The sequence below is a fragment of the Cypionkella psychrotolerans genome (assembly GCF_001294535.1).
GTDB lineage: Bacteria > Pseudomonadota > Alphaproteobacteria > Rhodobacterales > Rhodobacteraceae > Cypionkella > Cypionkella psychrotolerans.
The window spans coordinates 219127-330586 of sequence record NZ_LGIC01000086.1 but is presented as its reverse complement, the minus strand read 5'-3'; the positions used below and the strand labels follow the sequence as shown (position 1 = coordinate 330586).

111 protein-coding genes and 2 pseudogenes (2 of these 113 running past the window's edge) are annotated in these 111460 nt (G+C 61.3%); 54 read left to right on the top strand and 59 right to left on the bottom strand.

Annotated elements, in window-relative coordinates; all coding sequences use genetic code 11:
* The 8 genes and pseudogenes from AKV04_RS21335 to AKV04_RS26340 form a co-directional block, all read right to left on the bottom strand.
* Window positions 1-580 carry the 5' portion of an efflux RND transporter permease subunit gene (locus AKV04_RS21335; RefSeq protein ID WP_054008391.1) on the bottom strand. 2531 nt of this gene lie to the left of the window's left edge, so only the first 580 of its 3111 coding nucleotides appear in the window; the start codon lies at window positions 578-580; its stop codon lies off the left edge, out of view.
* 3 nt (window positions 581-583) lie between these two features.
* Complete coding sequence (locus tag AKV04_RS21330; protein ID WP_082351781.1) at window positions 584-1819, bottom strand: efflux RND transporter periplasmic adaptor subunit; 1236 nt, start codon at window positions 1817-1819, stop codon at window positions 584-586.
* 177 nt (window positions 1820-1996) lie between these two features.
* The gene (locus tag AKV04_RS21325; protein WP_235815728.1) at window positions 1997-2692 is read right to left on the bottom strand and encodes a sigma factor-like helix-turn-helix DNA-binding protein; all 696 of its coding nucleotides are present in this window, start codon (window positions 2690-2692) and stop codon (window positions 1997-1999) included.
* A gap of 40 nt (window positions 2693-2732) precedes the next feature.
* Window positions 2733-2810, bottom strand: a pseudogene (locus tag AKV04_RS27315) (hypothetical protein); the annotation flags it as partial.
* A 55-nt stretch (window positions 2811-2865) separates the two neighbouring features.
* Entirely contained in the window at window positions 2866-3318 is a 453-nt protein-coding gene (locus AKV04_RS21320) for a carboxymuconolactone decarboxylase family protein (protein WP_156317722.1), read from the bottom strand.
* 212 nt (window positions 3319-3530) lie between these two features.
* Window positions 3531-3968, bottom strand: a complete 438-nt coding sequence (locus tag AKV04_RS21315) for an energy transducer TonB family protein (protein ID WP_054008389.1) — start codon at window positions 3966-3968, stop codon at window positions 3531-3533.
* Between the two features lie 263 nt (window positions 3969-4231).
* Entirely contained in the window at window positions 4232-4375 is a 144-nt protein-coding gene (locus AKV04_RS26345; RefSeq protein ID WP_156317721.1) for a hypothetical protein, read from the bottom strand.
* A gap of 106 nt (window positions 4376-4481) precedes the next feature.
* A complete protein-coding gene (locus AKV04_RS26340; RefSeq protein ID WP_156317719.1) occupies window positions 4482-4634 on the bottom strand; it encodes an ExbD/TolR family protein in 153 nt (50 codons plus the stop codon).
* 17 nt (window positions 4635-4651) lie between these two features.
* Here AKV04_RS26340 and AKV04_RS21310 point away from each other — a divergent pair, with 17 nt between their 5' ends.
* From AKV04_RS21310 to AKV04_RS27625, 4 genes are read left to right on the top strand one after another with little or no spacing between them, the layout of a single operon-like run.
* Entirely contained in the window at window positions 4652-5209 is a 558-nt protein-coding gene (locus AKV04_RS21310; RefSeq protein WP_268871812.1) for an iron chelate uptake ABC transporter family permease subunit, read from the top strand.
* A complete protein-coding gene (locus tag AKV04_RS21305) occupies window positions 5200-5475 on the top strand; it encodes a hypothetical protein (RefSeq protein ID WP_054008387.1) in 276 nt (91 codons plus the stop codon). Before AKV04_RS21310 ends, AKV04_RS21305 begins: the two co-directional genes overlap by 10 nt.
* Window positions 5463-5939, top strand: coding sequence for an iron chelate uptake ABC transporter family permease subunit (locus AKV04_RS27630; protein WP_268871811.1), 477 nt, complete (start codon window positions 5463-5465; stop codon window positions 5937-5939). The genes AKV04_RS21305 and AKV04_RS27630 overlap by 13 nt, the downstream gene beginning before the upstream one ends.
* Entirely contained in the window at window positions 5897-6193 is a 297-nt protein-coding gene (locus tag AKV04_RS27625; protein WP_054008385.1) for an iron chelate uptake ABC transporter family permease subunit, read from the top strand. Before AKV04_RS27630 ends, AKV04_RS27625 begins: the two co-directional genes overlap by 43 nt.
* A gap of 54 nt (window positions 6194-6247) precedes the next feature.
* Here AKV04_RS27625 and cysN read toward each other — a convergent pair whose 3' ends face one another.
* From cysN to AKV04_RS21280, 3 genes are all read right to left on the bottom strand, one after another.
* The gene (gene cysN, locus AKV04_RS21290) at window positions 6248-8161 is read right to left on the bottom strand and encodes a sulfate adenylyltransferase subunit CysN (RefSeq protein ID WP_054008384.1); all 1914 of its coding nucleotides are present in this window, start codon (window positions 8159-8161) and stop codon (window positions 6248-6250) included.
* A complete protein-coding gene (gene cysD, locus AKV04_RS21285) occupies window positions 8162-9097 on the bottom strand; it encodes a sulfate adenylyltransferase subunit CysD (RefSeq protein ID WP_054008383.1) in 936 nt (311 codons plus the stop codon). It abuts the gene before it with no gap.
* 432 nt (window positions 9098-9529) lie between these two features.
* Window positions 9530-9943 carry a MarR family winged helix-turn-helix transcriptional regulator gene (locus tag AKV04_RS21280; protein ID WP_054008382.1) on the bottom strand — a complete coding sequence of 138 codons (414 nt, stop codon included), beginning with the start codon at window positions 9941-9943 and terminating at the stop codon, window positions 9530-9532.
* Between the two features lie 82 nt (window positions 9944-10025).
* Here AKV04_RS21280 and AKV04_RS27935 point away from each other — a divergent pair.
* Window positions 10026-11410: pseudogene (locus AKV04_RS27935) on the top strand (MFS transporter).
* Here AKV04_RS27935 and AKV04_RS21270 read toward each other — a convergent pair.
* The 6 genes from AKV04_RS21270 to AKV04_RS21245 form a co-directional block, all read right to left on the bottom strand.
* A complete protein-coding gene (locus tag AKV04_RS21270) occupies window positions 11381-12049 on the bottom strand; it encodes a dienelactone hydrolase family protein (RefSeq protein WP_054008381.1) in 669 nt (222 codons plus the stop codon). The pseudogene AKV04_RS27935 and the gene AKV04_RS21270 overlap by 30 nt on opposite strands.
* A gap of 4 nt (window positions 12050-12053) precedes the next feature.
* Window positions 12054-13097 carry a fatty acid desaturase gene (locus tag AKV04_RS21265; protein ID WP_054008380.1) on the bottom strand — a complete coding sequence of 348 codons (1044 nt, stop codon included), beginning with the start codon at window positions 13095-13097 and terminating at the stop codon, window positions 12054-12056.
* Window positions 13098-13317: 220 nt separating this feature from the next.
* Window positions 13318-14499, bottom strand: coding sequence for a 23S rRNA (adenine(2503)-C(2))-methyltransferase RlmN (gene rlmN, locus AKV04_RS21260; RefSeq protein ID WP_054008379.1), 1182 nt, complete (start codon window positions 14497-14499; stop codon window positions 13318-13320).
* Between the two features lie 95 nt (window positions 14500-14594).
* Window positions 14595-15077: a 6,7-dimethyl-8-ribityllumazine synthase gene (locus AKV04_RS21255; RefSeq protein WP_235815726.1), complete on the bottom strand. Its 483-nt coding sequence runs from the start codon at window positions 15075-15077 to the stop codon at window positions 14595-14597.
* Between the two features lie 136 nt (window positions 15078-15213).
* Window positions 15214-15507, bottom strand: coding sequence for a hypothetical protein (locus AKV04_RS21250; RefSeq protein ID WP_054008378.1), 294 nt, complete (start codon window positions 15505-15507; stop codon window positions 15214-15216).
* A 166-nt stretch (window positions 15508-15673) separates the two neighbouring features.
* Window positions 15674-16195 (bottom strand): invasion associated locus B family protein, encoded by a 522-nt coding sequence (locus AKV04_RS21245; protein ID WP_407638484.1) that lies wholly within the window; start codon window positions 16193-16195, stop codon window positions 15674-15676.
* Window positions 16196-16386: 191 nt separating this feature from the next.
* Here AKV04_RS21245 and AKV04_RS21240 point away from each other — a divergent pair, with 191 nt between their 5' ends.
* Both AKV04_RS21240 and AKV04_RS21235 read left to right on the top strand, forming a co-directional pair.
* Complete coding sequence (locus AKV04_RS21240; protein ID WP_054008376.1) at window positions 16387-17379, top strand: asparaginase; 993 nt, start codon at window positions 16387-16389, stop codon at window positions 17377-17379.
* A gap of 308 nt (window positions 17380-17687) precedes the next feature.
* Window positions 17688-18035, top strand: coding sequence for a DUF2794 domain-containing protein (locus tag AKV04_RS21235; protein WP_054008375.1), 348 nt, complete (start codon window positions 17688-17690; stop codon window positions 18033-18035).
* A 21-nt stretch (window positions 18036-18056) separates the two neighbouring features.
* On the opposite strand, the gene AKV04_RS21230 is transcribed toward AKV04_RS21235, so the two are convergent.
* The 3 genes from AKV04_RS21230 to AKV04_RS21220 all read right to left on the bottom strand — a co-directional run bounded on the left by AKV04_RS21230 (window position 18057) and on the right by AKV04_RS21220 (window position 20750).
* The gene (locus AKV04_RS21230) at window positions 18057-18875 is read right to left on the bottom strand and encodes a C40 family peptidase (protein ID WP_054008374.1); all 819 of its coding nucleotides are present in this window, start codon (window positions 18873-18875) and stop codon (window positions 18057-18059) included.
* A gap of 1 nt (window position 18876) precedes the next feature.
* Complete coding sequence (locus AKV04_RS21225) at window positions 18877-20253, bottom strand: leucyl aminopeptidase family protein (protein WP_054008538.1); 1377 nt, start codon at window positions 20251-20253, stop codon at window positions 18877-18879.
* Between the two features lie 104 nt (window positions 20254-20357).
* The gene (locus AKV04_RS21220) at window positions 20358-20750 is read right to left on the bottom strand and encodes a hypothetical protein (RefSeq protein WP_235815725.1); all 393 of its coding nucleotides are present in this window, start codon (window positions 20748-20750) and stop codon (window positions 20358-20360) included.
* 135 nt (window positions 20751-20885) lie between these two features.
* Between AKV04_RS21220 and AKV04_RS21215 the strand changes: the two genes are divergently transcribed.
* The gene (locus AKV04_RS21215) at window positions 20886-21533 is read left to right on the top strand and encodes a carbonic anhydrase (RefSeq protein ID WP_054008372.1); all 648 of its coding nucleotides are present in this window, start codon (window positions 20886-20888) and stop codon (window positions 21531-21533) included.
* Window positions 21534-21578: 45 nt separating this feature from the next.
* Here the strand turns inward: AKV04_RS21215 and AKV04_RS21210 are convergent, their stop codons facing one another.
* The 5 genes from AKV04_RS21210 to AKV04_RS21190 all read right to left on the bottom strand — a co-directional run bounded on the left by AKV04_RS21210 (window position 21579) and on the right by AKV04_RS21190 (window position 26122).
* Entirely contained in the window at window positions 21579-22034 is a 456-nt protein-coding gene (locus AKV04_RS21210) for a hypothetical protein (protein WP_054008371.1), read from the bottom strand.
* A 464-nt stretch (window positions 22035-22498) separates the two neighbouring features.
* Window positions 22499-23317 (bottom strand): LOG family protein, encoded by an 819-nt coding sequence (locus AKV04_RS21205; protein ID WP_054008370.1) that lies wholly within the window; start codon window positions 23315-23317, stop codon window positions 22499-22501.
* Window positions 23318-23556: 239 nt separating this feature from the next.
* The gene (locus AKV04_RS21200) at window positions 23557-24312 is read right to left on the bottom strand and encodes an SDR family oxidoreductase (protein WP_054008537.1); all 756 of its coding nucleotides are present in this window, start codon (window positions 24310-24312) and stop codon (window positions 23557-23559) included.
* A gap of 160 nt (window positions 24313-24472) precedes the next feature.
* Window positions 24473-24964: a flavin reductase family protein gene (locus tag AKV04_RS21195; RefSeq protein ID WP_054008369.1), complete on the bottom strand. Its 492-nt coding sequence runs from the start codon at window positions 24962-24964 to the stop codon at window positions 24473-24475.
* Between the two features lie 66 nt (window positions 24965-25030).
* A complete protein-coding gene (locus tag AKV04_RS21190) occupies window positions 25031-26122 on the bottom strand; it encodes an LLM class flavin-dependent oxidoreductase (protein WP_054008368.1) in 1092 nt (363 codons plus the stop codon).
* A gap of 119 nt (window positions 26123-26241) precedes the next feature.
* Between AKV04_RS21190 and AKV04_RS21185 the strand changes: the two genes are divergently transcribed.
* A complete protein-coding gene (locus AKV04_RS21185; RefSeq protein WP_054008536.1) occupies window positions 26242-26808 on the top strand; it encodes a winged helix DNA-binding protein in 567 nt (188 codons plus the stop codon).
* Here the strand turns inward: AKV04_RS21185 and AKV04_RS21180 are convergent.
* Genes AKV04_RS21180 through AKV04_RS21170 form a run of 3 tightly spaced genes read right to left on the bottom strand, consistent with a single transcriptional unit; the run spans window position 26805 to window position 29349 of the window.
* Window positions 26805-27305, bottom strand: coding sequence for a flavin reductase family protein (locus AKV04_RS21180; RefSeq protein WP_054008367.1), 501 nt, complete (start codon window positions 27303-27305; stop codon window positions 26805-26807). The genes AKV04_RS21185 and AKV04_RS21180 overlap by 4 nt on opposite strands.
* Before the next feature lies 1 nt (window position 27306).
* Window positions 27307-28539 (bottom strand): styrene monooxygenase/indole monooxygenase family protein, encoded by a 1233-nt coding sequence (locus AKV04_RS21175; protein ID WP_054008366.1) that lies wholly within the window; start codon window positions 28537-28539, stop codon window positions 27307-27309.
* A 45-nt stretch (window positions 28540-28584) separates the two neighbouring features.
* Window positions 28585-29349, bottom strand: a complete 765-nt coding sequence (locus tag AKV04_RS21170; protein WP_054008365.1) for an SDR family oxidoreductase — start codon at window positions 29347-29349, stop codon at window positions 28585-28587.
* Window positions 29350-29521: 172 nt separating this feature from the next.
* On the opposite strand from AKV04_RS21170, the gene AKV04_RS21165 reads away from it, so the two are divergent.
* The 4 genes from AKV04_RS21165 to AKV04_RS21150 all read left to right on the top strand — a co-directional run bounded on the left by AKV04_RS21165 (window position 29522) and on the right by AKV04_RS21150 (window position 34160).
* Entirely contained in the window at window positions 29522-30514 is a 993-nt protein-coding gene (locus tag AKV04_RS21165) for an AraC family transcriptional regulator (protein ID WP_162232923.1), read from the top strand.
* 99 nt (window positions 30515-30613) lie between these two features.
* Window positions 30614-32785, top strand: a complete 2172-nt coding sequence (locus AKV04_RS21160) for an esterase-like activity of phytase family protein (RefSeq protein ID WP_054008535.1) — start codon at window positions 30614-30616, stop codon at window positions 32783-32785.
* 220 nt (window positions 32786-33005) lie between these two features.
* Window positions 33006-33833 (top strand): 2,3,4,5-tetrahydropyridine-2,6-dicarboxylate N-succinyltransferase, encoded by an 828-nt coding sequence (gene dapD, locus AKV04_RS21155; protein ID WP_054008363.1) that lies wholly within the window; start codon window positions 33006-33008, stop codon window positions 33831-33833.
* 6 nt (window positions 33834-33839) lie between these two features.
* Entirely contained in the window at window positions 33840-34160 is a 321-nt protein-coding gene (locus AKV04_RS21150) for a hypothetical protein (RefSeq protein ID WP_054008362.1), read from the top strand.
* Window positions 34161-34617: 457 nt separating this feature from the next.
* On the opposite strand, the gene AKV04_RS21145 is transcribed toward AKV04_RS21150, so the two are convergent.
* Entirely contained in the window at window positions 34618-35619 is a 1002-nt protein-coding gene (locus AKV04_RS21145; protein ID WP_054008361.1) for a Hint domain-containing protein, read from the bottom strand.
* Window positions 35620-35925: 306 nt separating this feature from the next.
* Between AKV04_RS21145 and dapE the strand changes: the two genes are divergently transcribed.
* Together dapE and AKV04_RS21135 are read left to right on the top strand one after the other, a co-directional pair.
* A complete protein-coding gene (gene dapE, locus AKV04_RS21140) occupies window positions 35926-37080 on the top strand; it encodes a succinyl-diaminopimelate desuccinylase (protein ID WP_054008360.1) in 1155 nt (384 codons plus the stop codon).
* Window positions 37077-37499, top strand: a complete 423-nt coding sequence (locus AKV04_RS21135) for a GNAT family N-acetyltransferase (RefSeq protein WP_407638483.1) — start codon at window positions 37077-37079, stop codon at window positions 37497-37499. The genes dapE and AKV04_RS21135 overlap by 4 nt, the downstream gene beginning before the upstream one ends.
* 117 nt (window positions 37500-37616) lie before the next feature.
* Here the strand turns inward: AKV04_RS21135 and AKV04_RS21130 are convergent, their stop codons facing one another.
* From AKV04_RS21130 to AKV04_RS21075, 12 genes are all read right to left on the bottom strand, one after another.
* A complete protein-coding gene (locus AKV04_RS21130; protein ID WP_054008359.1) occupies window positions 37617-38429 on the bottom strand; it encodes an ABC transporter permease in 813 nt (270 codons plus the stop codon).
* Window positions 38419-39351, bottom strand: coding sequence for an ABC transporter permease (locus AKV04_RS21125; RefSeq protein ID WP_054008358.1), 933 nt, complete (start codon window positions 39349-39351; stop codon window positions 38419-38421). The genes AKV04_RS21130 and AKV04_RS21125 overlap by 11 nt, the downstream gene beginning before the upstream one ends.
* A 112-nt stretch (window positions 39352-39463) precedes the next feature.
* On the bottom strand, window positions 39464-40462 hold the full coding sequence (locus AKV04_RS21120) for an ABC transporter ATP-binding protein (protein ID WP_054008357.1): 999 nt from the start codon (window positions 40460-40462) through the stop codon (window positions 39464-39466).
* Window positions 40463-40578: 116 nt separating this feature from the next.
* Window positions 40579-41745 (bottom strand): ABC transporter substrate-binding protein, encoded by a 1167-nt coding sequence (locus AKV04_RS21115; RefSeq protein ID WP_054008533.1) that lies wholly within the window; start codon window positions 41743-41745, stop codon window positions 40579-40581.
* A 197-nt stretch (window positions 41746-41942) separates the two neighbouring features.
* A complete protein-coding gene (locus AKV04_RS21110) occupies window positions 41943-42374 on the bottom strand; it encodes a GAF domain-containing protein (RefSeq protein ID WP_082351778.1) in 432 nt (143 codons plus the stop codon).
* Between the two features lie 19 nt (window positions 42375-42393).
* Window positions 42394-43482 (bottom strand): HPP family protein, encoded by a 1089-nt coding sequence (locus AKV04_RS21105; protein WP_054008355.1) that lies wholly within the window; start codon window positions 43480-43482, stop codon window positions 42394-42396.
* The gene (locus AKV04_RS26530) at window positions 43470-43808 is read right to left on the bottom strand and encodes a hypothetical protein (RefSeq protein WP_162232922.1); all 339 of its coding nucleotides are present in this window, start codon (window positions 43806-43808) and stop codon (window positions 43470-43472) included. Before AKV04_RS26530 ends, AKV04_RS21105 begins: the two co-directional genes overlap by 13 nt.
* A gap of 154 nt (window positions 43809-43962) precedes the next feature.
* Complete coding sequence (gene holA / locus AKV04_RS21095; RefSeq protein WP_054008353.1) at window positions 43963-44979, bottom strand: DNA polymerase III subunit delta; 1017 nt, start codon at window positions 44977-44979, stop codon at window positions 43963-43965.
* A complete protein-coding gene (locus AKV04_RS21090; protein ID WP_054008352.1) occupies window positions 44976-45626 on the bottom strand; it encodes a phytanoyl-CoA dioxygenase family protein in 651 nt (216 codons plus the stop codon). Before AKV04_RS21090 ends, holA begins: the two co-directional genes overlap by 4 nt.
* Window positions 45623-46111, bottom strand: a complete 489-nt coding sequence (gene lptE, locus AKV04_RS21085; protein ID WP_054008351.1) for an LPS assembly lipoprotein LptE — start codon at window positions 46109-46111, stop codon at window positions 45623-45625. The genes AKV04_RS21090 and lptE overlap by 4 nt, the downstream gene beginning before the upstream one ends.
* Complete coding sequence (leuS, locus tag AKV04_RS21080) at window positions 46098-48734, bottom strand: leucine--tRNA ligase (RefSeq protein WP_054008350.1); 2637 nt, start codon at window positions 48732-48734, stop codon at window positions 46098-46100. Before leuS ends, lptE begins: the two co-directional genes overlap by 14 nt.
* An 80-nt stretch (window positions 48735-48814) precedes the next feature.
* A complete protein-coding gene (locus tag AKV04_RS21075) occupies window positions 48815-49330 on the bottom strand; it encodes a DUF3576 domain-containing protein (protein WP_082351776.1) in 516 nt (171 codons plus the stop codon).
* 214 nt (window positions 49331-49544) lie between these two features.
* Between AKV04_RS21075 and AKV04_RS21070 the strand changes: the two genes are divergently transcribed.
* Complete coding sequence (locus AKV04_RS21070; RefSeq protein ID WP_162232921.1) at window positions 49545-50630, top strand: porin; 1086 nt, start codon at window positions 49545-49547, stop codon at window positions 50628-50630.
* 113 nt (window positions 50631-50743) lie between these two features.
* Window positions 50744-51397, top strand: coding sequence for a YggS family pyridoxal phosphate-dependent enzyme (locus AKV04_RS21065; protein WP_054008348.1), 654 nt, complete (start codon window positions 50744-50746; stop codon window positions 51395-51397).
* On the opposite strand, the gene AKV04_RS21060 is transcribed toward AKV04_RS21065, so the two are convergent.
* Genes AKV04_RS21060 through ribA form a run of 3 tightly spaced genes read right to left on the bottom strand, consistent with a single transcriptional unit; the run spans window position 51394 to window position 54902 of the window.
* A complete protein-coding gene (locus AKV04_RS21060; RefSeq protein WP_054008347.1) occupies window positions 51394-53265 on the bottom strand; it encodes an alpha-amylase family protein in 1872 nt (623 codons plus the stop codon). The genes AKV04_RS21065 and AKV04_RS21060 overlap by 4 nt on opposite strands.
* A 54-nt stretch (window positions 53266-53319) precedes the next feature.
* The gene (locus AKV04_RS21055) at window positions 53320-53820 is read right to left on the bottom strand and encodes a L,D-transpeptidase family protein (protein WP_054008346.1); all 501 of its coding nucleotides are present in this window, start codon (window positions 53818-53820) and stop codon (window positions 53320-53322) included.
* Window positions 53817-54902 (bottom strand): GTP cyclohydrolase II, encoded by a 1086-nt coding sequence (gene ribA / locus AKV04_RS21050; protein ID WP_054008345.1) that lies wholly within the window; start codon window positions 54900-54902, stop codon window positions 53817-53819. Before ribA ends, AKV04_RS21055 begins: the two co-directional genes overlap by 4 nt.
* Before the next feature lie 151 nt (window positions 54903-55053).
* On the opposite strand from ribA, the gene AKV04_RS21045 reads away from it, so the two are divergent.
* The gene (locus AKV04_RS21045) at window positions 55054-55740 is read left to right on the top strand and encodes a response regulator transcription factor (protein ID WP_054008531.1); all 687 of its coding nucleotides are present in this window, start codon (window positions 55054-55056) and stop codon (window positions 55738-55740) included.
* A 209-nt stretch (window positions 55741-55949) separates the two neighbouring features.
* Here AKV04_RS21045 and AKV04_RS21040 read toward each other — a convergent pair whose 3' ends face one another.
* The gene (locus tag AKV04_RS21040) at window positions 55950-57185 is read right to left on the bottom strand and encodes an MFS transporter (RefSeq protein WP_054008344.1); all 1236 of its coding nucleotides are present in this window, start codon (window positions 57183-57185) and stop codon (window positions 55950-55952) included.
* 188 nt (window positions 57186-57373) lie between these two features.
* Here AKV04_RS21040 and AKV04_RS21035 point away from each other — a divergent pair, with 188 nt between their 5' ends.
* The 5 genes from AKV04_RS21035 (at window position 57374) to AKV04_RS21015 (ending at window position 62831) form a co-directional block, all read left to right on the top strand.
* A complete protein-coding gene (locus tag AKV04_RS21035; protein WP_054008343.1) occupies window positions 57374-57880 on the top strand; it encodes a hypothetical protein in 507 nt (168 codons plus the stop codon).
* A 12-nt stretch (window positions 57881-57892) separates the two neighbouring features.
* Complete coding sequence (locus AKV04_RS21030; RefSeq protein ID WP_082351774.1) at window positions 57893-59158, top strand: imelysin family protein; 1266 nt, start codon at window positions 57893-57895, stop codon at window positions 59156-59158.
* A gap of 130 nt (window positions 59159-59288) precedes the next feature.
* Window positions 59289-60797, top strand: a complete 1509-nt coding sequence (locus AKV04_RS21025) for a di-heme oxidoreductase family protein (protein ID WP_054008342.1) — start codon at window positions 59289-59291, stop codon at window positions 60795-60797.
* Between the two features lie 2 nt (window positions 60798-60799).
* Window positions 60800-61771, top strand: coding sequence for an imelysin family protein (locus tag AKV04_RS21020; RefSeq protein WP_054008341.1), 972 nt, complete (start codon window positions 60800-60802; stop codon window positions 61769-61771).
* 1 nt (window position 61772) lies between these two features.
* Window positions 61773-62831, top strand: a complete 1059-nt coding sequence (locus AKV04_RS21015; protein WP_054008340.1) for a DUF1513 domain-containing protein — start codon at window positions 61773-61775, stop codon at window positions 62829-62831.
* Here AKV04_RS21015 and AKV04_RS21010 read toward each other — a convergent pair whose 3' ends face one another.
* From AKV04_RS21010 to AKV04_RS20995, 4 genes are read right to left on the bottom strand one after another with little or no spacing between them, the layout of a single operon-like run.
* Entirely contained in the window at window positions 62832-63755 is a 924-nt protein-coding gene (locus AKV04_RS21010) for an energy transducer TonB family protein (protein ID WP_054008339.1), read from the bottom strand.
* Window positions 63752-64183 (bottom strand): TonB system transport protein ExbD, encoded by a 432-nt coding sequence (exbD, locus tag AKV04_RS21005; RefSeq protein WP_407638488.1) that lies wholly within the window; start codon window positions 64181-64183, stop codon window positions 63752-63754. The genes AKV04_RS21010 and exbD overlap by 4 nt, the downstream gene beginning before the upstream one ends.
* A gap of 12 nt (window positions 64184-64195) precedes the next feature.
* Window positions 64196-64984 carry a tonB-system energizer ExbB gene (exbB, locus tag AKV04_RS21000; protein WP_054008338.1) on the bottom strand — a complete coding sequence of 263 codons (789 nt, stop codon included), beginning with the start codon at window positions 64982-64984 and terminating at the stop codon, window positions 64196-64198.
* Window positions 64984-67095, bottom strand: coding sequence for a TonB-dependent receptor domain-containing protein (locus AKV04_RS20995; protein ID WP_054008337.1), 2112 nt, complete (start codon window positions 67093-67095; stop codon window positions 64984-64986). The genes exbB and AKV04_RS20995 overlap by 1 nt, the downstream gene beginning before the upstream one ends.
* Before the next feature lie 223 nt (window positions 67096-67318).
* Between AKV04_RS20995 and AKV04_RS20990 the strand changes: the two genes are divergently transcribed.
* The 6 genes from AKV04_RS20990 (at window position 67319) to AKV04_RS20965 (ending at window position 72479) form a co-directional block, all read left to right on the top strand.
* On the top strand, window positions 67319-68359 hold the full coding sequence (locus AKV04_RS20990; RefSeq protein WP_054008336.1) for a hemin-degrading factor: 1041 nt from the start codon (window positions 67319-67321) through the stop codon (window positions 68357-68359).
* On the top strand, window positions 68359-69219 hold the full coding sequence (locus tag AKV04_RS20985; protein ID WP_054008528.1) for a heme/hemin ABC transporter substrate-binding protein: 861 nt from the start codon (window positions 68359-68361) through the stop codon (window positions 69217-69219). The genes AKV04_RS20990 and AKV04_RS20985 overlap by 1 nt, the downstream gene beginning before the upstream one ends.
* 1 nt (window position 69220) lies before the next feature.
* Complete coding sequence (locus AKV04_RS20980) at window positions 69221-70291, top strand: FecCD family ABC transporter permease (RefSeq protein WP_054008335.1); 1071 nt, start codon at window positions 69221-69223, stop codon at window positions 70289-70291.
* A gap of 3 nt (window positions 70292-70294) precedes the next feature.
* On the top strand, window positions 70295-71071 hold the full coding sequence (locus tag AKV04_RS20975) for a heme ABC transporter ATP-binding protein (protein ID WP_054008334.1): 777 nt from the start codon (window positions 70295-70297) through the stop codon (window positions 71069-71071).
* Between the two features lie 163 nt (window positions 71072-71234).
* Window positions 71235-71429 carry a hemin uptake protein HemP gene (hemP, locus tag AKV04_RS20970; RefSeq protein WP_054008333.1) on the top strand — a complete coding sequence of 65 codons (195 nt, stop codon included), beginning with the start codon at window positions 71235-71237 and terminating at the stop codon, window positions 71427-71429.
* A 261-nt stretch (window positions 71430-71690) separates the two neighbouring features.
* On the top strand, window positions 71691-72479 hold the full coding sequence (locus tag AKV04_RS20965) for an exodeoxyribonuclease III (protein WP_054008332.1): 789 nt from the start codon (window positions 71691-71693) through the stop codon (window positions 72477-72479).
* A 48-nt stretch (window positions 72480-72527) separates the two neighbouring features.
* Here AKV04_RS20965 and AKV04_RS20960 read toward each other — a convergent pair whose 3' ends face one another.
* The gene (locus AKV04_RS20960; RefSeq protein WP_054008331.1) at window positions 72528-73355 is read right to left on the bottom strand and encodes a glycosyltransferase family 2 protein; all 828 of its coding nucleotides are present in this window, start codon (window positions 73353-73355) and stop codon (window positions 72528-72530) included.
* Window positions 73349-75862, bottom strand: a complete 2514-nt coding sequence (locus AKV04_RS20955; RefSeq protein ID WP_054008330.1) for a hypothetical protein — start codon at window positions 75860-75862, stop codon at window positions 73349-73351. Before AKV04_RS20955 ends, AKV04_RS20960 begins: the two co-directional genes overlap by 7 nt.
* Before the next feature lie 172 nt (window positions 75863-76034).
* Between AKV04_RS20955 and AKV04_RS20950 the strand changes: the two genes are divergently transcribed.
* The 11 genes from AKV04_RS20950 to AKV04_RS20900 all read left to right on the top strand — a co-directional run bounded on the left by AKV04_RS20950 (window position 76035) and on the right by AKV04_RS20900 (window position 89195).
* Window positions 76035-77087: a saccharopine dehydrogenase gene (locus AKV04_RS20950; protein ID WP_054008329.1), complete on the top strand. Its 1053-nt coding sequence runs from the start codon at window positions 76035-76037 to the stop codon at window positions 77085-77087.
* A 13-nt stretch (window positions 77088-77100) separates the two neighbouring features.
* On the top strand, window positions 77101-78237 hold the full coding sequence (locus AKV04_RS20945; RefSeq protein ID WP_054008328.1) for a saccharopine dehydrogenase family protein: 1137 nt from the start codon (window positions 77101-77103) through the stop codon (window positions 78235-78237).
* A 232-nt stretch (window positions 78238-78469) separates the two neighbouring features.
* Window positions 78470-80209 carry a heparinase II/III family protein gene (locus tag AKV04_RS20940; RefSeq protein ID WP_054008327.1) on the top strand — a complete coding sequence of 580 codons (1740 nt, stop codon included), beginning with the start codon at window positions 78470-78472 and terminating at the stop codon, window positions 80207-80209.
* A 15-nt stretch (window positions 80210-80224) separates the two neighbouring features.
* Window positions 80225-81811: a bifunctional phosphoribosylaminoimidazolecarboxamide formyltransferase/IMP cyclohydrolase gene (purH, locus tag AKV04_RS20935; protein WP_054008326.1), complete on the top strand. Its 1587-nt coding sequence runs from the start codon at window positions 80225-80227 to the stop codon at window positions 81809-81811.
* Between the two features lies 1 nt (window position 81812).
* Entirely contained in the window at window positions 81813-82310 is a 498-nt protein-coding gene (gene lspA, locus AKV04_RS20930; RefSeq protein ID WP_054008325.1) for a signal peptidase II, read from the top strand.
* 56 nt (window positions 82311-82366) lie between these two features.
* The gene (locus AKV04_RS20925; RefSeq protein ID WP_054008324.1) at window positions 82367-82888 is read left to right on the top strand and encodes a DUF3035 domain-containing protein; all 522 of its coding nucleotides are present in this window, start codon (window positions 82367-82369) and stop codon (window positions 82886-82888) included.
* 77 nt (window positions 82889-82965) lie between these two features.
* Window positions 82966-84315 carry a M16 family metallopeptidase gene (locus tag AKV04_RS20920; RefSeq protein ID WP_054008323.1) on the top strand — a complete coding sequence of 450 codons (1350 nt, stop codon included), beginning with the start codon at window positions 82966-82968 and terminating at the stop codon, window positions 84313-84315.
* Between the two features lie 8 nt (window positions 84316-84323).
* The gene (locus tag AKV04_RS20915; RefSeq protein ID WP_054008527.1) at window positions 84324-85628 is read left to right on the top strand and encodes a M16 family metallopeptidase; all 1305 of its coding nucleotides are present in this window, start codon (window positions 84324-84326) and stop codon (window positions 85626-85628) included.
* A 44-nt stretch (window positions 85629-85672) separates the two neighbouring features.
* Window positions 85673-87508: a DNA mismatch repair endonuclease MutL gene (mutL, locus tag AKV04_RS20910; protein WP_054008322.1), complete on the top strand. Its 1836-nt coding sequence runs from the start codon at window positions 85673-85675 to the stop codon at window positions 87506-87508.
* Window positions 87505-88680, top strand: a complete 1176-nt coding sequence (locus AKV04_RS20905) for a DNA recombination protein RmuC (RefSeq protein ID WP_054008321.1) — start codon at window positions 87505-87507, stop codon at window positions 88678-88680. The genes mutL and AKV04_RS20905 overlap by 4 nt, the downstream gene beginning before the upstream one ends.
* A complete protein-coding gene (locus AKV04_RS20900) occupies window positions 88677-89195 on the top strand; it encodes a HutD/Ves family protein (protein WP_054008320.1) in 519 nt (172 codons plus the stop codon). Before AKV04_RS20905 ends, AKV04_RS20900 begins: the two co-directional genes overlap by 4 nt.
* A 28-nt stretch (window positions 89196-89223) precedes the next feature.
* Here AKV04_RS20900 and AKV04_RS20895 read toward each other — a convergent pair whose 3' ends face one another.
* Complete coding sequence (locus AKV04_RS20895; RefSeq protein WP_054008319.1) at window positions 89224-89868, bottom strand: ChrR family anti-sigma-E factor; 645 nt, start codon at window positions 89866-89868, stop codon at window positions 89224-89226.
* Window positions 89869-89877: 9 nt separating this feature from the next.
* The gene (locus AKV04_RS20890) at window positions 89878-90456 is read right to left on the bottom strand and encodes a sigma-70 family RNA polymerase sigma factor (RefSeq protein ID WP_328287163.1); all 579 of its coding nucleotides are present in this window, start codon (window positions 90454-90456) and stop codon (window positions 89878-89880) included.
* Between the two features lie 153 nt (window positions 90457-90609).
* Between AKV04_RS20890 and AKV04_RS20885 the strand changes: the two genes are divergently transcribed.
* Genes AKV04_RS20885 through AKV04_RS20875 form a run of 3 tightly spaced genes read left to right on the top strand, consistent with a single transcriptional unit; the run spans window position 90610 to window position 93422 of the window.
* On the top strand, window positions 90610-91896 hold the full coding sequence (locus AKV04_RS20885; RefSeq protein WP_054008318.1) for an NAD(P)/FAD-dependent oxidoreductase: 1287 nt from the start codon (window positions 90610-90612) through the stop codon (window positions 91894-91896).
* Window positions 91893-92642 (top strand): DUF1365 domain-containing protein, encoded by a 750-nt coding sequence (locus AKV04_RS20880; protein WP_054008317.1) that lies wholly within the window; start codon window positions 91893-91895, stop codon window positions 92640-92642. Before AKV04_RS20885 ends, AKV04_RS20880 begins: the two co-directional genes overlap by 4 nt.
* Window positions 92643-92651: 9 nt before the next feature.
* Window positions 92652-93422, top strand: a complete 771-nt coding sequence (locus AKV04_RS20875) for an SDR family NAD(P)-dependent oxidoreductase (protein ID WP_235815724.1) — start codon at window positions 92652-92654, stop codon at window positions 93420-93422.
* A gap of 63 nt (window positions 93423-93485) precedes the next feature.
* Here AKV04_RS20875 and AKV04_RS20870 read toward each other — a convergent pair whose 3' ends face one another.
* Window positions 93486-94742 carry an RsmB/NOP family class I SAM-dependent RNA methyltransferase gene (locus AKV04_RS20870; protein ID WP_054008315.1) on the bottom strand — a complete coding sequence of 419 codons (1257 nt, stop codon included), beginning with the start codon at window positions 94740-94742 and terminating at the stop codon, window positions 93486-93488.
* 67 nt (window positions 94743-94809) lie between these two features.
* On the opposite strand from AKV04_RS20870, the gene AKV04_RS20865 reads away from it, so the two are divergent.
* Complete coding sequence (locus AKV04_RS20865) at window positions 94810-94998, top strand: DUF1674 domain-containing protein (RefSeq protein WP_054008314.1); 189 nt, start codon at window positions 94810-94812, stop codon at window positions 94996-94998.
* 82 nt (window positions 94999-95080) lie between these two features.
* Here AKV04_RS20865 and dapB read toward each other — a convergent pair whose 3' ends face one another.
* On the bottom strand, window positions 95081-95890 hold the full coding sequence (dapB, locus tag AKV04_RS20860) for a 4-hydroxy-tetrahydrodipicolinate reductase (RefSeq protein WP_054008313.1): 810 nt from the start codon (window positions 95888-95890) through the stop codon (window positions 95081-95083).
* A gap of 93 nt (window positions 95891-95983) precedes the next feature.
* On the opposite strand from dapB, the gene rbfA reads away from it, so the two are divergent.
* The 4 genes from rbfA (at window position 95984) to AKV04_RS20840 (ending at window position 98805) form a co-directional block, all read left to right on the top strand.
* Window positions 95984-96418, top strand: a complete 435-nt coding sequence (gene rbfA, locus AKV04_RS20855; RefSeq protein WP_054008312.1) for a 30S ribosome-binding factor RbfA — start codon at window positions 95984-95986, stop codon at window positions 96416-96418.
* A 2-nt stretch (window positions 96419-96420) separates the two neighbouring features.
* Entirely contained in the window at window positions 96421-97137 is a 717-nt protein-coding gene (locus AKV04_RS20850) for a phosphodiester glycosidase family protein (protein WP_054008311.1), read from the top strand.
* Between the two features lie 48 nt (window positions 97138-97185).
* Complete coding sequence (truB, locus tag AKV04_RS20845; RefSeq protein ID WP_054008310.1) at window positions 97186-98088, top strand: tRNA pseudouridine(55) synthase TruB; 903 nt, start codon at window positions 97186-97188, stop codon at window positions 98086-98088.
* Window positions 98089-98298: 210 nt separating this feature from the next.
* A complete protein-coding gene (locus AKV04_RS20840; RefSeq protein ID WP_054008309.1) occupies window positions 98299-98805 on the top strand; it encodes a DUF1643 domain-containing protein in 507 nt (168 codons plus the stop codon).
* Here the strand turns inward: AKV04_RS20840 and AKV04_RS20835 are convergent.
* Window positions 98802-99863 (bottom strand): calcium-binding protein, encoded by a 1062-nt coding sequence (locus AKV04_RS20835; RefSeq protein WP_054008308.1) that lies wholly within the window; start codon window positions 99861-99863, stop codon window positions 98802-98804. The genes AKV04_RS20840 and AKV04_RS20835 overlap by 4 nt on opposite strands.
* A 329-nt stretch (window positions 99864-100192) precedes the next feature.
* Between AKV04_RS20835 and rpsO the strand changes: the two genes are divergently transcribed.
* The 4 genes from rpsO (at window position 100193) to AKV04_RS20815 (ending at window position 104689) form a co-directional block, all read left to right on the top strand.
* The gene (gene rpsO / locus AKV04_RS20830; protein ID WP_054008307.1) at window positions 100193-100462 is read left to right on the top strand and encodes a 30S ribosomal protein S15; all 270 of its coding nucleotides are present in this window, start codon (window positions 100193-100195) and stop codon (window positions 100460-100462) included.
* A 149-nt stretch (window positions 100463-100611) separates the two neighbouring features.
* On the top strand, window positions 100612-101091 hold the full coding sequence (locus AKV04_RS20825; RefSeq protein ID WP_054008306.1) for a pyridoxamine 5'-phosphate oxidase family protein: 480 nt from the start codon (window positions 100612-100614) through the stop codon (window positions 101089-101091).
* 244 nt (window positions 101092-101335) lie between these two features.
* On the top strand, window positions 101336-103477 hold the full coding sequence (gene pnp / locus AKV04_RS20820; RefSeq protein ID WP_054008305.1) for a polyribonucleotide nucleotidyltransferase: 2142 nt from the start codon (window positions 101336-101338) through the stop codon (window positions 103475-103477).
* A gap of 150 nt (window positions 103478-103627) precedes the next feature.
* Window positions 103628-104689, top strand: a complete 1062-nt coding sequence (locus AKV04_RS20815) for a rhamnan synthesis F family protein (protein WP_054008304.1) — start codon at window positions 103628-103630, stop codon at window positions 104687-104689.
* Window positions 104690-104729: 40 nt separating this feature from the next.
* On the opposite strand, the gene AKV04_RS20810 is transcribed toward AKV04_RS20815, so the two are convergent.
* Window positions 104730-105386 (bottom strand): peroxiredoxin, encoded by a 657-nt coding sequence (locus tag AKV04_RS20810; RefSeq protein WP_054008303.1) that lies wholly within the window; start codon window positions 105384-105386, stop codon window positions 104730-104732.
* Window positions 105387-105611: 225 nt separating this feature from the next.
* Between AKV04_RS20810 and AKV04_RS20805 the strand changes: the two genes are divergently transcribed.
* A complete protein-coding gene (locus AKV04_RS20805; protein WP_054008525.1) occupies window positions 105612-107057 on the top strand; it encodes an aldehyde dehydrogenase family protein in 1446 nt (481 codons plus the stop codon).
* A 123-nt stretch (window positions 107058-107180) separates the two neighbouring features.
* Complete coding sequence (locus AKV04_RS20800; protein WP_054008302.1) at window positions 107181-109157, top strand: oxidoreductase; 1977 nt, start codon at window positions 107181-107183, stop codon at window positions 109155-109157.
* On the opposite strand, the gene AKV04_RS20795 is transcribed toward AKV04_RS20800, so the two are convergent.
* The gene (locus tag AKV04_RS20795; protein ID WP_054008301.1) at window positions 109154-110779 is read right to left on the bottom strand and encodes an FMN-binding glutamate synthase family protein; all 1626 of its coding nucleotides are present in this window, start codon (window positions 110777-110779) and stop codon (window positions 109154-109156) included. The two genes, AKV04_RS20800 and AKV04_RS20795, sit on opposite strands and share 4 nt — an antisense overlap.
* A gap of 90 nt (window positions 110780-110869) precedes the next feature.
* Window positions 110870-111460, bottom strand: the 3' portion of a protein-coding gene (locus AKV04_RS20790) for an RluA family pseudouridine synthase (RefSeq protein WP_054008300.1). The gene runs 63 nt beyond the window's last position; only the last 591 of its 654 coding nucleotides appear in the window; the start codon falls outside the window, past its right edge; its stop codon occupies window positions 110870-110872.

Here is a 111460-nt window from a genome sequence, read left to right as displayed (position 1 = left end):
CGGCCAGTTTCATCGGGTCCAGCCAGATCCGCATCGCATAGCCCGAGCCGAACGAGTTGATCGAGCCCACACCATCGGTGCGCAGAACCGCACCTTCGACGGTCGAGGACATGATGTCGCCCAGTTGCACCGTGCTGTAGCGGCCATCCTTTGAGACCAGCGAGCCCACCAGCAGGATTGACGACGACGAGCGGCTGACGTTGACGCCAGAATTCTGCACCGCGTCGGGCAGACGCCGGGTGATTTGATCGACCTTGGCCTGCACATTGGTTTGCGCATCATCGGGATTGACGCTGTCATCAAAGGTCAGCGTCAGGGTGGCGCGGCCGGTCGAGGACGATCCGACGGTATACAGCAGCCCTTCCAGCCCGGTCAGGCCGTCTTCGATGGTTTCGGTGACTGAGGTTTGCACCGCCTCTGCCGTGGCCCCAGCATAGCTGGCGGACACCCGGATCGTGGTGGGGGCGATGTCGGGGTATTGCGAGACCGGCAGTTGCAGCAGCGAATAGGCCCCGGCCAGCATCACAACAATTGCCAGAACCCAGGCGAACACCGGGCGGTGGATGAAAAAACGCGCCATGTCTTAGTTATTCCCGGTGGTGGGGGCAGGTTTGCTGGCGTCGGCAGCGGTTTCCGGGGCGGCATCATGCACCACGCCATCGGCATCAATGGTGACGGGCACGGGTTTGATCGCGGCGCCGTCACGCAGGTTGGTCAGGCCATCGACGATCACCAGATCGCCGTCCTCAATGCCGCCAGTGATGATCCACGCATTGTCTTGGCTGCCGGAACTGGTCAGCGCCACCTTTTTCGCCACACCATCCTTGGCGACAAACACCGTCAAAGTGCCATCCGAGGTGCGGCCCGTCGCGCGTTGCGGCACCAGTTTGGCGCTGGTGGTGCCAAGCGTCAGCTTCACCCGCAGGAATTGGCCGGGCAAGATCAGCCGTTTGGGATTGTCGAACTGCACCCGCAGATCAAACGTGCCAGTGGTGGCGGAGACCACATTGCCCAGCACGACCACGGTGCCTTCGCCGTCATAGGTGGTGCCATCTTCCAGCACCAGCGCGACGCCGACCTTGGTGCCCAGCTTCAGGCTGCCATCGTCGATCTGCGCCCGGATGCGCAACATTCCGGCACTGGAATCGCTGACATCAATGTAGATCGGGTCCAGCCTTGTGACGGTGGCCAAAGCATCGGCTTGGTTTGCGGTGACCAATGCGCCGATAGAGACGTTGGAGATGCCCGCGATGCCTGCAATCGGGCTGCGCACGGTGGTGCGATCCAGATCAAGCTGCGCCACATCGACGGCGGCTTGCGCTGCGGCGTAGCTTGCGACAGCGGCGGCGGCACTGGCTTGGGCGGTTTGCAGATCGGCCTTGCTGACCGCACTGCCTTGCAGCGTCATGTAGCGATCCACCGTGGCTTGGGCTGTGTCGCGTTGCACCATCGCACCCGCCAAGGCGGCTTTGGCCGAAGCGAAGGCCGCAACATAGGTGGTATCCTCGATCTTGAACATCGGGTCGCCGGGGTTCAGCTTGTCGCCTGCGGCGTAGAGGATTTCTTCGACAACGCCACTGACACGGGCCCTGATCTCGCCGGTTTCGAAGGCAACGGCGCGGCCCGGCAGGGTGCGGATATAGGGCACGTCTACGGTTTGCACGGTGACGGTGCCCACACTGGTCGGTCCCTGTGGCGCACCGCCCGGTGGGGTTTGCGCGGTGGCCTGCGTTGTCAGCAAAAGCAGAGCGATCAAAGAGATGAGACTAAACTGCCGAAAAGCGATGCGCGGGCTTTGGGCGGGCGAGGGATGCGGCATAGGGGGTCCGTTTTTTGATTATTCTGGAAGCAATACTGGGTGAAACTGATTGGGTGCGGGACTGATGGGGGCCGCAAGCAGACGCAGAGTTGCGCCGAAGATAAACCTTTTACGCGGCGCGGAAAGGTTTCCGTCGCGATTGCTTCAAAATGAATCGGGCTTTGCGCAAAGCTGCCCTTATTGCAGACGTGTCGTATCCGCGCTGGACCAGTCCGACAGCGGCAGGCGCGCCAGTTTGTCGGGGTTGCGGATGCGGTAAATCGCGGTGATCTGGCCGTTGTCGATCTCAAACGTGGTGGTTTGCAGCACACCGTTGTAAACGCTGACATAGCCGGGCAAGCCGTCGTTCCACATCAGGCGGATCATCTGCTCGTTTGGGCCATACTTGCGGGTCAGGCTGGCAAACAGCCGGAGCAGCTTGGCCAGCCCGATGATGACTTTCGGGAACGTCGAGACTTTGCCGCCGCCATCCGGGTGCACTGTCACGCCTTGCGCTAAAAGGGTTTGTAGCGCGGCGATATCTCCGTTGCGGGTGGCTTGGAAGAAAGCATGGGTGATGTTTTCGCCTTCTTCACGGTCAACGCGGTAACGCGGGTGCTCGGTTTGCACATGGCGGCGGGCGCGCGAGGCGAGTTGCCGCACCGCCTCGGGGTCGCGGTTGAGGGTGTGGGCGATCTCGGCGATGGGAGTTTCAAACACATCGCACAAGAGGAAAGCGGCGCGCTCCAACGGAGACAGCCGTTCCAATGCCAGCATCGGGGTCAGCGTCAGATTGTCGGCGCGCAGAGCATCGTCTTCGGGTTCGGTCAGCGGCTCTGGCAAACCAACTGCCGACACAAGCCTCGCGGCGGTGGCAGGCGGATTTGATCGCATCAAGGCACAACCGGGTGAGGTAAGCAGCGGGGCTGTCGATCTGGGACGGGTCGAGTTTGTGCCAGCGCAGATAGGCGTTTTGCACGATGTCTTCCGCCTCGGTGCGCGATCCCAGCATCCGGTAAGCGAGACGCAGCAGCTGGGGCCGCTGCGTCTCAAAGAGGCTGGTTGCCTCAGGCTGTATCGGGGTGCGCGCCAAGCGCGGGGCTGGCGCGAAAGCCGCCTTGAATACGGTTCCACACATTGATCGCGCCGATAGCGAGGGTCAGGTTCAACCGTTCGACCTCGTCAAAATTGGCTTCAATCAGAGCGTAGCCCTCATCCGGCGCCCCGGTTTGGGCAAGGTAGGTCAGCGCCTCGGTCCAAGCCAAAGCGGCACGTTCGCGGGCGGAATAGAGCGGAGCCTCGCGCCAAGCGAGCAGCAGATGCAGGCGCATCGGGTCTTGGCCATCCTTTAATGCCTCGGTCGCATGCAGGTGCAGGCAGAAGGCGCAGTGGTTGATCTGCGAGGCACGCATTTTCATCAGATGCAGCAGCTTGGCCTCCAAACCGCTGGCTTTGATCGCAGCTTCCAGCGCGAACATCGCTTTGACGCCGGGGTGGGCGGGTTTGAAATAGTCGGTCATGCGGGGGGCAATTCAGGTTCGATACATAGATTATATCAGGTTTTTGAATGCAGCGCGCGCGGTGAGTGTCAAAGGTGGTCGGGGCGATGTGGGCCGGTGATCGCTGATGTGTCAACCAACATGCCGCCGAAATCGGGCGCGCGGGCGCAGCGCTTTGAGGCCTATTGCGGTGTTTAAGCCGATCAGCCCGGTGCCGCCAAGAACCACGATTGTCATGATCTTTCCTTTGTTTTGATCTTACCAGGATGTGACGCGGTACGCCGCCCGGTTGTGACATTGGCACCAGATTTATTTGAAAATCTGAGAAAGCCGCGGCGGGGCGAGTTCTTGAAACTGACGGCCAGCGTGAAGGAATATTGCGCGTCGGTCAGCCCTTTCGGGACGGGCGGGAAGCTGCCCGCGCGGCTGACCGCTTGCACCGCTGCGGCGTCTAACGTGGCATTGCCGGAGGACCGGGCCACCGACACACCCGCAAGCGCGCCGCCGTGTGTAACGGTCAGGCGCAGGCCGACGCTGCCCTCCGCCCCGGCGGCCGCGCGGGGATCGATCTTGCGGCGTTCAACCCGTTTGCGAATTTGCCCGCCCCATTGCGATGTCAGGGATTTGACTTGGCCTTTTGAGCTGGCCGTGGCGGCCTTCCGCTCGGCCATGGGTTGCTGCGGGGCTTTGGCGGTGGGTTTTTCGACTTTGGGTTTCTGGCGGGCGAGCTCTTTTCCGGCACAGGTTGGGACTTCAGCTGTTCCGGCGGGGTTTCGGCATCGGGGGGCAGGTCGGCGCGCTGCGGCTCGGCGGTAGTCACGGCATCGGGAAGATCAGGCAGCGGTTCATCCTGCGCCACGGGGTGCAGCGTGTCGGGCAGCGCGGACATCGGCACTTTCGGCGCGGGTTCCAGCGTGGCGATGGCCGGGGGGGCTTAGGGCAGCGGGTCCATGTCGATCAGCACGGCATTGTCGCGGGGGTTTGCGCTGCCAAGGCCTCGGTCAAGCCACAGCACCAGCGCCGCCACTGTGCCTGCTACGGAAGTCGCCGCCGCCGCCCATTTCGCGGCATAAGCCACAGGGTGAGGCCCGCCGCGCGCAATAGGTTCGTCACCGCCATCAGCTTGCCATAGGGCACGGCCTCATCCGCGCCCAGGTAAATTCGCTGTTTGCGGTCGGCTTGAGTCAGGCTGTCCAGCTTGCGCCAAGGCTGTCGCGGTCGATGGGTTCGAAGGCCAGCGACAGGCTCAGGTCTTTTTGCACGGTGATATAGATCGGCTCGGGCTGACGGTCTGCCGGGGCGGCGTTTGAGCCGGGCAGATCGACCGGGACATCCACAGTAGATAGCGGCGCGGTTGCCGAGGCTGTGCGCGCGCTGGTGGGGATGCAAGCGCCGTTGGCGGGGATGGCGGAACCTGCTGTTTGGCTCGATGGCAGCCACCGGGAAGCTGCTGGCGAACCCCTATACCGAGCATCTGTTCCTCTGGGGCGCGGGCGATCTGACGCAGACCAGTTGGGGTCCTGCGCTGTGGCTATTGCCGCGTTTGGTGCCCGGCGCGGTGATTGCGGTGTTGCTGGTGCGGCCCTTGAGCCTGCTGCGTTTGGGCGCGCAGGCGGCAGGCGGGCGCGGCCTGGTACTGTGGCCGGTGGCCTTGGTGGCTGCCCTTGCGGCGCTGCATCTGGCGGCGGTTTCGGTGACAGCGGTGGGGATGACCGGCTTCATTGGGCTGGTCGCCCCGAACATGGCGCGTCTGCTGGGCGCGCGGCGGGCGGGGGCCGAGTTGTGGGTCTCGGCGAGTTTGGGGGCGGTCTGCCTGATTGCGGCGGATGTGTTGGCTTTGGCGTTGCAGGGCTTGGTGCCAAACATCGTGCCGACGGGGCGACGGCGGCTTTCACCGGGGCGGTGGCGCTGATCTGGCTGCTGCGGCGCAAGCTGGGGGCGGAAGATCACGCGGTGCATGCTTTGCCAGCGGGGGCTGCGCGGGTGAGTGGGGCACGGGCGGTTTTGCTGGGGCTGAGGTTTGCCGCGCTGATGGTTGCCGCGTTGTGCGTCGGGCGGATGCAAAGCGGCTGGGCTTTGTCGATTGATCCGCTGATCCTGTCGCTGCGCTGCGGGTCTCGGCTTCGGCGAGTGCCGGGGCGAGCATGGCTTTGGCGGGGTGTATTTTGCAGCGTCTGATCCGTAACCCGCTGGCCAGAGCGGATTTCTTGGGCATGTCGGCGGGGGCGGTGGCGGCCTTAGTGGGCGTGGCGTTGCTGACGGGTGGTTCGATCCCTGCAGCACGGCTGCCTGTAGCACTGGCAGGCTGTGGGGCGGCGCGGCCGCTTTTGTTGTGGTTCGGGCGCAGACATTCTCATGCCCCGACAGCGCTGGCACTGATCGGCATTGCGCTGGGCGCGAGCCTCGATGCGCTGGTGCCGCTGTCGATGACGGGCGGCACCGCCGAGACCTTTGCGATCATGGGCTGGATGAGTGGATCGACCTATCGGATTGATGCAGAGGCTGCGTTGGGGCTGGCGGGCTGCGCGGTGGTGGGGCTGATCTTTGCCGCGCTGGCCCTGCGCCCGTTGACCCGCTCGGCGCGGGCAACGGCATTGCGATGGGGCGCGGGCTGGCTTTGGCCCCGGCACGGCGGGGGTTGATGGTTCTGGCGGCGGGGCTGACGGCGGCGGTGACGGCCTTCATGGGGCCGGTCAGCTTTATCGGCCTCATCGGCCCGCATCTGGCGGTGCTGCTGGGGGCGCGGCGGATGCAGGATCAACTGATCGTGGCCCTATTAGTCGGGGCGGCGCTGATGGTGCTGTATCCGACGCAACTGCCTGCCGGATCGGTGGCAGCGATCTTGGGCGGCAGTTATTTCCTGCTGCTGCTCGCACGCAGACGGGTGCTGGCCTGAGGGCAAAGCAAAAGGCCGGGAGTGACCCCGGCCTCTGCAATTTGTTTTCAGAGATCAGCGCGCGAGGATCGCATCCACGATGCGGCTGGCGGCTTCTTCTGCGGTCAGATCAGTCGTGTTGACCACGATTTCGGCAGCTTCCGGGGCCTCATAAGGGCTGTCGATGCCAGTGAAGTTCTTCAACTGACCGGAGCGGGCTTTCTTATACAGCCCCTTCACATCGCGGCTTTCGGCCACGGCCAAGGGGGTATCGACATAGACCTCGATGAACTCGCCGCCCGCCATCAGATCGCGCACCATGCGACGTTCGGACCGGAACGGCGAGATGAAGGCGGTCAGCACGATCAGGCCGGCATCTGTCATCAGCTTGGCCACTTCGCCGACCCGGCGGATATTCTCCACCCGGTCGGCATCGGTGAAGCCCAGATCGCGGTTCAGCCCGTGGCGGACGTTGTCGCCATCCAGCAGGAAGGTGTGCTTGCCCATGGCGTGCAGCTTTTTCTCGACCAGATTGGCGATGGTCGATTTGCCAGACCCCGAAAGCCCGGTGAACCAGACCACAGCGGGCTTTTGATTCTTCAGTGCGGCATGGGCGTCACGATCCACATCCACGGCTTGCCAATGGATGTTCTGGCTGCGGCGCAAAGCGAAATGGATCATCCCGGCGGCGACGGTGGCATTGGTCATCCGGTCGATCAGGATGAAACCGCCCAAGTCGGGGTTGGTCGCATAAGCCTCAAACGGGATGGCGCGGTCAATCGACAGGTTGCAGACACCAATCGCATTCAGTCCCAAGGTGCGGGATGCCAAATGCTCCAACGTATTGATATTGACCTCATATTTCGGCTCTGTCACCGTGGCGGTCACGGTTTGGGTGCCGATCTTCAGCAGATACGGCCGCCCCGGCAGCATTTCGTGTTCGTCCATCCAGACGAGTGTGGCCTCAAACTGATCCGCCACTTCACACGGCTCATCCGCCTTGACGATCACATCACCGCGCGAGCAGTCGACCTCATCGTTGAAGGTGATCGTCACCGACTGGCCTGCAATCGCCTGACCCAATTCGCCATCATAGGTGACGATGGATTTGACCGTGGTGGTCTTACCCGAAGGCAGCACCCGGATCGCATCGCCGGGCTTGACCACGCCCGCGCCGATTTGGCCCGCGAAGCCGCGGAAATCGAGGTTGGGGCGGTTGACCCATTGCACCGGCATACGGAACGGCACGTCCAGCATCCGCGCGTCATTGACGGGGGCAGTTTCCAGATGCTCCATCAGCGTTTGGCCGGTGTACCACGGCATCTGGGTCGACCGGGTGATCATGTTCTCACCCTTCAGTCCGGAAATCGGGATCGGCAAGAAAGCCTCCATCCCGATCTGCTTCGCGAAGTGGCTGTAATCCTTGACGATTTCGTAGAGCCGTTCCTGGCTATAGCCGACCAGATCCATCTTGTTGACGGCCAGCACCACGTTCTTGATGCCCAGCAGTTTCACCAGATAGCTGTGGCGCCGCGTCTGGGTCAGCACGCCTTGCCGCGCGTCAATCAGGATCACCGCAAGGTCGGCGGTCGAGGCCCCCGTCACCATGTTGCGGGTGTATTGCTCGTGGCCGGGGGTGTCGGCGACGATGAACTTGCGCTTGTCGGTGGCGAAGAAACGGTAGGCCACGTCGATGGTGATGCCCTGCTCGCGCTCGGCGGCCAAGCCATCCACCAGCAAAGCAAAGTCAATCTCTTGGCCTTGAGTGCCAGAGGCTTTGCTGTCGCGCTCCAGCGTCGCAAGCTGGTCTTCAAAGATCATTTTGCTGTCGTACAGCAGCCGCCCGATCAGCGTCGATTTGCCATCATCGACCGAACCGCAGGTGATAAACCGCAGCATGGTTTTGTGCTGATGCTTCAACAGGTAAGCGTCGATGTCCTCGGCGATCAGCGTGTCGGTGACGTAGATGGGGTCAATAGCAGCGGTCATTTAGAAATACCCCTCTTGTTTTTTCTTCTCCATCGAGGCGGATTGATCATGGTCAATCGCACGGCCCTGACGTTCGGATGTGGTGGTCAGCAGCATTTCTTGGATGACTTCCGGCAAGGTTTTCGCCTCAGACTCCACCGCACCCGTCAACGGATAGCAGCCGAGCGTGCGGAAGCGCACCGATTTCAGTTCCGGCACTTCGCCGGGGGCAAGCGGCATCCGCTCATCATCGACCATGATCAGCAGGCCGTTACGCTCCACCACCGGGCGCTTTTCGCTGAAATACAGCGGCACGATCTCGATGCCTTCGAGATGGATGTATTGCCAGATATCCAGCTCGGTCCAGTTCGAAATCGGGAAAGCTCGGATGCTTTCGCCCTTGGATTTGCGGGTGTTATAGAGCTTCCACAATTCGGGCCGCTGGTTCTTCGGGTCCCAGCGATGGTTGGCCGAGCGGAACGAGAACACGCGCTCTTTCGCCCGCGACTTTTCCTCATCCCGGCGCGCGCCCCCGAAGGCGACGTCGAAGTTATATTTGGTCAGTGCCTGTTTCAGGCCTTCGGTCTTCCACATATCGGTGTGCAAGGAACCATGATCGAACGGGTTGATGCCTTTTTCCACCGCTTCCGGGTTGTGATAAACGATCAGGTCCATCCCGGCATCTTTGGCGGCTTTCTCGCGCAGATCATACATGGCGCGGAATTTCCACGTGGTGTCGACATGCAGCAGCGGGAACGGCGGCGGGGCAGGGTAGAACGCCTTCTTCGCCAGATGCAGCATGGTGGCCGAGTCTTTGCCCACCGAATACAGCATCACCGGGTTTTCGGCATTGGCCACCACTTCGCGCATGATGTGGATGCTTTCGGCCTCAAGCCGCTGCAAATGCGTCAGCGTGCTGGCGCTCAGGCCCTTTGCGGCGGGGGTGCTGGTGGTCATTGTCGGCTTCCTTCAAGATGGGCTGGTGCTATGTGGCAATTTTCGCCCGCGCGTACCAGCGGGGGCAGTGCCAAACGGTCAAAATATCCAAGAATGTTGGCCCAGATTGCGCTAGGGCGGGCGCGTAGGGGTGCAACGCGCTGGCGAACGGCTTGATTTGGTTCCAGCAATGCGGCGAAAGCTGGAATTCCCTTCTTTTCTGCAATGGGCCGCGCAGAAAGGCCCGCAAACTTGTGCGGGGGACACGCAGGCCTACTCATCTGCCGTCACCAAAACTCATCGTCCTCGCCGGGCTGGTCGGAAATGCGCAAAAAACCCTACCCCAAGGGCCAAGCTTCGTCGCCGTGGTATCTATCGGCCCTGCGCGGGGCGTCAAGATATCTTTGACCCTGCAAGGAAACTTGAGGTTTCGCTGTGGCACAGCGCCGCCGATTACAGCCCTGCCAGCACCTCCAGCAGCGCCTCGGCCCCGCCCGCGCCCAGCTTTGCGGCAATCGCGTCTTGCGTGGCGGCCCAGTCTGCATAAGCCCGCAGCAGCAGCTCCGCGCCGTTTTCGGTCAAGGCAATCGCCGCTTCGCGCTGATCAAGGCTGTCGGCAGGCCGCACCCAGCCAGCCTTTTCCACCACCCGCACATTGCGGCCAATGGTGGAGCGGTCGAGTTCCATCACCGCCGCCAACTCGGTCAGCGAAATCGGCCCGCGCCGCCGGATCGTGCGCAGCAGCGAGTATTGCGCCAAGCTGATGCCATGCTTGTCCAGTGCCCTGTCATAGATCGCGGTCACCCGCCGTGTGGCTTTGCGCAGGGCGGCGCAGTAGCAAACCGAAGCGAGCGCGGCGGGGGTCATTGGGGGCTCCAGTCAGATGCAAGGCGGTGCCACTTCAGATAGCAAATCAAACATCCGTTGACAACGGGTATATGCCCGCATTATGAGGGCATATACCCGCAACCTAGTTTTGATCGACGAAGGATATGAAATGTTCGCGCAGAATTTGGCGGATCGGCTGGCGGCAAAGGGGGTGCATTACGCTTGGGTGGTGGCTGGCGTCACCTTTCTGACCATGCTGGCCACCGCAGGCGCGATGGGGTCGGCAGGTGTGCTGATCGGCCCGTTGCAAGCAGAGTTCGGTTGGACCAAGGCCGAGATTTCTTCCGCCCTCGCGGTGCGGATGATGCTGTTTGGTCTGCTCGGGCCGTTTGCGGCGGCGATGATGAACAGCTTTGGGCTGCGCAGTATCGTGGCTTTGGCTTTGGGGTTGATCGTCACCGGGATCGCGGGATCGTTTTTTATGACCAGCCTCTGGCAGTTGGTGCTGCTCTGGGGTGTGATCATTGGCACCGGCACGGGGATGACCGCGTTGGTGCTTGGGGCGACGGTGGCAACGCGCTGGTTCAGCACGCGGCGGGGATTGGTGATGGGAATGATGACCGCGAGCAATGCCACCGGGCAGTTGGTGTTCCTGCCGATGTTCGCGCTGGTGACGGGGCCTATGGATGGCGGATGGCGATGTCGGTCATTCTGGGGGTGCTGGCGCTGGCCTTTGGCATGGTCGCCCTGCTGCTGCGCGATCACCCGTCTGATCTGGGCCTACCTGCCTATGGCGATAGCGAAATCTCCCGCCCCGCCAAGCCCGATCGCCGCCTGCTGTCGCTGCTGACCACACCCTTGCGGGTGCTGGCCGAGATGTCACGCAGTGCGACGTTCTGGGTGCTGTTCGGCACGTTTTTCGTCTGCGGCTTGTCAACCAACGGCTTGATCCAGACCCATTGGGTCTCCATCTGCGGCGATTTCGGCATCTTACCGGTCGCTGCGGCGGGTCTGTTGGCGCTGATCGGGGTGTTCGACTTGGTCGGCACAATTAGTTCGGGCTGGCTGTCTGACCGCTATGACAACCGCTGGCTGTTGTTCTGGTTCTACGCCCTGCGCGGGCTATCCTTGGTGTTCCTGTCGCTCAGCGGCTTTGGCATCTATGCGATTTCAATTTTCGCGGTGTTCTACGGCGTGGACTGGGTCGCCACCGTGCCGCCCACGGTCAAACTGACCGCCGAGCTCTTTGGCCGCGACAAAGCCAACCTCGCCTTCGGTTGGATCTTCGCGGGCCATCAGATCGGCGCGGCGACAGCGGCTTACGGCGCGGGGGCGATCCGCGACGATCTGCTGACCTATATGCCCGCCTTGCAGGTCGCCGGAATGATGTGCGTGATTGCGGCGCTAGCGGTGCTGTCGCTACGCAAGCCGGGGGTAGCGGTGGGACTTGGCGGTAAACCAAGCCCCGCCCCTAAGTTACGCCAGATACTTGGCAAAATGCGCTGACGTCCGCTCTTGTGCCAGTTTAGCGGCCTCTGCGTTATAAGACGCGCGGGCGTCGCAGTTAAAGCCATGGTCGGCGTCGTAGATGTAGACCGGCACATCTGGGCGGGCCGCCGCAAACTCCCGCACCTTATCGACCGGAATATGCCCATCCTGCGCGCCAAAATGCAGCATCGTCGGGCACTTGGGTTGCAAATCGGTCAGCCCCAGCACGCCGCCGCCGTAATAGCCGACCGCTGCCGATAGCCCCGGCAGTTGCGCTGCCGCCGACCACGCCAATGTGCCACCCCAGCAGAAACCCACCACGCCAACCTTACCGGCCTCTGCCGCAAATTCCACCGCAGCGGCGATGTCCGACAGCGCGGGACCACTGGCGACCTTTGCGATCATCGCATAGGCGCGCGGCATATCCTCTGGGCTATAGCCGGATTGAAACCCCGGTTCGGCGCGGTCAAACAGTGCAGGCGCAACGGCCAAATAGCCCTCGGCTGCATAGCGATCCGCCAAGCTGCGGATATGGGCGTTGACGCCGAAAATCTCTTGCACCACCACGATGCCGCCCTTCGGCACACCCGCAGGGCGCGCCACATAGGCGTCACAGACAAAACCATCCGAAGCCGTCAGCCGAATATCTTCACCCATAGCCTCAGGCCCTTCCGTACAGTCGTTTCGCCTCTCGGAACGACATCAGCTTTTGTAGTTTTTCATCCCACAAATGCAACTTCACGGACTGGAAACTTTCCCAAATCGTTAAACGCTGGGCTTGGGCGAGATCGGTATTATCGCGCAACACCTCAGGCAGGCGGTAGAACGGGATGCGGCTGTAGAGGTGATGCACATGATGGATGCCGATATTGGCGGTAAACCAGCGCAACGGCTGCGGCAGAACGTAATGCGAAGACCCCTCTAATGCGGCCTCATGCAACTGCCAGTCTTCGGTTTTCGACCAATGGGTTTCTTCAAACTGGTGCTGGACGTAGAACAGCCAGACCCCAATCGTCGCCGCAATCACCGAGGTCGGCAGGTAGATCAGCAGCAGCGGCATCCAGCCACCCAGCCAGATCATCAGCCCCACCCCGATGGCGATCACCGCATTGGTGCCCATCGCCGAGGTCCAATAACGCCAGCCTTTGTTCATCAGCCCAAACGGCAAACGGTTTTGCAGGATGAACAGATAGCTTGGTCCCAACACGAACAAAACCAACGGGTTGCGATACAGCCTATACAGAAACCGCCCCATCGGGCTGCGGGCGCGGTATTCTTCCACCGTCAGGGTCAGCACATCGCCAATGCCGCGCTGATCAAGGTTGCCGTGATGCGAGTGGTGGATCGAATGGGTGCGCCGCCAGACATCATAGGGCGTCAGCGTCAGCACGCCCAAACACCGCCCCACCCAATCCTGTGCGCGGCGGCTGGAGAAATATGAGGCATGGCCGCAGTCATGCTGGATCACGAAGATCCGCACCAGAAATACCCCGTTCAGCAGGGCAATCGCGAAGGCGAGCCAATAGCTGATCTCGAGTGACACCCAAGCCAGCCCCCACAGCATCACGAACGGCACCAGCGTCGCCGCCAGCTCAAACACCGAACGGAAGGTGGAAGGCTCGCGATATTTCGCCAAAACCAGCACCCACTCTTTAGCCGAGCGGTGCGACACCGGGGCCTGTTCGGCCAGATCAGTCTCTGTCATCAAAAGCGCCCCAACGCTCGCCCGGTTCGCCACCGGAAGGCCGCAGCGCCTGAAAAGCGCCTTGTGTTGATTGGGTCCGGCGATGATGCCAGACCGTCGTTGTCGTTTCGTTAACGGATGTCGCATCATGACGCCAGCGCGGCCTGCTGTGAAGCGTTAACTTGTGGCAAGGTTCCATTGTGTTGACACAATCGGCGGAATTTGGCGGGCTGCGACGATTTCACTCAGCCGCCGTTGCTTTCGGCGCGGCCTTCAGCGCCGATTTACGCTGCTTTTCGGTGGCCGATTTCAGCTGCCCACAGGCCGCCATGATATCCTCGCCGCGCGGGGTGCGGATCGGCGTGGAGAAACCAGCGTTGTGCAAAATATCGGCAAAGGCATGAATTCGGTTGCCGGACGACCGTTTATAAGGCGCACCCGGCCATTCGTTGAACGGGATCAGGTTGACCTTGGCCGGGATGCCGCGCAGCAGTTCGATCAGGCGGTAAGCGTCTTCTTTGCTGTCATTCACATGGTCGAGCATGACATATTCAAAGGTGATCCGCTCGGAATTGGTCAGGTTGGGATAGTCGCGCAGCGCATCCAGCAGCGTCGCGATGTTCCATTTCTTGTTGATCGGCACCAGCACGTCGCGCACCTCATCGGTGGTCGCGTGGAAGCTCACGGCCAGCAGACAGCCGATCTCATTGGCGGTGCGGGCGATTTCCGGCACCACGCCACTGGTGGAAAGCGTGATGCGGCGACGGCCCAAGGCGATGCCTTCGCCGTCCATCACCACTTTCATGCCATCGCGGACGTTCTCAAAGTTATACAACGGCTCGCCCATGCCCATCAGCACGATATTGCTGACCAGCCGCGTCTCAACATTGCGATCGCCCGGATTGGGCCATTCGCCCAGATCATCCCGCGCCAGCATCACTTGCCCGACGATTTCCGCCGCCGTCAGGTTGCGCACCAGCTTTTGCGTACCGGTGTGGCAGAAGGTGCAGGTCAGGGTGCAGCCGACTTGGGACGAGATGCACAAAGTTCCACGATCGGTTTCGGGGATATAGACCACCTCAACCTCGTGCCCGCCGGCGATGCGCACCAGATATTTGCGGGTGCCATCGGTGGAGACCTGCTTGGTGACGACCTCTGGCACCTCGACCACAAAATTCTCGGCCAAAAGCGCGCGATAGTCTTTCGCCAGATTGGTCATGCGGTCAAAGTCGCGCACGCCCCAAAAGTAGATCCACTGCCAAACCTGCCCCAACCGCATCTTCGCGGTCTTCTCGGGCGTGCCCGCCGCAATCAGTGCTGCGCGCATCTGATCGCGGGTCATGCCCACCAGATTGGGCTTGCCGCCCTCGGGTGTTTTGCGCGGAATCGTCAGCACGTCTTGGGTGATCGGGGCGGTCGTCATGGCAGAGTCCTTGGGCTTTGAAGCGATCGATATAGGGGATTCGCTGGCAAAACGAAACCACGCAATGCAAATCCTTCGCCGCCCCGCCCGAAGCCTTAGGCTTTGACCATCACCAACTGCGCATCCAATGCCAAAATCTGCTGCACTGCATGCGCTGCCTCGGCACCCTTCTTGACGAAATGCGCGGTGTAATAGGCGATCAGCGTGTCGACCGGCTGAAAGTTATGCGGGGTGAGGGAAACCGAAAAGCACGGCACGCCCGTCTCAAGGCCCACGTTCATCAGCCCGGTCACCACCGCACCTGCGACGAAATCATGCCGATAAATCCCACCATCGACCACCAAGGCCGCCGCGACAATCGCATCATAGCGCCCGGACTGCGCCAGCTTTTTCGCAACCATCGGCATCTCAAACGCGCCGGGCACCTCAAAAGCATCAATCTTGGCACCCGGCAGCAGGGTTTCCGCCTCTGCGACAAAGCCTTTGTGGGCTTGGTCGACGATCTCGGCATGCCAACGGGCTTTGATAAAGGCGATGCGGGCGGGCTTCAGGGCTTGGGTCATTGCGGCAGATTCCATGCAAAAGAGTTGCTCCCTGCATATCTTTGGCGCAAGTGCGGGGCAATGGATGCATATTCTGAAAAATCGCACTCAGAGAGAGGAAATGGCACGGTTTCCATGCCGTTTCCGACCTGATTGCGCTAACCGCAGCCGCTTATCGATTGCTGTCGATCCAACGCGACAACAACTGACGATCCCGAAAACACTCATCCGGCACCGCGCGGCGCTTAATGCGCGCGATTTTCTCGGCAAAGGCCACTTGTTTGGAGGTCGGACGGCCATCGGCCTCCATCGGCCGCATCTTGGCCTGCGCGTCGATCCAAGCGCTGAGACTGCGGCGATCTAGTTGCATCTCCCACGGCAAATTGACGCCATTGCGCTGCGCCAATGACCGCGCGTAAGACAACTGCCGCTCTGTCGCAGCGATGGCAAATGTGGTGTCTTCCATAACGTCACCTCGGGCTGGTTCTGTTAAGGCAATATAGAACATAAAGAGAACAAATTCAAGCAAACTCACGAAAATGCGAACAGCGACCCCAAATGCAAACAACCGAGGCTGGACAGCCCCGGTTGCGAAAACATCGATTGACCTGACGGTCGGTCGGATCAGGCGCTTATTTGCACTGCTTGGCAGCTTCGTCCATAGCCGCGGTAAAGCCGCGCAGGCTGAAGCTGTCTTTGGTCTGGGTGCCTTTGCCGGAATGTGCCGTCAACACCGCCGTGGTGCCCTTTTTCAGCGCGGCCAGAATCGCCGCATCATCCTCAGAGGTTCCCGGCCAAGCCCATTCGCCATCCGAGAACAGATCAAACGAGGTGCCATCGACATCCAGTTTCACCGTTGACCCCGGTGCAAACGGATAGCCGCCCGAGAACGAGGTCTCACCATTCACACCGGGGCGAAAGGTGACGAACAGCAAAATATCGCCGCGCCGCACCGAGACGGGCTTGCCGTCTTTGGTGTTCACGGTTTCCTTCGGACTGGACACGCCCCAACATTCGGTGGGGTTCTTGTCGGCAAAAACACTCCAATCCGTCATGGTGGCGACGCGATTGGTGGATTCCTGCGCCATTGCCGCAGGGGTCAGTGCCGCAAACCCTGTCATGGAAATCATCGCCACGCCTAGCGCACGCGTCATCCAGCTTGTCATTTTTAGTCAGCCTCCAAGCCGCTTTGCCTCTGCCCGCCCAACTCCGCTTCAGGCGCGGTTTTTCGGTAGCGCGGGGCACATTCACTCGATATGCCATGCATAACCGAAAAACACAGGTCCATGAAAGCCCTGCCGGGGCGATACGGGCAGAAAATCGCGCATATGTGACGGGGGATGACATGGCAGCGGCAGAAATGGTCGAACTTTGGCGCGGTGGGCTGCTGGAAAGCACCCATCGCGGCCATGCGGTGATCTGCGACGAGAAGGGTGAAGTGGTGCAGGCTTGGGGCGATCCGGGCCGGGTGATCTTTCCACGCTCGTCGTGCAAGATGCTGCAAGCGCTGCCTTTGCTGGAATCTGGCGCGGCAGAGGCGGCGGGTCTGACCGACGCCCATATCGCGTTGTCTTGCGCCAGCCATCAGGGATCGGCCTTGCATGTCAACATGGCCAGCCGCTGGTTGGCCGATCTGGGTCTGGGCGAGCCTGACCTGCGTTGCGGCGCGCACGAACCCTATGACCGGGCGGAGCGGGATCGCTTGATCATCGGCCATGAAGCCCCCTGCCAGCTGCACAACAACTGTTCTGGCAAACATTCAGGGTTTCTCACCACCACCCGGCATCTGAAAGCCGGGCCGGAATATGTCGAACTCGACCACCCGCTGCAAAAGGCGATCAAGGCGGCGACCGAGGAGGTCACCGGGGAGGCCAGCGCAGGCTACGGCATCGACGGCTGCTCGGCGCCGAATTTCGCGATGTCCGTCGCGGGCTTGGCCAGAGGTATGGCGAAATTCGCCTCTGCCGCTGAGGCCGGATCGACACGGGATCGGGCGATGCATCGCTTGACGCGGTCTATGGCGGCGCATCCAGAGCTGGTCGCAGGTGAGGGCCGGGCTTGCACCGAGTTGATGCGGGCGATGGGCGGGCGTGTGGCGATCAAGACCGGGGCGGAAGCGGTATTCGTGGCGATCATCCCCGAGAAGAAACTCGGCATCGCGCTGAAGATCGAGGACGGCAATTCCCGCGCCTCGGAGGCCGCTTTGGTGGCGATCTTGGCGCAGCTTGGCGTGCTCGATGCTTCCCATCCGATGGCGCAAAAGCGGCTGCCTGCGCCGCAGACCAACTGTCGCGGTCTGACGGTGGGCGAGTTGCGGCTGGCGTCCGGGTTTCTGTAACCCCATCTTGCTTTAACCCAACGCGGAAAAGGCCCCCACCTTGCGGTAGAGGCCTTCATTGCGACAGCGCCGGTGAAGCAAGCTGGGCGGGGGCAAAGACCTGCTCCACCGGTTTCGTTGCACTGTAGCCCGTTCTTTATGCCGCTCGAACGCGGCGGCATTGCGCAGCGGGCGGGGCCATTTACGGGCATTCCCGCGGCAAAATCGGGGCGCGAGTTCCCAAGATGTATGGGTCTTTTCTCGCTAGGGTTGAGTGAGGCTTGATTTGCAGGGGTTGATTTGAGGCGGGCCTCGGGTAAACTTTCACCATGACGGTGCAAACGCCGACCCCTTTTCCTACGCCAGAGCCCCTGCCGGATCAGGTTACTTTTGATCGCCACGAGCTTGGCGCGATACTGCGGCTCTATGGCCAGATGGTCGCGGCGGGCGAATGGCGCGACTACGGCTTGTCGTTTCTGCGCGAGGCGGCGGTGTTCTCGGTGTTCCGCCGCACGGCTGAGTTTCCGCTCTATCGGATTGAGAAGCGCCCCAAGCTGCGCGCCAAGCAAGGCATGTATGCGGTAGTCGGCATGGACGGCTTCATCCTGCGCCGGGGTCATGATCTGGCAGGGGTTTTGCGGGTGTTGGAGCAAAAGCTGATCCGGCCGGTGGAGTAAGCGACGGCGGGGGGATTGGTCTTACAGTCTGCGTCTGTGGCTGACCGGAGCGCCTTCTGCCGCCAAAACCCGCGCGATGCAGGCGTCGATGCCCTCATAAGCCACTGACATCGTATTGCCATTGGCGTGGATCAATCGCGTGGAGTCGACAACCAGCGCGACATGACCCTTCCAGAAAAGCAGATCGCCGCGTTGCAGGGGGGCGTCTTTAGGCACTTCATGGCCAAGGCTTTGCTGCAGATCGGAATCTCCCGGCGCTTTGATGCCGCAAGCCAGCAGGGCGATTTGCGCCAGCCCCGAGCAATCAATCCCGGCACGGGAGTTGCCGCCCCAAAGGTACGGCACCCCAAGGAAGCCTTCGGCGACACTGATCGGGTCTTTGTGGTACTGGCCGAGCGGCAGCAGATGCGGCGTCGGGATGAAGCCTTGGCTGGTTTCGGTGAACTTCGCGCCCTGTGCGATCACCGCAACCTGCGCCCCCATGCTCAGCGCTGCAATCTCGGGCGCTTGCACGCGGGGTTCGGGGTATAGATGCGTGCCGGGGGTGGCGATCCAATGCGTGGGCTTCGGGCTTTCGCCCAAGGCCTGCTCGGCCAGCCAGCCACAATAGCCGTCTTTGGCAGCAAAGCCAAAGGCATAGCCATCTTGGTGGTCGATCACCGTGAAGGCTTCGCCCAGCAGCACCTGACGATCCCGCGCGCCACCGGGGCTTCGCAGCAGATCCGCCAGTGGCATCGCGATACGGCGTTTCTCGCCTTCGGTGAAGTGCGGCGCGTCCACCAGCCCCTTTAGCGAGATATGGGCAACGCGCGCGGTGGCGGGGGTTAAACGACGATCCATCTTACAATCCCAACATGGCGGGCAGCCCCGCAAGAATGGCCCGCGCACCCTGACCGACGCCGCCCTTGGGCCGCGCAGGCGCATCGGCAGGCGTATGGCCGTAGATGTCGAAATGCATATAGCGCGGATGATCGGCAAAGCGCCGCAGGAATAGCGCTGCCGTGACCGACCCCGCAAACCCCCAGCCTGGCGCGTTATCGAGATCAGCGATGCCAGGCTCGATGATATGCTCATAGGGCGTGTGGAATGGCAGTCGCCAGACCGGGTCGAAGGTGTCTTTAGCGCCCTGTTCCAAGGCCTCCGCCATTCCCACGTCATCGGTGTAATAGGGTGCCAGATCGGGGCCAAGCGCGGTGCGCGCCGCCCCGGTCAGCGTTGCCATTGAGATCAGCACATCGGTCGGGGTTTCCACAGCCAGCGCCAAAGCATCGCCCAGCACCAGACGGCCCTCGGCATCGGTGTCATTCACCTCAACCGTCAGCCCCTTCCGCGAGGTCAGAATATCCTTCGGCTTCAAAGCATTGCCCGCGATCACATTCTCCACCGCCGCCACGATCACCCGCAACCTTATGGCCAATCCCAGCTGCATGATCATCTGCGCCAGCCCCATCACCGTCGCCGCCCCGCCCATATCCTTCTTCATCAGCAGCATGCCCGCCGTCTTGATATTCAGACCCCCGGTGTCAAAGCACACGCCCTTGCCGACCAAAGTCAGGCTTGGTCCCGCAGACCCCCAATGCATCTCCAACAACCGAGGCTCCCGCGGCGAGGCCCGCCCCACCGCATGGATCATCGGGAAATTCTGCTCCAGCAGCGCCGCGCCCTTCACCACCTTGGCCCGTGCGCCGAACCGCTCCGCCAGCGCCACAAACGCCGCCTCCAACTCATCCGGCCCCATATCCTGCGCCGGCGTGTTGATCAGATCGCGAGTCAGATATTCGCCCGCCGCCATCGCCAGCAGACGCGCACCATCGCAACCCTCGGGCAGCACCAACCGAGCAGGTTCCACCACCTTCGCCTTGCGATAGCGATCAAAGCGATACTGCGCCAGAAGCCAGCCCAAAGCCGCCTCATCGCGCTGGCTTTGCGTCAAATCGCCCACCAGATGCCAAGCGCCGCCGGGCAACCCTACAGCCTTCGCCAAAGCAAACCGTTGCCGCGCGTGGGTCTTCGCAGTGCCAAACCCAATCACCGCCGCAGCCACGCCATGCGCACCGGGGACCAGCCGCAGATCGCCCAAGGCTGCCTCAAACCCTGCATCCGTCAGCCACCCACGCACCGCCGCATCCTGCCCCGCCAGAAACCCAGCCAGCCCCTCGGCCCCCACCACATAGAGCGGCCGCGACGCAGCAGCATTATCAGCAAAAGCGGGACCCATCGGCGCATCCTTCATAACCTGCCCGAGGCCATAGCCTCAAACCTGCCCGAACCCTAGCGCTTCCATCCGCCGCCGCAAGCCCCGGCCTAAACCCGCGCCCAACCTCAGAACGGCGTCTGATCCAACTGCTCCAGCAGCGCCTTGTCCGAGGCCAATGACCGCTCGGCGATCCGCAACAGCCGCGCCCAAACAGCAGCAAACGCCGTGGTATCGGCGCGCTCCATACAGGCGCGCAAATCCCCCGCCACCACCCCCAAAGACACCATCCCGAGAGTCTCCGCCATCCGCTGCAACCGCCGCAGTTGCCGCGTCAGATCGCCCATCTCATGCGCCCGCACCTGTGACGCCAAGCCCGCCATGGTCAGCGCCAATTCGCCCAAAGCGCGCGCCACCACCTGCTCCGCGCCAGTGGTGCCCAAATTCCGATAAATCGTCGCAATCGGTTCGGCATCCTGCCGCACCCGTTCCTTTGGCTGCAAAGCCACCACGTTTTCCATCATACCCTCCGACACACCCACGCCCACCTTGCGCCGTTGTGCTGAAGAAATCGTTGCTGCCCGTCAAAGAAATCCCTCGAATTTTCTGCGATTGCAGCATAATGACGGGCAAGAGCCAAGCCGAGAAGGATCACCATGAACCACATTCGCGCGCTGCCAAACTATCTGGTGCAACGGTTTCAGGGCTGGAAAGCCACGACATATCAAGACAATAAGGCTTGGTATCGTAGGCTTGCCGCTAGCGGCCAACACCCGCGCGCTATGGTAATTTCCTGCTGTGACAGCCGCGTGCATGTCACCTCAATCTTCGGCGCGGACGAAGGCGAATTCTTCATCCACCGCAATATCGCGGGCCTCGTCCCCCCGCATAACCCCGATGGTGAGTATCACGGCACCTCGGCCACCGTCGAATATGCGGTGATGAGTCTTGGCGTTGCTCATATCGTGGTGCTCGGCCATTCCAACTGTGGCGGCGTCAAGGGCTGCCTTGATATGTGCTCCGGCCATGCCCCAGAACTCCTAGAGAAAACCAGCTTCGTCGGCCGCTGGATGGACATCCTGCGCCCCGGCTATCAGCGCATTGCGGGCCTGCCCCCCGAGTTGCAACAACCCGCTTTGGAGCGTGAGGCGGTGCTGGTGTCGCTGGAAAACCTGATGACCTTCCCCTTCATCAAAGCCGCCGTCGAGGATGACCGCCTGACCCTGCACGGGTTGTGGACCGATACCGGCGAGGGTGAGTTGCAGCAGTTTGATCCGGCAAAGGGCGGGTTTGTTCCGGTTTGAGGGGTGTGGCTAAAGTAAGATGCAAATCGCATCTATGGCTGGATTCTATAAAATAGAAACATCACCCGCTGTTTGTAAACTTTGGGGATTTAATCTGTGCCACGCTTCCTTGAATTGAGGTTGATCATATTTGGTTGGTTGCAGCCAATATGATTGTGCCCCGGTTTTGCTTTTGGCTGGGTCGCTGTGAAAGCAAAGGTTTTTCACCTCTGCCAGCGACAGTATGAAGCATACCGGGTTATCTTGTTTGGCATTTATAGTTATAATCCACCATTCAGAGCGCAAATTTTTCAGGTCAACGCCAAGGCCAACTGGATCGCGTTTCGACAGACCTTTGCTTTGAACGCCAAACTTTATTGATTCATCGTCATTCACACAGAACAGATCGCTGCCTTTTGCATTGCGCGCGGTAGCCATGACGTTCCAGCCTTTGCGTGAAAGCTGCCAAGCAGCATAGTGCAGTGCTGCATTTCCAGTTGACTGCGCAGATTTCACATCCATTTCGCCCTCATTTCGTATGTTTTCAATTGCGTTCCAAACTCACAGAAGCCCTCGTCGTTTACGAGCTATTCCTCGATTGGAATTAGGGAAAAATTTTTCTGTCTGCTGTACTACAAACTTCCAACCTCCCAAGCAAAGCCCCCAGCCCGGAATCAAGGCGCTTCAGCGCCGCCGGGCAGCGCCTGACCGCCCCCTCGGGCGGGCGCTTCTGCGCTGTCCTGCTTAGAATATCTGGGGGATTTGCTGAGGCATAAAGCACCTAGAGCCACTGTTGCAGCGCTCACCCGGCGGTCAGGCGCTGCCCTGTGTTGTGCGATTTGAAGCCTCAGTCAGCATCCTAAGGCAAATATTCTGCGTGTGGCGTAAATGGCAGAAGTGTTAAAAATCCATGAACGGAGGCAGAGTAACCCATTGAAATGTATAGGTCGGAATTTTGTCCACGCGTGGACACCGCCAAACCCAGGCTATTCCTTGCCCCAGCCATCCATCGCCGCCACCGCCTCCTCTGCCGTCTCAACAAACTGAAACAGCTTCAAATCCGCAGCCGAGATCACCCCAGCCTCGGCCAGCATATTCCAGTCAATCAACCGCTCCCAAAAGCTGCGGCCAAACAACAGAAACGGGATCGGTTTCATCCGGCCGGTTTGAATCAAGGTCAGGCTTTCAAACATCTCATCCAGCGTACCAAAGCCGCCTGGAAACACACAAATCGCCCGCGCCCGCATCAGGAAATGCATCTTTCGGATCGCGAAATAGTGGAAGTTGAAGGACAATTCCGGCGTCACATATTGGTTCGGGGCCTGCTCGTGCGGTAGCACGATGTTCAGGCCAATCGACTGCCCGCCTGCATCATCGGCGCCCCGGTTCCCCGCCTCCATCACCCCCGGCCCGCCCCCGGTGCAGATCACGTTTTCATGGCCGTAGGTTTGCAGGCTTCTTTCCGTGATGATGCGGGCGAAGCTGCGGGCTTCGGTGTAGTATTTCGTGAGATCCGCCAGCATCGGGGTTTTCGCGATGGATTTGTGCGCGGGATCAGGGATGCGGGCGCCGCCGAACAGGACGACGGTGGATGTGATGCCCATCTCGTCCAGGATCAGTTGGGGTTTCAGCAGTTCCAACTGGAGGCGGACTGGACGGAGGTCTTCCCGGGTCAGGAAGTCGGGGTCGTTGAAAGCGAGGCGGTAGGCGGGGGAGCGGGTTTGCGGGGTGTCGGGCAGGCGGTTGGTGGCGGCCACGTCTTGGACGGAGTCTCGGAATGGGTGGGGGCGGGTTTCTTCGGTCATCGGGTGGCCTTGATTGGGGCGTGTTGAGGCTAGGGGTAGCGGGTTTTGGGAGGGTTTGGAAGGGTGGGGTGGGGGTGGTCCCGAGTTGGGACCGTTTGAAAGTATAGAATATTCAGATGGTTGCGATTTTTTTAACAGAAAATTAAGGATTTCGGGCGAAGGGCTTGGCTGGATGGGGATCGCTTTGAGCGATCGTCGGCCGGGTTTGCGGCCAACGATCAAGGGGTTTGCGCGGGAAATTACAGCAAGCGCACGGCCATACCGCCGTCTACGGCAAGGGCTGCGCCTGTCACGAAGCTGGCGCGGTCTGACAGCAGGAACAGGGCGGCTTGCGCGATCTCGGTCGGGGTGGCCATGCGCTTCATCGGGTGCAGGTTGGCGATAAAATCATGGGTGCCAGGGTCGTCGCCTGCCAAAGCAGTTTTGGTGCCGCCGGGGAGGATGGCGTTGATGCGGATGGCTTCGGCGGCATGATCAGCGGCCAAGGATTGCACCAGGCCGATCAGCCCGGCTTTCGACGCTGCATAGGCGGCCATGCCGGGCAATCCGCTGTTGCTAAAGCCGACGAAGGATCCGGTGAACACCAGCGATCCGCCGCCGCGTTTGGCGAGCGCGGGGAGTTGGGCTTTGGCGCAGAAGAAGGCGCTGCTGAGATTGGTGGCGAGGACGTTGTGCCAGTTCTCGGTGGCCATGGCGGGCAGGGGAACCATATCGCCGATGATGCCCGCGTTGTTGAACGCGCCGTCGAGGCCGCCGAAATGGCTTTCGGCGAGGTCTACCAGCGCTGTGGCGTAGGTCTCATCCGTGACATCGCCTGCGAGGCAGATGGCTTTGCCGCCGCTTTCGGTGATCTGGTCGACAAGCCGCTGCAACTCGGGTTGGCGGCGTGCGCCGAGCACCAGTTGCGCGCCCTCCGCTGCGAATAGCAGGGCGGCGGCGGCACCGATGCCGCTGCTTGCGCCGGTGATCAGGATGGTTTTGTTGTTGAGGTCCATGGTCATGCCTTTCCGTTTTGTATGACGGGGACTTAGGCGGTGAGGGTTTCGTGCAGCGACCCGTATCTTGCGGTTGTGGCGCAGGGGATGGAGAATGCGCAGGAAACGGGCCGGGCATTGGCTAGAGGTCGAGAGCAGGCGTCTGGCTTAGCGCCGACGATCACTCCGCAAGGCTGCGATAGCCGCCGTTCCAGTAGATCAAAGCGCCCGCGCCGGGGTTGGTGCGGATGGCTTGGACGCGGCCGATCAGGATGGAATGGGTGCCACGGTCGATCATTTCTTCGATGCTACAATCGAAGGCGGTGGGCGCACCTTTCAGCAGGCGGACGCCCGTTACGGCGGTTTCCCATTCGGCACCGTCATAGCGCGCGAGGCCCTTGGTGCCGTTGAAGCCGGAGAAGCGTTCGGCGACGCCCTGATGGGCGGCCCCAAGGCTGGACCAGCCGAAGCTGCCGGTTTCTTTCAGCACGGGCCAACTGGACGAGTTGCGGTTGACGCAGGCCAGCAGCAGCGGCGGTTCGGCGGAAAGGGAAATGGCGGAGGTGACGATCAGACCGGTGGCGGCCTCGGCTTGCCCGGTGGTGATCAGGCTACAGTTGCCAACGAAAGCGCGCATGGCGTCGCGGAAGTGCTTGGGCGTTGGTTCGGACATAGAGCACTCGCGGTTTGGGCGGCACCGCGTTGGGGCGGTGCCGCAAGGAATCAGCGGCCCAAGCCGTCAGCGGATGCCCGCCTCTTGCAGTTTTGGCAGCACAGTATCGCGGAAATAGGGGAATTCCTTGACATAATCCACAAAGGAAAGCGTGGTGCCTGCAAATCCGGTGGCGTGGAGTTTCAGGATGCCTTCGGCCACATCATCCGGGGTGCCGACGAGGGGGAAGCCGCCGTGACCCATCGCAAACAGGTGCTTGATCTGGGCCAGCAGATCATGCGGGAAGCTTTGGGCGTGGGCGAATTGCAGGTTGACCAGATTGTCCACCGCTGCGGTGTCTGTATTGGCGACGGCGGTGTGGTGCAGGAAGGCTTCGGCCTCATCCCGCGAGGGGCGGCAGATCACATGGCTGAAGGTCAGCACGTCGATCTTGCGGCCTTTGGCCTTGGCTTGCGCCTTCAGGTCAGCGATTTCCCCGACCGAGCGCGAGAGATCAATCGCCGGGGTGAACAGGAAATCGGCGTTGTCGGTGGCAAAGTTGCGGCCCTGCGGTGAGCCTGCGGCGTTGATGATCGGCACCGAGCCGCGGGTCGGGGCGGGATCGCCCTTGATTTGCTTGGCTTTGAAATATTTGCCGTTCCAGTCGAAATGCTCCTTTGACCCCCAGAGTTTGCGCACCAGATCGAACCATTCCTGTGCATAGGCATAGCGGGTTTCGTGATCATCGGGCAGGGTCAGGCCGAGGGCTTCGTATTCGGGCTTGTTCCAGCCCGCGACGATGTTCAGTCCGGCGCGACCATGGCCGATCTGATCAATGGTGGCGATTTGCTTGGCGACCACCGCCGGGTGATTGGCGACGGTGTGGATGGTGGCGAACACCGCGATATTCTTGGTGGCGGCGAGCAGACCTGCGGCCCAAGTCATGGTTTCCAGCACGTTGCCGTGAAAATCGGTCTCGCCGCCGTAGCCGATCCAGCGGGCGATGGGCAGCATGAAGTCGATGCCCGCCTCGTCCAGCATTTTGGCGAGGGTGAGGTTGTTGTCCCAGGAATTGTCCCAACGTTCGGCGATTTTGGTGGGGGTCATGCCGGAGGAACAGTTGGAGGAAAACGTGCCCAAGCGAAAGCGATCGCCCGAGAGCATCGGGTTGTTGGTCATGGTAGGCTCCCTGTCAGGATGATTTTAGGTTATATTTTATGATTGAAAGTCTATCGTAAATTCGCATTGCGTCAATGGGTTTGGCGGATGAGGATGCAGGCAGGCAAGGGGCTGGGGTGATGGCGGAAAAAAAGGTTCAAACTCAAAATGATACCGGCGGGCAGGGCGCTGGGCAGGCGTTGGATTACCGCTGGCATCTGGCGGAAACGGCAGTTGAGGTTGAGGTTACCGAGTTGGAATTCGCGCTGATGCGGGCGTTTGAGGGATTCGGGCGCTGGCAGTCGGAATGTCTGGCGGGGGTGTGCGAGATGCCTGCTTCGGGGCCGGAGAATGCGCTTCTACACATCATTCGGATGCATGACCGCCCGAAAAGCATCAAGGAACTAGCACGGCTGGCCAACCGCGATGATGTGCCGAACATCCAGTATTCGTTGCGCAAGCTGATCGGGGGCGGGCTGGTGGTGCGCAAGGGCGCGGGGCGGTCGGGGGTGACTTACGAGGTGACCGACGAGGGGCGGCGGGTGACGGATGATTACGGTGCGTTGCGGCGGCGGTTGTTGTTGGCGGAGTTGGGGAATTTGCCGGGGTTCTCAACCCGGTTAGCTGAAGCCGCGCGGGTGTTGAACGTGTTGACCGGGATTTATGAGGAGGTGGCGCGGGTCGCTGCCACGCATCGGCGGGCTTAGAGCGGTTGTAGGCGGTGGAAGCCGCTTTGGGCGTAGATCAGGGCTGGGCCTGCGCCGTGGGTGAGGCTGGTGATTTGGCCGATGAAGATGCTGTGCGATCCGGCTTGCAGGGTTTCGCTGACGGTGCAGCAGAAGGTGAGGGCCGCGTCTTGCAGGATGGGGGTGCCGTGGGGGTCGTCGCACCAAGCGCCGGTGGTGAATTTGTCGGCTCCGGTTACGCCGCCCGCGCCTGCGAAATGCAGGGCGAGCGGACCGCCGTCTCCGGGCAGCAGGTTGACGTTGAAGCGCCCACTGGCAGCAACCGCGGCGCAGGTGCCGGTCTGGCGGTTGAGGCAGACCAACAGGCTGGGCGGATCGGCGGTGACGGAACAGACGGCGGTGGCGGTGATGCCGCGTCGGGCGTCGGAGCCTGCACCTGCGCGGGCGGTGACGATGGTGACGGCACCCGGAAAACGGGCCATTGCGGCGCGGAAGGATTGGGTGTCGATCACGCTCATCTCAGGCGGCTTTCAATTCGGCCAGATAGCTGGCGGCGGCGTCGGGATCGGCGAACCACGGGAAGAAATCGCGCGGATCGTCAAAGCCGTTGGCCATGCGCGAGGCCAGCGTGGGCAGGCCTTGGGCGTTGCCCATGATGTCGAGGATGAAGGGCGGCGGCGGTTGCAGCAGCATGTTGGTCCAGCCAACCACCCATTGCGCGTAATCCCAGAACTGATCGAACGTGGCCTGCATCCAAGCGGCGTCAAACCGGCGGTCACCGTGTTGGATGATGCGGTTGAGGTAGATCGCGGCGGCTTTGGCGGCGTTGTTCGAGCCCTGCCCGGTGATCGGATCGTTCAGGCAGACCGCATCGCCAAGGCCGAGAACTTTGCGGCCCGAGGGCAGGGTGGCGACCGGGTGGCGCACGGTGGGGGCGAAGCGGCCTGACAGGATGCCGTTGTCGTCGGTGAGTTGGCAGGTTTTGGAGCGTTCATATTCCCATGGCAAGAAGGTTTTCAGGATGTTCAGTGCGGTGTCCAGATGCTGCGCGGGGGTCTTTACATCGGCCCAGCAATCCATCGGGCCGCCGGGGATGCCTTCCATCACCATGATCTCGCACGGGCCGGTGGTGGTCAGCGCCGGGAACACGAAATATTCGCCGACGCCGGGGATCAGGTTGAATTCGACCGCTGAATAGGGCTGCCGGGGCGTCATGCCTGTCACATAGGTCAGGGCCAAAGCGCGCATTGGTTTGTCGAAGGGGGATTTTTCAACGTCACGGGTGAACAGCCGCCCGACATCGCCCTTGCCTGAGGCGATGATCACCAGATCGTCCTGGCGGGCGTAGGTTTCAATCTCGGCAATGCCTGCGTCGGCGATCACCATTTGACCCCCGAGGCGGCTGAATTCAGCCATCCAGCGCGGGATTTTCACCCGTTGATCGACGGAATAGGCGTTCTGATCCAGCCGGGCGGCCCAGTCGATCAGCTTGGTGCCAGAGCCATCGGGGTTTGGCACGATGAAGTTGATGCCCTGAACCGGGGGGCAATCGGTGGACCAGAAATCAATGCCAAGGTCGCGTTCATGCTGCACGGCGTTGGAGAACATGCACTGGCTGGACAGGACTTTGCCTTGGGCCACGTCTTCCGCGGTGCGGTTTTGCACGACGCGCACCTGATGGCCCGCTTGCAGCAAGCCGATGCCAAGCTGAAGACCGGATTGGCCGCCGCCGATGATGGTGAATTTACGCATGTCTAGCCCCTTTGAATTGGTTTTCGGTTCGCGCCCGTGGGGCGTTCATTCCATCAGCTTCGGGATCGCTGGCACGGCTTGTTCCGGCCCCATCGCGGTATAGCCGCCATCAACGCAGATATCAGTGCCAGTGATGAAGCTAGCCTCGTCCGAGCAGAGAAACAGCACGGCGGCGGCGACTTCTTCGGGATCGGCGACGCGGCCCAGCATGTGGAAGGGGGCGGCAACGGCATCGGTTTTGGCGCGGTTGCCGTGGGTCAGCTGATCCATTATATTGCTCCACGTCCAACCGGGCGACACCGCGTTGACGCGGATGCCCTGCGGGGCCAGATCCATTGCCTGACTGCGGGTCAGTTGCAGAATGGCGGCTTTCGACACCGGATAAACCCAGCGCCCCGTCTGCGCCACGCGCGAGGAAATCGAGCTGAAATTGACGATGGCCCCCTTGTTCGCGGCGAGGTCCGCCTGCGCGGCCTGCATCAGCATCACCGAGCCGACGAGGTTGATATCCAGGGCGGTCAGCCAATCGGCGCGGGTGGTGGCAAGCCCGTTGTCGAGGTAGGAACAGGCGACATTGACCAGAAAATCAATCCGGCCAAACTTGGTTTTGGTGGCGGCAACGAGGGCCGCGATCTGGGTATCGTCGCGCAGATCGCAGGGCTGGAAGCCGACGCCTTCGGATTCGGCGGCGGGGGCGATGTCGGCCACCATCACCCGCACGTCGGCGGCGCGGAAGGCTGCCACTATGGCTTGGCCGATCTTGGTGCTGCCGCCCGGCACAATCGCCACTTTGCCTGCTAGTCCGCGCATTGGATTTCCTCCCGTTGATGGGGTCAGCTTTGATCTGCGCGGGGCGGGGCGCTATCCGGGGAACGGGGCGACTATCCGCAAAACGAAAAAATCGTCATCAAACTGCAGGAATCTGCTGGCGAGGCGGCAAAGCATGGTAGGCTTTGGCCTTGATTTGCAGAGAATGAGGCTGATGCCGCAGCTTGCCGCCCCGCTGGAACGTCATGCGCTGTTTCGCACGCATGACCTTGACGAAGCCCGCGCGCGGGTGGCGGCGGTGTTTTGTCCGCATCGGTTGGACCGCATCGGCACGGGCGTGCTGGATGCCCGCCAGCACCATTTGCCGGGCGAGCGGTTGAGCCTGAACTACATTCAATACGGCGCCAAGACGCTGATCGCACCGGGAGAGCTGGAGCGGTTTTATCTGGTGCAGATCCCGCTTTCGGGGGGCGCGATGATTTCGCATGGGGCGGATCGGTATTATTCCTCGCCGGAGGTGGCGGCGGTTTTGAACCCGCACCAGCCCACCACGATGATCTGGGCGGAAGGTACGCGGCAGGTGCTGATCCAGATCGACCGTCAGGCGATGCAGGATCATCTTTCCGCACAGTTGGGGGCGCCAGCTTTGCGGCCTTTGACGTTTTCAGGCGGGTTTGATCTGCGCAGTGGGGCGGGAGCGGCACTGCGGCGGCTGGTGTTGTTTCTGGTGGCAGAGGCGGATGCGGGGCGATCACCCATCGGGGCGGGGTTGATGGGGCGGGCGGTGGAGGCGTCTCTGCTGTCGGGTCTGCTGGAGGCGCATCGCCATGATCATGCGGCGCATCTGGGGCGGCGGCGGGCGGCACCGCGGCCCCGGCATTTGCGGCTGGCAGAGGGCTATATCGCGGCCCATCTGGATCAGCCGCTAACGGTTGAGGCGATTGCCGCCGAGGCCGGGATCAGCCCGCGCGCGTTGCAACTGGCGTTTCGGCAGCACCGGGGGACGACTCCGCTGGGGTTCTGGCGTGACATGCGGCTGGCGCATGCGCATGCCGATCTGGTTGCGGGGGCGGGATCGGTGACAGAGGTGGCGTTGCGCTGGGGATTTGCGCATTTCGGGCGGTTTGCAGAGATGTATCGGGCGCGGTTTGGGCTTTGTCCGCGCGATACGTTGCGGGCGGCGCGGGGCGAGGGGTATCAGGATTAGCGGTGGGGGCGGTTGTAAAACTGTCATGTGTGCGTCGTCTTGGTTTCATCCGGGCAGGGCATGGCTGGGTCTGATTTAATCTGACCAAGGATGCTCTCGATGCGTTTTCCGATCTCTGGCCTGACCTCTGCTCTGGCGATTTGCGCGGCTTTGCCTGCTTTGGCCGAACCTAGCTTCAACCGTATTGCCAGCTTTGCCACGCCGTTGAACATGGCGGCGGGCGAGGATTTGGCGCGGGCGACCAGTGCTGAGATCATTTCGGCCTCGGAAGATGGCATGACTTTGGTTTATACCGACAGCCCGTTGGGGGTGATCGGGTTGATTGATATCACCGATGCGGCCGCGCCGAAGCCGTTGGGCAATATCGTAGTGGGCGGCGAGCCGACCACGGCGAAGATCATCGGCGGGACGGCTTTTGCGGCGGTGAATACGTCGAAGGATTATGTCAACACCTCGGGCAAGCTGGTCAGCGTCGATCTGGCGACCAAGGCTGTGGTGGCGGAATGCGAATTGGGCGGTCAGCCGGATTCGGTGGCGGCGGCGAAGGATGGCTCGTTTCTGGCGATTGCGATCGAGAATGAGCGCGATGAGGATGTGAACGACGGTGAGCTGCCGCAGATGCCGACGGGCTTTGTGGTGAAGCTGCCGGTGAAGGCGGACGTGGTCGATTGCGCCGGGTTGCAGAAGATCGAGATGACCGGGCTGGCGGGTGTTGGCGGCGATGACCCCGAGCCGGAGTTTCTGGATATCAATGCGGCGGGTGAAATTGTTCTGACCATGCAGGAGAACAACGAGATCGTTTTGATCGGCGCGGATGGCAAGGTTTCGGGGCATTTCAGCGCCGGGGCGGTTGATCTGGACGGCATTGATACCAAGCGCGATGGTCGGTTGGATTTCACCGGCAAGCGTGAGGGTGCCTTGCGTGAGCCGGATGGGGTGAAATGGGTGGATGCCGATCACTTCGCGGTGGCGAATGAGGGCGACTACAAGGGCGGCTCGCGCAGTTGGACAATTTTCAACCGCGATGGCTCGGTTGTCTATGAAAGCGGTGCCAGCTTGGAGCGGGCGATTGCTGAGATCGGGCATTACCCGGAGCATCGCAGCAAGACCAAAGGTGTCGAGTTGGAATCGGTTGAGGTGGCGACGTTTGGCGAGACGCCGATGGCGTTTGTGGCGTCGGAACGGGCTTCGGTGATTGGGGTTTATGATCTGACCGACCCGAAGGCTCCGGTGCTGAAGCAACTGTTGCCGTCGGGGATTTCGCCCGAGGGGATGGTGGCTATTCCGCAGCGCAATCTGCTGATTTCGGCGAATGAGGTTGATCTGCGCGAAGATGGCGGCGCGCCTGCGCATGTGATGATTTACCAACTGGCGGAAGGGCCTGCGGCCTATCCGATGATCACTTCGGCAGGCAGTGAAAATCTGATCGGTTGGGGCGCGCTTTCGGGTCTGGCGGCTGATCCGAAGGAAGCGGGCAAACTTTATGCGGTGTCGGACAGCGTTTACGCGGCGGCACCGACGATTTTCAGCATTGATGCCACGAAGACCCCGGCGAAGATCACCAGCGCGATGGTGGTGACGCGCGGCGGCGATGCGGCGCAGAAGCTGGATCTGGAGGGCATTGCGGCGGATGGCGAGGGTGGCTTCTGGCTGGCTTCGGAAGGCCGCAGCGACAAGCTGGTGCCACATGCGATCTATCATGTCGATGCCGAGGGCGCGATTGATCAGGAGATTGCGCTGCCAGAGGAACTGCTGGCGCAAGAGACGCGCTATGGGTTTGAGGGTATCACGGTGGTGGGTGACACCCTGTGGATGGCGGTGCAGCGCGAGTGGAAGGACGATCCGAAAGGCATGGTCAAGTTGCTGGCCTATAACACCAAAGAGGAAACTTGGGGTGCGGTGCATTATCCGTTGGATGCGCCCGCTGAAGGCGCTTGGATGGGGTTGTCGGAAATCACGGTGAAGGGTGATTGGGCTTATATCATCGAGCGGGACAACCAGATTGCCGACAAAGCCGTGACCAAGAAGCTGTACCGGGTGGCGGTGAGCCAGTTGGCTCCGGTTGAGTTGGGCGGCACGCTTCCGGTGGTGAAGAAAGAACTGGTGCGGGATTTGGTGCCCGATCTGGGCGTGCTGAAGGGCTATATTGTCGATAAGGTCGAAGGCTTTACGATTGACGCCGCAGGCAATGGCTGGGTGGTGACGGACAATGACGGCGTCGATGACAGCTCGGGTGAGACGCTGTTCTGGTCGATTGGGGAAGTGAAGTAAGCAGGGCGCTTGCGTCGGGGGCTTTGGGCGTCGGACGCGAGTGGGTCTGTTTGCAGGTTAGGATCATCGTCGTACCTTAATATTTGAGGGGCGGCGATTGGTTTTGAACGTTGCGCCAAATCTGAACCAGCGGTGGGTTGCACCCACCCTACCGTGCCTGATGCGATTGCATGGCAAGGTCTGCGTCGTTATAGGGCTGCAAAGCTTTGAGGAGATTGCCATGAGCTATGCCGCGTTGGAGACTGCGATTGAGGCTGCTTGGGAGGCGCGGGACACGATCTCGACCACCACCAAGGGCGAAGCGCGCGATGCGATTGAAGCCACGTTGACGGCGCTGGACAGTGGTGCGTTGCGGGTGGCGGAAAAGCGCGGCAATGGCGATTGGCATGTCAACCAATGGGCGAAAAAGGCGGTGCTGCTGTCGTTCCGGCTGACCGATATGTCCGAGATTTCTGGCGGCAATGGCGGCTCGAACTGGTGGGACAAGGTGCCGTCGAAGTTTCAGGGCTGGACCGAGGCGGATTGGCGCAAAGCGGGGTTCCGGGCGGTTCCGGGCAGTATCGTGCGCCGTTCCGCCTATATCGCGAAGGGCGTGGTGCTGATGCCGTCGTTCGTGAACATTGGCGCTTATGTTGATGAGGGCGCGATGGTGGACGGCTGGGCCACGGTCGGGTCTTGCGCGCAGATCGGCAAGAATGTGCATTTGTCGGGCGGTGTCGGCATTGGCGGCGTGTTGGAGCCGATGCAGGCGGGGCCGACGATCATCGAGGACAACTGCTTTATTGGGGCTCGGTCTGAGGTGGTTGAGGGCTGCATCATCCGCGAAGGCTCGGTTCTGGGCATGGGCGTGTTTATCGGCCAATCGACCAAGATCGTCGATCGCGAAACCGGGGCGGTGATGTATGGCGAAGTGCCTGCCGGTTCGGTCGTGGTGGCGGGGTCGATGCCGTCGAAGAATGGGATCAACCTCTATTGCGCGGTGATCGTGAAAAAGGTCGATGCGAAGACCCGCAGCAAGACCTCGATCAACGAATTGCTGAGGGACTGAAGGCCGATGTCAGAGGGCAGCAAACAGCAGGTTTATACCTTGACGGTGGAAGTGGGGCGCAAGCCGGGCGATGGCTTGCCGGATAAGGCGACCGGGGCGGCTTTGCTGATCTATGCCTCGGGCGTCGACGAGGCCGAGGCGGTGCGCGAAACCGTGGCGATCTTGAAGCAGGCGGATCTGGCACCGCTGGATGTGTCCGGTTACGGCACGCTGGAGGAGCGTCTGGCGGCTGGCGATGAGATTGATGCTGAGGAACGCGATCTGATGGCGCGGGCTTTGGCGGAGAATTCGGTGGTTGTGGCGCAGATGACGCCGTTCTTTGACTGATACATAAAATCAATGGCTTAAGTGGTTTTTCGGTGCGGTTGCGGGGGCGGCACTGGTAGATTTTGGGCCGACATTCCAATGCTCGCCATATTGCAGCCGCATTTTTGTGGCTTTTTTAGGTACTGCCACGAAATTTGGGGAGGTCGTGATGCCGTATCGGATTCTTTTGAAAAGAACCCCCCGGATTTTATCCTGCAAGCGCAGGGACAAACAGCACGGAGTCAGCCAAAGCATCGCGGACAACACGGACAGTGTCGAAGTTCGAAACGAAAAAGGTCTGCTGCTTTTCTATCGTCCCCAGCTGTCAGCTGTTAAAATATAGCGCGCGGCTACCGGGTGCCGGATGATGTTTGGCTGAAGTTGCGCGATGGGCTGGCCGCTGGGGGTTTCACACCCCCAGACCCCAGTGAGATATTTGCGCGCAGAGGATGATAATTTTAGATAAGCTTTAGGGAGTTTACGCGGCGCGGCGCGGGGTGCGACCGAGCAGCGTCATCAGAGTGAGCACCTCGTAGGTTTGCAGGCAGCGCAGCGGCAGGTCGCAGGTTTGGTCTTGGCCGATGGCCAAGAGGCAGCCGTTGGACTCGATGAGCGCAGGGCTGCCGAGGTCTAATGCGACCGATCCGGTGATGGCGCGGCGTTGATCCGACAGGGCGGTGCGGCCGTCGACCAAGGCTCCGGCGGGCATGAGGACGGCGTCGGTGCCGAAGATATATTCGACCTCGGGGCCAGAGATTGCCAGCAGTTGATCGGCGGAGACCAGCAGGTCTTGGGTTTGGCCGAAAAACGGCGCGCGCAGCAGCACGGGGGCGAAGCTGCCGCGGGCGGGCAGCGCGAGGCGCTGGGCGGCGCGCAGGGGCATCGGGCCGTCTTCGGTGATCAGGATGTCGCCGGGTTTCAGATGGCCCGCGAGGACCGGGCCTAGGCTGGTTTCGACCGGGTTGCGCAGGCCGATCCAGGGTGCGGCTCCGGGCGGGGCTGCGCCTTCGGTCAGGCCGAACCACAGCACCGGGCCAGAGGGGCGGGCACGGGTGCAGAGGGTTTGCAGATCGGACAGCGGAATTGGCAGCGGGTTTTGGCCCTCGGCGGTGATGGCCACCGGCGGGTCGGTGCCGAGGAGTTCAAAGGATAGGCTCCAGTACCGGGCCGGGGCGTTGAAATGAAACGACAGCCGGGCGGTGCCTTTGCCTTGTGGCAAGGGGCCGGGCAGGACATGGCGGGCGACATCTTTGCCTTGGCGGTGTAGGATGACGATGCCGGTGGCCGGATCGTGAAAGATCGCAAAGGTGCGCGGCCAGCCGGTGTTGGATTGATGATCGAGCAGCAGGCTGGCGTTCTGCAGCGGCAGGGCGAGTTCCATCACGAACAGGCCTTGGTGCAGCATGGCGTCGGGCGTCGCGGGAGTAAGCAGACCGCGATCCGACAGCGCGACCCAGCCTTGGTGGAAGCTGTAGGACATCAGCGCATCCCCAATCGGCCCGAGGCTATCGGGGGGGGTGACGGATTGGTCGGGGTGCGCAAGTCGCCCGCTGTCATCTTTGCCTCGGTTGCCATGGCGCTGTTACTTCGGGGGCTCGTTGGCCCCAGCGCATGGTATTGCCGTTAAGGTAGGGCAGGATGCGGCGCGGGACTACGGCAATGTGCAGTTGTGGCTGAGGGCGGGCGCGATGGTGGCGCGAGAGTCACAGATTGGGCGGGCGTTGCATTGGTTTGGCCAAGGCGGTATCCCAGAGGCACATGTTTTATCAGCAAAAAGGCTATCGTCATGGCTGCACATCTTGCACTCGACCCGGAAAAACTGACCGCTGATCTGATCCGTTGTGCCTCGGTCACGCCGGATGAGGGCGGCGCGTTGGTGCTGCTGGCGGGAGTTCTGGAAGCGGCGGGGTTTGCCTGCACGCGGGTGGATCGCGGCGGGATTTGCAATTTGTACGCGCGCTGGGGCGTGGCGGGAGCGAACAAGTCGTTTGGGTTTAATGGCCATACCGATGTGGTGCCGGTGGGCGATCTGGCGGCTTGGACGCAAGACCCGTTTGGCGCGGCGGTGGTGGACGGCTGGATGTATGGCCGGGGGGCGACCGATATGAAATCTGGGGTCGCGGCCTTTGCGGCGGCGGCGGTGGATTTCGTGCGGCAGACGCCGCCGGATGGGGCGGTGATTTTGGCGATCACTGGGGATGAGGAGGCTGATGCGCTGGATGGCACGGTGGCTTTGCTGGACTGGATGGCGTTGAACGGCGAGCGGATGACGCATTGTCTGGTGGGCGAGCCGACCTGCCCGAATGAGATGGGCGAGATGATGAAGATCGGGCGGCGCGGTTCGATGACCTGTTACTTTACCGCCGTGGGGGTGCAGGGCCATTCCGCCTATCCGCATCGGGCGAAGAACCCGATGAGTGCTTTGGTGGCGTTGATGGCGCGGTTGGAGGCGGAGCCTTTGGATCAGGGCACGGCGCATTTTGACGCCTCGACCTTGGCGATCACCACGATGGATTGCGGCAATAAGGCGACGAATGTGATCCCTGCGCGGGGAACGGCTACGGTGAATATCCGGTTTAATGACAGCCATTCGGGGGCGTCTTTGACGGCGTGGCTGCAGGGCCATGCGGATGCCGTTCAGGTTGCGACCGGGGTGGAGATTGCTATGCGGGTGACAGTGTCGGGCGAAAGCTTTCTGACGCCACCGGGGGAGTTTTCGGCACTGGTTGCGAAGGCGGTGCAGGCGGAAACCGGGCGGGTGCCGGAATATTCGACTTCGGGGGGGACTTCCGACGCGCGGTTTGTGAAGGATCACTGCCCGGTGGTGGAGTTTGGGCTGGTCGGCAAGACCATGCATCAGGTCGATGAGCGGGTCGAAGTGGCGCAGATCCATGCATTGAAGGCGATTTATACGCGGGTGCTGCGGGACTATTTCGCGTGACTTTGGAGATTGTTGAGACTCGGGATATTGCGCTGTGCCGGAAGCTGCGGCGGGTGGTGTTCATCGAGGAGCAGGGTGTTTCAGAGGCTGATGAGGTGGATGATCTCGATGAGGTCGCGCTGCATCTGTTGGCTTTGGTCGGGGGTGAGGCGGTGGGCTCGGCCCGGTTGTTGGTGCAGAGCGAGGTCGGCAAGATTGGCCGGGTTTGTGTTTTGCAACAGGCGCGCGGCAGCGGGATTGGTGCGGCTTTGATTAAGGCGGCGGTGGCGCGGTTTCGCGAAGTACCGGGGGTGATGCAAGCCAAACTCGGCGCGCAGATGCATGCGCTTGGGTTTTATGAAGGCTTGGGGTTTCAGGCGTTTGGCCCGGTTTATGACGATGCCGGGATTGATCATCGCGATATGGTGATGGCGCTTTGAAGCGCGCTGATGCGGCGGGCCTTTTGGGCTACCGCATCAGTGCTATGGCCGCGCCGCAGAGGTCGGCAGGACCACATTTTCCCCATATCTTAACTTTTCGACCGAATTGCGGCGGGGTTATTTGCCCGCGCCCGCGGTCTCGGAGCCGTTGCGGGTCAGGTAATAGGCCAGCAGGATCGGGAAGAACGTCGCCGCGAAGACCACCATGGCGACGACGTTGGTGACCGGGCGTTGGCGGGGGCGGATCAATTCTTCCAGCATCCAGATCGGCAGGGTCGCTTGCTGGCCTGCGGTGAAGGTGGTGACGATGACTTCATCGAACGACAGCGCGAAGGCGAGCATGCCTCCGGCTAGGAGTGCGGTGCCGAGGTTGGGCAGTAGGATGTAGCGGAAGGTCTGAAAAGCGTTGGCACCGAGGTCGGCTGACGCCTCTAGCACGCCACCGGACAGGCGGCGAAAGCGGGCAACGGCGTTGTTGTAGACGATGACGATGCAGAAGGTGGCGTGGCCGAGGATGATGGTGAGGGTTGAGAACGGGATGTCCATCAGGCCGAAGGCGGAGCGCAAGGACATGCCGGTGATCACGCCGGGCAAAGCGATGGGCAGGATGATCAAGAGTGAGATTTGCTCACGCCCGAAGAACCGCGCTTGCGCCATGGCGGCGGAGATCAGGGTGCCGAGGATGAGGGCGAGCAGGGTGGCGGCGGTGGCGACTTGCAGTGACAGGGTCAGGGCTTGCCAGATATCCGGGCGCTCCCAAGCGGCGGCGAACCATTTCAGGGTCACGCCGGGGGGCGGGAAAGCGTAGGTGCGTTCCTCGGTGGTGAAGGCGTAGAGGAAGATCAGCAGGATCGGCAGGTGCAGGAACAGCAGGCCGCCGATGGCTGCGATTTTGAGCGAGAGTGGGGCGGCATTGGGGTCAGAGCGCATCGAAAGCTCCGGCACGTTTGGCGAGGCTGAGGTAGATCAGCATGATCACGATCGGAATCACTGCGAAAGCGGCGGCAAGCGGGGTATTTCCGGCGGTGCCTTGCAGTTGGTAGACCGCCATGCCGATGAAATTGGCGGAATTTCCGACGATCTGCGGGATGATGTAATCGCCCATGGTGAGGGAAAAGGTGAAGATCGATCCGGCGATGATTCCCGGTAGCGCGAGGGGGACGATCACGGTGCGGAAGGTCTGCGCACGGGTTGCGCCGAGGTCTTGGGAGGCCTCCAGCATTGAGGTTGGGACTCGTTCTAAGGAGGCCTGCATCGGCAGGATCATGAACGGCAGCCAGACATAGGTGAACACCAGAAACATGCCGATATAGCTGGTCGACAGCGAGTTGCCGCCGATGCCGGGCAGCGCAAGCGCGGCGTCGAGCAGGAAGTTGGTGTGGGTTTTTGTGGCGGCCCAGGTGATGATGCCCTCTTTCGCGAGGATCAGTTTCCAAGCGTAGACTTTGACGAGGTAGGACGACCACAAGGGCAGCATGATGCCGAGGTAGAACACGGCTTTCCAGCGGCCTCGGGCATAGCGCGCGGCGTAGTAGGCGATGGGGAAGGCGAGGATGACTGAACCGATTGTGACGGCGGCGGACATCGTGAGCGTGCGCAGGATGATGTCGTAGTTTTGCGGGCGCAGCAGTTCGCCATAGGTTTTCAGGGTGAACTCACGGACCACCATGCCGGAGAATTCGTCGATGGAATAGAAGGATTGCAGCAGCAGGGCAGCGAGGGAGCCGAGGTAGATCACTCCAAGCCAAAGCAGCGGTGGGGTGATCAGCAGCGCCAGCAGCAGCTTCGGTTTGCGCCAGAACAGGGTGGTGAGGCGGTCGGCGAGGGATTTGGCGGGGAGGATGGCGGTCATGGTGCGACCCCCTTGGATTTGCTCTTTTTGAAATACTCCCGCCGGAGGCTTCCACATTGGCGGGGGGTGCCTCCGGCGGGAGTATTTGCTGCCAATATGAAATTGCGGCGCATCAGGCTTCATCCATGATGTGCAGGGCGTCGGGGGTGAAGCCGAGGCGGATTTCTTGGCCGGGTTCGGGGAGGGGAGTGCCGGTGGGCAGGATGGCAGCGATGTCTTGGCCTTGGGCGGTGAGGGCGATGCGGTGGCCGGAGCCGAGGTAGCGCAGGGAGGTGACGATGCCTTGCAGGGCTCCCGTGGGGTCGAGATGCAGGGTTTCGGGGCGCAAAGAGGACCATTTGGCGGGGCCGCCGAGGGACTGAGTTAGCATGGGGGGCAGGACGTTGGAGGAGCCGACGAAATCGGCGACGAAGCGAGTTTTCGGTTGGGCGTAGATTTCGGCGGGGGTGCCTATTTGGGCGATTTTGCCGTCATTGAACACCGCAAGGCTATCGGCCATTGAGAGGGCTTCGTGTTGGTCGTGGGTGACGAAGACGAAGGTGATGCCGAGGCGTTGTTGCAGGGATTTGAGTTCATCCTGCATGGCTTCGCGCAGTTTCAGGTCTAAAGCGCCGAGGGGTTCGTCGAGCAGCAGGACTTTCGGTTCATTGACCAGAGCGCGGGCGAGGGCGACGCGTTGGCGCTGACCGCCCGACAGTTGGCCGGGTTTGCGGTTACCGTAGGCGTCGAGGTGGACAAGGGCGAGCATTTCCTCGGCCTTGGCATAGCGCTGGGCCTTTGCCATGCCTTTGACCATCAACCCGTAGGCGACGTTATCGCGGACGTTCATATGCGGAAACAGGGCGTAGTCTTGGAACACCGTGTTGACGTTGCGCAGATGCGGCGGGGTGTTCGAGACATTTTCGCCAAAGATGCAAATTTCACCCGCCGTGGGGGATTCAAAGCCAGAGATCAGCCGCAGGCAGGTGGTTTTGCCGGAACCAGAGGGCCCGAGCATGGCGAAGAACGCGCCCTCGGCGATGGTCAGATCAACGCCATCGACGGCTTTGATCGGGGCGGAGGCGGGGCCGAAATGGCGGGAAACGCTGCGGAATTCTACGGCTGCGGGCATGAATATGGGCCTTTATCCGCCGGAGCGGGAGGGACGGCAGGGGCATTTACCCCTGCCAAACGTGTAGGGTGGGTGGTTCTGCGCTTTTGCGCAGTTTCACCCACCGCTGGTTTTTCTTACCGACCGCCGATCACGCCGATGTAATCCGACACCCAGCGATAGTAGGGCACGCAAGCGCCTTCGCCTTGGGCGCAATTGGCGGTGGGAGTGGTCCAGAAGCGGATTTTGTCGAAGTTATCCAGACCGTTGGCGGTGCAGCCCTCGGCTGTCTGCATCCCCGATTTGTCGGTGCAGGCGGCGGGCACCACCGGGTTGCCACCGAACCAGACCGAAAGATCCGATTGCAGGTTAGAGTTCAGCGTATGCTCCATCCATTTATAGGCGCAATTCGGGTTGGCGGCATCGGCGGCGAGCATGGTGGTGTCGGCCCAGCCGGTGGCCCCTTCTTCGGGGATGGTCGAGGCGATCGGGAGTTTCTCAGATTGCAGCAGGCCGACCTGGAACGGCCAAGAGCCGGAGGCCACCACGCCTTCGTTCTTGAAATCGTCCATCTGGATATAGGCGTCGTGCCAATAGCGGCTGACCAGTTTGCGTTGCTCACGCAAAAGGTCGAGCGCTGCCTTGTACTGATCTTCGTTCAACTCATAGGGCGAGGTAATTTTCAGTTCCGGCTTGTGGAACATCAGATATTGCGCAGCATCGGCGATATGGATCGGGCCATCATAGGCCTGCACCCGGCCTTCGTTGGATTTGCCATCGGGCAGGTCCATTTTCTCAAACACGATGTTCCACGACTTCGGCGCTTCTTTGAAGACATCGGTGTTATACATCAATACGTTCGGCCCCCAGAGATAGGGGGTGCCGTAGTGGACGCCATCGACGGTGAACCATTTGGCATCTTGCAGGCGGGGGTCGATTTTTGACCAAGACGGGATCAAGGCGGTATTGACCGCCTGCACGCGCTTACCCGCGACAAGGCGCAGAGAGGCGTCGCCGGAAGCGGTGACCAGATCGAAGCCGCCTTCGTTCATCAAGGCGACCATTTCATCCGAGGTGTTGGCGGTCTTGACGTTGACCTTACAGCCCGACTCGGCCTCGAATTTCGTGACCCAGTCATAGGCCTTGTCGGTTTCGCCGCGCTCGATATAGCCCGGCCAAGCGACGATATTGACTTGGCCTTCCGAGGCGCCAACCTCGGTCATCTCGGCGAAGGCGGGGGTGATGGCTGTGGCGAGACTGGCGAGAAGTGCTGCGGTTGTGGCCGCTTTATGGGTTTTGGTCATGGAAAGCTCCCTGTGATTGAGCGAAGCCGGGTTCCCGGTCATGGCATCAGGGTAGCGGGGTGGGGCTGTTTCGCAACAGAAAATCGCGGGGCGGCGGCAGTTTTTTGATCAAACGATAGATCGAGGCGATGGAAATGTGCAGGCATCAAGTCGGGTAGGGCGGGCTGTCACCCGCCCCGTGTGCAGTAAGGGTCGGCTTAGCCTTTGGCCATTTCAGTGGCAAGGGCGGCGTGGTGTTGGGCAACGAGGGCCTCGTAAGCGGCCAGTTTCGCTGGGGTGAAGTGGTGTTCTTCAGCCAGCAGATTGACGGTGCCGAGGACATGGCCGGCTTCCACCAGCGGGATGTTGATGCAGGAGCCGAGGCCGAGGGAGGAGATCAGTTCGTGGTCGAAAAAGTACTTGGCGAATTCGGGCGTGGTGTTGGCGACGAAGGTGTGCTGGCCGGTGATGCAGTGGTCATACCAGCCGTCGCGGGTTAGCGGTTTGGTGCCGGATACCGGGTATTCGACCGGATGCGAGGTATAGGCGCGGCGGGCCACGTCCAGCTTCAGGTCTTGCACGGTGACGGTGAACAGCCGGGTGCCGAGGGCGGCACAGGCGGTGTGCAGGGTGTCGTAGACTTGGGGCATTTGCAGTCTCCGTGGGGTGTTAAGTGGGCATGTGGCCGGACAGCAGGGCGATCATATCTGAACGGGTGATCAGGCCGACAAGGCGGTTGGCCTCCAGCACCGGCACGGCTTGTTGGCCGCCGTCGGCAAGCAGGGCGATCAGTTCGGCGAGCGGCGTTTGCGGGCTGGCGCTGCGCAGGTCGCTCTCGATCAGCTGGTGGGCGGTCAGGTTGGGCTCGGCGCGGCCCACCAAAGCCGATTGCGAAACGAGGCCGCCGAAGCTGCCATCGGGATTGCGCACGGGCAGGGTTTTGAAGCGGTGGCCGCGGAAGCTTTCCGCAAGCACGGGCAGCGGGGTGTCGGGGGCGACTTGGATCAGGTCGCGCGACATCATTTGATCGGCGGTGGTCGGACCGAGGTGGCTGGCGTTGGCCTCAGTCTCGGCTGTCTCGATCAGGCGGGCGAGGTCTTCGACGCCCAAGTTGGCGCTGAGCCGCAGGCGGGTGAGGGTGGCGGCGAGCACTTGTTCCGACGGGATGAAGCGGCGGTCCGGGGCGGGGTCTTTGGTGCCGTGCTGGGTCGGCTCGGGCGCGATGCGGAACGGGTAGCGCCGACCTGTGGCGTGTGCCCAAGCGATACCGAGGCCGACAAGCGCAAGGCTGCCGCTGGCGACCGGAAGCAGCAGATACTGCAGGCCCGGCAAGGCGTCGGGATGGGCGGAAAGCACGGTGGCAAGCGCCACGGCACCGCCGGGCGGGTGCATGGCGCGCAAGGCGGCCATGGCGAGGACCGCCAGCATCACCGCAAGCGCGGCGGCGGGCAGCACCGGCAGGCCCGCGTGCAGGATAAGGATTGCGGCGAGGGCTGAGACGCTGTTGCCCAACACCGCCGACCACGGTTGCGCCATCGGGCTGTTCGGCACGGCGAAGATCAGGAAAGCCGAAGCACCAAACGGGGCGATCAGCAGTGGATGATCTATCATGTTCGCGGTTGGATCGAGCAGCCATAAGAGAGCCGCTGCAAGGCCGAGGCCAATGGCGGCACCTGTGCCGGCCCGCAACGCCTCAACGGCTTTTGGCGCAGGCATCGCGGGGCCGAGGCTGTGCAAAAAGTGCTTTAGGTAGTCCATGTTGCCTCGGCGATCAGAGCAAGACCCAGTTCGGGGGTGGGCAAGCTGGGGACTTCGGTTTGCCAGAAGAACAGCCGGACATGCGCGGGATCTTTCGGGGCATCGGTATCGGCGAGGATTTGGTAGTGCATCTGGAAGCCTTCCAGCAGCAGGCCCTCGGCGTAGAACGGGATTTCCTCGGCCTCTAGCAGCGCATCGGTGCCTTGTTGCGGTTCCCATTCGGGACCATTGGCCCAGATCACTTCGGCCTCAACCTCGGGGTATTTAAGGGCGAGTTTGGTGAGGGGGACGAGGAAGGTCTCAATCGGGGAGAGCTGTTTGGCCATGGCTGCCTGCATTGGTTTGGTTGGGTTGAAGCAGGTGGGGCGGGGGAGGTCAAGGTTTGGCTTGGGGTGGGCGTTGCAGCTGGGGGTTTCACACCCCCAGACCCCCGTGGGATATTTGAGCGCAGAGGATGACAATTTTAGATAGATTTAGGGGTTAACCGCGTTTCATCATCGCCAATCGGATCAACGCGCGCTCCATAACGGCCATTGCAGGGGCGCGGGAGGTGGAGCGTAGGGTGAGGTCGGTTTCGACCAGCAGGCTGAGGGCATCTTCCAGGCGCAGCATGCCCCAGTTGGAGGCTTGGCGCTGCATGGAGTCGCGGCGGGGGCCGAAGATGCGGGCTTTCATGATGCCCGATGAAATACCGCCGGGGTCGGAAGCGGCGATATGCAGGCTGCGGAAATGGCGGAGTGCGCCGATACAAAGGGTGACGGGCAGGATGCCTTGGCCCTCAAGGCGGCGCAGCAGCGGGCCGATCAGATTGGCGTTTTGGTCGGCGGCGGCGGCGATCAGATCGTCGACCTCGGCCTCGATGGTGGCGGGGGCGAGGGCGTGGATTTCCTCGGGCGTCAGCGGGGTCGGGTCGTTGTATTTGTAAAGCGCGATTTTCTCTAGGGTTTGCCGGAAATCACCGGGATCGAGGGCGCGGGCGAGGGTGGCGAGGTCGGCCATCGCGGAGGGGGCGAAGTTTTTCAGGCCAGCTTTGGCGAGTTCGGCTTCGATTTCTTCGCGAGTGGGCGGGTCGTCATAGAGGCCGATGCTGACGGCATTCAGGTGTTTTTCGAACAGGGTTTTCAGGGTGGATTTGCCCGTCAGGTTCCCCCCAGTCACTACGATCTGCGCATCGCCCGCGCGCCAGTCTTGCAGGGTGGCGGCGATAGAGGCGGTGAGGCCGTCGGTGGCGTCTTCCAGGAAAGCCACGCGGGGGCCGGGGAAGAAGCCTGCTTCGCGGGTGGCATCGGTCAAAAGGCTGGGGGATTTGCGCAGATCGCCCGCTTGGATGCGGGTCAGGCGCATTTCGGCTTCGCCCTGAGGGCCAATCAATGCGGCGATGGCCTCTTGCCGTTTCAGGGCCACGCGCATGGTGTCGGCACCGAAAATCAGCAGGCCCGCGCGGTTGGGGTCGGGTTTGGCGCAGTAGCGGGAGGCCTCGATCCCGGCGAGTTTCATGCTGCCCACTCGAGTGGTGCGGGCAGGGCGGCTTTGGCGAAGTCTATACGGAGAGTGCGGCGGGCGCTCGGCAGCTGCGCTGGGCGAGAGCGGTGCAGGGTTAGCATGTGCAGGATCAGGATATCGCCGCGCTGAGCTGTGCTAAGCTCGGTTTCATGCGTGGCGGAGGTGGCGTCGGACGCTGCGCTGGGGATCAGTCCGGCGCGATGGCTGCCAAGGGCGATTTCCATCGGACCGGAGTCGGCATCAGTGGGATCAAGGTGCAGGCGCACAAACAGCATTTGGTTGAGGAAGGCCAAGGGCGGCTCGCAATGCCAGACGCCAGCTTTTTGCGACCAGTTGTGAAAGCCCTCAATCTCGTGCCGTGCAGCGACAGGGATCAGGCGGTCTTGATGCCAAGGGACACCCCAGTTGTTGGCCTCGGTCTTGTTGAAAACAACGGCACGGACAGCTTGGAAATCGGGAAATATTGCGGTTACGGCGCGGGTGAGGGCAGATTGCACGCCAAAGCCGCCGCCCAGATCCAACCGCGCGCCGGGGCCGTGGTTACAGTTCGCGATGGCGTCATAGGGGGTGAGATCGGCTTCGCTTAGGGCTTTGCGCAGCCACAGCCTGCCCGTCTTTGCAAAATCTGCGGGCGCGGTCATTGGTTCCAGCTGCCGGAGGTTGCCAGCAGTCTTGCGGTGATCTGGTCGGCGAGGATGCGCATCAGGCGGCGGGCGGCATCTTCTTGGGCCGCCAAGCCTGCAACTGTCGATCCTGTGGCGGAGTAGGAGGTGAAGCTTTTGACTTGGCCACCGGTGACGCGGGTGCCTGTCGCGCGGTTGGTCAGAGCCCAGTCGATTGTGCCGTTCAGGTTATAGCGGGTGATGGCGTTGTCGGGGGTGATGCCGACTCCGGTGGCGGTGGTTTTGATCGTGTAGGTCAGATCGAAGTGGTCGGCTTTCGGGCGGCCGAGGCGTTCTTCGAGGCGCTCCACGAGGTCGAAGGCGTTTTTGTCGGTTGGGTCGGCGACGCGGATGCTGGATTGGATGCCTTGCGCCGGGCCGCCGGGGCCATAGGCGGGTTGGAAGCCGCAGGCCGCGAGGACCAGCGGCGTCAGCAAAAACGAGCGGCGGTTAAATGACGACATTGATGATGCGCCCCGGCACAACGATGATCTTCTTCACAGGCGCGCCTGCGAGGAACTTCACCACAGCTTCATCCGCCAGCGCGATCTTTTCAACCTCGGAAGCGGGCATGCCTTTCGGCACGCTGATTTCCGCGCGGCGTTTGCCGTTGATCTGGATCGGCAGGGTGACGGTATCGTCGATCAGCAGCGCCGGATCGGCTTTCGGCCATGGGGCGGTGGCGCAGAGGCCTGCGCCGCCTTGGAACGTCCAGATCGATTCGGCGATATGCGGGGTCATCGGGCACATCAGTTGCGCAAGGGTACGGATGGCTTGTTTCATCGCATCAGTGGAGCCGTTGGCTTTGGCGAGGGTGTTGGTCAGGCCATAGAGCGCAGCGATGGCCTTGTTGAAGGCGAAGGTTTCGATGCTGCGGGTGACTTCCTCGACGGCTTTGGCGGTGGCGCGGGCGATGTCTTGGTCACCGATGCCCTGATGGTCGGCGGGCATGTCGCCGATGCGCGAACATAGCGCCCAGACGCGGGACAGGTGTTTGAAGGTGGCCTCGGCGCCGGAGGCTGTCCATTCCACATCGCGTTCTGGGGGTGAGTCGGACATGACGAACCAGCGGGCGGTGTCGGCCCCGAAGGCTTCGATGATATTCATCGGATCGACGACGTTTTTCTTCGATTTCGACATCTTGGCGGAGGGGATGACTTCGACCAATGAGCCTTCGTCGTTCAGACCCTGCAACCACGCGTCGATGTCGGCGATCATATCGGGATCGGGCGGAGGCACATCGCCCAGCACGGTGACGCGGCGGTCGGCCAAGCTGAAACTCGTCACATCTTCCGGCAGGTGATAGATCGGGCGGCCATTGGCGTCGGTGGTTTTGTAGATCTCATGCGTCACCATGCCTTGCGTGAACAGGGCGTTGAACGGCTCGATGGCTTTCGCGGGCAAATGACCCGTGGCATGCATGGCGCGGGCGAAGAAGCGGGAATAGAGCAGGTGCAGAATCGCGTGTTCGATGCCGCCGATGTATTGATCGACGTTCATCCAGTACTCGGCGTCTTCCGCGATGGTGGGGGTGGTGGCATGGGGTGCTGTGAAGCGGGCGTAATACCAGCTTGAATCCACGAACGTGTCCATCGTGTCGGTTTCGCGCCGGGCGTCGGCTCCACAATTCGGGCAGGTGCAGTTGCGCCAGGTTGGGTGACGATCCAGCGGGTTGCCGGGGATGTCGAAGGTGACATCATCGGGCAGACGGACGGGCAGGTTTTCTTTCTTCTCGGCCACCACGCCGCAGGTCGCGCAGTGGATCACCGGAATCGGGCAGCCCCAATAGCGTTGGCGGCTGATGCCCCAATCGCGCAGGCGGTAGTTGGTGACGCCGCGGCCAATGCCACGGGCTTCACATTCAGCGATGGCAGCGGCGATGGCTTCTTCTCCGGTTTGCAGATCGTTGCCTGCAAAGCCGCGGATATACTGCACGCGCTCGGATTTCATCGGGACGTAGGGTTCATCCAGCGCGGCTTCTTCTTCGCCTTCGGGGATAAAGACCGCAGGGATCGGCAGGCCGTATTTCGACGCAAATTCAAAGTCGCGCACGTCATGCGCGGGGCAGCCGAAGATCGCGCCAGTGCCGTAATCCATCAGGATGAAGTTGGCGATATAGACCGGGAGTTCTATAGTGTTATCAAACGGATGCAGCACGCGGATGCCGGTATCCATGCCGATCTTCTCGGCGGTTTCCATCGCCTCGGCGGTGGTGCCACCCTTGCGGCATTCGGCGGTGAAAGCGGCCACGGCAGAGTCGTGACGCTCAAGATGTTTCGCCAGCGGATGGTCGGGGCTGATTGCGGCAAAGGAGGCACCGAGCAGGGTATCGGGGCGGGTGGTGTAAACCTCTAGCCGGTCAAAGCCATCCGGCGCGCCTGTCGTGGTGAAGGCAAATTGCAGGCCGCGCGATTGGCCGATCCAGTTGGCTTGCATCAGCCGGACCTTTTCCGGCCAGTCTTTCAAGCCGTCCAAAGCCGACAGCAATTCCGCCGAATAATCGCTGATTTTGAAGAACCACTGTGTCAACTCACGGCGCTCAACGGGAGCGTTGGAGCGCCAGCCTTTGCCGTCAATCACCTGTTCATTGGCGAGCACGGTCATATCGACCGGATCCCAGTTCACCACGGCGTTCTTGCGATACACCAAGCCCTTGGCCATCATGTCGATGAACATCGCCTGCTGTTGGCCGTAATATTCCGGGTCACATGTGGCGAATTCGCGGGACCAGTCGATGGACAGGCCCAAGGGTTTCATTTGCGCGCGCATGTCGGCGATGTTGCCGTAGGTCCATTCCTTGGGATGGCCGCCGCGTTCCATCGCGGCGTTCTCGGCGGGCATGCCGAAGGCATCCCAGCCCATCGGATGCAGCACGGAAAACCCTTGCGCTGCCTTATAGCGCGCCACCACATCGCCCATGGTATAGTTGCGGACGTGGCCCATGTGGATGCGGCCCGACGGATAGGGAAACATCTCCAAAACATAATACTTCGGCTTGGATGGATCGCGCCGCGCCTTGAACGTCTCGGCGCTCTCCCAAGCCGCTTGCCATTTAGCTTCGATGGTTTTGGGTTCGTAGCGCGACATCTTAGGCCCCTCGGTCAGTTCCTAGGCGCGAATACACTGGCTTGGGGGGCAAGGTCCAGTGGCGGTTAGAGATTAGCGCCTTACAAGCCGCTGTCTTGAATACGCAACTGACGCGCCCGGGTCAGGATGGCGTCTTCCACCGCGCGGATGGTTTCGGGTGAGACAGAACCGCCACCACTGCCCTGCATCGCCACCTTCAGACTGCGCGCATCCAAGGCCGGGTCCTGCACATAAATCGTCGCACGCACCGAGCGGCCCCCACCCGGAGGTGTGCCGTAGCCGGTGACGATCACGCCGGTGAACGGGTCCACCGATTCGATGGGCAGGAAGTTCAGAATGTCGAGGCTGGCCTTCCAGAGATATTTGTTCACCTCAACCGTTGTGTTGGGGTTGTCGGATTTGCGGAACAGCTGGCCAATGCCGGTTTGGCGACCGCGCGCCGCATCGCGGTTTTCGCGCGACAGTTCGGCCTGCACTTTCGGGTCATATGACCCGCCGCCAGCTTTACCAAGCATGCCGCAGGCGGAAATCCCGGTCAAAAGCGCGGCCATTAGGCCAAAATTCAGCGCTTTATCCATGATACGACGCAAGATCATCCGGTTTCCCCATGCCAACCTGTCGCTGTTTATACTGACAGCTTCGGGCGTGCCAAGGCTTTTCCCATCTAAAACGGGTTTCCGGGCCGCGACAGCCTTCAACGCGCGCATATAACTGTCGAAACGGCGGGGAACTGCACTGTGGCAAGGGTGCATCACCGAGTGCGCGATTGGCCCTATTGGTGCGCTTCCCGTTGCATTCATGGGCGTGGAGGTGGAAAACAACGGCATACCTGCTTCTGCATTGCTTGAGTATGGTCACGTCTTTGAGAAAAAACGAGGAAACACCATGAAAAAAATTCTTCTCTCCACCACCATGCTGGCTCTGTTCGCTGGCGCTGCTTCGGCTGAAGTGACCCTGAGCGGTTCGGGCCGTTTTGGTCTGGACTATGCTGAAAACCGTAGCAACGGCGCAGACATTCCGGGAACGCTCGTAGAATTCAGCGAAACCCAATTGGCTTACCGTTTGCGCATCAACGTTGACGCAAAGTTCGAAGCTGACAACGGCGTGACCTACGGCGGTCGTATCCGTTTCCAAAACAGCAACGGCAGCACCGCTGCATCTTTCAGCCCCGCAATGCTGTACATTGAAGCAAGCGGCGTTCGTGTTGAAGTTGGTAACTCCAACACCGCCTATGACTCGGTTGCGCTGATGTACAATCCGGAAATCGGCTTCCAAGAGCGTTCGTTCGGTGATCCGCAAGGCAATTACTACTCCTTCAACAGCGGCGCTTACAGCGCTGATGAAGCAAACCGGGTTGGTATCTACGCAGCTTATTCTTATTCGGGCGTCAATCTGAAAGCATCGTATGTTCAGTCTGACCAGAATGCTACTGGTGGCACGTCCGGCGTGAAAGGGACCGATGGCGCTGATGAAAGCTCGATCGCTGCTGACTTCACCACTGGCCAATTCACCGTGGCTGCGGCTTACGTTGACAATGGCGCTGGCATCGAAGGCAACTACCTTACGTTCGTCGGTGCTGCGTACAAATTCAGCGACGCTGGTTCGGTGGGCTTGAACTACAACGACAATGGTATCAGCGAAGCTAGCGCTGCTACCTCGATCAACGTGGCCGCTCCTAGTGTGAGCCTTGGCAAGACGATCACTTTGTATGGTAACTATACCATCAATGGTATCACCCTTGGTGGTTATGTTTCTGACTCCGACGTCGACAACGCTGATACCGCTTACGGTCTCGGCGCTGCCTACGACCTCGGTGGCGCAACCTTGGCTGGCGCGGTTGAGTCGGGCTTCGGTGGCGACCTGCGTGCTGATCTCGGCGTGCGTATGTCGTTCTGATCTAACCGATCAAAACACTTCGGAAAGAGCGGGCCTTGTGCCCGCTCTTTTCTTTTGTGCGGGGCAGTGATCAAGTGCGGTCAAAGCAGGGGCCCAATAAACGTGGAGATAGTATGGCGTTGCAGGTGATTTTAGCGCGGGTGCGGGCGGCAGAGGCAGCGGCGGGACGGGTTCCGCGTTCGGTGCAGCTGATCGCGGTCAGCAAGGTGCAACCTGACGCGCGGGTGCGTGATGTGCTGGCCGAGGGCCATCGGCTGTTTGGTGAGAACTATGTGCAGGAAGCGCAGGCGAAATGGCCGGCGTTCCGGGCGGCATTTGACGCCGTCCAGGTGCATATGATCGGGCCGCTGCAAACCAACAAAGCAAAACTGGCGGTCGAGTTGTTTGACGCGATCCATACCGTGGATCGGGCGTCCTTGGCCGAGAAACTGGCAAAGCTGGCGCAGGCGCGCGGGGTCTGCCCGCAGTTGTTCGTGCAGGTGAATACCGGGGCCGAACCGCAGAAGGCCGGGATTCTGCCCGAGGCGCTGGATGGATTTATCGCTGATTGCCGTAAGATGGATCTCAGCTTGGCGGGCCTGATGTGCATCCCGCCCGAGGGCGAGGATTCGATGCCGCATTTCACCGCCTTGGCCGATATGGCCGCGCGCCATGGGCTCAGCGGGTTGTCGATGGGGATGAGCGGCGATTTTGAAGCCGCGATTGCCGCCGGGGCGACGCATGTGCGGGTCGGATCCGCGATTTTCGGCGCGCGCACTTACGCTTAAGTCAGCCAAACCCGCGCGTAGGGTGGCAGCGCGAGGTAATCGCCATGCAGCGTCACGATCTGATCCGACAAAGCATCGTGCCAATGTGTGATGCCGTGCCCTTGCAGCCATCCGCCCGCGACATGCTGCCAGTGGTGCGAAAAGTTGAACAGGCATAGAATCGGCCCGGTTGGTGCTGCACGTTGCACCGCGAACAGCGCCGGATTCCCGGTTTGCACGATCTGCGTCGGATGCGCGCCATGCAGTCCTGGCGTGGCGCGGCGTCTGGCAAGGATGTGTTGCGTGCCAAGGAAGCATTGTGAGGACAGAGAATTGCCGGAATGCCGCGCATCCGCCAGCGCCCAATCCATCCGCGGGCGGTGAATCCAACGGCTGTCATGGGCGTGGGCGGGATCATTCAGATAGCTGTGGTCATTCAACAGGGCCAATTCATCGCCCATGTAAATCAACGGAATACCTCCGAACGCCGCGATCAGCGCATGGCCCATCAGCATGCGCTGCACGGCCATTTCACGGTCATGCTCATCTGTCGCCTCTAGCCCCGCAAGCGAGGCAAAGCTGCCGGAAATCCGTTTGTCTCCGGTAGCCTCGTTGACCTGAAACGGCGCACCTCGGGCGAAACTGCCGGGAAACGTGCCCTCGTAGAAATCCGACAGAAAGCGGCGATGCGCGGGGCCGGAAATGCCCACGGCACTCGCATCTTCGTCAGTGACGGCCCAGCCAATGTCATCATGGCAGCGGATATAGGTGGCGTAGGTGGCGTTGGTGAGGCGATCCGGGAAGTGGCTGGCCAGCACATGCGTCATCAGGCTGGTGTCGCGGGTGGCAAGCGCGCTCCAAAATTGCACCATAAGGGAGTTGTGATAGGCCAGATTGCCCTCGCGACCGTCATGTTTGCCGCGTCCAAAATAGGGCAGCATTTCTTGCGGGCTTACGATGGCCTCTTCCAGATGGATCACCGCTGGGGCGGTGATGCGGCAACAGGCGCGCAGGGCTTGCAGCAGCATATGCACCTCGGGTTCCGACTGGCAACGGGTGCCGAGGCGTTTCCACATGAAGGCGACGGCATCCAAGCGCAGCACATCAACGCCGGTGTTGGCGAGGTGCAGCATGATGCGGGTTATTTCAAGGAAAACCTGCGGGTTAGACCAGTTCAGATCCCATTGGTGTTCGTTGAAAGTGGTCCAGACCCATTTGCCGAAGTCGGGGTAATGGGTGAAATTGCCGGGGGCATTGTCCGGGAAAACCTCGACCAGCGTTTTGGAATAGGCTTGGGGCAGGTCGGGGGTGTCGAACATCCAGTAGAGGTCTTGCGCGGCTTTGTCGCCTTGCGCGGCAGCCTGCGCCCAATCGTGTTCTTTGGCGGTGTGGTTCAGCACCAAGTCGATACACAGCGAAATGCCGCGCTTGCGCAGTTCGGTTGAAACCGCTTTGAAATCATCCAGCGTGCCGTAAGCTGGGTTGATGCTGCGGTAATCCATCACCGCATAACCGCCATCGGAATCGCCGGGACGAGGCTTCAGGCAGGGCATGAAATGGACGTAGGTGATGCCGAGGTCTTCGAGGTAATCAAGGTGATCAAGCACGCCGCGCAGGTTGCCCGCAAAGCGGTCGATGTAGAACACATAGCCCGCCATATCGGCGCACTGGAACCAGTCGGGCTCTAAATCGCGCTTTAGGTCCAGCAGTTTAAGGTCGGTGGGGCGGGCTTTCCAGCCGTCGGCGAGAGCGGCTCTCAGATCGGTGCAGAAGTGGTTGTAGTTGGGGTGTTGGCCGTAAAGCTGTTCCAGCATCGGCCACAGATCGGGGGCAGAGCGCGCCATGCGCAGGGCGAAAATCTGGTCGTCCGGTTTTGCAGCTTTGGCCATCTTATCCCCCCGATTTGGAGTTAGGATAAGAAATCCGAACCGCTTTGGGAAGCCTTAGCGCACAATCAACCGGCTTTCGGGGCGCAGGCGGTTGGCGATCCACAAAAGACTTTGGCGGGATAGTCCGATGCAGCCTGCGGTGGGGTGGCTGGGGCTGCGCCATGTGTGGATGAAGATGGCGGAACCTTGGCCGGGCGTGGGATCGTCCCAGTTCCAATCGGTGATCAGGATGAGATCATATTGCGGGTCGGCGCGGGTCAGACGTTCGTGGCTGTAGGGGTAGGGCCCGCGGACCAGTTGGTTGTAGTCGAAATCGTTGGGGTCGTCGGACCACAGATCGCCGGGGCGGATTGGGACGGCCCAATCGGGGAGGGTGTGGCGCGCGATACGATCAGGGCGGTAGAGCATACCGACGATGCGGTGGGTTCCCGTTGGAGTGCCGCCGTCGCCTTCGTGTTTGTCGGAAGTTACGCCGCCGCGCCCGATGGTGCAGGGGAAACGGCGGTTTTGGAACAGCAGACCCATCGGGGTCAGGATCAGGTCGCGGGATTTCATAGCAGGTGCCCGGATTTGGCGGCCTTGGTGGCGAGATAGGCGCTGTTTGTGGGGTTTTTCCCGACGTGGAGAGGGACGCGCTCGGTCACGGTCAGACCGCAGGCTTGCAGCATGGCAAGCTTTTTCGGGTTGTTGGTGAGCAGGCGGACTTGCGCGAAACCCATCTTTTGCAGGATCTCGGCACCGATGCGGAAGTCGCGCTCGTCATCCTCAAAGCCGAGGCGGTGGTTGGCTTCCACCGTGTCAAAGCCTTGATCTTGCAGAGAATAGGCGCGCATTTTGTTGGCCAGACCGATGCCGCGGCCTTCTTGGTTGAGATACAGCAGAACGCCTGCGCCTTCTTGCCCCATCTGGGCGAGGGCGGCGTGCAGTTGCGGGCCGCAGTCGCATTTCAGGCTGCCCAGAACGTCTCCGGTGAAGCAGGCGGAATGTAGGCGTGCCAGCACGGGTTTGTCGCGGTCGGGGCGGCCAATCTCAACGGCGTAGTGTTCGGCGCTGCCATCATCAGGGCGGAAGATGTGCAAACGGCCAGCTGCCGCGGCGGCCATCGGCAGGCGGGCCGAGATCACCGGGGCTAAAGGCGCGAGGCGGTCCAGGTCGGCGCAATCGGTATTCGCCAGTAGCGTTAGGTTGTTGCGGACGGCGAGAGCGAGGCCATCCCTGACGGGAACCAGCAGCATCGCGGGCAGCAGTTGCGCGGATTTTGCAAGGGCTATGGCGGTGCGATGCAGGGTGGCGGGGCCGTCGCGCAACGCGACAAGCGGGCCTTTCATTGGCACGTTGAGATCGTCGGCGGGATCAGCGACGGCGCGGAGCCAGCGCAGATCGGCGTCGGAAGGCACGCGGAGGCGGGCGAGATCGCCGTCATAGGGGATGGCTTTCAGCGTCTCAGCCCGGCGGGCCGTTAGCGCCAGTTCGGGGGGGCCTTCGGCTCGTAAGGCGCTCAGGCGGTCGGCGGTGAGTTCCTCGACAGCCGCGCAGAGCATGGCTTGGCCGCCGCCTGTCAGCACAATGGGCAACCCCAGCCGCAGGTCAGCGCGGGCACGGGCGAGGATTTCGGGGGTGGAGGGGCGGAGGCTCATGCGGGTTACATAGGTGAAACTGGAACGAATTGAAACATTTCCCAAGCCAGCGACACGACCGCGTGAGACGATTGTAGCAAATCTTGTCGGAACCGTGAGGCGGGCGCATGTGTTTACGCAAGAGCAAACGGCTCGGCTGATGGAGGCCCACATGGCAACGTTACGCAAAATTCTGCTGGTCGATGACGATGACGATCTGCGCGAGGCGCTGAGCGAGCAGTTGGTGATGACCGAAGATTTCGACGTGTTTGAGGGCCGTACAGGCGCGGAAGGCATGGAGAAGGTGAAGGCGGGTCTGTTTGATCTGGTGATTTTGGACGTGGGTCTGCCGGATACGGATGGCCGTGAGTTGTGCCGTCGGATGCGCAAGGCCGGGGTGAAATGCCCGATCATGATGCTGACCGGCCATGACACCGACAGCGACACCATTCTGGGGCTTGATTCGGGTGCCAATGATTATGTGACCAAGCCGTTCAAGTTTCCGGTGTTGTTGGCGCGGATCCGCGCACAGTTGCGCACGCATGAGCAATCGGAAGATGCGGTGTTCCAGATGGGGCCGTATACGTTCAAACCGGCACAGAAAATGCTGGTCGATGCCAAGGACAAGAAGGTGCGGTTGACCGAAAAGGAAACCAATATCCTGAAGTATCTCTACCGCGCGCAACAAGGCGTGGTGGCGCGGGATGTGCTGCTGCATGAGGTTTGGGGCTATAACGCGGGGGTGACGACCCATACGTTGGAGACCCACATCTATCGTCTGCGGCAGAAGATTGAGTCTGATCCAAGCAATGCAAGGCTGCTGGTGACGGAGAATGGCGGCTATAAGCTGGTCGCCTAAGGTTAAGATTGGTCGCTTTGGGTAAGGTTTTCGTCACTTACGGGTCTTATTGTTGCCTGATTGAATGATTATCTATCGGATCAGGCCAGATGGCGTCCTCCCCGCCCGGCGGCCAAAAGTTCCCCTTGCTGTGTCGGGGTTATGACACAGCACCCTCCCTGTTGGACCTGGCCGGGCCTTGTGCCCGGCCTTTTTTTATTCCGCGCCTTCTATCGCAGTTGCAGGCGGGCGGCGGCATAGAGTGTGAGTGCCCCTGCGATGGCGAAGGCCACCCAATAGGGCAGCAAGACGGCTTCAGCCGTGCCCCAAGGCTCGGCCCCCGAACCCGCCCATGAGATCAGCCAGCCGAAGGTGAACGCGCCAAACGCCGCAGGACCCGTGCCGATGAAGCGGAAGGCGGAGTTGACGCGGCCCAAGAGGGGCGCGGGAATGTGGCGTTGGCGGTAGCTGACTTGGGCGATGTTCCAGAGCATACCGGAAAAGCCATCGAGCACCAAGAAAATGGCGATCAGCCAGAGCGGGGCTTGTAGCGCCAAGACGAGGGCGGCGGCGGTGAATCCGGCCATGCCGAGCAGGATGGCCGATCTTGGGGTGATGTGGCGCAAGATGCGCGGGCCGATCAGGGTGGCGGCGAGGCCGCCGATGGCCGGAAGGGTCAGGAAAATGCCGAAGCCGAAGGCGTCAAGGCCGAGAACGCGCTGGCTGTACAGCACCAGTATGGCGGCAAAGCCGTAGCCGATGAAGTTGAAGCCGCCCAAGATGAAGGCCAAACGTCGCAAGGGGATGTCGCGCCAGAGCCAGAGCATGCCTTCTTTCAAGGCCGCGACCATGGGCAGATGTGGGGTGGTTTGCACGCGTTTTGGCATTTTCATGCTCAGGGTTAGCACAACGGCGACCGCCAGCAGTCCTGCTTGGATGCCGAACGGCAATGCCACTGATATGCCGATCAGCAGGCCGGCGAGTGGTGGGCCGATGAACTGGCCTGCGAGCTGTTCGGCGCTCCACATTGCGCCATTGGCTTGTTCCAGTTGGGATTTCTCAATCACCGAGGGGGTAAAGGTTTGTGCTGTGTTGTCGCGCAACACCTCGGCGCTGCCTAAGGCGAAGGAGAGGGCGGCCATCAGCAGCACGGGCACGGTGCCGGGGCTGGCTGTGAGCGCGAGGCTCAGCAGGGCGAGGGAAATCACGATCCGCACGCAATCGGCTCCGATGATCAGGCGGCGATGCTCGATGCGGTCGGTGATCACGCCTGCGGGCAAAGCAAACAGAAACCACGGCAGGCTGCGGGCGGTGGCGACGAGGCCGATCAGGAAAGGGTCATGCGTCAGCAAGGTGGCGAGCCACGCTACCGCCACCGTGATCAGGCCGTCGCCAAGGTTGGTGGCGGCAGATGAGGCGAACATCAGGCGGAAGTTGCGGTTTTGCCAGAGCGCGTTTTGGGTCATGGCGGCATGACTGCATGGCACGCGCGGTGGGGTCAAGATGGGCAGGGTTTGGCGGGCTTCATCTGCGATTAGCCGACAGAAAGAATCGGATTTACATTTCCGAGGGAATCCATCAGTTAATACCCAAGGCCCAACCTGTCGGCAGGGCGTTGGTTGCAACGTGCAGTCTCGAAAGGCAGTTGGAAGTCATGAGCTATTCTTGGTTCAAATCGTCGAAGCCCACCCCTGCCAGCCCGGTGCGTGGCGGTGCTGCGGTGGGGATGCTGGCCGATATGCCGCCGCTGGAGCGCGGTGTGGTGCAACTTCTGCGGCAATGGTGCGATGGCGAGGCGGGTCGTATTGCAGTCGCCGAAGATTTCACCGCGGTTTTCGGGGCCGAGCGAGCGGCGCTTGAGGTGAATAACCTCGCGCATCTGATCACGCTGATGGTGCAAATGGGCCGCCGCCCGTTGATGCGGCATCACACGCAATGCGCTTGCCTTGGCGGTGATGAAAGTGCCGTCGCGCAGATGGTGGCCGCGGCCACGGCGGGCGATCGCGAAGATGCGATGGCGTTCGCGCTGACCATGCTGCCGCCCGACATCGCTTTTGAAGCCGTGCAGATTGCAGAATATGTCGGCCGGGCGACGCTTGATATGATCCACCGTCTCTCCGCCAACGGCAGCCATTCCGCCACCACCGCCACGCGTCACTAGGAAAGATCCCATATGCGCCCCACGTTCTTCATGCTTCTTGCCACCACCGCCTTTGGGTCGGCAGTCCAACCCGTGTTTGCCGCCGATCCGGCAGCGATTGCAAAGAATTACGCCGATATCGCCGCAGCAGGCTATGAAGACAGCCTGATCACCGCCAAGGCGCTGCAAGGGGCGGTCGATGCGCTGATCGCCGCACCTTCGGAAGACAGCCTGAAGGCAGCGCGTGCGGCATGGATCGCTGCGCGTCCGTCTTACATGCAGACCGAGGCGTTCCGGTTTGGCAATGCGGCGGTGGATGATTGGGAGGGCAAGGTCAACGCCTGGCCGCTGGATGAGGGGCTGATCGACTATGTCGACCCGTCTTACGGCAAGTCGGAGGAAAACGATCTTGCGACGCTGAACGTGATTGCCAACCCGAAGTTCAAGATTTCGGGCGTCGAGGTCGATGCGACGACGATCACGCCGGAATTGATTTCGGGCACGCTGCAAGAGGCGGGCGGGATTGAGGCGAATGTGGCTTCGGGCTATCACGCGGTCGAATTTCTGCTGTGGGGCCAGGATCTGAACGGCACCGGGCCGGGGGCGGGCAATCGGCCGTTTACTGATTATGTGCAGGGGGATGGTTGCACCGGCGGCAACTGTGACCGCCGTGCGGCGTATTTGAAGGCGGCGACCGATTTGTTGGTCAGCGATCTGGAGGATATGGCCGGGCAATGGGCCACCGGGGGCGCTGCGCGCGCCACGATTGAAGACGATCCGAAGGCGGCTTTGTCGGCGATTCTGACCGGCATGGGAAGCCTGTCCTATGGCGAGGTTGCAGGCCAGCGGATGCGTCTGGGCCTGATGCTGAACGACCCAGAGGAGGAGCATGATTGCTTCTCGGACAACACTGCCAACAGCCATTACTATGATGGCATCGGCATCCAGAACGTCTATCTCGGCAAATACACTCGCGTCGATGGCAGCGTTGTGTCGGGGCCGTCGGTGTCGGAACTTGTGGCGGCGGCTGACCCGGCTGTCGATACGCAGTTGAAGGCGGAACTGACGGCGACAGTGACGGCTTTGGGTGCGATCAAAGCAGCGTCGGATGGCGGCATGGCCTATGATCAGATGCTGGCGGCGGGCAATAAGGAAGGCGAGGCTTTGGTGATGGGCGGCGTCAACGCTTTGGTCACCCAGACCGCCTCGATTGAGCGCGCGATCACCACTTTGGGGCTGACCGGCACCAGCATTGAAGGCTCGGACAGCCTTGATAATCCGGGTGCGGTGTTCCAGTAACGCTTGCGTTAACGGGGCTTTGTCGGTCGTGAGCCACGATTGACAAAACCCGCTGAAACCCACTCTGAGTAGGCAGGTGGCGCGGGGTAAACGGACCACTGCGCTGCCAACTGATATAGGGAAGACCCGGATGCTGCGCGTCCTTTTGATATTACCGCTGCTAGCCGGACCTGCTTTTGCGCAAGGGGCAGATGATCAACCGCTGAACGTGATCCCTCGCACCAAGGCAGAGGTTACCCGGATTGCAGGGGTGTTGGCGGCCCCCAAAGATTTCAGTGCGTCTGAGAAGTTTGAGGCGAAACCGGGCGGCGCGGCGACGGTGCGGGTGCGGCCCACGGCGGATGCGTTCTCGCAATTCTCGGGCAATATGCCGTTTGACCGGCAGATGAATTTCAACCTTGGCAATGCGTTGTTCACCAAGACGTGGGTGCCGTCGCCTGCCTCGACCTTGGCCTCGGACGGCTTGGGGCCGTTGTTCAACGCGCGCGGTTGTCAGGATTGCCATCTGAAAGACGGGCGCGGGCATGTCCCTGCGGGGCTCGAAGAAAGTGCTGTGTCGATGTTCCTGCGGCTGTCTGTGCCGGGGGGGAGCAACCCGGCAGAGATCAAGGATTGGTTGGCGACGCAGGACGAGCCGACTTATGGCGGGCAGTTTCAGGATTTCGCCGCGACCGGCATCGCCGCTGAGGGCCGGATGGTGATCGACTATACCGAGGTTCCGGTGATCTTGGGCGATGGCACGATGGTCAGTTTGCGTGCGCCTGCCTATGCGGTGGCGGATCTGGCTTATGGGCCGATGGCCAAGGATGTGATGCTATCGCCGCGTGTGGCGCCGCAGATGATCGGCTTGGGGTTGCTAGAGGCGATTCCCGAGGCAGATATTCTGGCCAAGGTTGATGAGACTGACGCGGATGGCGATGGCATTTCGGGCCGCGCCAGCATTGTGCCGGGCGGTTCTGATGGCAAACCAATGCTGGGCCGCTTTGGCTTCAAGGGCGGCAAGGCCAGTATCCGCGACCAATCAGCGGGGGCTTTCGCGGGCGATATGGGGCTCGCGACCTCGCTGCATCCCGATCCGTGGGGCGATTGCACCAAGGTGGAAGACGCCTGCCGCTTGGCAATCAGCGGGCAAGAACCGGGCGTGCGCGATGGGCTAGAGGTGGATCACCAAAGCCTTGATCTAGTGACGTTTTACGCCCGCAATTTGGGCGTGCCAGAGCGGCGCGGGGTGGATGATCCGAAAGTGTTGCGCGGCAAGCAGGTGTTTTACGACATCGGTTGTACGTCCTGTCATACGCCGAAATACGTCACGGACCGGTTGAAAGACCAGCCCGAGCAAAGTTTCCAGCTGATCTGGCCCTATACCGATCTGCTGCTGCATGACATGGGGCCGGGATTAGCCGACAACCGCCCCGAGGGTCGGGCCAGCGGGTCGGAATGGAAAACCCCGCCGCTGTGGGGAATTGGCATGACAAGCCAAGTATCGGGCCACACCGAATTTCTGCACGACGGACGGGCGCGCAACCTGCTGGAGGCGGTGCTGTGGCATGGCGGTGAGGCGCAAGCGCAACGTGACGCCGTAGTGGCTTTGCCGAAAGGCGACCGCGACGCTATTCTCGCATTTCTGGAAAGTTTGTAGTCATGCTGCTTCGTTCTTTGCTGCTTTCGCTTTGCCTCGCCACCCCAGCGCTGGCGGATTTTGAACAGACGTTATCCGATCATATCCTGCCCAGTTATGCGGCTTTCGCAGCCAGCACGCAGGCGTTGTCTGATGCCGCCGCAAAGGATTGCAAGGCTGATGGTCTGAAACCCGCCTTCAACACCGCCTATGATGCCTGGGTTGCGGTCCAACACCTGCGTTTTGGTCCGGCCGAGGCGGATGGGCTTTCGGTGGCGATTGCGTTTTGGCCTGATCCGAAAGGCTCGGGCGCGAAATCGCAGCGGGCGCTGTTGTTGGGCGATCCGGCGCAATTGACCCCTGAGCATTTCCCTGATCAATCGGTAGCGGCACGCGGTCTGACGGGGTTAGAGCGGTTGCTCTATCCGGCGGAACCTTTGCCCGCTGACCCTTGCGCGCTGATCCAAGCCACCACGTTGGACCTTGCCCGCATGGCGAAGATCATCAACGACACTTGGATCAACACTTATTCCAAAACCGTGCTGACGGCGGGCGATCTCGGCAACACCACCTTCCAGACCCGGCCCGAAGTGCGGCAAACGCTGTTCACGCAAGTGGTGGCGGCGCTGGAGTTTGATAAAGATCAACGGCTTGGTCGCCCCTTGGGCACGTTTGACAAACCGCGCCCGGAACGGGCCGAGGCGATTGCCTCGGGCCGCAGTCAGCGCAACGTGCTGTTGTCGCTGCAAACTCTGCGCGCGATGGTGGTGACGATGACACCGGATGCGCCGCTGACTTTGGCGGGGTTTGACCGTGCGATCAAGCTGGCAGAGACGTTGGACGATCCGACCTTCGCTGGGGTTGCGACGCCACAGGGCCATCTGAAGGTTGAGATTTTGCAGCAGGCCGTCAGTGCCTTGATTGATACTGTGATGGCTGAGCTTGGCCCCGAACTGGATGTCGGCGTCGGCTTTAACGCGGCGGATGGAGACTGAGATGGCAACGCGGCGGGCGTTTTTGGCGGGTTTGGTGGCGGCCAGCTTGCCGCGAGTGTCTTGGGCCGAGGTCGGCTCGCCTGCTTGCCTTGCTGCGGGGAAGCTGGGCGATGAATTTGTGCTGCATGGCTTGAGTGCGGTGGGGGAAAGCCTGTTTGAGATTGGCTTGCCCGCGCGTGGCCATGCGGCGGCGGCACATCCGTCGCAGGCTTTGGCGGTGGCGTTTGCGCGCCGCCCCGGCACGTTTGCGCTGGTGCTGGATTGTTTGACCGGGGCTGTCCGGCACCGTCTAACCCCACCTGAAGGGCGACAATTTAACGGCCATGGCGCGTTCTCGGCGGATGGGGCGCTGCTGATGACCTCGGAAGTGGTTGCCGAAGGCTCGGCGGGGCGGATTGGGTTGTGGGAGACGGCGGGCTTTGTCCGCATTGCCGAGTGGGACAGTCACGGCATTGGCCCGCATGACATCCGGCGGTTGGCGGATGGCCGGATTGTGGTGGCGAATGGCGGGATTGAAACCGATCCCGGCGACCGCACCAAGCTGAACATCAACACGATGCGGCCCAATCTGACGCTGCTGTCTGCCGATGGTGCGCTGTTGGATCAGGTGGAATTGGCGGATGAGTTGCACCAAAACTCAATCCGCCATCTGGCTTTGCATGGCGAGGGCGTGGCTTTTGCGATGCAGTGGGAGGGTGATACGTCTGAGCCTGTCGCACAACTGGGGCTTTGGGTGCCGGGGTCCGCGCCGCAACTGTGCCCGCCGCCGGATGAACAGGCGTTTGCGATGAAGGGCTATGCCGGGTCGATTGCGGTTGCCCGAGCGGGTGATCTGATCGCGCTGACCTCGGCCCCTGCCGGCGTGGTGATGCTGTTTGACGGCGCGGGTGGCTGGCTTGCGACCGACCAACGTGCCGATGTCTCGGGTGCTGCGGCTTTGGGCGATGGCTTGCGGCTCACCGATGGGCAGGGCGGAGTTTGGAGCTATGGCCATGATGGTCTGGCATCCCTTAGCCGCAATGCGACCGCTTGGGATAACCATTTGATCGCGCTCAGCTAATTACTTCCCAACAAACTCAAATGAAAACCGGGTTGATACCCCTGCGGGCGGTGGCCCGAATGGAGCGGAGCGTTGGATATGGTCCACCGCCGCCGCATCCAAGGCGGGCGAGCCGGAACTTTTGACGATCTTCACCAGTGATAGACCACCGCCTGCCGAGATCGCAAAGCCCACCACGGCGCTGCCCTTGCCGGGGTTAGATCCCTTTTTGGTACCACGGATTTTCTTCATCACCGCCTTTTGGTAGGTCGCAGGCGATTGCCTTTGTGCTGTGGCCTTGGCCGCTTTTGAAGCGGCCATAGCGCCGCCCGCATTAGGGGGCGCCGAACTGGCTTTGGCGGTTTTCTTCGGTGCGGGCTCGTCGGTCTTTTTGGTTTTGGTTGGCTTCTTCTCGGCTTTTTTCGGTTTCGCTTCGGCCTTTTCTACCTTTGGTTTGGTTGCTTCTGGTGGTTTTGGTGCGGGCGAAGGTGGCTTCGCCGCGGCGGGCGGCGCGTCAGGCGCCGGCTGCGGATCGGGTGGCTGCGGGGGGGCGTCCATCGCGGGCTTGGCATCGGCCAGTTGCTCGGGCTTTGCCATTTCGGGTGGGATGGGCTTGGCTGCGGGCTGGGGTTCGGAAATATCGGGGGGAGTATCGACTTCGGGCGCTGCGGCGGCGGTTTGGCTGGGTGCTTCGGCACTGGCCAGCGGAGCAGGGTCGGATATGGCGGCGACGCTTTCGGCGGCAGCCGGGGCGGGCGGCAGCGTGAGGAAGATCGGTTGATCCAAAATGGGGGCAAGGGTTGAGGTCAGCGCCAAGGCACTTGCGGCGCTAAGAATAAGCGCGGTGATGGTGGCCGACAGGGTCCAGCTGAGCCATGTGCGCGGCTGCTGCGCGGAGGCGGCGATCGGGCAGGATACCGGACAGTTGCGGAAGGGGTGGCTCATGGCGTGGCCTGCGTTTCGGTCGTGCTTTGCAGCCCAACGAGGGCGACTTTCAGATAGCCCGCCACCTGCAACTGATCGAGGACGGTCATCAGATCGCCATAAGGCACCACGCGGTCGGCGCGCAGGAACACCTGCACATCGCGCTGGGCTTTGGTTTGGGCGTCAAGCGCCGCTTGCAGATCGGCCCCGCTCAAAGGCTGGTTGCCCAAGGTCAGCGTCAGATCGGGCGCGAGGCTCAGCCAAATTGGGTCTTCCGGGCGCTGGGTGGCCTTGGCGGAGGAGGTTGGCAGGTTCAGCGGCACATCCACCGTTGAGAGAGGCGCTGCAATCATAAACACGATCAACAGCACCAGCATCACGTCGATGAACGGTGTCACGTTGATGTCGGCCATCGCATCATCGTCGTCATCGCTGCGGCTGCTGGGGATGATTGCCACAGTTCAACTCGCGGCTTTGAAATGGGCGGCGCTGCGGCGGTCGAGATCACGGCTGAGCAACCGTTCAATCTGCGCTGAAGCATCGGCCAGCTTGCGGCGATAGGCGGTGATCGCGCGCAACAGTCCGTTGTAGATCAACACCGCCGGGATCGCAGCCAGCAGGCCGATGGCGGTGGCAAACAGCGCCTCGGCAATACCAGGGGCGACGACGGCGAGGCTGGTGGTTTTGGTTTCAGCAATGGCGAGAAAGGCGTTCATAATGCCGAACACCGTGCCGAACAGGCCGATGAAGGGCGAGGTCGCCCCGATGGATGCCAGCAACCCCGAACCTGCGCGCAGACGGGCAAGCGCGCTGGCCTCTATCCGGTCCATCGCCAAACGGGTGCGCTGTTGTGCGGCATGGGCATAGACGGGATCGACCGGGAAATCGGCGAGGCTGACAAATTCCTCATGCGCCACACGGATCATCTGGGTGGCGGGGTCGCGTTGTGCGGCCATCGCACGGATCGCCGAAGGAAGATCGGTGGCGGCGGTCAGTTTCAAGGCGCTGCGGCGCAGGGCACGCAGGGCCAGCGTCAGTTCGGCGATTTTCTGCACCATGATGGTGAGGGCGGCAAAGGCGGCCACCGCAAGGATCACCATCACCGCCTGCACAACCCAATGCGCCGACAGGATAATGCTGAACAGATCGGTGCTGGCATGGGGTGCTGCAAGGCCAGCGGCAATGTCTTGGGCAAAGGCAGGATGGGCCAAAAGGCCCACCCCGATGATAAAGGCGCAAACGTGGCGCATCACCAGCTCACCGATTTGGCGACTGACAGTTTGTAGTTGCGGCCAACACCATTATCGAGGGCGAGGTTGTTTTTATACTTCTCGTCGAACATGTTCTCGACGGCAAAGTTCACGTCCAAGCCTTTGAGAACGCCCTCTTGTGGCGACCATTTCACGAACAGATCGTGGGTCTGGTAGGAATCGCCCGTCGTGGTGGCCGACGAAGTTTTGATGTTGTCGTAGTAATAGCCAGTCCAGCCAATGTTCAGGTTCTGCACCGGCAGTTTACCCCCGATGGTTAGCGCAATCGCTTCTGCCGGGGTGTCGGGCAGGGTGGTCGAGGTCGCGCCAACGGCGGGGTTTTTGTTCTTGGAGCGCACTTTGCTCCACGACAGATTGCTGAACCAGCGTTCGGTGTCATAGCTGGCTTCCAGTTCCGCGCCCCACAGCTCTGCCGCCGCAATGTTGGAGTAATAGGGCACCGCCGGCCCCCCCGCGACGCGCGGCGTGGTGGCGATCATGTTTTCCACGTCATTGTGGAAAGCCGTCATCTTCAGTTGCAGGCTATCCCCGTCGGACAGCAGGTCTTCATGGCGCAGGGTGAAGCCCAACTCGACCGAATCCGCTTCTTCTTTGGCCAGATCCACACTCGCCAGCCGTTCTGGCAAGGTGCTAGCCGCCTCGGTCGAATAGCGTTCGTCCAGCGTCGGCATCCGTTCGGTGTGCGCCAGAGAGCCGAACACCGAGAGGTTGTCGTTGATCTTATACATCATCGCCAGTTTCGGCGAGATCGCGGTATCGTCGGTGTCCAGACCGCCCGCAATATCGCCCGCGCTGAACTGGCCGAAGTCAATCCGCACGCCGGAGATCAGGGTCAGGCGTTCGCTGTAGACAAACTCGCCTTGCGCATAGACGCCGACTTTGGTGTCGGTGCCCTGCGGATGGAAGCTGTACGGGCCGAGGCTGGAATGCGCGCTGCGCTCTTGCTGCGACAGTTGCACACCGGTGATCACCCGGTTATCCCAGCCGCTGCCGCCGAATTCTGCGGTGTTTTCAACCTTGAGCGTGGTGGTGGCATAGCCGAAATCACCTGCGCACAGCACTTGGCTGGACCCGAGGCGACAGCCAGCGCCGAGCGAGAAGTTGCTCTTATCGACGGTGGTGTTGGTGTGGGAAAGTTGCACCGACAGGTCGAGCAGCGGGTTCTCGGCAAAGCTGTTGTTCCATTTCAACGACACCGTGTCGTCCACCGAATGGATATCTGCGGTGCCGAAGAACACCGCCGCAGCCCCTCCGGTTTGTGCCAGCAGCGTATCGTCCAGATCGGTATCGGTGCGCGACAGCGACAGGGTCAGGCTTTGGTCGTCATCCTGCCCCAGCGTCCATTTGCCTTTCAGCAGGCCCGACAGGCTTTCATGCGCGGTGCCCGCCAGCACAGTGCCGCCGCCGTCTTTGATCTCGCCACCGCTGGAATAGTTCAGCGAGCCCAAGTATTCGGCATTGCCCTGCTTGGTGGCAAAGATAATGCCCAGCTTTTTGCTATCGCCGTTGCTGTTATAGCCAGTCTTAAACCGCAAAGTGGTGGTCTTGCCCTCTTCGAGGAAATCGCTGGCATCCTTGGTGGTGAAGGCAATCGCGCCGCCAATCGCACCCGCACCATACAGCGTGGACGAGGCCGGGCCGCGCAGCACTTCGATGCGCTTGAACAGCTCAAAATCACCGAAGAACGAGCCGAGGCGGTATTGCTCGAAAAACTTGGGTGCGCCATCGACGCTGACCGCGATGCGGGCTTCGGATGCCGTTTGCTCGGTATTGCCGATGCCGCGAATGTTGAACGCCTGACCCATGGGCCGCGCAGACGATCCCGTGGCCTGCACGCCGGGGATGCCCTTCAGCACATCGCCCATGGTGTTGGGCTGGGCGCGGTCGAGATCGGCTTGCTCGCGCGCGGTGACGGCCTGCGGCGTGTCGATGGCAACCTTGGCCGTACCTGCGCCGAAGATGATCCGGCCCAGCATCTGAAACACGCCTTCATCCGTCTCTTGCGCGGCAACGGGCGCGGCGATCAGCGCAATCGCAAAGGTGGATAACAGCAGTTGACCGCGCAGGGCGGGGAGGCGGCGAGGCAGCATTGGCTTTCCTTGTTTAAGGTCTGCAAATGGCTGGCCTTGCCGTCATGGCGGCAAGCTGGCGGGCAGAGTTATATTCCGACTTGATCTGTCAGGAATAAGCTCATAGAAATCCAGACTATAACTGTCAAGTATATCTCTGCAGATATGTTTTGACCCTTGCGCTCCAGCCACGGCCCGATGGCCTGCCAGATCCGCACCCCCTCGTAAAACTTAGGATTCTGGCATGACCCATACGCATATACCCGCACAGATTCGCGCTTTGCGCGCTGAAAACCCGAAGGCGCGCGCCCGCGATTTTGTGGCGATGCAGGGAATCACCGAGGCTGAACTGGTTGCAGCCTATGTCGGACACAGCACCACGGCGATTGACGCGACCCCCGACGCCTTGTTTCCGTTGATTGGGGAACTGGGCGAAGTGATGGCGCTGACCCGCAACGAAAGCTGTGTGCATGAGCGGCGGGGGATCTACAAAGATTACCACTCCGGTCCCCATGCCGCGATGGTGCTGGGGGCCGAGATTGATATGCGGATGTTCCCCAGCCATTGGAAATTCGGCTTTGCGGTGGTGGAGGCGGGCGAAGATGGCCCGAAGCGCAGCATTCAGGTGTTCGATGCGGCGGGCGACGCGGTGCATAAGGTGCATCTGAAACCTGAGTCGAACGTGGTGGCGTTTGATGCCTTGGTTTCTGCGCTGCGCTTGGCCGAGCAGTCCGATCAGCTGACTCTGGTTCCGCGCGAACCCGTCGAGGGGCCAAAGGGTGATCCGGCGCGGGTCGCTGATCTGCGGGCCGAGTGGAAGGCGATGACCGACACGCATCAGTTCCTGAAACTGACGCGACGGTTGAAGTTCAACCGTTTGGGCGCGAACCGGATGGTCGGCGCACCCTATGCGGTCCCGGTTGCGCGCGATGCGATCACCCAAGTGCTGCACGCCGCTGCCGATCAGAAAATCCCGTTGATGATCTTTGTTGGCAATGCAGGTTGCATCCAGATTCACGGCGGGCCGATTGAAAAGGTGGTGCCGATGGGGCCATGGATCAACGTGATGGACCCGCGCTTTAACCTGCATCTGCGCGGGGATCACATCAGCGAAGTCTGGCGCGTGACCAAGCCGACCCAGCGCGGCGATGCGATCTCGGTTGAGGCATTTGATGCCGAGGGTGGTTTGATCCTGCAAATCTTCGGCTATCGCAAGGATGCCCCGCCGCTGGCTTGGGATGCCTTTGTGATGGCGCTTCCGGTGCTGGAAGCGGAGATGGCATGATGCGGGGGGTGAATGCTTTGCGGGCAGGTCTGGCACTGGCTTTGTCAGTCGCCCTGACCGCCCCGGCGGGGGCCGAGGACGCCAAGCGCGTCGTGACGCTGGGCGGCTCGGTCACCGAAATCGCTGTGGCGTTGGGGGCTGGCGATCTGCTGGTGGCGCGGGATTCGACCTCGAATTACCCTGCCGCGATCGCCGCTTTGCCGGATGTCGGCTATATCCGCGCGTTGTCGCCGGAAGGGGTTTTGTCGGTTGCCCCGGATTTGATCTTGGCCGAAGCCGACGCCGGCCCGCCCGCAGCGGTGGATGTGTTGACCGCCGCTGGCGTGCCGTTCCTGCGGATGCCGGGCGATCCGACCCCTGCGGGGGTGGTTGATAAGATTAAAGCGGTGGCTGAAGCCTTGGGGCGTGATGCGGAAGGCGAGGCTTTGGCAACTAACGTTCAAGCCGGGCTGACCGAGGCCGAAGCCCGCGCCGCTGCGGTGACGGACAAAAAACGCGTGCTGTTCGTGCTGTCGCTGCAAGGTGGGCGGGTGATGGCGGGGGGCGAGGGGTCTTCGGCGGAAGGCATCATCGCCTTGGCCGGGGGTATCAATGCCGCGACCGGGTTTCAGGGTTACAAGCAGATGACGGATGAAGCAGTTCTCGCCGCCGCTCCCGATCTGATCCTGATAATGGACCGCGAAGGCGATCTGGCGATCGGCAATGCGGATGTGATGGCGCATCCGACCCTGTCGCAAACTCCTGCGGCGCAGGCGGGGGCGATTGTGCGGATGGATGGGATGATGTTGCTGGGCTTTGGCCCGCGCACACCGGATGCGGCGCGCGCGCTGTATGACGCGCTCTATCCGCAGGCTGGCTGAGATGCTGTCACTCGCCTTGGGACGCAGCCGTAGCACGGGTGGCGAACGTGAGGCCCGCGCGGCTTTGATGCTGCGCGCGCTGATCGGACTTTTGCTTGTGGTATCGGTGCTGTCCTTGGGCACCGGAGCGGCGGGGTTGAACCTTGCTGACTTGGCGCATGCGGCGATCAAGGGCGAGCTTTCGACACGAGATCAGGTGATCCTGTGGAACATCCGCCTGCCGCGTCTGGCGATGGGCCTGCTGATCGGGGCTGCCTTGGCGGTGTCGGGCGCGCTGATGCAGGGTCTGTTCCGCAACCCTTTAGCCGATCCCGGTATCGTCGGGGTCGGTGCTGGCGCGGGGCTTGGTGCGGTGTTGGCGATTGTGGTGGGCGGGCTGCTGCCCGCCGGGATTGCGGTGCATTTCGGCGGCCAACTGGTGCCTTTGGCGGCATTTCTGGGCGGTTGGGGCGCGACCCTGCTGCTTTACCGTCTGGCGACACGCGGCGGTCACACCTCGGTCGCCAATATGCTGCTGGCGGGTATCGCGCTGGGGGCTTTGGCGGGGGCATTTACCGGCATCCTCGTCTATCTCGCCGATGACAAACAACTGCGCGATTTGACGTTTTGGAGCATGGGGTCACTGGCCGGCGCGGGCTGGGGCAAGCTGGCAACCGCTTTGCCGCTGATTCTGCCGGTGCTGCTGTTCTCCCCCCTGATGGCGCGCGGCCTGAACGCGCTGGCCTTGGGTGAGGCGCAAGCGGCGCATCTGGGCATCGAAGTCGAACGGCTGAAACAACTGATTATCCTCGGCGTGGCGGCGGCTACTGGCGCTGCGGTGGCGGTGGCGGGGGGTATCGGCTTTATCGGCATCGTCGTGCCGCATCTTTTGCGCATCTCTACCGGGCCAAACCACCGCTACCTTTTGCCCAATGCCGCTCTGCTAGGGGCAAGCCTGCTGGTCGGAGCCGATATGATCGCCCGCACCATCGTCGCCCCGGCCGAACTGCCGATTGGCATCGTGACTGCCGTGCTGGGTGCGCCGGTATTCCTATGGATTTTGATGCGCCGTCAGGGCCTTGTGGGGATTTAGACGATGCTTCAGGTCGAAAATATCTGTGTGGCCCTGAACCGCCGCCCGGTGCTGTGCGGTGTCAGCCTGACCGCCCGGCCCGGCACGCTGACCGCGATTGTCGGGCCGAACGGATCAGGCAAAACCACGCTGTTGCGCGCACTCATAGGTGAGGTCGCCTATCAGGGCAAGGTCACGCTGAACGGGCTTGATGTGGCGCGCGCGAAAGCATGGCAGTTGGCGGCGATCCGCGCGGTGATGGCCCAAGAAACCCAACTGGCGTTCCCGTTCACCGTGCTGGAGGTGATCCGGCTGGGCCTGAGCATGGGCGAGAACGCAGATGCCCGCGATCTGCCGCAGCGCGCCTTGGCCGAGGTGGGCCTGCTGCACCACGCCGCACGCAATTACCAAGACCTCTCGGGGGGCGAACGGCAGCGCGTGCAACTCGCCCGTGCTTTGGTACAGGTCTGGAACCCGGTCGGTGCAGGCGGCGCGCGCTGGTTGTTCTTGGATGAACCCGTGGCCAGCCTCGATTTGGGCCATCAGTTGCAAGTGATGCGGCTGGCCCGCCGATTTGCCGATGCAGGCGGCGGCGTGGTGGCGGTAATGCATGATCTGAACCTGTCCGCGATGTTCGCCGACAAGTTGGCGCTGCTGGCTGAAGGCGCTTTGGTCGCCGCAGGCAGGCCAGATACCGTGCTGACGGATGCATTGCTGTCGAACGCCTACGGCTGCCCGATTCGCATCAATGCGCTGCCCAGCCACGGCACTTGGCTTCTGCCACAGGCGGTGGCCAGCTGACGGGCGTTGCAGCCCTGCCGCAGCGCAGGGGTCTGCTAAAGATAAGTAAAAGAATCAGGTTTTATATTCCTGACAAATTTGCTAGGTATAGGCCATCGCCATGCCACCCGCCTCTGGGAAGCCGGTCTTTCAGTGCCAACCCTAATCTCTTGCGGAGCGCAACATGTACGAAACTCAAATCCTGACCCCTCAGTTTCTGGCGTCGCAAGCCGCTGCCGAACCCGTATCCGCAGACCGCACCCTCCGCTACGACGCGCGGGCGCTGACGGGGGGGGCGGGCACCGCGCTGATCGAGTTGGACGGGCAGATTTACACCCTGCGCATCACCAAATCGGCAAAGCTGATCCTGACCAAATAGGCGCAAAGCCTGCCTTGCGCATGACGCAATCTTGGGTTGTGGCCAAAAAGCCATGGCTTGGGTAATTTGCACCAGCGGACGGAAATGCGCAGTATTCTATGGTATATGTACGACATTACCTCCCTGTTGGACCTCCCGCCCGGCCACATTGGCTGGGCGACTTTTTGTGTAGTTGCTGCTCAGCCTATCGTCGGGGGCTTTGCCCTCTTGAGAACGCGGGCGGCGCAGCTTAGGCTGATTGCTCTTGATCAGGAGCAGCCAATGACCTTCACCCTCGCCACTTGGAACATCAACTCGGTCCGTCTGCGCGAAGGTCTGGTGGCCAAGCTGATGGCCGAGGAGGCCCCCGATGTGCTGTGCCTGCAGGAATGCAAAAGCCCGGTCGAGATGATCCCGGTGGAGCAGTTCCGCGCGTTTGGCTATCGCTACATGGTGGCACGCGGGCAGAAGGGTTATAACGGCGTGGCGATCGTCTCCAAGCTGCCGCTGGAGGATGCCGGGGGGCGTGATTTCGTCACCATGGGTCATGCGCGGCATGTGGCTGCCCGGCTGGAGAACGGCGTGGTGATCCACAACTGCTATGTGCCTGCAGGTGGCGATATTCCCGACCGGGCGCAGAATGTGAAATTCGGCCAGAAGCTGGATTTCCTGACCGAGATGCGCGATTGGTTTCATGGTGAGAAGCCCACAAAAGCCATTCTGGTCGGCGATCTGAACATCGCCCCGCGTGAGGATGACGTGTGGAACCACAAGGCGTTGTTGAAGATCGTCAGCCATACGCCGATTGAGGTGGAGCATTTTGGCGCGGCGATGGAGTCGGGCGCTTGGGTCGACGTCACCCGCGCTGACATTCCGACGGGCAATCTTTACAGCTGGTGGAGCTATCGCTCGCCCGACTGGGACGCCGCCGATAAGGGGCGTCGGCTGGATCACATCTGGGCAACACCTGATATTGCCAAATCCGCGCATGGCAGCCGCATCCTGCGCCCGGTGCGCGGATGGGAACAACCCTCCGACCACGCCCCAGTTTTCGCGACGTTTGATCTGTAAGACGATTTCCGCGCGGAAATCGTGCACGGAATTCGCGCGAATTCCGCTTTACCGGCCACGGCTCCAGCCTTTGCCACGCTTGAGGCGCACCGCTACGGAAACGGCGGCATAGGTGGTGAAGCCGATGGGATCACGCAGCGCGAGGTCTAGCAGGCGAGCTTTGGTCAGCGGCGCTTTCGCTTCCCGCGCCAAAAGTCCGGGATAAAGCCGATTAATCTCAGCCACCCCGGCATCCTGTCTCCGTCGCACTTTGGTCAGGGCCGCGAAGCCCTCGATCATCGGCCATTCGTAGGTCGCGGGGAACTGCACCCGCTCGTCAGACTCAAATTGCAGCCGCACGAAGGTGTCGTCCGAGATGATGCCGGGAAACTCCGCCCAGCGCGCGCGACCAGCGGCATTGGTGGCGAACAGGCCATGGCCGGGGGCCGGGCTTTGCGCGAAGGGCAGGCGTTGCCAGAACCTTGCATAGGCGCGGGTGACGGCGCTTTTGGCGCGGGGGATATGGGCGGTTCCTGTTGCATAGAGCGGGGTATCGCCGTCAAGTGCTGCGAGCAGTTGCGCCATCAGATCGGGCGAGACGACCACATCCGCATCCAGATAGGCCCGCATCGCAGCCTTGGCGATCCGGTCCCCTGCGTTCAGCGCATTGGGTTTGCCGCCTTGCGGTAAGTCCAGCACCGTCAGCGCCCAACCCGCCGCCTCCGCCTGCGCCGTAAATCCCCGCGCCACCGCTGCGGTGGCATCGCGGCAGCCGTTGGCAACGACGATACATTCCGCATTGATCGGACCGGACGCAAACAGCGCCGTCAAACACGCGCCGATATACGCCGCCTCATTGCTGGCCGGAATGATCACGCTCAGCCGTGGGGTCAGCATGTGATGCAGCCCTTCGCCAAAGCGTCCCAGCGTGGGTTGCTATCGCCCAAATGCCGCAACGCGCCCCAGCTCCCCCATTTTCCGGGCCGATACACATCGACAAAGGCGTTGAACGGCTGATCCGAGATCATCTGCCACCCCGCCAGCAATTCGGCATAAAGCGCACCCATTTCTGGCGTGAAGTTGAGATGGGTGAAAAACGCGGTCAATTCCTCATCATCGACCTCTGCGCCATAGCCCACCACATGACTGCCGCCCTCGTACATCATCAGCTTCAGCCCCCGGTCTGCAGCGATGGCGGCATGGTAGGGCAGGGTTTCGGCCAACATTTGCGTCAGGCTATTGGCCGGATTGCCTGTGACCGAGCCGTCGCGCAGCTCTTGGCCCGCCAGTTTATCGGCCAGATCATAGCGGTGTTGGGCGACATAGGTGTCGGCCGCTGCCCCCGTCAGCCCCTGTGCAGCGGCATCTTTGCGCGCCGCGTCTGCTGATTGCTTCAGCCAACCCTTCACGGTGGTGAATTTCTGATCCCCACCCAACTCCGCGCTGAAATACCCCGTGACGGCATAGGCGTCAAAGCTGACCACGGGCGGCGGCAGTCCCTCGGCCACCACCAAGGGTGCGTCCAAAATCTGTTCCTCCAGCCCCAGCCAGCCGGTCTGCACCGCGACGATGCGGGTCAGGCGGGTGGGGGCGTCTTTGAACACATCCGACCAGATCGCCATCACTTGTGCGGCGCGCAACCCGTAGAATTGCACCCAGGTTTTATCCTGCCCCCAACGTGCAATGCCCTGTTCTTCGGCCCAGCGGGCTTGGGCGAATTGCCAGTTCCAGACCTCGTTGGAGTATTCGACTTGTGCATGAAGGCTGGGGTCGAGTTGGTCGTGGGTGATCTGGGCGTAGGTGCGGATCAGATCATCGGTGGCCAGATGCGGCAGGGTGAACCACGGGTCGGCTTTCAACTCATTTGCCAGCGCCACCATCGCCTCAATAGGCACCCCATTGCGGGCATAGGAGTAGTCTGTGGGCTGCGGGCGGTCTTTGACCTCTGACAGGGTGGAGTCGTTGGTCATCATCCAATCCATAAAGCGGATGCCTTTCACGCCACGAATCCGGGCCAGCCAATCGGGGTTGAAGATCGCGCCATCGGCCAGCATTTGCGCGCGCGATGCCCGCACCACCACGATGTCATGGATCGGATCGGCAGCGTCCAAGGCCAGCAGGGTGATCGACACCAAGCCTTCGCCGGGTGTGTAATCGAACTGCACTTGGCCCGGAGCCTCGGTCACAATCTTCACGCGGCCTTCGACTTTCAGCGTGCCTTTGCCTTGGTAGGTCAAAATGTAGCGGCCCGCGACGCCTGCGGCATCTTCCGGAAGATCCGTCAGGATCAGGGTGGAGATTTTCGCGAGTTCGGGCGGGATTTTCACCGGCCAACCATGCGGCCCCAATGCCCCCGCTTTGGCCAGATCAGCCTCGGTCCAGCCGCCGAACTGGTCGGGCAGATGGCCGATCCAAGGCCGCGCGGTTTTCATCAGGTTCAGGAACGGCTGTTGTACCGACCAATCGTTGACGCCTGCCAGACCCAAGGCGAGATGGGTGTTGGTGATCTGTTTGATGGCGGGGAACGGCGGGTCTTGCGCGTCTGGAATGGTCCCCAAAGCAGGCTCCGGCGCAACAGGCACCACAACAGGTGCAATCTGTGCCGCGATTTGGCCGGGAACATAAGCCTCCAACGCCTCCCAAGCGATGCGCTGAAACACTTGCGCCTGTTCCTGCGTGATCACCGCATCGCGCGACGTCCAAGCCCGCGTCACCTTGGCAGGCACGCCCTCGGGGCTTTTGCCGACAATTGACGCCGCCTGCACCATGGCGACGAAATACAAACCTTTGCCGTTGGGGTGAATGTCGTCGACGAACATCTCTTTGATATCGCTGACCCCTGGCACCCGGCCCGCCTTGATCTCATCCGCCAGATGCCCCATCGCCTGACCGACGGGCAGCAGCTTGACCTCATGGCCCGCCTTGGCTGAGGCATCGGCCACAACACTCTCCCACAATGGCAAATCCAGCGCGATGCGTTCGCGCCACGGGATGCCCGCGTCAGGGTCGTCTTTGGTGATATTGCCGGGGCCGGAGTTCAGGCTGGGCCAAGTCTCATAGACATAAAGCCTTGTGTGCGGATTGGCCTCTAGCGCCAGACCTGAGAACTTCGCCACATAACCCGAGGTAGCGTTATACTGGATCTGACCCTTGAGCGGCTGCGCTTCGGTCATGACCAGCACATCGGTGGGTTGCCGCTTCAACCGCGCCTTGGCGTCGACGCCTTCGGCATTGGCGGAGTTGTCCCAGTTGTAGGCGAGCGATGAGCCGTTGATGATCTGCGCCTGCACCACAGACGGCTGACGCATCTCGCGCAGTGTCGCATCCAGCACGGTGGGCAACGTCGGGCCAACCAGCGAATGACCAATGAACAGCACATCGGTCAGTAGGGACAACAGGGACATGACGCGCCTCTTTGAAACAGATTGCGGTGACGATAGCCGGAACGCCGCGGCCTTGCCACTTTGACTACGCCGCAGTTTGGGCGAAATTCGGGCCATGCGGTCACGCCCCCCCTGTTCCTTGCCCCCTGATCTGGTATTCAGCCGGGAAAATGGCACAGCGCGAGGGATTGGCATGACGCATCTTTGGGTCCGGGCAGAGCAGCGCCCGAATGAGGAGCGCGTCGGCCTGACGCCGGACGGGGCTGCGGCGCTGATCAAGGCAGGCATCCGGGTGACTGTCGAGGAAAGCTCGGTCCGCGCGATTGGGATCGAGGGCTACAAGGCGGCTGGGTGTGAGATTGCGGCGGAGAATCTTTGGCCGCAGGCCCCGGCGGATGCGATTATCTTTGGGCTGAAAGAATTGCCCGAAGATGGCACGGCCCTGACCCATCGCCACATCATGTTCGGCCATGCTTATAAGGGTCAGCCTGCGGGGCAGGTGTTGCTCAAGCGCTTCAAGGCGGGCGGCGGTACGCTGTTCGATCTGGAATATCTGGTGGGTGCGGATGGTCGCCGGGTGGCGGCGTTCGGCTATTGGGCGGGTTATGCCGGGGCTGCCGTGTCGCTGAAATGCTGGGCCGCGCAGCAGCGCGGTGGCATTGCGGGACCCGTGGCGAAATATCCCGGTAAGGCGGCTTTGCTGGCGGATTTAGAGGCTGAACTGGCTGGTTTTGCCCGCCCGAAAGCTATTGTGATTGGGGCTTTGGGCCGGGTTGGCACTGGGGCGTCCGACCTTTGTGCGGCTATGGGGGTTGCGGTGACGCAATGGGATCAGGCCGAAACCGCCAGCGGAGGCCCGTTCCCGGAAGTCTTGCAGCACGAGATTTTCCTGAACTGCATCCTCGCCCGCCCCGGCTGTCCGGTTTTTGTGGCGGCTTCGGCCAAGGAAGATACTGCGCGGAAACTCACGGTGATTGGTGACATTGCCTGCGACCCGACCTCGGATTTCTCACCGATCAAGGTGTATGATCGGGTGACCGAATGGGACGCCCCGGCGCTGCGTGTCGCGGAAAATCCGGTGCTGGATGTGACGGCGATTGACAACTTGCCGTCCCTGCTGCCGGTGGAAAGCAGCGAAGATTATGCGGCGCAACTGTTGGCCTCTTTGGCGACGTTGGGCGATCTGAATTCTGGGGTTTGGGGACGTGCTGCGGCAGAATATGCCCGCCACACGGCCAGCCTGTAAGGGGAGAGAAACTATGACGATTCATTGGTGCGGCACGGGGTTGTCCTCGGCCCCGGGTTTGCGGCGGCTGATTGAGAACGGCCATCAGGTGGTGGTGTGGAACCGCACGGTCGAGAAGGCGCAGGAAGCGGTGGGCGATCTTGGCGCGGATATTCGCGCCTACTCACTAGAGGCTTTGGCCGACGCCTTGCAGCCCGATGACATCGCGATCTCGATGCTGCCCGCCGATCAGCATGTGGCGATTGCCAAGACCTGTCTGGATAAGGGCGCGCATTTTGTGTCGTCGTCCTACATTGCACCCGAGATGAAGGCGTTGGACGAAGCCTTCCGTGCGGCGGGTTTGGTCTCGGTCAATGAGGTGGGCTTAGACCCGGGCATTGACCATCTGATGGCGCATGATCTGGTGGCGCGCTATCGTGCATCGAAGGCCTATCACATTGATAACGTGATATCTTTCACCAGCTATTGCGGCGGCGTGCCTAAAATCCCGAACCCGTTCCGCTATAAATTCTCTTGGGCGCCGCTGGGGGTGTTGAAGGCGTTGCGCTCGCCATCGCGGTCTTTGCGGAATTTTTCCGAATTGCGGGTCAATCGGCCTTGGGACGCGATCACCAAATATGACGCGCCGCTGCCGGTGCCGGAAAGCTTTGAGGTTTACCCCAACCGCGACAGCTATCCGTTCATGGAAGATTACCGATTTGATCCTGACTGGAAGGTCAAGGATTTCGTGCGCGGCACCATCCGGCTGAACGGCTGGCAAGACGCTTGGACTCCAGTGTTCCGCGAGATCGAAACGCTGGAAGGCCCTGCGGGCGATGCGCGATTGGCGGAAATGGCGGCGCAGTTTGTGGCGGAAAATTCCTATGCGCCGGGAGAGCCGGATCGGGTGATCCTGTTCGTGTCGCTGAAAGCCGAACGCGATGGCCGCCCGGTGTTCCATGAGACCTGGGCGATGGATGCTTGGGGCGATGCGCGTGGATCGGCGATGGCGCGGCTGGTGTCGACGCCGGTGTCTTTCGCGGTGGAATCGGTGATGAAGCGCGAGATTGCGGTGGGTGTGCATGGCGCACCGCATGATCCGAAGCTACTGGAAAGCTGGCTGGGTCAGGTGCGCGGATTGGCGCAATATATGGAACGGGTGCAGCACTGACCCAAACCGGGGTGCCGCCTTGGCCCCCATCGAGGGGGCACGCGGCGGCTTTGGCGCGGGCGGATAGGCCGGGTGTGATGCCCGGCCTTTGGCTTTGCATCGGCGGTTGAACGCTCCGCGGGGAGTATTTCAGAAAGAGCAATCGCCGGGGCGGGTGACAGGGCGGGGCCTTGGCGCTATGCTGTGCGCCAACGATCCGCGCACAAGCGGGCTGGCAGGTTACAGGAACAGGATGAAACGCAAACCCGGCAAGGCAAGCCTTGGCAATCGGCTGGCAATGTGGCGCGCTTTGCGCAGCCCCGCTGCGACCGGGTTTGTCTCGCAGCCAGAGCCGCGTTCGGTCGGGCTTTATGCGCGCGGGCGGCAGTTGGTGGCGGGGAACTTTCAGTTCGCCGGGCAGTTGGTTGAGGCACCGGGGGCCTCGATCTGGGATGTGGCGCTGGATGATCCGGGCGCGCCTGCCGAGACGCAGGGGTTTTTGTGGCTGGATGATCTGGCGGCTTTGGGTGATTTCGCCGCCCGCACCCGCGCGCAGGAGTGGACTTGGGGTTGGATCACCCGGTTTGGTCGCGGCCAAGGGCCGGGCTGGACGCCGGATCTGACCGGGCGGCGGCTGATCCGCTGGATCAACCATGCTTTGCTGCTGTTGCAGGGCCGTGACCGGGTGCAATCGGATGCCTATTACCGCAGCCTGTCAGCGCAGGTGGTGTTTTTGTCGCGGCGCTGGCCACATGCCGCCCCTGGACTGCCGCGGTTTGAGGCACTGACAGGCTTGATCTACGCGGGCCTTGCGCTGACCGGGATGCAGGCGCGCGTCGCCCCTGCTGTAGCTGCCCTTGCGGTGGAATGTAGCCGTGAGATCGACGCGATGGGGGGGATACCCACCCGCAACCCTGAGGAATTGCTGGAGGTTTTCACACTGCTGACTTGGGCCGAGCAGGCTTTGTCCGAGGCGGGGCATACGCCTCCGCCCGCGTTGGTTGCGGCGTTGGAGCGGATTGCGCCCAGCTTACGCGCTTTGCGTCATGCCGATGGCGGGCTGGCGCGGTTTCATGGCGGTGGGCGCGGCATGGAGGGGCGGTTGGATCTGGCGCTGGCGGCGACGGGGGTGAAGCCGGGGTCAAGCGTGGGGCTAGGTTTGGCGATGGGGTTTGCGCGGCTGGCAGAGGCCCGCACCACGGTGATCGTTGATGCGGCCCGCCCGCCGGGGGGGGCTGCGGGGATCTGGGCGCATGCCTCGACCTCGGCGTTTGAGCTGACCTCGGGGCGGCGTCCGGTGATCGTCAACTGCGGCTCGGGCGCGCCGTTTGGGGCGGAGTGGCGGCAGGCCGGGCGGGCGACGGCCTCGCATTCGACCTTGGCGGTAGAGGGGTATTCGTCCAGCCGTTTGAAATCGGGGTCAAGGCTTGCCCTCGCGCAAGATGCCTTGGTTGATCGCGCACAGGTGACCTCGCTGCGACAGGGCCACTTGCCCGATGGGCTGCACCTTTACATGGCGCATTCCGGCTGGTCGGCGACGCATGGGCTGACGCATTCGCGCGAACTTCTGCTGTCCAAGGATGGCCGCAAATTGGTGGGCTTGGATGCGCTGACCGCCCGCAGCCAAGCTGAGCGCGCCCGGTTTGAGCGGCTGATGAATGAGTTGCATTTGCAGGGCGCAGGCTTTGCCGTGCGATTCCATCTGCACCCGGATGTCGATGCGGCGCTGGATATGGGCGGGGCGGCGGTGTCGCTTGCCTTAAAAAGCGGCGAAATCTGGGTGTTCCGTCATGATGGTTTCGCGACTTTGACGCTGGAGCCTTCGGTTTTTCTGGAAAAGGGTCGTCTGAAACCGCGTCTGACGCGGCAGATCGTCCTTTCGGCCCGCGCGACGGAGTTAGAGACGCAGATCGGCTGGACCTTGGCGAAAGCACAGGATACTCCGCTGGCCATCCGGGATCTGGACCGCGACGAGATGCCGGTTCCGATCTGACTTGAAAGGGCTGACATGACCAATCTTGTTCCTATTGGCCGCGCGCTGATTTCCGTATCCGATAAATCTGGCCTTTTGGACCTTGCCCGCGCTTTGGCCGCGCAGGGGGTGGAGTTGATTTCCACAGGTGGCACCTCTGGCATGTTGCGCACCGCAGGGCTGAAGGTGCGGGATGTTTCTGATGTCACGGGGTTTCCCGAGATGATGGATGGCCGTGTCAAAACCCTGCACCCGAATGTGCATGGCGCGCTGTTGGCGCTGCGCGATGATGACGAGCATCTGCTGGCGATGGCGGCGCATGGGATCGAGCCGATTGATCTGCTGATCGTGAACCTCTACCCGTTTGAGGAAACCGTCGCCAAAGGTGCCGACCATGACACCTGCATCGAGAATATCGACATTGGCGGGCCTGCGATGATTCGCGCGGCCTCAAAGAACCACCGCTTTGTGACGGTTGTGACCGATCCTGCCGATTATGCCGGCCTGATTGATCAGATGAAGGCACATGATGGCGCGACGACTTTGGCGTTCCGGCAGAAGCTGGCGCTGACCGCATATTCCCGCACGGCGGCTTACGATACTGCCGTTTCGGGCTGGCTCTCGGGGCAGTTGGGGCAACCGTTTACGCGCTCGAAATCCTTCGGCGGGGTGCTGGCGCAGGGCTTGCGCTATGGCGAGAACCCGCATCAGGCGGCGGCGTTTTACACTGATGGCTCGAAGCGCGAAGGCGTGGCGACAGCGAAGCAATGGCAGGGCAAAGAGCTGTCCTACAACAACATCAATGACACCGATGCGGCGTTTGAACTGGTGGCCGAGTTTGCGGGCGCGGGTCCGGCCTGTGCGATCATCAAGCACGCCAATCCGTGTGGGGTGGGCAAGGCGGCATCGCTGAAAGAGGCTTATTTGCGCGCTTATGCCTGCGATCAGACCTCGGCCTTTGGCGGTATCGTGGCGCTGAACCAGCCTTTGGATGCTGAAACCGCTGAGGAGATCGTCAAGATTTTCACCGAGGTGGTGATTGCGCCGGGAGCGTCTGATGAGGCGAAAGCGATCTTCGCCAGCAAGAAAAACCTGCGCCTGCTGACCACCAAGGGCCTGCCGGACCCCACCGAGAAATCGTTGGCGTTCAAGCAAGTCGCGGGGGGCTTCCTTGTGCAAGACCGCGACACCGACAACATCACCGCCGCTGATCTGAAAGTGGTGACAAAGCGCGCACCAACTGAGGCCGAGCTTGCCGATCTGATGTTTGCATGGAAAGTTGCCAAGCATGTGAAGTCGAACGCCATCGTCTATGTGAAAGATGGCGCGACCGTGGGTGTGGGGGCAGGGCAGATGAGCCGGATTGATTCGACCCGCATCGCCGCGCGCAAGGCGGGCGATATGGCCGATGTTTTGAGCCTGCCACAAAGCCCCACCGTGGGGTCGGTTGTGGCCTCGGATGCGTTCTTTCCGTTTGCCGATGGCCTGCTGGCTGCGGCAGAGGCGGGGGCGACGGCAATCATCCAACCCGGCGGCTCCATGCGCGACGATGAGGTGATTGCGGCGGCCGATGCGGCGGGTCTTGCGATGGTCTTCACCGATCAGCGGCACTTCCGGCACTAAGATGCGCGCGCTTTCCCTCACCGCGATCATCGTCTTTCTGCTGGACCAGCTGAGCAAAATCGGCGTGATCCGCCTGCTTTCCCTGCGCGAGCGTGGGGAGATCGAGGTGCTCGATCCGCTGCTGAATTTCCGCTGGGCCGAGAATCGTGGCGTAAATTTCGGTTTGTTCGCCAATAGTGCCGAGTTCATGCGCTGGGTGCTGATTGCGGTGGCGGTTGCGATTTCAGCTTGGGTGCTGATCTGGCTGCGGCGCGAACGTCCGGGGCGGTGGTCGATGATCGCCGGAGGCTTGCTGATCGGCGGCGCTTTGGGCAATGTGGTGGACCGGATTGCCTATGGCTATGTCGCCGATTTCCTGACCATGTCCTGCTGCGGCTTTGAAAACCCCTATTCGTTCAACATCGCCGACATCGCAATCTTCGCAGGCGCCTTGGGTTTGGTGGTGTTTGGTGGCAAATCCGCCAAGCCAACCCGCGCGAAGCGGCGAAAGACCCCGTGACGCGGGCGGGATCATAGGCTAAGACGACGATGGTAAGACTTGGTGGAGGCAGCAATATGCGATCAGCAAAGGTGGTTCTCGCGTTCGCGGGCGCAGCGTTGTTGACGCTTGCGGCCTGCAGCGACAAAGCGCCTGATCTGATGAACCTGCGGTCTGACAGCAACGGCCCGGATGAATTTGCAATCCTGCCGCCGAAAGCCTTGGAACTGCCGACCTCGCTCGCCGATCTGCCCGCGCCCACGCCGGGCGGTGCCAACCTGACTGATCCACATCCGCAAGATGATGCGATCACAGCTTTGGGTGGCAAACCCCCGGCCACCAGCGGCGTCAGCGATGCGGGGCTGTACAACTATGCCACCCGGCAGGGCGTGACCCCCGGTATCCGCCAGGTTTTGGCCTCCGAAGATCTGGAGTTCCGCAAAAAGAACAATGGTCGCCCGCTGGAGCGCCTGTTCAACCTGAACGTCTATTACAAGGCCTATGCCAAGCAGTCGCTGGATCAGCACGCCGAACTGGCACGCTGGCGGGCCGCAGGCGCGCGCACCCCCTCCGCGCCACCGCCGAAAAAAGGCGAGTGATCACAACCCCGTTGCCCCGGCTTTCAGCGGGCGGGCATTGCGGTTAGCGTGCGCCCTGTAATCCACGGAGGACCGCGATGTTTCGCTCCCTTGGCCGCACCATGTTCGGCCTTCTTTGCCTGTCACTGCCCGTTCTGCCTTTCGCCGCAAGCGCCGACACGGTCAGCAGTTTCACCCTGAATAACGGACTGCAAGTGGTGGTGATTGAAGATCACCGCGCCCCGGTTGTCACCCAGATGGTCTGGTATAAAATTGGCCGCGCTGATGAGGTCGCAGGTCATTCCGGCATCGCGCATTTCTTTGAACATCTGATGTTCAAAGGCACCGCGAAGGTTCCCACGGGTGAGTTTTCGGCCACGGTCGAAAAGCAAGGCGGCGATGACAATGCCTTCACCACAGAAGATTATACCGCCTTCTTCCAGAGGGTTGCCGCTGATCGGCTTGATCTGATGATGCAGATGGAATCCGATCGCATGGTCAATCTGAACATGTCGGAAGAAGACGTGACCACCGAGCGTCAGGTCATTTTAGAAGAGCGCGGCCAGCGCACCGACTCTGATCCCGGCATCCTGCTGCAAGAACAAATGTCCGCAGCACAATATCTGAATCATCCCTATGGCATCCCGGTGATCGGCTGGCGCGCTGAAATCGCCGGCCTGACCCGCGACGACGCCATCAACTTCTATCGCGCTTACTATGCCCCCAACAACGCCATCCTGATCGTCGCGGGCGATGTGAAGCCAGCTGACGTGTTGGCTTTGGCCAAGAAATACTACGGTCCGCTGCCGCCTTCGGATAAAATAAAGCCGCGCCACCGGCCCGAAGAACCGCCGCAACTGGCCGAGCGTCGTTTGGTGCTGGCGGATGAGCGTGTCGCCCAACCTTATGTCGCGCGCAGCTATCTTGCCCCCGAGCGTAATCCCGGCGATCAGAAACAAGCCGCTGCCTTGGCCGTGCTGGCCGATCTTCTCGGCGGCTCTGGCACCACCTCGGTGCTGACCAAGGCCTTGCAGTTTGACACCCAAACTGCCGTCTATTCCTCGGCCTATTACGATGGTGTTTCGGTTGATCCGCAAACCTTCGGCCTCGTCGTGGTGCCTGCCGAGGGTGTCAGCCTCGCCGATGCCGAAGCCGCGATGGACAGAGTGATCGCGAAATTCATGAAAGACGGCGTCAACTCCGACGATTTCGCCCGCATCAAAACCCAAATCCGCGCCGGTCAGATCTATGCCCGTGACGACGCAGGCGGCTTGGCCCGCACCTATGGCGAGGCCCTCGCCGTCGGGCTTTCGGTCAAAGATGTGCAGGACTGGCCGGATGTGCTGCAAGCTGTGACGCCCGAAGATGTGATGGCCGCAGCCAAGCTGGTCTTCAACCGCGACCAAGCCGTGACCGGCTGGTTGACCGCCAAGGAGGCTGCACAATGAACCCGCGTATGATCTGGCGTGCCGCGGCCGTGTTGCTCGCTTTGGCCTCGCCCTTGCACGCTGAAATCAACATCCAGCCCGTCACCTCTCCGGGTGGCATCAAGGCCTGGTTGGTGGAAGATCACGGCATCCCGTTTACCGCGCTGGAGATTCGCTTCAAAGGTGGCACCTCCCTGGATGCACCAGGCAAGCGTGGCGCGGTCAATCTGATGACCGCGCTGATCGAAGAAGGTGCGGGTGATCTCGACAGCCAAGGTTTCGCCGCCGCCCGCGATGGTCTTGCCGCCAGCTTTCATTTCAGCAGCGATCAAGATGGCGTTTCCGTCTCCAGCCATTTCCTGACCGAGAACCGAGATCAGGCGACGGCCCTGCTGCATGACGCCCTGACCAAGCCGCGCTTTGACCAAGACGCGGTGGACCGGGTGCGTGAACAGGTGCTGTCCGGCCTGCGCTCGGACGCAAAAGACCCCGGCACCATTGCCAGCAATCTTGAACGCGCCCGCAGCTTTGGCACCCATCCCTATGGCTCCGACGGGTCCGGCACCATCGCAACCGTCACCGCCCTGACCCGGGATGATATCCTGCAAGCCTTCAAAGACGCCATCGCCCGCGACCGTATCACCGTCGCCGCAGCGGGCGATATTTCTGCCGCCGATCTGGGTGTTCTGTTGGATAAACTCCTTGCCGACCTACCCGCCACAGGTGCGCCGCAACCCGGCCCGGCGACGTTGCAGACCAAGGGCGGCATCACCGTGCAAGACTTCCCCGGCCCACAGTCGATGGTGATCTTCGGCCAAGGCGGTTTGAAGTTCTCCGACCCCGATTATTTCGCCGCCAGCCTGCTGAACGAAATCCTCGGCGGCGGTCGGTTTTCTGCCCGCCTGATGACCGAGGTGCGTGAAAAACGTGGCCTCACCTATGGCATCGGCACCAGTTTGGCGGCCTATGACCATGCCGAAGTGTTGATGGGCCAGTTCCAAGCCAGCAACGAAAAGGTGGCCGAGGCGATCAAGGTGATCCGTGCAGAATGGGCGAAAGTCGCCAAGGATGGCGTCACCGCAGACGAATTGGCCAACGCCAAAACCTATATGACCGGGGCCTATCCTTTGCGGTTTGACGGCAACGACACGATTGCCTCCATCCTCGTCGGGATGCAGGATCTCGGCCTGCCGCCCGATTATCCGAAAACCCGCAACACCCGCGTTGAAGCCGTCACGCTGGAAGATGTCAAACGCGTCGCTGCCCGCCTGATCAAACCCGATGATCTGCATTTCATCGTGGTCGGCCAACCGACAGGTGTTGCGAACGAATAGCGAATCTGTGGAGGTTTGCGCCGCAGGATGCTAGAACTGGGGGCATGACGCTGCATGCCCCCAACATACGCCCCATCATTCGCGCTTTGGACGAAGCCGCCATCAACCGCATTGCCGCGGGAGAAGTGGTGGAACGCCCGGCCTCTGCCGTCAAAGAACTGGTCGAAAACGCTTTAGACGCAGGCGCTAAGCGCATCGCGGTCGAATATTCCGCAGGTGGCAAAGTCCTGATCCGCGTCACCGATGACGGTTGCGGCATGACGCCCGACGACCTTCCCCTTGCCATAGCCCGCCATGCCACCTCGAAAATCGACGGCTCTGACCTGCTGAACATCCGCTCCTTCGGTTTCCGGGGCGAGGCGCTGGCCTCCCTCGGCTCCGTCGGCCGCCTCACCCTCACCTCGCGCGCCGAGGGATACGACGGCGCCAGTCTCACCGTCGCAGGCGGTCGCCAAGCGGAAGTCCGCCCCGCCGCCGCCTCCCGTGGCACCACGGTTGAACTCCGCGACCTGTTCTACGCCACCCCCGCCCGGCTGAAATTCCTGCGCACCGACCGCGCCGAGGCGCAAGCCATCGCTGAAGTGATCAAACGGCTTGCGATGGCAGAACCGCAAGTCGGCTTCACCCTGACGGAAATCGCCGAAGGCGATGCCCCCCGCACGATCTTCCGCGCCGACCCCCTCTCAGGCGATTTCTTCGACGCCCTGCACAGCCGCCTCGCCCATGTATTGGGCCGAGATTTCATCGACAACGCCCTGAAAATCGATGTCGAGCGCGACGGCCTGCGCCTGACCGGTTACGCCGCGCTGCCCACCTATTCACGCGGGTCTTCGGTGCAGCAGTTCGTCTGCGTCAATGGCCGCCCGGTGCTGGACCGCAACCTGCTCGGTGCCCTCCGCGTCGCCTATTACGATTTTCTCAGCCGGGATCGCCATCCCGCCGCCGTGCTCAACCTGATCTGCGACCCCGAGCGGGTGGACGTCAACGTCCACCCCGCCAAATCCGAAGTGCGTTTCCGCGAACCCGAAGCCGCCCGCGGTCTGATCATCACCGGGTTGCGCACCGCCCTGTCCACCGCAGGCCACCGCGCCAGCTCCACCGTCGCCGACGCCACCTTGGCCGCAATGCGCCCCGAAACCCAGTCGCAATACCCGCGCATCTACCAAATGGACCGCCCCAGCGCCGCCAGCCTAGGCCGTGCTTACGCCTATCAAGCCCCAGAACCGCAAAGCTTTGATCCGCAAGGCTTCGCCGAAACCCCCTCCGCCCGCATCGAACCCGTTCTGCAAGACCCCATCAACACTCCGCTGGGTGCCGCCCGCGCGCAGGTGCATGAGAACTACATCATCGCCCAAACCGCCACGGGGATGGTGATCGTAGACCAACACGCCGCCCATGAACGCCTCGTTTATGAACGCCTGAAACGCCAGATGGTCGAGACTGGCATAAAGGCGCAAGCCCTGCTGATCCCTGAAATTGTTGAACTTTCCCCCTCCGATGCCACCCGCTTGCTCGACATAGCTCAAGACCTGACCGCCCTCGGCCTCACCATCGAACCCTTTGGCGGCTCTGCCATCGCGGTGCGGGAAACCCCCGCCATCCTCGGCAATACCTCCGCCGCCGCCCTGCTCCGCGACGTGCTCGATGAACTCGCCGACCTCGGCCAAAGCCAGAGCCTGCAAACCAAGATGGAGGCGATCCTGTCCCGCATGGCCTGCCACGGCTCGATCCGATCTGGCCGCCAAATGCGCGCCGAAGAGATGAACGCCCTGCTGCGCGAGATGGAGGCGACGCCGCATTCCGGCCAGTGCAACCACGGTCGCCCCACCTATGTGGAGTTGAAACTCCACGATATCGAAAGGCTTTTCGGGCGCAGATGATCACCCTTTTCGGCCAAACCTACGCATGGAACGCCCCCGAAGTCCTGCTGATCGGCGGGGCTGTTCTTGTGCTTGCGCTTCTTCTGATCCTGATCCTGCGCGCTGCTGGCCGATCTGCCACGATGGCCGCCCCGTTGATGCGGGAAATGGGCTGGCTCGGCCAACGTGTGCAGGCCTTGGGGGACGGCCAGGAACGCCTTGCAGGCGGGTTGCACCATGTCAGTGAAAACCAAGCCGTCAGCCAAACTGCCATGCTGCAACTGATGGAAAAGCGCCTCGCCGAAGTGCAGCGCGCGATGGGCGAAAGCCTGAACGGCACCGCCACCCGCACCGCACACAGCTTGGGCGAGTTGCAACAACGCCTGCTGACCATCGACAAAGCCCAAGCCAATATCGAGAAACTGTCAGGCAACGTGCTGAACCTGCAAGACATTCTTGCCAACAAGCAAGCGCGCGGCGCGTTCGGTGAAATCCAGCTGAATGACATCGTGCAAAAGGCGCTGCCCTCGGACGCCTTTACGATGCAGGCGACGCTTTCGAACGGCAAGCGCGCCGATTGCCTGATCCACTTGCCCAATCCGCCCGGTCCCATCGTGATCGACGCCAAGTTTCCCTTGGAGGCCTACGAGGCTCTGCGCCGCGCCGACAACCCTCGCGCGGTCGTGGAAGCCCAAGCGCAACTGCGCAGCGCCGTGCGTGTCCATATTAAGGCGATCTCGGAAAAATACATCCTCGACGGCGAAACCGCCGACGGCGCGCTGATGTTCCTGCCCTCGGAAGCTGTTTATGCCGAGTTGCATGCCAACTTCCCCGAAGTCGTGCGCGATGGCTTCACCGCAAGGGTCTGGATCGTCTCGCCCACCACCTGCATGGCCACGCTGAACACCATGCGCGCTGTGCTGAAAGATGCCCGGATGCGCGAACAGGCAGGCGCGATCCGCACCACGCTGCGCCAGTTGCACCGAGATGTGGAGATCGTGGTCGAGCGCGTTGACAAGCTTTCCACGCATTTTCACCAAGCCCGCGCCGATCTGGATGGCATCACCACCGCCGCAGAACGTGCGGGCAAACGTGCGGCGCGGTTGGATAATTTCGATTTCGAAGAATTAGAGCGTAACGAGCCGACCCCGATCCTGGCAGCCCCCACAACACCGACGCGAGCCGCAGAATGATCCGCCACCTGACCCCCGCCGATTACCGCAAGATGCCTTGGGCCAACGGCAAAGGTGTGACGGTTGAAATGCTGAAGCTTGAGGATAACGGCCATCTGCTCTGGCGGTTGTCGCGCGCCTCGGTGGTGGAGAACGGTGATTTTTCAATCTTCCCCGGCATCGAACGCAACCTGACCGTGATCACCGGCCCCGGTTTCGACCTCATCGGCGACGGCCTGCACCTGAACGCCAAACCGCTTGCGCCCGTGGCCTTCGCAGGCGACACTCCAATTCGGGCCGAAGCCGTCAGCGCCGCTAGCGACGATTTCAACGTGATGACCGCTCGCTGCCTGCCACGCCCCGACGTGGCCGTGATCACAGGTGCTGTGCAGTTGCGCGGCGGTGATATGTTGGCGATTTTTGCCCTCGTGCCCAGTAAGGTGAATGGCATCGCTCTGAACTGTGATGATTTGATCCTGACAGACGAACCTGTAACGCTCAGCGGCCAGATGATCACGGTCAGGCTGTATCGGTAGGGTGGGTGCAGCCCACCGCTGGCTGCGCTTAAATCCGAAACAACGGCTGCAACAACCTTGGGATCAACGCGCTGAACCGCAGCGGCGCATCGGTTGCAGCCAGACATATGCAGGCCTCCCCGGCCTCAGCCACCGGGGTATGCTCCAACTCTTCGGTCGCAATCTCAACATCCCCCGGCCCGAAGCGATCTGTGGCATCGCGAAACGCGCCGCGCAAAACCAACGTTAACTCGGTGCCGCGATGGCCGTGATCCGGCACCGCTTGCCCTGCCGGGATGTACAAAAGTCGCGCCGTCGCGCCCTTGGCGGTCGGCAAAATCGCCTGACGCACCCCCATCCCCAAGCTGCGCCACTTCACCGCGGCAAGACCGCCGCCGACGTAGTCCTGCAACGGAGCCGGAAGATCGTTCTGTTTTAACTTGGGCCGCGCCAATGGCTTAGCAGCCTCGGGCGCACCCAGCCGCGCCATCGCAGCCTCTAGCGCCCCATCCGCCATCGCCACCGCTTCACCATACATCACCGCCCCGCCCACAGCCTCAAACACCGCCAACTGTGCGCGGCAGGCGTCACACATCGAGACATGCGTGGCCACAACCAGCCCAAACGCTTCGGGCAAATTCCCAGCCGCATAGGCGATCAATAACGGGTCAGACAGATGATGCCGGATACTCATGTCAATGCCTCAACTCATGCTCTGGCGCAGACGGTCCAGCGCCAGCCGGATCCGGGATTTGATCGTGCCCAACGGCAGACCGGTCTCGGCTGCGATTTCCGAATGGGATAACTCACCGAAATACGCCCGCTGGACCAGTGCGCGCTGCTTTTCCGGCAGATCGGCCATCGCCGCCACCAGTCGCGCGGTTTCTTGCCCGGCTTCATAGATATCTGCCTGATCGGGCTCCGTCTCTGGCCCCCAATCCAACGCCCCAGGCTCCGGCCCGCGCGCCTTGCGGGCGACATCAATGCGGCGGTTGCGTGCGATGGTGAACACCCACGTCGCCACGCTTGCCCGCGCCGGATCATATTGCACAGCCTTCTGCCACAGCACCGCCATCACATCCTGCGCGCAATCTTCCGCCAAAGCCGCATCGGTGCCGGATTTCATCAAGAACCCCTTCACCCTTGGCGCGAAATGCTGAAACAGCGCCGCAAAGGCCGCCCGGTCCTGACGATCCCGCACGGCCAGCATCAGCGCCGTAAAGTCGACCTCGCCCTTCGCTTCCGTCACGCTTTTGCCCACTCCACGCCGCCCCACCCGCATCGGCGGCAGTATAGGCCCATAGATGGGCGCGTGGAGGGCAAGGTCAAGCAACATGAAACGTTTACGCAAGCCCCGTGCATCTGGATCACAATAAAAGATGATCCACCCCCCGCTCATCTGCGTATCAGATCAGACACCACGACAGGACTGCACATGCCCTTCGAGACCTTTGCCCAAGCCCCTCGCCGGATTGCCATTGTCGGCGGCGGCATCTCTGGCATGGCCGCGGCGTATCAGCTTGCCCCTGACAATGCCGTGGTGCTGTTTGAGGCCGAGCCGCGTTTGGGCGGCCATGCCCGCACCGTTCTCGCCGGAAAGCGCGGCGATCAGCCCGTCGATACCGGCTTTATCGTGTTCAACAAGGTGAACTATCCGTATCTTGTAAAGCTGTTCGACAGCCTGAACGTCCCCATCGCGCCCAGCAGCATGAGCTTTGGCGCCTCGATCAACGGCGGTCGGCTACAATACGCGTTGCGCGATCTCGACTGCCTGTTTGCGCAGCGCCGCAACCTGTTCAGCCCCGCCTTCCTACGGATGTGCCGTGACATCACCCATTTCAACAAACACGCAGGCGCTCTTGCCCAAAACCCCGATCTGACCATCGCCGAGCTGCTGCAAACCCTGCGCACCGGCCCCTATTTCCGCGATTACTACATCCTGCCGCTGTCAGGTGCGATTTGGTCCACCCCGCCGCAAGACATCCTCGACTTCCCAGCCCAAGCCCTAATCTCGTTCTTCCAAAACCACGCACTGATGCAAATCTCTAATCAACACCAATGGTTTACCGTGCAGGGTGGCTCTGTCCAATACGTCAGCCGCCTTTCGGACCATCTGCAACGCCATGGCGTCGAACTCCGCCTGTCCACCCCGATTGCGGGGATCAAACGCCTGCCCGACGGCGTGCTGGTCCGCGCGCAGGGTGGTGAGTGGGAGCTGTTTGACGATTTGATCCTCGCCACCCATTCCGACGATTCGCTGCGCCTGCTCTCCGATCCAACCCCAACCGAAACCGCAGCGCTTTCCGCCGTGCGCTACCAGCCCAATCAAGCCACTTTGCACGCCGATGCCAGCCTGATGCCAGCTTTGCGCAAATGCTGGTCCAGTTGGGTCTATACCGAACCCAAAGGCCCCCGTTCGGACAAGATCGACCTGACCTATTGGATGAACTCACTGCAACCGATCCCGCAGGACGATCCGCTGTTTGTGACGCTGAATGCCAACCAACCGATACGGCAGGAATTGATCTATGATCAGGTCACTTTCCGCCATCCGGTCTATGATCACGCTGCCCTAAACGCGCAAAAGCAGATCAAAGCGATGAATGGCCAACTAAATACATGGTATTGTGGCGCGTGGATGCGCCACGGCTTCCACGAAGACGGCTTTGCCAGCGCCGTCGATGTGGTCGAGGCGATGCGCGTACGGGTGCGGACCGAATGAACGATGTCGATTACATCGCAGGCACCACTTTTCACGGGCGGCGCGGCGGCGTTGGAAACCGCTTCAATTACCGCGTCGATTATCTGCTGCTGAACCCGGAAACTGCGTGCGGGCCTGCCTTGTTCTCGCGCAATCGCGGCAATTTGACCGCGTTACATGATACCGATCACGGCGGGCCGCCCAAACAAGGGCGGGGCGTGGCGTGGGTGCGGCAAGTGCTGGCCGAGCAAGGCCTGCCAATGGCGTCTGAGATTCTGCTGTTCGCCCAGCCGCGTGTGTTGGGTCATGTTTTCAACCCGGTCTCCTTTTGGTTATGCCGCGATGCGAAAGGCTTGCGGGTGGTGATTGCCGAGGTCTCCAACACCTTCGGTCAGCGCCATTGTTATCTGTGCCACCGCGAAGATCTCGCCCCCTTGACCCGCGATGATACCGTCACGGCGCAGAAAATCTTCCACGTCTCGCCGTTTCAGCCGGTGGAGGGCAGCTATCGTTTTCGCTTTGATATCAGCGCTGACAAGATCGGTATCTGGATTGACTACAGCGTCGGGGAGGCTGGTCTGATCGCTACCCTGACCGGCCCGCGCGTGCCGCTGACCAATGCCGCGATTCTGCGAGCCTGTCTGCGCCGCCCGTTTGGATCGCGCCGGGTGCTCGCCTTGATCCATTGGCAAGCGTTGAAGCTGTGGTGGAAAGGCGCGCTATACCGCAGCCCGCCTGTGCCGCCGCACGACGAAATTTCACGCTAGGGGATGGCGGTGCATTTCGCGGGCAAACGCTATTGGCTGGTCGGGGCGAGTGAGGGTCTCGGCCTAGCGCTGGCGCAGGCTTTGGCGGCGGAAGGCGCGAAGGTGATCTTGTCGGCGCGCGATCCTGCACGGCTGGCCGAGGCTTGCGGCAAGGTGCCCCGGGCTTCTGCTGTGGTGGTGGATGTTGCGGATGCGGTTTCTATATCGGCGGCGGTGGCGCAGGTTGGCGTGCTGGATGGCGTGGTGTTTCTCGCCGGGGTGTATTGGCCGATGACTGCACATGGAGTGGATGCGGCGCAGTTGGAGGCGATGTGTGATGTGAATTTCACCGGCTGCGCGCGGGTTGTCGGCGCGGTTCTGCCCGCCATGGTGGCGCGCGGAGCCGGGCATCTGGTGATCACGGGGTCTTTGTCGGGGTTTCGGGGGCTGCCGGGGGCGCTCGGATATGCAGCCAGCAAGGCCGGGGTGATGGCTTTGGCCGAGAGTTTGTACGCGGATTTGCGGGGGAGTGGGGTTAAGGTTCAGTTGGGCAATCCCGGCTTTATCCGCACAAGGTTGACCGCGAAGAATGAGTTTTCGATGCCGTTTTTGATGGAGCCGGAACAGGCAGCGGCAGAGATGCTGGCGTTGATGAAATCGCGGTGGTTCAAAGCCAGTTTTCCGACTGTGTTTTCATTGCTGTTCCGGGGCAGTCAGTTTTTGCCGGATTGGCTGTATTACCGCGTCTTTGCCTCGATAAAATCACGCAAGCCGCCGGAGGCAAGGGTTAAGGAAAGATGAATGTGGTTACCTTAACCCATTGAAATATATATAGTACACTCCTTGTCCACGCGTGGACACGTGCTAGCTGCGCGTCAAAACAGCCATGAAAAACCCATCCATGCCGCCGATTTCGGCCCAATAGTCGGGGCGCAGCCGCAGGCCACCTTCCGGGGTGATCCAAGCTGGATCAAGGCCGGACAGCGCTGGGATTTGCACAGTGAGGCCGGGATGGCGGGAAAGGGCGGCGGTCAGTTGCACCTCACCCTCGTCGGGCAAAAGCGAGCAGGTGCAAAACACCAGCCGCCCGCCCGGTTTGAGAAACATCAAAGCGCGGTCGATCAACGCCGCTTGCAGGGTGGTGAGTTCTGCGAGTTCTGAGCCGTCTTTCAGGAACGGCAGTTCGGGGTGGCGGCGAATGGTGCCGGTGGCCGAGCAGGGGGCATCCAAGAGCACCGCATCAAACAGATGCTCAGGCTGCCAATGCAGGGCATCTGCGACCACCAGTTTGGCTTGCAGGCGGGTGCGCGTGAGGTTCTCGCGCAGCTTTTCCATCCGAGGCGCGGAAATATCCAACGCGGTGACATGCGCACCAGCGGCAGCAAGTTGCAGGGTTTTGCCGCCGGGCGCTGCGCAGAGATCAAGCACTTTCTCGCCGGATTTTGCGGCCAGCAGGGGCGCGGCCAAGGCTGCAGCGGCGTCTTGCACCCACCAATCGCCAGTAGCGAAACCGGGGAGGGTGGAGACTTGGCCGGGCTCAGTCAGGCGGATTGACCCGGTGGGCAGGGCGTTGCCTTCCGGGAGGGTTTGGCCGCGCGGGGTGATGTCCAGCGGCGGGGCTTTGGCTTGCACGGCCTCAATCGCGGTGACGACCTCGCGCCCGTAGGCATGAACGAGGGGTTGTCGCAGCCAGCGCGGCATCATCTGCGCGGGGCCAGTTAGGGGGGCGCCTTCGGGGATTTTGCGCAAAACCGCATTGATCAGCCCTGCCATATGGGTGGTTTTCTGGCCTTTGCGGGCGAGTTCAACAGCGGCGTTGACCACGCCATGCGCGGCGGTGCCCTCGTGCAACTCGGTCACGGCCAGCCGCAGGATGTTCATCACCGCCAAGGGTGGGGCCTTGCGCAGGTGCGGTTCCAGCAGGCGGTCAATCGGTTCCAGCAGCCGGATGACTTGCAGGGCAAGGCGTTGGGCGCGGGCGCGGTCTTGCGGGCCAACGCCTTTCAGCGCCCCCGCCTTGTTGGCCAGCACGACGGCCATGGTCTGGCCTTCTTCCATAATCGCCGACAGAATTGCCAAGGTGGCGGCCCGTGCTGCCAAGCCTGCGTTTGCCTCTGCCATGTGCTGCCTCTTGAGAATGTGTCGATTGGCCGTATATCAACAAAGATGAAGCCGCAAGGAAACCGCGATGAATGATCACCCCGAACTGCCCGCCGCCACTCTTCCGGCTGCTGCGCTGCGCGCCTTGGCCGAGGCTGAGGAGCGTCGTCTGTTGGCCGATGCTGTCGAGCGTCCGGTGGAGTTAGGCGGGCGCAAGGGGCCGGAGCCTGTGCGCTATGGCGATTGGGAGAAGAAGGGGCTGGCGGTCGATTTCTAAGCGGATTGAGGTGAGCTCGGCGCTTCCTTGCATTCGCTTCTGGCGCGCGAAGAGGCAGCGTCAGGGACCGATGAGCAGCAGGTCAGATCCCCAGGACGTCCATCATGTCATAGCGGCCCGGTTTTTGGGATTGCCCCCAAAGGGCAGCTTTCAGCGCGCCGCGCACGAAGATCGAGCGATCGGTGGCGAGGTGGCGCAGGATAATGCGCTCGCCGTCGGCGGCGAACAGCACGTCATGCTCGCCGACGATATCGCCGCCTCTGATCGCGGAGAAGCCGATATTGCCACGTTTGCGCGCGCCAGTGATGCCATCGCGGCCTGAGACTTTTGCAGTGTCGAAATCGATGCCACGGCCCGTCGCAGCGGCATGGCCGAGCATCAAAGCGGTGCCCGATGGGGCATCGACCTTCATGCGGTGATGGGATTCGATGATCTCGATATCCCAATCTTCATCGAGGGCGGCGGCGACTTTTTGCGTCAGGCGGGTGAGAAGGTTGACGCCAAGGCTCATGTTGCCGGCTTGGATGATCACCGCGTGATGGGCGGCCAGATCGAGTTTGGCATGGTGCTGCAGTTCCAGCCCGGTGGTGCCGACGACATGAACGGCGCGGGCTTGGGCGGCGAGGCCGGCGAATGCGACTGATGCGCTTGGGGCGGTGAAGTCGATCACGGCTTGCGAGATCGCGAAGGCTTCCAGCGGGTCGTCGGTGACTTTGACGCCCAAGGCGGGGCCGCCCATGCAGAGGCCGATGTCTTGGCCGATCCACGCATGACCGGGGCGCTCAATGCATCCGACGAGCCGGGCGTTAGGATGGGCGGTGATGCCTTTGACCAGCATTTGACCCATGCGGCCTGAGGCGCCGGTGACGGTGATGCCGGGGGTGTTGGTCATGGGATGCTCCGAAGTTTCGTGGGGTTTAGCGGTTTTGTAAGGGGCGTGAAAGCCCGCCGTTGCGGGCCGGGGCGGATTGGCGTAAACGGCGGCATGGCAAACACACGTTCCTATTCGGCCAAGGGGCCTTCGCAGCGTCAACTTCGGGTTGGCGAATTGATCCGGCGCACGCTGTCGGAGATTTTGGCACGCGGCGAGGTGCATGATCCGAGCTTAAACGACATGTCGATCACGGTGGGCGAGGTTTCGGTCTCGGTCGATCTGAAGGTGGCGACGGTGTATGTGATGCCGCTGATGGGCGGGGCCACGGTGGAGCAGGCGATTGCGGCGCTGGCGAAGAACGCTTGGGAGCTGCGCAAGCGGGTGTCGGCGGAAATGACCCTGCGGCATTCGCCGGAGTTGCGGTTCCGACCGGATGATACGTTTGATCGGCTGGAAGAGGCACGGCGGCTGTTTGCCGACCCGAAGGTGCAGGCGGATATTGCCAAGCCGGATGATGCGGCTGCGGACGACAAGGCGCAGGAATAATCATGTGGCGGCTGGCATTTATGCTGGCTGTTTGGGGCATGGGGGCCTTTGCGGGCTGCCGGGACATGGCGTTCGAGGGCGCGTCTTATTCCATTTGCGAGGTGAGCGCGGGGGCTGATCTGCGGCTGTTTCATTCGGGGCCGGATGGGGCGTTGGGCAGTTTTTCGGCACTGGACAAAATGCTGGAACCGCGGGGCTTGCGGCTTGATTTCGCGATGAACGCCGGGATGTACCACCGCGATCTAAGCCCGGTTGGGCTTTACATCGAGGACGGCGCGCAGGCGACGCCGTTGATCACACGGGCGGGGCCGGGGAATTTTGGGCTGGTGCCGAATGGGGTGTTTTGTATCGGCGCGACTCTGCGGGTGATCGAGACTTTGGCGTTTGCAGCTGAAAAGCCGAGCTGTCGTTATGCGACGCAATCGGGGCCGATGCTGGTGATTGGCGGTAAGCTGCATCCGAAGTTTTTGGCCGATTCGGATTCGTTGAATATCCGCAATGGCGTGGGGGTTTCGGCGGATGGCAGCCGGGCCGTGTTCGCGATTTCGAATGATCAGGTCAATTTCTATACCTTCGCGCGGTTGTTCCGCGATGGGCTTGGGCTGCCGGATGCGCTGTATTTTGATGGCTCGATCTCGCGGCTCTATGACCATGACAGCGGGCGGCATGATGCCGGGTTTCCGATGGGGCCGATGGTGGGCGTGGTGGTTCCACGTTGACGCGCGCTGGGGCGGGGGCTATCGGGCGGTTTGCAAGAGGAGATCACGATGGCGCGCGGCAAAAAGGGTAGGGCGGTTTCGGGCTGGCTGGTGGTGGACAAGCCTGCCGGGATCACCTCGACCGCCGTGGTCAATAAGGTGAAATGGGCGATGGACGCGCAGAAGGCGGGCCACGCGGGCACGCTGGACCCTGCGGCGACGGGCGTGCTGGCGATAGCTTTGGGCGAGGCCACCAAGACGGTGCCTTATGTGACCGATGCGCTGAAATGCTATCGGTTTATGGTGAATTTTGGTGCTGCGACGACGACGGACGATGCCGAGGGAGCGGTGATCGCGGAATCTGCGTTGCGGCCTTCGGATGCTGAGATTGAAGCGGCCTTGGCGGCGTTTCGCGGCGATATTCAGCAGGTGCCGCCGCAGTTTTCCGCTGTGAAGGTCGATGGCGAGCGCGCCTATGATCTGGCACGGCAGGGCGAGGCGATGGATTTGGCGGCGCGGCCGTTGTGGGTGGAGCGGCTGGAGGTTCTCTCGCGGCCCTCGGCGGATCAGGTTGAGTTGGAGATGGTGTGTGGGAAGGGCGGCTATGTCCGCTCGATTGCCCGCGATCTGGGGGAAGCTTTGGGCTGTCTGGGGCATGTGGCTTGGTTGCGGCGGGAATGGTCGGGGCCGTTCACGGCGGTTGAGGGGATTTCGCTGGAGCAGATTGATGCTTTGGCGAAGACGGCGGAGTTGGATGCGTTTTTGAAGCCGTTGGAACTGGGGCTGGCCGATTTGCCGGAATTGCCCTGCACGCCGGAAGGGGCGGCGCGGTTGAAGAATGGCAATCCGGGGATGGTTCTGGCCTCGTCGGTTGGCTACGGCGATGAGGCTTGGGCGAGTTATCAGGGCCGCGCGGTTGCGGTGGGGATATACAAATCGGGCGAGTTGCATCCGAGCCGGGTGTTTAACTGATCTGCTCTGTCCACGCGTGGACAGACATGATTGTACAGCAATATCAATATGTTGATTTTTCGCGTTCAGAAAGTGTTAAGCTTTGGAACGGCGCGCTGGCTTGCGAGTTGAAGTCTCTGGCGGGAGTATTTTGAAAAGAACAATGCGGGGGCGTGTTGTGTTTCGGGCGGTTTGGCGCAAGGTTAGCAGCGTTGGGTTTAGGGGCGGGTTATGATCACGCGGCGGTTTCTGAAGGGCGATGCGGAAAGCGTGGCGGTGTATTCGCCCTGTGAGGCCTATCGCTATGCTTTGACGCGGGAATGGCAACCCGGGGGGCGGAAGGCGTTTTTTGTGATGCTGAACCCGTCTACCGCAACCGAGGTGCAGAATGATCCGACGGTGGAGCGTTGTGAGCGCCGCGCGCGGGCCCTGGGGTTTGGCGCGTTTCGCGTGGCAAATATCTTTGCTTACCGCGCCACCGATCCGAAGGTGATGCGGGCGCAGGTTGATCCGGTTGGGCCGCTCAACGATCAGGCGATTGCCGAAGGGGCGGCTTGGGCGGATCAGGTGATTTGCGGCTGGGGCAGCCATGGCGCGCATTTGGGGCGGGGTTCGGCGGTGGCAGAATTGCTGCGTGGCACGGGGGTGCCGCTGTATCATTTGGGGCTGACCTTGGCGGGTGCACCGAAACATCCGCTGTATATTGGCTATCAGGTGCAGCCGGAGTTGTGGCGTTAGGCAGCTTGTAGGGTGATGCTGCTGAGATCGAGGTTTGCGACGGATTGCAGAGTTGCGAGTGGGACGCCATCCAGCAGCAGGGTGGTGGTGCCAGAGTCAGAAGTTTCCAGCGTAAGCTGCGGATCTGGGTGTATCGCGACGTCATAGATTACCACCAGTGAATCTTCATGTGGGTTGAAATCGGTGATCTGCATTGGCGGGTCACCCGCGCCAATATCGAGCAGATGGAAGCGATCTTCACCCTCACCGCCATTGCCAGAATCGCCCGCGCCAAGCATCAGCGTGTCATCGCCCGCTTGGCCATTGAGGAAATCGGGCGTGTGATCAGGGTCGTCTTCGGTCTGGCCCCAGATCGTGTCATTGCCTGCGCCGCCGTCAAGGGTGTCGCTGCCAGTGCCGCCTGTTAAAATATCATTGCCCGCGCCGCCGTCGAGTGCGTCATCGTCCGCGTCGCCGTGCAGGCTGTCTTCGCCTTCGCCGCCGATGAGGTTATCAGCGCCACCGCCGCCCGACAGACTATCATCGCCGTCGCAACCGTGCAGGGTGTCGGTGTCAGTGCCGCCATCCAAGGTATCATTGCCGGCGTCGGCGTGGAGCAGATCGGCCCCCGCACCGCCCGTCAGGCTGTCATCGCCGCTACCACCGCTGAGTGCATCGTCGCCGTCATCGCCATTCAGGCTGTCATTTCCGTCATATCCGGCCAAGGCGTCGTTGCCGTTTTGGCCCGCCATGTGATCATCCCCCGCATCACCGCGCAGCATATTGGCAAGGTCATCGCCGTTCAGCCAAAGGTCTTCGGAGGTTGGCACCATCACGTCATTGGAAGAGATTACGCCGTCTTGTTCGGGGTTATCGCCTTCAATCGGGCCTTCGTCTGAAGCCGCTACGCTGGCATCGCGCGACGACAGCAGGTGGAAGATGTTGCTTGCATCGCCACTGTCGTCTTGGGTTGCGTCTGGGTGATCATCCGCCACCTCTGGGCCATCATCCGGCGTACTGAATGAATCGGCCATGACGCCAGCGAATACCGCCCCGAGCAGACCAAGCAAACCAAGCATGACAAAGACCTCCGGGCACGGGGAATAGGTGATGTTAACATTTTGTTAACCATATTTCCCGTTAACCATTTGGTTCTATGGGATATTTATTGTATGAAGCTATCACAGAATCGGTTTGGCTTCAAAAGCTGTTTGGGGGGCGGAGCAGCTAATTCAGGCATTGGTAAATAAAAGTTGCCGACGTGTTGGGTGGTGTTACAGACCACGAATCAGCTTCCCTTTGCGCCAGAACCCACCTATACGCGCGCATCCGTCAGCGATGGCGGTGTCATTGGCCCTGCTGGACGACATCCCGGCTTGCGCCGCAACCCTCTTAACAGGAGATCCCGATGTCGATCACCGTCGAAGAAAAAGCCCGCCTTATCAAAGAATACGCAACCAAAGAACATGACACCGGCTCGCCGGAAGTTCAGGTTGCGATTCTGTCGTCGCGTATCGCTACGTTGACCGAGCACTTCAAAACCCACAAGAAAGACAACCACTCGCGCCGCGGTCTGCTGATGCAGGTTGCCCAGCGTCGTAAGCTGTTGGACTATCTGAAGGCCAAAGACGAAGCCCGCTACGCTTCGCTGATCGCACGCCTCGGCCTGCGTCGCTAAGCTTATCGCTTAGGTTTTGTTGGAACGCCCGTGGTGCAAGCTGCGGGTGTTTTGCGTTGGGCGGCGACGAAATTTGTCTTTTCATTTGGAACGCGAGTGCTGCGAAGGGGTTGTCCTTGTAGAAGCGCAATGAATGAAAGGCGATTTTCATGACCGACCTGAAGCAAGAATTCTGGATCCGGATGGGCGATGTGAGAGCGGCGATGCTTGGCGTCAAAGGCCAGGGCAAGCTGGTGGCGATGTCGCCGCAACTGGATGATAAATTCCCGCAGACGATCTGGTTCATCACGGCCAAGGGCACCGATTTGGCCAAGTCGGTGCAGAGCGGCACGCAAGATGCGCAAATGGTTGTCTCGGATGGCGGCGCCGGGCTTTACGGCGATATTGACGGCAGTCTGGCGCAATCGACCGATCAGCAAGTGTTGGACGACGTGTGGAGCTTTGCGGCGGACGCTTGGTTTGAGGGCGGCAAGAACGACCCTGACGTGTGCTTGCTGCGGTTTACGCCAAAGGGGGGCGAGATTTCGGTCACGCCAACCAGCGGCGTGAAGTTTTTGTATGAGATTGCAAAAGCCAAATTCACCGGTGACAAGCCAGATGCAGGTGAGCAGGGCGTGGTTACGTTTTAAGATCTACAGTTCGGCTGTACGGCGCGCGTCTGCAAGGACGCGCGCTTTGTCGTTCGGTGATGGATGGTGGGAGTTGCAAGACTATACTTCCCAAACCCCTGCTTTTCCTGTAGACGCGCGCAATCTGCGATATGAGGCCTGCCCCCGGCCGCATGCATCAGGATAGGGGGCGGCGGCAATGGGGCCGCTATGCAAACGGGAGACACGACAGGGGTCGTGGGTGCTCTCATACAGGGAACGATAGATGTTCAACGTGACTAAAAAATCAATCCAGTGGGGCGAAGAAACGCTGACGCTGGAATCGGGCAAGGTTGCCCGTCAGGCTGACGGCTCGGTCATCGCCACTCTGGGCGAAACCAGCGTTATGGCCAACGTGACTTATGCGCGCGCGCCGAAACCGGGGCAGGATTTCTTCCCGCTGACCGTGCATTATCAAGAGAAATACTACGCCGCTGGGAAAATTCCGGGCGGCTTTTTCAAACGCGAGGCCCGTCCGAGCGAGAAAGAGACGCTGACCTCGCGTCTGATCGACCGTCCGTGCCGCCCGCTGTTTGTCGAAGGCTTCAAGAACGAAGTTCTGGTGATGGCGACCGTGCTGAGCCATGACCTTGAGAATGACCCGGATATCGTCGCAATGATCGCCGTTTCGGCAGCTTTGACGATTTCCGGCGTGCCGTTCATGGGGCCGATTGGCGCCGCGCGGGTTGGTTTCTCGGGTGGCGAATACAAGCTGAACCCAAGCGTGGATGACATGCATCAGCTGCGCAACAACCCGGATCAGCGGTTGGATCTGGTTATCGCGGGCACCAAAGACGCCGTGATGATGGTGGAATCGGAAGCTTATGAGCTGACCGAAGACGAGATGCTGGGTGCCGTGAAGTTCGGCCACGCGGCGATGCAGCCGGTGATTGATCTGATCATCGACTTTGCCGAAGATTGCGCCAAAGAGCCGTTCGACTTCCATGCGCCGGATTATTCCGAGCTTTATGGTCGCGTGAAAGCGGCTGGCGAAGTGCAGATGCGCGCGGCTTTTGCGATCCGTGACAAGCAAGAACGCACCTCGGCGATTTCGGCGGCGGTTATGGCGATCAAAGGCGTGTTGTCTGACGAGGACAAGGCCGATGCGAACCTTGGTTCGGCGATCAAAAAGCTGGAAGCCTCGATCCTGCGTGGCGACATCATCAACGGTGGAGCGCGTATTGACGGACGTGACAACAAAACCGTGCGTCCGATCGTGTCGGAAACCGGGATTCTGCCGCGCACCCATGGTTCGGCCTTGTTCACCCGTGGCGAAACCCAAGGTCTGGTTGTGACCACTTTGGGCACTGGCGAAGATGAGCAGATCATCGACGCTTTGCACGGCAACAGCCGCTCGAACTTCCTGCTGCACTATAACTTCCCTCCCTATTCGGTGGGTGAAGTGGGTCGTGTGGGCTCGCCGGGCCGTCGTGAGATTGGTCACGGCAAACTGGCATGGCGCGCGCTGCAAGCCGTGCTGCCGGCTTCGACCGATTTCCCCTACACTATCCGTTTGGTGTCGGAGATCACGGAATCGAACGGCTCGTCCTCGATGGCTTCGGTCTGCGGTGGCTCCTTGTCGATGATGGATGCGGGTGTTCCGCTGAAATCGCCGGTTGCTGGCGTCGCGATGGGTCTGATCCTGGAAGACGATGGCCGCTTTGCGGTGTTGACCGATATCCTGGGTGATGAAGATCACTTGGGCGATATGGACTTCAAGGTTGCAGGCACCGCCAACGGCATCACCACGATGCAGATGGATATCAAGGTGGCTGGCATCACGCCGGAAATCATGGCGCAGGCTTTGGCTCAGGCTAAAGACGGTCGTCTGCATATCCTTGGTGAGATGAACAAGGCGCTGTCGGCTCCGCAAGGTTTCTCGGAATACGCTCCGAAAATCGAAACCCTGCAGATCCCGACCGACAAAATCCGCGAAGTCATTGGGTCTGGCGGCAAAGTGATCCGTGAGATCGTCGAGCTTTCGGGTGCCAAGGTTGACATCAACGACGACGGCATCATCAAGATCGCCTCCTCGGATGCGGCCTCGATCAAGAAGGCCTATGACATGATCTGGTCGATCGTGGCAGAGCCGGAAGAAGGCCAAGTTTACACCGGCAAAGTGGTGAAGCTGGTCGATTTCGGCGCATTCGTGAACTTCTTCGGCAAGCGTGACGGTCTGGTGCATGTGTCCCAGATTGCCAACAAACGCCTGAACCACCCGAATGAAATCCTGAAAGAAGGCCAAGAAGTGAAGGTCAAGCTTTTGGGCTTTGATGATCGCGGCAAGGTCCGTCTGGGCATGAAGATGGTGGATCAGGAAACTGGTCTGGAAATCACCGAGACCAAAGACGAAGCTGCAGAAGCGTAAGCTTTTCTAAAATCTGCGAACGGCGCCAGCAATTCTGGCGCCGTTTTGCATTGGCAACACTTGGCTTGATTTGTTGTCCTGCCCTTGGCCTACGTGCTGCGCTGGGATATGAGGTGGCGAACTGCAATGTGGGTATGAGTGGGTTTTGCAATGCTGCCGATGTGGAAAGTTAAACGTGAAGTTCTGCGTGCCAAAGACCATGTGCGATTTCCTTTTATCGCATTGTCTGGGCCGATGCGCCGTGATTGGCATGATCTGCACAAAAGTCAGACTTCACGATACACAACTGGGCAGTTGGCGGTGGGGCCAAATGTAGTGCTTTACCTACTGTATCAACCCAAGGGGCTTTTAGCATCTTCGGTTGAGACCTGCCGTTATTTCGCGACAAAGGGTTTTTCGGTATTTATCGTCTCAAACGCGCCGCTTTCCGACGCTGATCGCAAGACGCTCTGCGGGCTTAGCTTTGGCGTGCTAGAGCGCGAGAATTTCGGCTATGATTTCGGTGGCTACAGGGATGGCATTTTGCATCTGCTCGATACAGGCGCGCAGATCAATAAGCTATTGATCATGAATGATTCGGTATGGTTCCCGACCTTTGCGGGGGAGGACTTTCTTGATCATGTTCTGACGGCAAAGACCGATCTATATGGTGCGGTGCTGTCGCAACGAAAGCAGCATTTGGAGCAGCGTCATTTGCAATCCTATGCGGTGTCATTTGGAAAGAGGCTGTTGGCAAGCCCAGACTTTGCACAGTTTTGGCGCAAGTTACTACTGAGCAGCAACCGTGAATGGACCATTCGCAACTGTGAAGTGCAACTGACCGTGCATTTCCGCAAACTGGGGTATTCGCTTGGCGCACGCTGGGGATTCGAGAGTTTGGGCGCGGTGCTCGATCAGCTTTCTGATGCGGAGTTGAAAGATTTGCTGCGGCTGGAGGCTGAGTTGGAACGCAAGCGCGCACCTACGATCAACGCGCTGATCGCAACTTATGGCAGTGAAACTTGGCGATCTAAAGTGACCGAGTTTGTCGACTCGCGCAAGTTTCGTAAGCAAATCATGCTGCTGCATCCAGCCGCTTTGTCTCAGATGAACTTCCCCTTCATGAAGAAATCGCGAGAGCCTTTTTACAGTGTACTCAGGCCACTTTATGCTAAGTGGCTGGCTGATAAATGCCAGCCGACGACTTTGAAAGAGTTGTCAGATTGGGATTGAGGGCATAGGGCGGCACCCGAGAGACGCCGCCGTACTGATCTTACTTCGGCTGCTTCGCGAACCGCAGATAGGGCAGTTTGATATCCAGCGCGCCGAACTTCTCGGTGGCCTGTTCGTTGTTCAGGCTCAGCGCGACAATCACGTCCTGACCGGGCTGCCAGTTAGCCGGAGTGGCAATTGGCACGCCATCGGTGGCCTGCACGGCATCCAAGGCGCGCAGGATTTCGGCGAAGTTGCGGCCCACCGACATCGGATAGGTCATCGACAAGCGGACCTTTTTATCCGGCCCGATGATATAAACCGTGCGCACGGTGGCGGTGTTGGCGGGGGTGCGGCCTTCGGTCGGCAGGTAGTAATCGGCGGGCAGCATGTCGAAGGCCTTGGCGACGGTCAGGCTGGTGTCGTCGATGATCGGGAAATCGGCGGGGGCACCCCCAAACGCCTCAATATCGCGTTTCCATTTGCCATGATCGGCCACCGAATCGACCGAAACGCCGATCACCTTGGTGTTGCGCTTTGCCCATTCGGGGGTAAGTTGCGCGACTGCGCCGAATTCGGTGGTGCAGACCGGGGTGAAATCGCGCGGATGGCTGAAGATGATCGCATAACCGCCCGCCAGCCAATCGTGGAAATGGATGGTGCCAGCGGTGGATTCGGCGGTGAAATCGGGGGCTACGTCGTTGATGCGGATAGACATGAGTTCTCCTGCGGCTGCCTGATGCGGTTTATGTAAGCGATTTGGAACGGAATTTCACTATCCTGTGTGACTTTGCCGTCAGAAGGGAAGGAAATTCTGTCTAGGTCCGCAGGGAAGGAAAGCGGCCCTGCTTTGGGAGACAAGTTTCGCGACATTTCCTGTCGGGCTTATGGTTGTGCAAACGGGTTTCCGCTGCCATATTATGATCAAATTCAGGAGGCTGGCATGATCATCAAGCGCGATTTCTATATCAACGGCACATGGGTCGCCCCCGTCACCCCACGCGATTGCGAGGTTATTGATCCTTCCACCGAAGAACCCTGTGCGGTGATTTCGCTGGGATCCGAGGCGGATACCAATGCAGCAGTGGCGGCGGCGAAGGCGGCGTTTCCGGCTTGGGCGGCGACCGATCCGGCGGTGCGGCGCGAGGTTGTGGTGAAGATTCTGCAGCAATATGAGCTGCGTCTGGAAGAGCTCGCCCATGCCATCGCGATTGAAATGGGCGCGCCGATTGACATGGCGCGCAGCAGCCAAGCGCCCTGCTTGCCGTGGCACGCGACCAATTTTTTGACGGCGTTTGACGCGCTGAAATGGGTGCGCCCGCTGGGGCCGCATGCACCGAACGACCGCATTGCGCTGGAGCCGATTGGCGTGGTGGGCCTGATCACGCCGTGGAACTGGCCGATGAACCAGATTGCTTTGAAAGTGATCCCGGCGATACTGGCGGGCTGCACCTGCGTGCTGAAACCGTCGGAGGAAAGCCCGCTGAACGCGCTGTTGTTCGCCGAGTTCTGCCATGATGCGGGCGTGCCTGCTGGCGTGTTCAACTTAGTGAATGGGGATGGTCCGGGGGTTGGGGCCGTTTTGTCGTCGCATCCAGATGTTGAAATGATTTCGTTCACCGGATCAACCCGTGCCGGGCGGGCGATTTCTGCCGCTGCGGCGCAAACCCTTAAACGGGTGACGCTGGAACTGGGCGGCAAAGGCGCCAACCTGATTTTCGCTGATGCCGATGACAAAGCGGTGGAGCGTGGCGTGCGGCATTTGATGAACAACTCGGGACAAAGCTGCAACGCACCGAGCCGGATGCTGGTGGAACGTCCCGCCTATGACCGCGCGGTGGAGATTGCGGCGCAGGTAGCGAATTCGATCAAGGTCGGCTCGGCGCATGACGCGGGAAAGCACATTGGCCCGGTGGTGAATAAGCGTCAATGGGATCAGATTCAGGGCTTTATCCAGAAGGGCATCGACGAGGGCGCGCGTCTGGTGGCGGGCGGTCCAGGTCTGCCCGAAGGCTTCAACCGTGGCTATTACGTCAAGCCGACGGTGTTCGCCGACGTGGTGCCGGGGATGACGATTGAGCGGGAGGAGATTTTTGGGCCTGTACTGTCAATCATTTCTTTCGATAGCGAAGAAGACGCAGTGCGCATCGCCAATGACACGCCCTATGGCCTCACCAATTATGTCCAATCCAGCGATGGCGCGCGGCGCAATCGGCTGTCGCGGCGGCTGCGGTCGGGGATGGTTGAGATGAATGGCAATTCGCGTGGCGCGGGATCGCCTTTTGGCGGGGTGAAAGCCTCGGGCCGGGCGCGTGAGGGCGGCCATTGGGGGCTGGAGGAATTCCTGGAGGTCAAGGCGATCTCGGGTTGGGATTCTGATCTGGGCTAGGTTTGGTTAAGCGCTGAAACGCCGCCGCTTGTTGGCGGTGTTTTGCGTTTCTGCGGTTAAAACGAAAACTTGACACATATGTCGATTCGAGTTTTGCTACGGGCAGCCACTGCAGGAGCCAATATGACCTCGCATCTCCGCCTTCTTTCGCCGTTGCAGATACGCGGCCAGACCCTGCGCAATCGCATCGTGTTCGGCGCGCATACCAACAATATGGCGGATCAGGGCCTGCCGGGCGCGCGGATGGAGGGCTATTTTCTGGAGCGCGCTTTAGGCGGCGCGGGCATGATCGTGACAGAGCCGGTGCCTGCACATCGCACCGGCGTGCTGACCCGGGGCAATATGCTGCATGAGTCAGACAAGATTATTCCGCATTTTCAGCGGATTACTGAGAAGGTGAAAGACGCAGGCGCGGTGATCTGCCAGCAGATTTACCATGTCGGGGCGCATGGCGATTCGGACCTCAGCTTTGCACCGCATTGGTCGCCCTCGGGTGGGCCGTCGTATCACGACAGCGACGGTTCGCATAAAATGACCGAAGCTGAGATTGAGGAACTGCTGGCGGCGCATCTGGCGGCGGCGGTGCGGGCGCAGAAATCGGGCTTTCAAGGGGTCGAGGTTTGGGCGGCCTACCACTCGCTGCTGGATCAATTCTGGACGCCGTGGTCGAACCAGAGGGATGACAAATGGGGCGGCTCGCTGGAGAACCGCACGCGGTTTTCGCGAACGTTGGTCGAAAATATCCGTCGCTTCTGTGGAGAGGATTTTATCGTCGGGATGGCGGTCAGCTATTCCACCGCCTATTCCGCGACGCTCTCGGCTGAGAGTATGTGTGAAATCATCGCGTTGCATGATGCGACCGGGCATCTGGATTATGTGACGGTGGGCGCGGGCAGCTATCTGGAATTTGACGCGATCATCCCCCCGTTCACCCATGGCGAAAAGCTGACAACGCCCCTGACAGCGCAGCTTAAAGCTTTGGCGAAGAACATTAAAATTACCTCCGAGGCCGGGGTGCGGACGCCAGAGAATGGCGAGCAGATCATTGCCTCGGGTGAGGCTGATCTGGTGTCCATCGTGCGCGGGCAGATTGCCGACCCACAGCTAGCGCGCAAAGCTACGGAAGGTCGGGCGGAAGATATTCGCGGCTGTATCTCGTGCAATCAAATGTGCTGGGGGCGGCGCAGCCGGGATTATTGGATTTCCTGCTTGGTGAACCCCTCGGTGGGGCGCGAGTTTGAATGGGGCGGTGATCGGTTTCAAGCCACGGCTGTGCCGAAATCGGTGCTGGTGGTGGGCGCTGGCCCGGCTGGTCTGGAGGCAGCGCGTGGGGCGGCAGAGCGCGGTTATCGCGTGGAGATCGTGGAGGCTTTGCCGGTGATTGGAGGGCAATTCCGCCTTGCGGGCATGCAGCCGCGGCGGGCGCAGATTTTGGAGTTGATGGATTGGTATGAGCGGCAGTTTGTAAAGCTGGGCGTGACGTTGCGGTTGAACACCTATTTGGACACCGATGAAATCGCCGCACATCCGACGGATATAGTAGTGTTGGCGACGGGATCATTGCCAGATGAAAAATCATTTCAACGTTGGTTGCCGCACCTAGAAAGCCTGCCGGGGCTGGAGTTGGGCGGCGTTTGGTCGCCCGAAGACGTGATGCGGCGCGAGGCGCGGTTGGGCGATGCGGTGATCGTTTATGATGAAGGTTCAAACTGGCGCGGGGTTGGCACGGCCTGGGCTTTGGCGGAGGCGGGCAAGCGGGTGACGATTGTGACGCCCGAGGCTTTTGTCGGCAAAGAGATCGCGCGGACTGCGGCGGATGGTGCGGCACGGCGACGGATGGCAAAGCTGGGGGTGGTGTTCAAAACCGAAGCCTGTATCGGCCGCTGGCATGGCAATGGAGCGACAGTGGTTAACTTGCTGACGGGCGAGGAGGAGGTTATTGCCGCCTCGGGTCTGGTGATGGCCACGACGAACCGGGCGTTTGATCCGTTCCCCGAGGCGTTTGAAGGCAAAAAGGTGCTGCGGATCGGCGATTGCGTGGCACCTCGATTGGCAGCTTATGCGTTTCACGAGGGCCGCAAGCTGGCGCTTGACCTCTAACCCACCCGCGCGAAACTGCTGGCAGAGGACAGCGCCCACGCGTCGCGGAAATGCGGTGAGGACGCGGGGTCGGCGAGCAGTTGACCGGGCTTAAGTTGCTCATATTGCTCGGCAAAGGAGATCACCTTATCGGACGAGGCCCGGCGCTGGAAATGATGCGGGCGCAGCTCTTGCGGATGCGACAGTCCTGCGGCGGCGACCAGTTCGGCCAAAGCGTGCAGTGTGTTGTGATGGAAGTTGGCCACCCTTTCGGCCTTGTCGGGCACCACGATGGCGCGCTGGCGGGCGGGGTCTTGCGAGGTGACGCCAGTGGGGCATAGCCCAGTATGGCAGGATTGCGCCTGAATACAGCCGACCGCGAACATGAAGCCGCGCGCGGCGTTGCACCAATCGGCCCCCAAAGCCATCACCTTGGCCATATCGAAGGCCGAGGTGATCTTGCCCGACGCGCCGATCTTGATTTTGTCGCGCAGGCCGACGCCGATCAAGGCATTGTGCGCAAAGGACAATCCATCGCGCAGGGGCATCCCGACATGATCCATAAACTCCAGCGGAGCAGCCCCGGTGCCGCCTTCTTTGCCGTCAATGACGATGAAATCCGGGGTGATGCCGGTTTCCAGCATCGCCTTGCAGATCGCCATAAACTCCCATGGATGGCCGATACAAAGCTTGAATCCTGCGGGCTTCCCACCCGACAATTCCCGCATCCGGGTGACAAATTCCAACAGGCCCGCGGGCGTTGAAAACTCGGAATGGCTGGCGGGCGAGACGCAATCCTGCCCCATCGGCACACCGCGAATTTGCGATATTTCTGCGCTAACTTTCGCCGCTGGCAACACGCCACCGTGGCCGGGTTTGGCCCCCTGCGACAGCTTCAACTCCACCATTTTGATCTGCGGATCGGCGGCAGCCTCGGCAAACAGCGTGGCATCAAATCCACCCGCCAGATTGCGCGCGCCGAAATAGCCAGAGCCCAATTCCCAAACCAGATCGCCGCCAAATTCGCGGTGATAGGGCGAAACCCCGCCTTCGCCGGTATCATGAAAGAAGCCGCCAGATTGCGCGCCTTTGTTCAGCGAGCGGATCGCATTGGCGGAAAGCGCGCCATAACTCATCGCGGAAATGTTCAGAAGCGAGGCGGAATAGGCGCGCGGGCCAAGGCCGATGTCGACCCGCATCGCCTCAATCGAGGCGGCAGGCCGCGGCGCAATCGAGTGGTGCAACCATTCGTATTGTTCCTGATACACGTCATACATCGTGCCGAACGGGCGCTTATCCAACTCGCGCTTGGCGCGTTGATAGACGATGGCGCGCTTGTCGCGCGGGAAGGGCGCACCATCCTTCTCGCCTTCAAAGAAATACTGCCGCAGTTCGGGGCGAATATCTTCCAGAATGAAGCGCATATGCGCCACGATCGGGTAGTTGCGCAGGATGGCGTGGCGGGTTTGCCGCAGATCATACACCCCCAAAGCCACCAGCCCTAGCATCACCACGGTCAGCAGTTCCAGTACATCGGCATAGGCCAGCCAGCGTTGGCTGAGGGCGGCAAAAACTACGGCAAGCACGACACACAGCGTCATTGCAGAATAGCGAGGCTCGAACGGATAGCGCAGAAATTGCATTATGATCCCTTGGGCAGCACATTGACTGCCATCTAACGCCCCATAAATTTCTGTCAGGTTAACGCTGGAATGTCACAAAGTCTTGTCACATTAAAACGGGATCGGGGCGCTGAAGGTGATCCAGTCTTTCGTTTCGGGATGATGCAACGACAGGCTTTCGGCATGGAGCATCAGGCGCGGAAAATCGCGCGCCTTTCCCGTGGCATAGATCGGATCGCCGAGGATCGGGCAGTCCTGCGCCAGCATATGCACGCGCAACTGATGACTGCGCCCGGTCAAGGGGAACAGGCGGACGCGCGTGGACTCGGGGGTACGGCTGATCACTTGCCAATCGGTCTGCGCGGGGCGACCGTGGACGTAATCGACCATCTGGCGCGGACGGTTTGGCCAATCGGCGCAGAGGGGCAGGTCGATATGGCCGTGATCGGGCGTTAACGTGCCGTAAACTTCTGCGATGTAGGTTTTCTTGGCGCGCCGTTTTTCGAATTCCTGTCCCAGAAAGCCCTGTGCTTGTTTGGTGCGGGCAAAAATCATCACGCCAGAGGTGTCACAATCCAGACGATGCACCAGCAGAGTATCCCAATGCGCCGCTTGCAGGCGGCTGACGAGGCAATCCTCGCGCCCTTCCAGCTTGCCCGGTACTGACAGCAGGCCCGCAGGCTTGTTCACCACGATGATTTG

What these genes read in the sequence shown, in the direction of transcription:
- AKV04_RS21330 (WP_082351781.1), bottom strand. Translation starts at nt 1,819, where the DNA reads ATGCCGCATCCCTCGCCCGCCCAAAGCCCGCGCATCGCTTTTCGGCAG.
- AKV04_RS21325 (WP_235815728.1), bottom strand. Translation starts at nt 2,692, where the DNA reads ATGCGATCAAATCCGCCTGCCACCGCCGCGAGGCTTGTGTCGGCAGTT.
- AKV04_RS21320 (WP_156317722.1), bottom strand. Translation starts at nt 3,318, where the DNA reads ATGACCGACTATTTCAAACCCGCCCACCCCGGCGTCAAAGCGATGTTC.
- AKV04_RS21315 (WP_054008389.1), bottom strand. Translation starts at nt 3,968, where the DNA reads ATGGCCGAGCGGAAGGCCGCCACGGCCAGCTCAAAAGGCCAAGTCAAA.
- AKV04_RS27625 (WP_054008385.1), top strand. Translation starts at nt 5,897, where the DNA reads ATGGGGCGCGGGCTGGCTTTGGCCCCGGCACGGCGGGGGTTGATGGTT.
- cysN (WP_054008384.1), bottom strand. Translation starts at nt 8,161, where the DNA reads ATGACCGCTGCTATTGACCCCATCTACGTCACCGACACGCTGATCGCC.
- cysD (WP_054008383.1), bottom strand. Translation starts at nt 9,097, where the DNA reads ATGACCACCAGCACCCCCGCCGCAAAGGGCCTGAGCGCCAGCACGCTG.
- AKV04_RS21280 (WP_054008382.1), bottom strand. Translation starts at nt 9,943, where the DNA reads ATGACCCCCGCCGCGCTCGCTTCGGTTTGCTACTGCGCCGCCCTGCGC.
- AKV04_RS21270 (WP_054008381.1), bottom strand. Translation starts at nt 12,049, where the DNA reads ATGGGTGAAGATATTCGGCTGACGGCTTCGGATGGTTTTGTCTGTGAC.
- AKV04_RS21265 (WP_054008380.1), bottom strand. Translation starts at nt 13,097, where the DNA reads ATGACAGAGACTGATCTGGCCGAACAGGCCCCGGTGTCGCACCGCTCG.
- rlmN (WP_054008379.1), bottom strand. Translation starts at nt 14,499, where the DNA reads ATGACGACCGCCCCGATCACCCAAGACGTGCTGACGATTCCGCGCAAA.
- AKV04_RS21255 (WP_235815726.1), bottom strand. Translation starts at nt 15,077, where the DNA reads ATGGAATCTGCCGCAATGACCCAAGCCCTGAAGCCCGCCCGCATCGCC.
- AKV04_RS21250 (WP_054008378.1), bottom strand. Translation starts at nt 15,507, where the DNA reads ATGGAAGACACCACATTTGCCATCGCTGCGACAGAGCGGCAGTTGTCT.
- AKV04_RS21245 (WP_407638484.1), bottom strand. Translation starts at nt 16,195, where the DNA reads ATGACGCGTGCGCTAGGCGTGGCGATGATTTCCATGACAGGGTTTGCG.
- AKV04_RS21240 (WP_054008376.1), top strand. Translation starts at nt 16,387, where the DNA reads ATGGCAGCGGCAGAAATGGTCGAACTTTGGCGCGGTGGGCTGCTGGAA.
- AKV04_RS21235 (WP_054008375.1), top strand. Translation starts at nt 17,688, where the DNA reads ATGACGGTGCAAACGCCGACCCCTTTTCCTACGCCAGAGCCCCTGCCG.
- AKV04_RS21230 (WP_054008374.1), bottom strand. Translation starts at nt 18,875, where the DNA reads ATGGATCGTCGTTTAACCCCCGCCACCGCGCGCGTTGCCCATATCTCG.
- AKV04_RS21225 (WP_054008538.1), bottom strand. Translation starts at nt 20,253, where the DNA reads ATGGGTCCCGCTTTTGCTGATAATGCTGCTGCGTCGCGGCCGCTCTAT.
- AKV04_RS21220 (WP_235815725.1), bottom strand. Translation starts at nt 20,750, where the DNA reads ATGGAAAACGTGGTGGCTTTGCAGCCAAAGGAACGGGTGCGGCAGGAT.
- AKV04_RS21215 (WP_054008372.1), top strand. Translation starts at nt 20,886, where the DNA reads ATGAACCACATTCGCGCGCTGCCAAACTATCTGGTGCAACGGTTTCAG.
- AKV04_RS21210 (WP_054008371.1), bottom strand. Translation starts at nt 22,034, where the DNA reads ATGGATGTGAAATCTGCGCAGTCAACTGGAAATGCAGCACTGCACTAT.
- AKV04_RS21205 (WP_054008370.1), bottom strand. Translation starts at nt 23,317, where the DNA reads ATGACCGAAGAAACCCGCCCCCACCCATTCCGAGACTCCGTCCAAGAC.
- AKV04_RS21200 (WP_054008537.1), bottom strand. Translation starts at nt 24,312, where the DNA reads ATGGACCTCAACAACAAAACCATCCTGATCACCGGCGCAAGCAGCGGC.
- AKV04_RS21195 (WP_054008369.1), bottom strand. Translation starts at nt 24,964, where the DNA reads ATGTCCGAACCAACGCCCAAGCACTTCCGCGACGCCATGCGCGCTTTC.
- AKV04_RS21190 (WP_054008368.1), bottom strand. Translation starts at nt 26,122, where the DNA reads ATGACCAACAACCCGATGCTCTCGGGCGATCGCTTTCGCTTGGGCACG.
- AKV04_RS21185 (WP_054008536.1), top strand. Translation starts at nt 26,242, where the DNA reads ATGGCGGAAAAAAAGGTTCAAACTCAAAATGATACCGGCGGGCAGGGC.
- AKV04_RS21180 (WP_054008367.1), bottom strand. Translation starts at nt 27,305, where the DNA reads ATGAGCGTGATCGACACCCAATCCTTCCGCGCCGCAATGGCCCGTTTT.
- AKV04_RS21175 (WP_054008366.1), bottom strand. Translation starts at nt 28,539, where the DNA reads ATGCGTAAATTCACCATCATCGGCGGCGGCCAATCCGGTCTTCAGCTT.
- AKV04_RS21170 (WP_054008365.1), bottom strand. Translation starts at nt 29,349, where the DNA reads ATGCGCGGACTAGCAGGCAAAGTGGCGATTGTGCCGGGCGGCAGCACC.
- AKV04_RS21165 (WP_162232923.1), top strand. Translation starts at nt 29,522, where the DNA reads ATGCCGCAGCTTGCCGCCCCGCTGGAACGTCATGCGCTGTTTCGCACG.
- AKV04_RS21160 (WP_054008535.1), top strand. Translation starts at nt 30,614, where the DNA reads ATGCGTTTTCCGATCTCTGGCCTGACCTCTGCTCTGGCGATTTGCGCG.
- dapD (WP_054008363.1), top strand. Translation starts at nt 33,006, where the DNA reads ATGAGCTATGCCGCGTTGGAGACTGCGATTGAGGCTGCTTGGGAGGCG.
- AKV04_RS21150 (WP_054008362.1), top strand. Translation starts at nt 33,840, where the DNA reads ATGTCAGAGGGCAGCAAACAGCAGGTTTATACCTTGACGGTGGAAGTG.
- AKV04_RS21145 (WP_054008361.1), bottom strand. Translation starts at nt 35,619, where the DNA reads ATGTCCTACAGCTTCCACCAAGGCTGGGTCGCGCTGTCGGATCGCGGT.
- dapE (WP_054008360.1), top strand. Translation starts at nt 35,926, where the DNA reads ATGGCTGCACATCTTGCACTCGACCCGGAAAAACTGACCGCTGATCTG.
- AKV04_RS21130 (WP_054008359.1), bottom strand. Translation starts at nt 38,429, where the DNA reads ATGCGCTCTGACCCCAATGCCGCCCCACTCTCGCTCAAAATCGCAGCC.
- AKV04_RS21125 (WP_054008358.1), bottom strand. Translation starts at nt 39,351, where the DNA reads ATGACCGCCATCCTCCCCGCCAAATCCCTCGCCGACCGCCTCACCACC.
- AKV04_RS21120 (WP_054008357.1), bottom strand. Translation starts at nt 40,462, where the DNA reads ATGCCCGCAGCCGTAGAATTCCGCAGCGTTTCCCGCCATTTCGGCCCC.
- AKV04_RS21115 (WP_054008533.1), bottom strand. Translation starts at nt 41,745, where the DNA reads ATGACCAAAACCCATAAAGCGGCCACAACCGCAGCACTTCTCGCCAGT.
- AKV04_RS21110 (WP_082351778.1), bottom strand. Translation starts at nt 42,374, where the DNA reads ATGCCCCAAGTCTACGACACCCTGCACACCGCCTGTGCCGCCCTCGGC.
- AKV04_RS21105 (WP_054008355.1), bottom strand. Translation starts at nt 43,482, where the DNA reads ATGGACTACCTAAAGCACTTTTTGCACAGCCTCGGCCCCGCGATGCCT.
- AKV04_RS26530 (WP_162232922.1), bottom strand. Translation starts at nt 43,808, where the DNA reads ATGGCCAAACAGCTCTCCCCGATTGAGACCTTCCTCGTCCCCCTCACC.
- holA (WP_054008353.1), bottom strand. Translation starts at nt 44,979, where the DNA reads ATGAAACTCGCCGGGATCGAGGCCTCCCGCTACTGCGCCAAACCCGAC.
- AKV04_RS21090 (WP_054008352.1), bottom strand. Translation starts at nt 45,626, where the DNA reads ATGACCGCGCCCGCAGATTTTGCAAAGACGGGCAGGCTGTGGCTGCGC.
- lptE (WP_054008351.1), bottom strand. Translation starts at nt 46,111, where the DNA reads ATGTCGTCATTTAACCGCCGCTCGTTTTTGCTGACGCCGCTGGTCCTC.
- leuS (WP_054008350.1), bottom strand. Translation starts at nt 48,734, where the DNA reads ATGTCGCGCTACGAACCCAAAACCATCGAAGCTAAATGGCAAGCGGCT.
- AKV04_RS21075 (WP_082351776.1), bottom strand. Translation starts at nt 49,330, where the DNA reads ATGATCTTGCGTCGTATCATGGATAAAGCGCTGAATTTTGGCCTAATG.
- AKV04_RS21065 (WP_054008348.1), top strand. Translation starts at nt 50,744, where the DNA reads ATGGCGTTGCAGGTGATTTTAGCGCGGGTGCGGGCGGCAGAGGCAGCG.
- AKV04_RS21060 (WP_054008347.1), bottom strand. Translation starts at nt 53,265, where the DNA reads ATGGCCAAAGCTGCAAAACCGGACGACCAGATTTTCGCCCTGCGCATG.
- AKV04_RS21055 (WP_054008346.1), bottom strand. Translation starts at nt 53,820, where the DNA reads ATGAAATCCCGCGACCTGATCCTGACCCCGATGGGTCTGCTGTTCCAA.
- ribA (WP_054008345.1), bottom strand. Translation starts at nt 54,902, where the DNA reads ATGAGCCTCCGCCCCTCCACCCCCGAAATCCTCGCCCGTGCCCGCGCT.
- AKV04_RS21045 (WP_054008531.1), top strand. Translation starts at nt 55,054, where the DNA reads ATGGCAACGTTACGCAAAATTCTGCTGGTCGATGACGATGACGATCTG.
- AKV04_RS21040 (WP_054008344.1), bottom strand. Translation starts at nt 57,185, where the DNA reads ATGACCCAAAACGCGCTCTGGCAAAACCGCAACTTCCGCCTGATGTTC.
- AKV04_RS21035 (WP_054008343.1), top strand. Translation starts at nt 57,374, where the DNA reads ATGAGCTATTCTTGGTTCAAATCGTCGAAGCCCACCCCTGCCAGCCCG.
- AKV04_RS21030 (WP_082351774.1), top strand. Translation starts at nt 57,893, where the DNA reads ATGCGCCCCACGTTCTTCATGCTTCTTGCCACCACCGCCTTTGGGTCG.
- AKV04_RS21025 (WP_054008342.1), top strand. Translation starts at nt 59,289, where the DNA reads ATGCTGCGCGTCCTTTTGATATTACCGCTGCTAGCCGGACCTGCTTTT.
- AKV04_RS21020 (WP_054008341.1), top strand. Translation starts at nt 60,800, where the DNA reads ATGCTGCTTCGTTCTTTGCTGCTTTCGCTTTGCCTCGCCACCCCAGCG.
- AKV04_RS21015 (WP_054008340.1), top strand. Translation starts at nt 61,773, where the DNA reads ATGGCAACGCGGCGGGCGTTTTTGGCGGGTTTGGTGGCGGCCAGCTTG.
- AKV04_RS21010 (WP_054008339.1), bottom strand. Translation starts at nt 63,755, where the DNA reads ATGAGCCACCCCTTCCGCAACTGTCCGGTATCCTGCCCGATCGCCGCC.
- exbB (WP_054008338.1), bottom strand. Translation starts at nt 64,984, where the DNA reads ATGCGCCACGTTTGCGCCTTTATCATCGGGGTGGGCCTTTTGGCCCAT.
- AKV04_RS20995 (WP_054008337.1), bottom strand. Translation starts at nt 67,095, where the DNA reads ATGCTGCCTCGCCGCCTCCCCGCCCTGCGCGGTCAACTGCTGTTATCC.
- AKV04_RS20990 (WP_054008336.1), top strand. Translation starts at nt 67,319, where the DNA reads ATGACCCATACGCATATACCCGCACAGATTCGCGCTTTGCGCGCTGAA.
- AKV04_RS20985 (WP_054008528.1), top strand. Translation starts at nt 68,359, where the DNA reads ATGCGGGGGGTGAATGCTTTGCGGGCAGGTCTGGCACTGGCTTTGTCA.
- AKV04_RS20980 (WP_054008335.1), top strand. Translation starts at nt 69,221, where the DNA reads ATGCTGTCACTCGCCTTGGGACGCAGCCGTAGCACGGGTGGCGAACGT.
- AKV04_RS20975 (WP_054008334.1), top strand. Translation starts at nt 70,295, where the DNA reads ATGCTTCAGGTCGAAAATATCTGTGTGGCCCTGAACCGCCGCCCGGTG.
- hemP (WP_054008333.1), top strand. Translation starts at nt 71,235, where the DNA reads ATGTACGAAACTCAAATCCTGACCCCTCAGTTTCTGGCGTCGCAAGCC.
- AKV04_RS20965 (WP_054008332.1), top strand. Translation starts at nt 71,691, where the DNA reads ATGACCTTCACCCTCGCCACTTGGAACATCAACTCGGTCCGTCTGCGC.
- AKV04_RS20960 (WP_054008331.1), bottom strand. Translation starts at nt 73,355, where the DNA reads ATGCTGACCCCACGGCTGAGCGTGATCATTCCGGCCAGCAATGAGGCG.
- AKV04_RS20955 (WP_054008330.1), bottom strand. Translation starts at nt 75,862, where the DNA reads ATGTCCCTGTTGTCCCTACTGACCGATGTGCTGTTCATTGGTCATTCG.
- AKV04_RS20950 (WP_054008329.1), top strand. Translation starts at nt 76,035, where the DNA reads ATGACGCATCTTTGGGTCCGGGCAGAGCAGCGCCCGAATGAGGAGCGC.
- AKV04_RS20945 (WP_054008328.1), top strand. Translation starts at nt 77,101, where the DNA reads ATGACGATTCATTGGTGCGGCACGGGGTTGTCCTCGGCCCCGGGTTTG.
- AKV04_RS20940 (WP_054008327.1), top strand. Translation starts at nt 78,470, where the DNA reads ATGAAACGCAAACCCGGCAAGGCAAGCCTTGGCAATCGGCTGGCAATG.
- purH (WP_054008326.1), top strand. Translation starts at nt 80,225, where the DNA reads ATGACCAATCTTGTTCCTATTGGCCGCGCGCTGATTTCCGTATCCGAT.
- lspA (WP_054008325.1), top strand. Translation starts at nt 81,813, where the DNA reads ATGCGCGCGCTTTCCCTCACCGCGATCATCGTCTTTCTGCTGGACCAG.
- AKV04_RS20925 (WP_054008324.1), top strand. Translation starts at nt 82,367, where the DNA reads ATGCGATCAGCAAAGGTGGTTCTCGCGTTCGCGGGCGCAGCGTTGTTG.
- AKV04_RS20920 (WP_054008323.1), top strand. Translation starts at nt 82,966, where the DNA reads ATGTTTCGCTCCCTTGGCCGCACCATGTTCGGCCTTCTTTGCCTGTCA.
- AKV04_RS20915 (WP_054008527.1), top strand. Translation starts at nt 84,324, where the DNA reads ATGATCTGGCGTGCCGCGGCCGTGTTGCTCGCTTTGGCCTCGCCCTTG.
- mutL (WP_054008322.1), top strand. Translation starts at nt 85,673, where the DNA reads ATGACGCTGCATGCCCCCAACATACGCCCCATCATTCGCGCTTTGGAC.
- AKV04_RS20905 (WP_054008321.1), top strand. Translation starts at nt 87,505, where the DNA reads ATGATCACCCTTTTCGGCCAAACCTACGCATGGAACGCCCCCGAAGTC.
- AKV04_RS20900 (WP_054008320.1), top strand. Translation starts at nt 88,677, where the DNA reads ATGATCCGCCACCTGACCCCCGCCGATTACCGCAAGATGCCTTGGGCC.
- AKV04_RS20895 (WP_054008319.1), bottom strand. Translation starts at nt 89,868, where the DNA reads ATGAGTATCCGGCATCATCTGTCTGACCCGTTATTGATCGCCTATGCG.
- AKV04_RS20890 (WP_328287163.1), bottom strand. Translation starts at nt 90,456, where the DNA reads ATGCGGGTGGGGCGGCGTGGAGTGGGCAAAAGCGTGACGGAAGCGAAG.
- AKV04_RS20885 (WP_054008318.1), top strand. Translation starts at nt 90,610, where the DNA reads ATGCCCTTCGAGACCTTTGCCCAAGCCCCTCGCCGGATTGCCATTGTC.
- AKV04_RS20880 (WP_054008317.1), top strand. Translation starts at nt 91,893, where the DNA reads ATGAACGATGTCGATTACATCGCAGGCACCACTTTTCACGGGCGGCGC.
- AKV04_RS20870 (WP_054008315.1), bottom strand. Translation starts at nt 94,742, where the DNA reads ATGGCAGAGGCAAACGCAGGCTTGGCAGCACGGGCCGCCACCTTGGCA.
- AKV04_RS20865 (WP_054008314.1), top strand. Translation starts at nt 94,810, where the DNA reads ATGAATGATCACCCCGAACTGCCCGCCGCCACTCTTCCGGCTGCTGCG.
- dapB (WP_054008313.1), bottom strand. Translation starts at nt 95,890, where the DNA reads ATGACCAACACCCCCGGCATCACCGTCACCGGCGCCTCAGGCCGCATG.
- rbfA (WP_054008312.1), top strand. Translation starts at nt 95,984, where the DNA reads ATGGCAAACACACGTTCCTATTCGGCCAAGGGGCCTTCGCAGCGTCAA.
- AKV04_RS20850 (WP_054008311.1), top strand. Translation starts at nt 96,421, where the DNA reads ATGTGGCGGCTGGCATTTATGCTGGCTGTTTGGGGCATGGGGGCCTTT.
- truB (WP_054008310.1), top strand. Translation starts at nt 97,186, where the DNA reads ATGGCGCGCGGCAAAAAGGGTAGGGCGGTTTCGGGCTGGCTGGTGGTG.
- AKV04_RS20840 (WP_054008309.1), top strand. Translation starts at nt 98,299, where the DNA reads ATGATCACGCGGCGGTTTCTGAAGGGCGATGCGGAAAGCGTGGCGGTG.
- AKV04_RS20835 (WP_054008308.1), bottom strand. Translation starts at nt 99,863, where the DNA reads ATGCTTGGTTTGCTTGGTCTGCTCGGGGCGGTATTCGCTGGCGTCATG.
- rpsO (WP_054008307.1), top strand. Translation starts at nt 100,193, where the DNA reads ATGTCGATCACCGTCGAAGAAAAAGCCCGCCTTATCAAAGAATACGCA.
- AKV04_RS20825 (WP_054008306.1), top strand. Translation starts at nt 100,612, where the DNA reads ATGACCGACCTGAAGCAAGAATTCTGGATCCGGATGGGCGATGTGAGA.
- pnp (WP_054008305.1), top strand. Translation starts at nt 101,336, where the DNA reads ATGTTCAACGTGACTAAAAAATCAATCCAGTGGGGCGAAGAAACGCTG.
- AKV04_RS20815 (WP_054008304.1), top strand. Translation starts at nt 103,628, where the DNA reads ATGCTGCCGATGTGGAAAGTTAAACGTGAAGTTCTGCGTGCCAAAGAC.
- AKV04_RS20810 (WP_054008303.1), bottom strand. Translation starts at nt 105,386, where the DNA reads ATGTCTATCCGCATCAACGACGTAGCCCCCGATTTCACCGCCGAATCC.
- AKV04_RS20805 (WP_054008525.1), top strand. Translation starts at nt 105,612, where the DNA reads ATGATCATCAAGCGCGATTTCTATATCAACGGCACATGGGTCGCCCCC.
- AKV04_RS20800 (WP_054008302.1), top strand. Translation starts at nt 107,181, where the DNA reads ATGACCTCGCATCTCCGCCTTCTTTCGCCGTTGCAGATACGCGGCCAG.
- AKV04_RS20795 (WP_054008301.1), bottom strand. Translation starts at nt 110,779, where the DNA reads ATGCAATTTCTGCGCTATCCGTTCGAGCCTCGCTATTCTGCAATGACG.